This window comes from Zwartia panacis (genome assembly GCF_030410395.1).
GTDB lineage: Bacteria > Pseudomonadota > Gammaproteobacteria > Burkholderiales > Burkholderiaceae_B > Zwartia > Zwartia panacis.
In genome coordinates, this window is sequence record NZ_JAUHHF010000004.1 from 1 (window position 1) to 114345 (window position 114345).

A 114345-nucleotide genomic window follows, 5' to 3' on the forward strand; every position below is an offset into this window, starting at 1 on the left:
CAATGGCTAATCCAGGCAGTCCTAGGATAGAATCGATGTGGGACATCGGTATGATCTCCATTAAAAATGTTTCTTCGCAAAAACAAGTTTAATGAATACCGTTGTCCCCCGTTAATGATGTAGAGCCGCCCGAGCTATTTTAATTTTACGTTTTATTGATTTTCGTCTTCGGCGAAACAATCATGGAGCGCCAGCTCTGGCCGGTATTCAAAATGGATACTGTCATAGTGCCACCATTTACCGCCCCAAATAAATCCGTTTGCCTCAAAGATATCCACAATGCGGTTGAGACCTTCATCGCGCAGGATTTCGATTGGGAACGTTCGATGTTGACTGCCTGAGGGATGATCCCATCGCCAGTAACGTCCAAGCGAGGAGGGTAATTTGAAATCGATGGCAATGCCCAATGCATGCATGCTTAATCGGTTGGTGCCAGCAATTTTGCGCCAATTAAAAGTGCCGATACCTTGATTCATGTAATGCGAAAGCCCTGCAGAATGGATTTCTTTGCCAACTGTTTCCAGCGCGCGGGCTGCACCGTTCACGCTTGAAAACTGGAACTGACAATTGCAGGGAGCCCAGTGTATGTTCACCAGCTTTTTGATGACTTCGGACGATGTTTTGCCATACATATCAAGAAAGAGGGGCATGTGACGAAGGCGCCCCGGGTCTTCGTTGTTTTGCGGCGCTCTGGCTAGAGACCCTCTTTGATACCTTTGTCGCAATTGACTGAAGAGGTCGGCGCGGTCTAGTTCATCTTCAATGTTTTTAAATAATGTTTCTGATTCGTAGGGATATCTCTGCCCCGCGTGACTCACGATTACAAGATCCCCTGTAGGGAGTGTCAAATGGTCTGGGTAGGTTTTAGCCAAGCAACTCAATGCGTCATCAGGCGCAGCGCTTGCCTGGTTCAATACGCTCATCAGCATCGCAACGATCCATGCGTTGAGCGATGCACGCACTTTTCCGGCAGCCAAAAACCTAATTTTTTCCAAGTAAGCTGCCATAACCTGGAACGAACGGTTCAACGCCTGATATTTTCAAGCAGTGCCACATCATTGCCGCAACACTGGAAATCACAGGCTTGCCAAGATCACGCTCGAGTGCGTCCAGTACCTCGACGGTTGGCATTCCAACCCCGCTCAGAAAAACGACCTCGGCCTGCGCACAATCGGCGGCGCGGGCAAGCGAGTATGCCCGCTCTGGCGTTTCTTCATAGATATTCCTGACGTTTTCGAGTCGTCTGACGTTGACAACTTTCATGCCATAGCTTTCAAGCGCGGCTTGACCTGCAAGCGTTTGCGCCTCTGCGTAGGGTGTTCCGAGTGCGACTCTTTTCACCCCCAGATGATTCATCGCTGCAATCACACTTGCGAACGCTGAGGTAAAACGAACGTGATATTGTTTTTCGAGTCTGGCTGTCAGCTCGGCTTCACCGGCACGTCCCAGCATGTAACTCGAAGCTGTATGCGCCATGGCTATCACCTGAGGACGAATGAGAGCAAGCATTTCCGTTGGTTCGTCGATATGGTCAAGCTGTGAACGAGTCCGCTGGTCCTGGCCATCGTGTGCGCCGGGTGTGCCACGCGCAATCATCCGAGCGAAATGTACGGAGACACCGTCAGGTTTAAGTGAAAATAATTCAGGTTCTACGTTGGGGTTTCCAGGGGGTAGTAAGAAACCCAGTCGAGCACGCCATCCATCCATGATTTCTGTCCAGTTGAGTACGTTGTGTTGAGATCTTGTCAAAGTTGAGGGTTTTAATTTTTCACACCACCAGCGATTTTGGACCATTTAGCCATTTCGTCTTTAATGTGTGTATGGACCTCTTTTGCTGAACCTTTTTTGACTTGCACGGACATATTGGCCAGTCGACTTTCAACTTCTTTGCTTTGTAGTGCGATGTCGATACTTTGACCCAGTTTCTCGATGGCATCTTTAGGCGTGCCCGCTGGCGCAACAAAGAAAAAGGAAACTTCAGTAAACATATCCGGAATACCCGCTTCCTTGACTGTGGGCACGTCTGGTAGCGCAGCCAGTCGTTTGTCACCAGTGACCGCTAGTACACGAATTTTCTCGCCTTTTGCCAAACCGACCGCAGAGGCGGCGGTTGTAAACCACACTTGAATACGTCCTGCCAGCACATCGACTTGTGCATCAGAGGTGCTTTTGTAAGGAATCATGACCATGTCAAGATTGTTAGAGGCCTTCAGTTTGGATCCAAGATAGTCAGAGACGCTGCCTGAGGGGCCGTTGTAATTCAGCTTTCCAGGTGAGGCTTTGGCAAGACTGACAATATCTTGCAATGATTTTGCGGGCAGGCTTGGAGGAACGGCAACCACATATGGCAGACTGGCTGCAAACGCAATGGACTCGAAATCTTTCGAAAGATCCGTTTTGACAGCCGGATTGGTCACTTGATTAATAATGCCGCTTGTACTGGTCAGGAAAATCGTATAACCGTCGGGCTTGGCTTGAGCAACATAGTCTGTTGCGATGTTGCCTGTTGCTCCGGCTTTGTTTTCAACCAGAACCGTTGTTTTCATGATCTGAGTCAGTTGCTGGGCGACTTCTCGGGCAATCATGTCATTGCCACTTCCTGGTCCGTACGGCACAACGATAGTGATCGGCCTCGATGGGTAGTTTTGGGCACTCAGCGCCATGGGCACTAAGCACAACAGCCATAACAAACGAAGCACAATCCTAGGAGGGGTGAATTTCATGATTTTGTCTCTTGGTTTTGTTGAAATAATGTTGATTTCACGATAGCAGAACTCTGCCTGAGTGTTAATTGAATAATCGTTGAAATGGTAAACTTGCCCTTTGTCGCTTTGTTACAGGATTAGTGCTGATGCTCTCAATAACGCTCCCCGACGGGTCGCAGCGTCAATACCCCGGACCGGTTACGGTTGCCGAGGTGGCTCAATCGATTGGCGCAGGTCTGGCGCGTGCCGCCTTGGGTGGACGGATCACGAAAGACGGCCAGAGCCGTCTTGTTGACACGACGCATCGTCTTGAAAGCGACACCCAGCTTGCCATTATCACGGCCAAGGATACCGATGGTCTTGACCTGATCCGTCATTCGACGGCTCATTTGTTAGCCTATGCGGTTAAATCGCTTTTTCCAGAGGCACAAGTCACAATCGGTCCGGTGATTGACAACGGTTTTTATTACGATTTTTCCTATAAACGCCCCTTCACGCCCGAAGACTTGGTTGCCATTGAAAAGAAAATGGCGGAGCTTGCCAAAAAAGATGAAGTCGTGACACGCGAAGAATGGCTGCGCGATGACGCTGTCGCCTATTTCAAAGGTATCGGCGAGACCTACAAAGCCGAGATTATTGGTGCCATACCGGGCAATGAAACGATTAGTCTGTATCGCGAAGGGGACTTTATCGATCTGTGCCGCGGTCCTCATGTGCCGAGCACCGGAAAACTAAAGGTTTTCAAACTCATGAAAGTCGCTGGCGCGTATTGGCGTGGCGACAGCAACAATGAAATGTTGCAGCGTATTTATGGCACGGCTTGGGCGACCAAAGAGGACCAGGACGCATACCTGCACATGCTTGAAGAAGCCGAGCGCCGCGATCATCGCAAGATCGGTCGAGATCTTGATTTATTCCATTTTCAAGAAGAGGGGCCAGGCCTGATCTTCTGGCATCCCAAGGGGTGGGCGATCTGGCAACAAGTTGAGCAATACATGCGCGCCGTGTATCGTGACAATGGTTATCAGGAGGTCAAGGCGCCTCAGATTCTTGATATCTCTCTGTGGAAAAAGACCGGACACTGGGACAACTACCGCGAGAACATGTTCACGACGGAATCAGAGAACCGCGTGTATGGTCTCAAGCCCATGAATTGTCCCGGCCATGTGCAAATATTTAATTCAGGGTTGCATTCTTACCGTGACCTGCCATTGCGTTATGGCGAGTTTGGGCAGTGCCATCGGAATGAGCCTTCCGGATCGCTACACGGCATGATGCGTGTCCGTGGCTTTACCCAGGACGATGGTCATATTTTTTGCACGGAAGACCAATTGCAGGATGAGTGCGCAGCATTCACGGCCCTCTTGCAAAAAGTCTATGCTGATTTCGGTTTCACCGAGGTTCTTTACAAGGTCGCGACGCGTCCCGAAAAGAGAATTGGTAGTGACGAGGTCTGGGACAAGGCAGAAACCGCACTGATGGAAAGTCTCAAGCGGACGGGTTGCGTCTTCGAAGTTTCTCCGGGTGAGGGGGCTTTTTATGGCCCCAAGATTGAATACACACTGAAAGACGCGATTGGAAGACACTGGCAGTGCGGAACGATACAGGTCGACTTTTCAATGCCCCAGCGCTTGGGTGCCGAGTTTGTAGACGCCTCTGACCAGCGCCGTGCGCCCGTGATGTTGCACCGTGCGATCCTGGGTTCTTTCGAGCGTTTTATCGGTATGTTGATCGAAAATCATGCCGGTGCGATGCCCGCTTGGCTTGCTCCTGTTCAGGCGGTTGTATGCTGTATATCTGAACATGCGGCAGATTATGCGGCAGAAATCACACAAAGCCTGAAAAAACAAGGCTTTAGAGTAGAATCAGATTGTCGCAGTGAAAAAATTACCTATAAAATCCGTGAACACAGTCTACAAAAGGTTCCCTATATCTTGGTGGTTGGTGAAAAAGAGCGCCAGGCAGGGACTGTAGCTGTACGTGGACGTGGTGGGGTCGAGCTTGGAGTCATGCCCGCAGCTCAATTCGCTTCACTGCTAAACGAAGACGTGGCTTGTCGCCGCAATTCCGGTTCGCCTGCAACGCAGTCGGCCTAACTACTAGGAGTCGTCAACATCGCAACAGAAAAACCCCACCGCATCAATGGTGAAATTCGAGTTCCCGAGGTGCGTTTATTAGGCATAGAGGGCGAGCAGCTCGGTATTGTGAAAACTTTTGATGCCATTCGCATGGCTGAAGAAAGTGAAATCGATTTGGTTGAGATCGCACCAAATGCTGATCCGCCAGTTTGCCGCTTGATGGATTACGGCAAGTTCAAATACCAAGAACAAAAGCGTTTGGCCGAAGCGCGTGCCAAGCAAAAAATCATTCAGGTCAAAGAGGTCAAGTTTCGTCCTGCCACGGATGAGGGTGACTATCAGGTCAAGCTTCGTAACCTCAAGCGCTTTCTCGATGAAGGTGATAAAGCGAAAGTCACGCTACGTTTCCGCGGTCGCGAAATGGCGCACCAGGAACTTGGCATGCGTGTTCTGGAGCGAGTTCGCGATGACTTGACAGATATGGCTGTTGTTGAAGCCATGCCCAAGCTGGAAGGTCGTCAAATGGTGATGGTGCTTGCACCTCGCAAGAAAACCGCCACCAAAGAAGCCGCAGCCTAAAACCATGCATGTCCTGTTTGTACTGGATCCACTTCCAAGCTTAAACGCCTACAAGGACAGCTCTGTTGCAATGATGCAAGCACTCGTTGCTCGCGGTCATTCACTCAGTGTTGCCTTGCAGGGCGATGTGTTCATCGAGAGTGGTCAGGTTTTTGCTCGTGCCCAGCCTATCGGATTGGTCACGGGCGCGGACTTGCATGCTTCTGAATGGTGGACGCAGGTCGGTGATGCTGTCGATACGCCTTTGCGAGACTTTTCGGCAGTTCTGATGCGTAAAGATCCTCCTTTCGATATGGAGTATGTTTACATCACGCACATGTTTGATTATGCGCAGTCGCAAGGCGCCCGTATTTTCAATAGTGGTTCGGCCATTCGAAATCATCCTGAAAAGCTCGCTATCACTGAGTTCGCTCAATTTACGACTCCCACGCTAGTCACGCGCGATATGGCCCGCATCAAGGCTTTTCACGCAGAGCATCGTGATGTGATCGTCAAGCCCCTTGATGGTATGGGTGGCACGGGCATCTTTAAACTTTCAGTCAACGAACCCAACCTGAACGCGATTCTGGAGTCTCTCACCCACGATGGACAGCGTTCCATCATGGCGCAGCGTTACATTCCAGAAATTTCCCAGGGCGATAAACGTATTTTGCTGATCGGTGGCGAACCCGTGCCTTATTGTCTGGCACGTATACCGCTTGCCGGTGAAACCAGAGGAAATTTGGCGGCAGGTGGACGTGGAGTGGCTCAACCTCTATCTGCGAGAGACTGGGAAATCGCGCGTGAAATCGCCCCCCAACTGAGCAAAAGAGGTTTGCTACTTGTCGGACTGGATGTGATCGGTCAATATGTAACGGAGATCAACGTGACGAGTCCGACCTGCTTCGTTGAAATCACGCAGCAGACTGGGTTTGACGTAGGTGCTCGTTTCGTCGAGGCTTTGGAGTCTGCCGTCGAGCGGGCTGTTTAAGCGATGACCGTCATTTTTATCGTGGCGCATGCGCCACTCGCTTCAGCTTTAAAGGCCTGCGTCTGGCATGTTCTGGGTTGTGATCCACATATTCAAGCCTTTGATGTTGAGCCCGATGAATGTGCTTCGGATTCTGCACCCAGGCTCGCGGCCTCAATCTTTGAAAGTGCTCAAGGACAGGGCGCATTAATTTTGACTGACTTGCCCGGTGCAACGCCCTCGAACATCGCGGTTGCAGCGTCAAAGCTTTTGCATTCTCAGGGTGTATCGAGTCACGTTTTAGGTGGCGTCAATGCCTCAATGTTGCTCAAAGCTATCAATTATCGCAATGCAGCATTGGATGTTGTGATCGAGAAGGCACTTATTGGCGCCACACAGGCTGTCTTGCGTGTAGACTGATGTTATCTGCGCGAGCCAACCTTATTTCCTTATTCTTTCGATATGCCTGATCTCGATATCGTCGTGTCCAACAAGCTTGGCTTGCATGCGCGTGCTGCGGCCAAGCTCACCCAGCTTGCTGGTAAGTTCAGTAGCGAAATCTTCATCTCCAAGGGCGCGCAACGCGTGAATGCTAAAAGCATCATGGGCGTCATGATGTTAGCTGCGGGTATTCGAACCACTGTTAAAGTTGAAGCGAACGGCAGTGATGCCGATCAAGCACTCGACGCTATTCAAAAACTGTTCGATGATAAATTCGGCGAAGGCGAATAACCAGTCTGACGACTTGCGTCCGGCTCCCATGGTTTGCCTGTATGGGCAGGGAGCAGCGCGAGGATATGCGATTGGTCGTGCTTTGGTCATGGGTGCTACCGCACTTGAGGTCGCTCATTACAGAGTGCACCCTGATGCTGTTCAAGCAGAACAAGCCCGATTGAGCAAGGCACTCGAGACCACTCGCCAAGAGATGCTCGAGCTTGTAGAGACCTTGCCGGAGGACGCACCGCGCGAATTGGCTGCGTTGTTAAGTGTGCATGGCATGCTGCTCTCTGATCCATTGCTTGCTGATGAAGCTTTGAATCTGATTCAAAACAAACATTACAACGCCGAATGGGCTCTAACAACACAAGGCCAAATCCTGGGTGAGCAGTTCGCCGCGATGGAGGACGATTATTTGCGCGAACGCGGCGCTGATGTCAGACATGTGATTGAACGCGTTCTGCACGTTTTGGCGGGGTCCCGTGCCATCAGTGCACTGGATCTTGCCGGTGAGTCTGGTGAGCCGTTGATTGTCATTGCGCATGATATTTCACCCGCAGACATGATTCGTTTGCGTGGTGGCCGTTTTGCGGGTTTTGCCACTGATCTGGGTGGTGCGACCTCGCACACCGCGATCGTGGCGCGCAGTATGTCTGTGCCGGCGGTAGTGGCTCTGGGTCATGCGCGTAGTTTGCTTCGAGATGGCGATACGGTCATTATCGACGGCATTCAAGGGGCGTTGATTGTCAACCCATCCTCGTTGGCACTCGAACAGTACAAAAAGCTTCAGGAACGTTATTTAGACGACCGCATGACGTTGGCGGCTCTCAAAGACGTGCCCGCCGAAACTCTGGATGGCATCAACATTTCTTTGCAGGCAAATATTGAATTGCCGGATGAAGTTGATCTGGCACTGGCAAACGGAGCGACTGGTATTGGGTTGTTTCGCAGCGAATTTTTATTTATTGGTCGAACGGAACTCCCCGGTGAGGAAGAGCAATATCAGGCCTATGCTGCGGTGGTGAAAGCGATGCAACATCGACCCGTCACGATTCGCACTCTCGATGTCGGTGCTGATAAAGCCCTAGACGGAGAAGCGACGGTGGCGACGAATCCTGCGCTGGGCTTGCGGGCTATCCGTTATTGTTTGGCCCATCCTGATTTGTTCGCGACACAGCTCAGAGCAATTTTAAGAGCGTCTGCGCATGGCACCGTTCGTATATTGATCCCTATGGTGGCTCACATGCATGAGGTGATCGCGGCCAAAGCTGCGGTTGAGTCCGCCAAGAGAGAGTTAGACAAGCGCGGTGAGCCCTATGCCGATCATGTCCAGATCGGTTGTATGGTTGAAATTCCCGCAACGGCGATTGCGATCGATCCTTTTGCGGATGCTTTGGATTTTCTGTCGATTGGCACCAATGACTTGATTCAGTACACACTGGCGATTGATCGAGCCGACAATGAGGTGTCCGCACTTTACGATCCGCTTCACCCTGCAGTGCTCAAGCTGATCGCCAACACCATCAACGCGGGCATTCGGGCGGGCATACCTGTTGCGGTGTGTGGAGAGATGGCCGGTGACCCGAAGTTGACACGTTTGTTACTCGGTCTTGGTTTGACACACTTTTCAATGCACCCCCAGCAATTACTGGATGTCAAACGAGAAATCAGACGTGGTCATTCCAATGCGTTAAGACAACAAGTCGCGACCGCGTTGAATCGACACAGTACGATTGATCCTAACGTGCTTCAATAGAATAGTTTAAAAAAATGCCGACTGTGAGGTGATCACAGTCGGCATTTCCATATCAGACTTTCAAATTAACGATGGTAGGCAGATTCACCGTGCGTGGTGATATCCAGTCCTTCGCGCTCCATGTCTTCACTGACACGCAATCCGCACATCAAATCTGCGATTTTGAATGCGACATAGGCCACGACGCCAGACCAGATGATGGTGATGACAATACCTTCGAGCTGAACGAGCAGTTGTCCGCCAATCAGACCAATTGAATCAAGACCTGGCCCGCCAAGTGCTTTCGCATTGAAAATACCCACGAGCAGACCGCCTACGATACCGCCTACGCCATGAATGCCAAATACATCGAGGGAGTCATCCACACCCAGCATGCGTTTGAGACCGTTGACTCCCCATACGCAAATGACACCTGCAGCGATACCAATCACCAGGGCACCGACGGGACCCACCAAACCTGCCGCGGGTGTGACGCCGACCAAACCTGCAATCGCACCTGAGGCCGCGCCGAGCATGGATGGGCGTCCTTTGATTGCCCATTCAGTGAATACCCAGGCCAGTATGGCGCCAACAGTTGCGATCAACGTATTGAATAACGCAAGGGCGGCGACTTCGTTCGCTGCCAGCGATGAACCGGCATTAAAGCCAAACCAGCCCACCCATAGCAATGAAGCGCCCATCATGGTCATTGGCAGATTGTGCGGTTGCATAGCCTCTTTGCCATAGCCAAGACGTTTACCCACCACGAATGCACCCACAAGCGCTGCAATACCGGCATTGATGTGCACGACTGTGCCACCCGCAAAGTCCAGCGCACCTTTGGCAGCGAGCAAGCCTTTTGAAGTGTCTGTCGTGAACCAGATCATGTGTGCGACGGGAATGTAGGCGAACGTAAACCACAAAACGGTGAACACCAGTACGGCCGAAAATCGGGCACGTTCTGCGAAGGCGCCCACGATCAGTGCACAAGTAATGCCAGCAAAGGTGGCCTGGAACGCGGCATACAGAAACTCAGGTATGGATCCTGTCATCGAATACTTGCCGTCATCGGGATTGAACATTCCGCTGAAGAAAGACCGGGAGAAGCCACCCACAAAAGCGTTGCCCTCGGTAAACGTCAATGAATAGCCATAAGCGAACCAGAGCAAGACTGCCACAGCAAACGTGCACATGACTTGCATCAAGACTGAAAGTACGTTTTTTGAACGTACCAGTCCGCCGTAGAACAAGGCCAATCCGGGGACGACCATCAAAAGAACGAGGAGGGTGGAAACTCCTACCCATGCGATATCGGCTTTATCCATTTTTAATGCTCCGTTGATTCAATTGATTTAGAGTGCGGCTTCGCCGGTTTCGCCTGTTCGGATTCTGATTGCCTGCTCAAGCGGGGCAATGAAAATTTTTCCGTCCCCTATCTTTCCAGTGCGGGCGGCATGTTCGATGACTTCAATCGCTTGATCCACCAAACCATCCGACACCGCTGCTTCGACACGAAGTTTTGGTAAAAAGTCGACGGCATACTCGGCGCCCCGATACAATTCTGTGTGTCCCTTTTGTCTGCCGAAACCTTTGACTTCGGTGACCGTGAGGCCTTGGACGCCTAGTGTCGACAGGGCGACTCTGACCTCGTCAAGTTTGAACGGCTTGATAATGGCAATAATGAGTTTCATGTTTGTTACCTCGCTGAAAGGGTGTAACGAGGTTAAGCAAAAGCCGTGCCAGCGGGTGTTTGAATGTAATGAGGACTTTCAGCATTCAATTGCAAGGATCAATGAGCAGAATTGGTGCTAAAAATATTTATGCGCACCACTTTGGTGCCTGAGGGTTTAAGCTCGTTCTGCTCTAAACTGTCATGATTAGAAATGGGAGAGCATCATGATCAAGCCTAATGCCTGGTTCGAAGAGTTTCAGAAAAACGTCTCCGAACTGATCGCCAAGAGTCCTGCCGCGGATATTGAACGTAATGTGAAAGCATTCATGGGTCAGGCTTTTAACAAGATGGATCTTGTGACCCGTGAAGAGTTTGATGTTCAGGCAGACATGCTCAGTCGGGCTCAGCTTCGGATCGAAGCGCTTGAACAGCAACTTCATGCTCTTGAGACGCGGGTTGCCGCCCTGGAAAGTCCAGAAAAACCAAACTAGATTTCACCGGGTATTTCACGCATTGGATCAATCTATTCCAATGCGATGATTTTGCGTGAGACCCAATTCATACTGCATGGTTTGGGTCCAGCCATGTCACTTGCAGTCTTATTGAGTCGTTCTCTTGTGGGCTTTGATGCCCCATCCGTTCGCGTTGAAATTCATTTGGCGCGAGGCCTCCCGAGTTTTGGCATCGTTGGATTGGCGGATGCCGAGGTACGGGAAAGTCGTGAGCGCGTGCGCGCGGCGATCTTGAGCAGTGGTTTTGAATTTCCTCTTGGTCGCTTAACCGTCAACCTTTCTCCCGCCGACATCCCGAAAGAATCCGGTCGTTTTGATTTACCGATTGCCGTGGGTGTCTTGCTTGTTTCAGGCCAGGTGGCGATCCCGGCAGCTAGCCATAGACAGGAAGCCTCAGGCGATGCGCCTGCTTTAGCGAGTCTTGTCCTGGCAGGTGAGCTTTCTCTCACCGGTACGCTGGTGCCTACTCGAGGCGTTTTGGCGATTGCTTTGTCTGTGGCACGTACACATCGGTCTGCAACTTTGCTTGTGCCTAGCCAGGATGCTGTCGAAGCTTCTCATGTGCCCGGGATCAAAGTGCTGGGCGCGAATTCGCTTGCAGAGGTTGTGGCCCATTTAAATGGAGTGTCGCCTCTGCACCCGGTGAAGCCCTTTGGCATGACCGAACAACAAGCAGAATTTCCTTGTTTATCGGATGTGCGAGGTCAACTGCTTGCGCGTAGGGCGCTTGAACTCGCAGCTGCGGGTGGTCACAGCGTATTACTCTCTGGAACACCTGGCATTGGTAAAAGTATGCTCGCAAAGCGATTGCCTGGGATTCTTCCGAATCTGACTGAAGACGAAGCTCTGGAGGTTGCCGCGATTGCAGCCTTTGCGGGCGTTTCACAATCTATGACGTTGGCGCGTCCCTTTCGTGCGCCCCATCATTCGGCCTCGCTTGCCGCGATCATCGGTGGCGGTATCAAACCAAAGCCTGGCGAGGTTTCGCTTGCGCACAGAGGGGTTTTGTTTCTGGACGAGCTGCCAGAATTTGATCGCAGGGTGCGAGAAGCATTGCGCGAGCCATTAGAAAATCATGAAATCGCTCTCGCACGCGCCAATATGAAAGTGACTTTTCCAGCAAACTTTCAACTTTTGGCGACGATGAACCCTTGTCCTTGCGGCTGGCACGGTCATGCCCGAAGGGTATGTCAATGCAGGCTGGAACAGGTCGCCACCTATCAGTCGCGCGTCTCGGGACCGTTGGTTGATCGCATCGATTTGCAGATTCAAGTCTCTCAGGAGAAAGAGAGGTGGACGGATTTGCCTGTGGGTGAAAGCTCGGAGCAAGTTCGTTGCAGAGTGTCAGAGGCTTGGCGTTTGCAGCAAACGCGACAAGCTTGCTTGAATGCGCGGCTGAGCGATGCGCAGTTGGAGGTGTATTGCAAAATAGACTCAAAGGCAAAGTTACTCTTAGAGAGACTGATTGACCGTTATTTTGTCTCAGCTCGATCTATTCAACGTATTCGACGAGTCGCGCGGACCATCGCGGATCTCGATGGTCATCACGTAATCGATGCTAAGCATTTTGCTGAGGCTTTTCAATATCGTTTCAAGCCGCGCTGAGGAGGTGCGAGCGTGGTGAGCGCCTTCAGGCTGCAAACATTAGAAATATGTCATATAATCAAAGGCTTTCCTGGGAAACCTATCCCGGAAAAATGTAGTTCCAAAAGTACGCTGGGGTTAACAAGAACTGGATATCGGGGTCTGGCCGTCGCGCCAAGCCAATTTTCAGGGCACCTGCAGGGTACAAGTTCAAGTAACAGGAATTGATATGCCCAAGATGAAAACCAAGAAAAGTGCTGCAAAGCGCTTTCAGGTTCGCGGCAGCGGATCGATCAAGCGGGGTCAGGCCTTCAAACGCCACATCCTCACCAAGAAAACCACCAAGAACAAGCGTCAGTTGCGCGGTTCTGCAGCGGTCGACAAAACAAACGTGGCTTCAGTTAAAGCCATGATGCCTTTCGCTTGATAGGAGATCAACAATGCCTCGCGTAAAACGTGGTGTAACGGCCCGTGCCCGTCACAAAAAAGTTATTTCCGCAGCTAAAGGTTATCGCGGTCGCCGTGGTAATGTATTTCGTATCGCCAAACAGGCGGTTATGCGTGCTGGCCAGTATGCCTATCGCGACCGTCGTAACAAAAAGCGTACGTTCCGTGCTCTTTGGATTACCCGTATCAACGCGGCAGTCCGTGAACATGGCGTGACTTACAGCGTTTTTGTTGCTGGCTTGAAAAAGGCTGCTATTGAGCTTGATCGCAAGGTCTTGGCTGATATGGCTGTTCATGACAAGGCAGGTTTTGCTGCCGTGGTCAATCAGGTCAAATCAGCGTTGGCTGCTTAAGCTCTGATCAGATGTATCTGTAAACGGGGCCTATTTGGCTCCGTTTGCATTTTTAAGCTTCGTTTCTCTAAGGTTCTCAAGCGATGACTCAGAAAGTCAATGACCTGATTGAGCAGGCCCAACAGCAATTTGCGCAAGCAACCGATGCCGCTTCCCTTGAAAATGCTAAAGCGCGATTTTTGGGAAAGCAGGGTAGCCTGACCGAAATGATGAAAGGTTTGGCAAAATTGGATGCTGACGCCAAGCGTGAAGAAGGTGCGCGCATCAATCAGATCAAGCAGCAGATCGAAGCCTTGCTGAATGCCCGCAGAGCGGCTCTCGCGCAAGCTCAACTCGAGGCACGCCTTGCTGCAGAGACGATTGATGTCACATTGCCAGGGCGCGGGATGGGCGCAGGAGGCATTCATCCCGTGATCAGAACCTGGCAGCGGGTAGAAGAAATTTTCAAGTCAATTGGTTTTGATGTGGCGGATGGCCCAGAAATTGAGAACGACTGGACGAACTTTACCGCGCTCAACAATCCTGAAAACCATCCTGCTCGCTCAATGCAAGACACTTTTTATGTCGACATGAAAGACGATAATGGTTTGCCATTGTTGTTGCGCACACACACAAGCCCGATGCAGGTGCGCTACGCTCGGATGAATAAACCGCCCATTAAAGTGATCGCACCGGGTCGCACATATCGGGTCGATAGCGACGCCACACATTCGCCCATGTTTCACCAGGTCGAAGGTTTATGGATTGATGAAAATATATCTTTCGCTGACCTTAAAGGCGTTTATACAGATTTTCTTCGCTGTTTCTTTGAGACAGATGATCTCGAGTTACGTTTCAGGCCATCATTTTTTCCCTTCACAGAGCCTTCCGCCGAGATTGACATGATGTTTACTTCGGGACCAAACAAAGGACGCTGGCTGGAAATTTCCGGTTCAGGTCAGGTGCATCCCGATGTGGTTCGGAACTTTGGACTTGATCCTGAGCGCTATATCGGATTTGCGTTTGGCTCCGGCCTTGAGCGGTTGACCATGCTGCGGTACGGGGTCAATGATCTCAGACAGTTCTTTGAAGGCGACCTGCGTTTCTTGCGCCAGTTCAACGATTAATACAGTTCAGACCCGAGATGGTTCAACATGCAATTTCCTGAGTCCTGGCTCCGTGCCCTCGTTAATCCAGCAATTTCCACAGAAGAGCTTTCGCATCGATTGACGATGGCTGGTCTGGAGGTCGAGGAAACCAATCCCGTTGCGCCCGAGTTTTCGGGTGTCGTTGTTGCGCAGATTCTGAGTGCTGAACAGCATCCCAATGCGGATAAGCTTCGAGTATGCATGGTCGATGCTGGCGGCAGCGATCCGATCCAGATCGTATGTGGTGCGCCGAATGCGGCGGCCGGCCTGAAAGTGCCTTTGGCTACGGTTGGCGCAACACTTCCTGGTGGAGTTGCGATTGGCGTAGCGAAAATGCGCGGGGTCGAGTCCTCAGGCATGCTTTGTTCTGGAAGAGAACTCGGTTTGTCTCAAGACCATGGTGGTTTATTGGTCTTGCCAGAGAGTGCGCAGATCGGGGAGAGTCTTCGCGAAGCGTTGGATCTTGATGACACACTGTTCACACTGAAACTGACACCTAACAGAGCAGACTGTCTGTCGATTCTGGGTGTCGCCCGTGAAGTCGCCGCGCTCACAGGTGCTGAATTATGCATGCCTGCGATGACACCCGTCGAAGTGACTCTGGACGAAAAGCTTCCAGTTGAGGTGTTAGCGCCTGATCTATGCGGTCGTTTTGGCGGACGAATCATTCGCGGTGTTAACGCGCGTGCGGCAACCCCGGCCTGGATGATTGAGCGACTTGAGCGTGCTGGACAGCGCTCAGTTTCCGCACTGGTCGATATTTCCAATTACGTCATGCTCGAACTTGGTCGTCCCACCCATGTGTTCGATTTGGACAAGTTGGCAGAACCCAAAATGGAAATCCGTTGGGGGCGTCGCGGTGAGACCCTGACACTGCTCAATGAGCAAACGATCGAACTGGATGAAACTCTCGGTGTGATTGCCAGTGGTGGTCTGCCTGAGAGTTTGGCCGGCATTATGGGCGGGCTCGGTGTTGCGGTATCTCTGGATACCCAAAATATTTACCTGGAGGCTGCGTTCTGGTTTCCAGAGGCCATTGCAGGACGTGCCAGAAAGCTCAAGTTAAATTCCGAAGCCAGCCACCGCTTTGAGCGTGGAGTTGACTTTAACAATATTCCAGAACATATTGATTTTATTACAAATTTAATTATTGATATCTGTGGTGGTCAAGCGGGTCCTATTGATGATCAACACATCAATTTACCTAAACGTTCATCGGTCAACATGCGACTGGATCGCTGTTGTCGCATTCTTGGTATCACCGTCAGTCAAGCAGATGTCGAACAGACTTTTACACGCTTGGGCTTTGCCTATTCTGTCTCAGAGGGCGTATTTACTGTCGATCCGCCTTCTTATCGTTTTGACATCCAGATTGAAGAAGATTTGATCGAAGAGATCGCGCGAATCGTTGGTTTTGAAAATATACCTGCTTTACCGCCGATGACTCCTGCTCGGATGCGTATGCACCCAGAGGTTTTCCGTTCTGCCCATACGATTCGCAATCAGGTTGCTGGGCTGGGTTACCAGGAGGTGATTAATTTCTCTTTTGTCGAAGCCAATTGGGAAGAGTCCATGTGTGGACAAACGGACCCCATCCGATTACTCAATCCAATTGCCAGTCAATTGGCGGTCATGCGATCTTCTTTATTGCCAGGGTTGATTGCAAACATCCGCTACAACGCCAACCGTAAGCAATCGCGTGTCCGTGTGTTTGAGCTTGGGCGCGTTTTCAAGAAAAATGCGTCCGTCAAAGACGGTCCCTTAACTGTCGCCGGGATTGATCAGCCACAGCACCTTGCGCTTGCTGCCTGGGGACCGGTGCGAGAAGATCAGTGGGGGGAGGCAGGTCGAGGGGTTGATTTCTATGACGTCAAGCACGACCTGGAGTTGCTGTTTGGTGGCAAAGCTTCTTCTCTTCGCTTCAATGTACAGCAGCATCCTATCCTACATCCTGGGCGAAGCGCAGCGATCGAGTTTGATGGAAAACACATTGGCTGGCTCGGAGAGTTGCATCCACGCTGGGTACAGGAGCAGGAGTTGGCGAGTGCGCCGGTGCTTCTCGAGGTACGCCTGGATGCGTTGACTGCGATTTCAATGCCCGAGGTGAGGGAGTTATCCAGACAGCCTCTCGTTCAGCGTGATTTGGCTATTTGGGTTTCTACCGATACGCCTGTACAGGCCTTATTGGATACCATACAAACAACGATTGACCGTGACCCTTCATTGAGCGTCGTCCAGAATGTCGGTTTGTTTGACGTTTGGAGAGATCCATCCAAGGGTGACTCCAGTGAAAAGAGTCTGGCTTTCAGGGTGTCGTTGCAAGACAATGAAGTGACTCTCGATGATGCACGGGTGGATGCTTGCATGGGCAAAATTCGTGAAGCTCTCGAAGTCGGTCATCAAGCACGTCCACGATAGTCTTGGTTAACCACCCAATTTTCGACAGTTGATAAAAATGACAGAACCAAGAACGCTCACCAAGGCTGAACTCGCTGAAATGTTGTTCGATCGAGTGGGTCTGAATAAGCGCGAAGCAAAAGATATTGTGGATACTTTTTTTGAGGAAATCCGTGACGCGCTTGCACGGGGTGAGTCCGTCAAGCTGTCAGGCTTTGGGAATTTCCAGGTGCGAAACAAACCGCCTCGCCCAGGTCGTAACCCCAAAACGGGTGAAACAATTCCAATTGCAGCCAGGCGCGTTGTCACTTTTCATGCGAGCCAAAAGCTGAAGGGTGCTGTAGAACATCCAGGTGAGCCTGTTTCTGCCAGTTAGCGATACACTGGTGCAATTGTATTTAGCAATTCGACTGGGTTATGACTATTTCTGATAAGTCCGTTGTGCTTCCTCCCATTCCCGCAAAGCGTTACTTCACGATCGGTGAGGTGAGTGACTTGTGTGGTGTCAAGCCCCATGTGCTGCGCTATTGGGAGCAGGAATTTACTCAGCTCAAGCCTGTTAAAAGGCGCGGTAACCGTCGTTATTATCAGCATCACGAAGTGCTGTTGATCCGGAAGATTCGCGAGCTTCTCTACGAACAAGGCTTTACGATAAGTGGTGCGCGTAATCGATTAAGCGAAGGACGTGAAACACCGCAAGATCCCGATGCAGCTGTTCGTCTGACTGCACAAGAACTGAATGCCTTGCGGACCGAACTCCTTGGCATCAAGGATTTGCTTTCGAGTGTTACGCCGACTCTGCTATAATCTTTGTCTCTCGGGGCGTAGCGCAGCCTGGTAGCGCACTTGCATGGGGTGCAAGGGGTCGAAGGTTCGAATCCTTCCGTTCCGACCAGTTTTAAAAAAGGACTCACTCTTTCAGAGTGAGTCCTTTTTATTTGTCTACGGTCAAATCTATCAGTCGTGATGTCACCTCAGCAAGGGTATGCATCTTTGAGTGCGAATATCAAAATAATCGAAATCTCGTCGGTAGATTTGAAACTATTTTTTGCAATGAATTTTGCAAGAACCGTGTTGGTTAGATCACCCGTAATAGGCAGTTCGTTGGGGGGGCAGAAAATCATGGGTATTTTTTGAGTCTTGTTATAGACGTTCGCAAATGTGATGCCTTGTCCCATTCCAGCCGTGTAAGTGTTGAGCATTTCTTTCTTGATGGGATCTTTGTTCCATTCACGATATTGTGCAAGCGTCAGCCCTGATGCTGAAGCGGTGTTTACCATGGTAACCATGATTAAAAAAGACAGGCTCAAGAGATGACGAAAGATATTTTTCATAATTTTTTCGCTGGATCAAGGGAAGCTATTCAGGCGTGTTGTGCAATGAGTGAAAGTAGAGATTGAACTTCTTCCTCAGTCGTCTCCCAACGACAGACAAATCGTGCCAGTTCAGGACCTCTTCTGTAAAAAAGGACGCCATGCTGTGCGAGCTGATCAAGCGATTGTGCACGCATCTCGGCAAATAGTTCGTTGGCTTGCACTGGGGCGATGAGACGTGCGCCTGGAATGTTGTTGATGCCTGCGGCGAGTTGTTGTGCAGCTAAGTTTGATTGCTTCGCCAAACGCAACCATAAGTCGTTTTCGACATAGGCCAGAATCTGAGCGGAAGCAAAGCGCATTTTCGACCAGATCATCCCACCACGTCGAAGATGAAAATTGATTTTGTCAGCAACAGCAGGATTGAATACAACAATGGCATCACTGAGCAAGCCGCCGTTCTTGGTGACACCAAGAGAAAGAATATCAACGCCAGATTTCCAAGTCATCTCTGCCGGCGTGCAACCAAGGTAGGCAAGCGCATTCGCAAAACGGGCGCCATCCATGTGAACAGTGAGGTTTTTTTCGCGGGCCAGCGCGCTGATACGCTGAATTTCGGCGACTGAATAGACTGCACCGAGATAAGTGGCTTGAACAAGATTCACGGCAACAGGTTGACTCTTATGGGCTTGTCCAAAGCCCGCCGAATGTAGATTTTTTTCGAGTGAATCAGGACAAACTTTGCCATGTATGCCATCAATAGGTGTAACTTTCAGGCCGCTTCCAAAAAAACCCACGGCATTGCATTCGGAAGTGTTGATATGAGCCTCAGGGCTGCAAAAAACCGCTCCAAAAGGGGTACCTACCGAGGCGAGGGCCAGAGCATTCGCACCTGTGCCTGTCGGGATCGGAAATACTCTGACCTGTGTCTCAAAAATTTCACTCACTCTCATGTTGAGTTGCAAAGTCAGGTCATCTGCGCCATAACCAATCGCTGAGCCGTGATTCGCCCTTGAAATGGCTTCAATGATTTCGGGGGCGACTCTTCCACAGTTATCGCTTCTGAACTCAAGTGTTTGTGTATGCATGTCTGGAAAACGTCTCTTGGAAATATTATTTTTCAATATGCTTACATTAACCGAGTTTCTAGAATTCTTGCAGCCAGAGGGCTTCCTCCAGACTGGGTGTGATCTCTCGCGAGGCATCCTGTTGGCAGGCAACGGCTAAGAAGTGACCTGTTGTGAGGTTGTATTGCCAAAAGCGCCAATCAGACGGGGAAAAGTCTGACGTGGATAAAAATCGTATTTTTGGATGTGGATGACCAGAAAGATCAAAGGCATGATTTTTGAGACCCGCCGTGATGCCTAATCCCGTGGCTTTAACAAAAGCCTCTTTGAGCGTCCAGTACTGGAGAAGTCTCTTATGTTGGTCAGGTGGTTGTTGCAGGAGGTAGTCATGGTATTCGTCTTCACTTAATACCTCTTGAACGATCTCTATTCCAATCTGGTCCTGAGATAAGGTTTCTACATCGATGCCAACTTGTCCCGCCCGTGTGATGGCGACGGCAACCATACCGTCTGTATGACTCAAGTTGAAGTGCAGGTCACTTGAGTCGGATGGTTCCAAGACAAAGGGTTTTTGGTATGCGTTGGTGTGGAACATCCATCTCGATGGTTCGACAGCGCAACAGCGCGACAGGGCCGCCCTCAGTAAAGCGTGCGCAATCAGATAGGTATGTTGATCTTTTTCGAACCGAAATTTTCGATAAGTTTCCAGTTCATTCGGGGACAACCAACCGTGAAACCTCTCAAACGAGGATGAATGACTGAAAACTTTCGGTGATACGAACCAGACTTTGACTTCGTCTGTCGCAATCAAGGTGTTTGTTCTGGAACTAGACATTCAATGATTGCATGGAGATTGTTATAAATGAAAAAGCGGACAATGAATGTCCGCTTTTGGAACTTCAGAGCAACAAGCTCTTGAACGTAGTGTGCTGAACTTAAGCAGCAGCAGGCTCGGCGTGAGCAACTTCTGCCTGAGCGGCTTCGGCTTTCGCTTCTGCTTTGGCAGCTTTGGCGGCTGCACGTTTTTCAGAATGCTCTTTGTAGGCTTCTGAAGCGTGATCCCACAGATTCTTGTCTGTCACAGATTTAGAGAAGGAGTCCGCGCAAATCAAGGCCACACCGATTGGTCCCAGAGCGATACGGGCACCCAAACCAGCAACAGTGTGCACAGCACCGTTTACAAACTTACCGTCAAGCAAAAGGCTTGCGCCAGGTAGGACTGTTTCACCGATCATTTTTGCGCCGTTGACTAAAACGTTGGCGGCGTTTGCGGGTTGAGTGTCAGCACTATGGTTTTGGGCTTGCGTCATGGGTCGTTCTCCTAGGTTAGCCGAATGGGTACTGGACAAATAGCCAGCTTATTTGACGAGTATTACATCTTTTAACTATCCAGACAACGCCATTGCTGTCAATTGCGCACAAAAGGATGTGTATTTTTCCAATGACGCGCGATATCGATTCGACGGCATACCCATACTCTGTCATGCCGCGCAATGTGGTCTAAAAAACGCTGTAGTGCGATCAGTCTACCGGGACGGCCGAGTAGGCGGCAATGCACGCCTATTGACAGCATTTTGGGGTTTTCATCACCTTCCGCGTAAAGAACATCAAAACTGTCGCGTAAATATTCGAAAAAATGTTGCGCCGTATTGAATCCCTGAGGCGTTGCAAAACGCATGTCATTGGTGTCTAAAGTGTAAGGAACGATGAGATGTGGAACCTTTGTACCGTCATGTTTGGTGATTTGCGTCCAAAAAGGTAAATCATCACCATAGTAATCACTGTCGTATTCGTAGCCTCCGTGCTCGACGACCAGCTGGCGTGTGTTTGGGCTGTCGCGCCCGGTGTACCATCCAAGGGGCCACTGTCCTTTGGTGAGGTCTTTGATGATGGATGTAGCGGCCTCCAAGTGCGCACGCTCAGTGGCGATATCCATGTTTTGGTAGTGCAACCAGCGCAGGCCATGACAGGCGATCTCATGTCCTTGCTCGAGAAAAGCAGCTGTCAGTTCAGGGTGTCGCTTCAACGCGACAGCCACGCCAAAAACAGTCAATGGAAGTTTTCTTTGCTCAAATTCTCTTAAGATTCGCCAAGCTCCCACTCTTGAGCCATATTCATAAATGGACTCCATGCTCATATGTCGAGCGGGAAAACTTTCAGCTCCCACGATCTCTGATAAAAACCGTTCCGAGCCCGGATCACCATCCAAAACAGTATTTTCTGCACCTTCCTCGTAGTTCAGTACAAATTGCACTGCAATTTTTGCGCGTCCAGGCCAATTCGCTTGAGGAGGGGTCGCACCGTAGCCAATCAGGTCGCGAGGGTAGTGTTCGGCGTGAAATGAATGATTGTTGTTCATCAAGCTGTCTCGATCAGGCGGTATACGTTTGTTTGAGATTCGTGGTGTCACGATCATTGGGTTTGACAGATAATATAGCTAAAGTATTGATGATTCGACCCAATTGGCATAGGGTAAGATTACTTTTCTTTTTTAAAACAATTATGACGCCAAAGAGGATCGATTGAATGGCTGGAAGTCTGCTAGTCAGCGGTAACCCTCAACACTACAAAGCGATCGGTGAGGGTGGGCAACCTGTCTATGCGGTTGCGTTTCAATTGCGCGAGGCCATTCGCCTCAAGGCGGGCGTCACGACGGCCAATTGTCTGGCCATTCCACAATCCAATCAGCACGGCAGCATGGTCGACTGGTACGCGCCTGTCAATGGCGAGGTCGTTCCCTGGTCCGCCGCGTCAAGTCAAGAGCGTGAATATGCGCTGTCCAAACTCGATGAGGCACATCGGGCATTAGAACGCGCCATTGCACAGATGAGCCAGTCACAGTCACGAGACGCTCAAGCTGAACGGGAAAAAAATACTGTTCTTCCTTTGATGAGCAAGGTCTTTTATTTTCCTGACACCAATTTTATTTACCTCGTGAATGGGGAGCCTGTGATCGCTTTTTGGGGTTTTCATTCACAAGGTTCTACCTTGCCAGCGGATCCCTTTTCAAGTCTACGACCCATTGCCTACGCAAAAGGATCAGAGACCGCGCCACTTCAACCGACCCCAGCCAGAAGGGCATGGTGGTGGTGGCTACTGCTTTTATTATTGTTGTTGTTGCTATTGTTTTTCTTGTTACGCGCATGTGCGCCCAGTACGCTACCCGTGGTCTTGCAGCCGCCAGAGGCCGCATCAACCGGTGTGAGGCCGCCTGTTCAAACCACGCAAAATCATCTTCTACCACCTGGTACGGTTCAATCTCCCAGGGTGTCAACGGCCCCCGACGGTCTGGTCGATCGAAGTGTGACATGGTTGCGCCGTTGGTTGCCTGGCTCTGGGGGAGATGTCAATGCTCCTAATATTCCCGTATCTCCTGACACAGGAGCGGTGAGCACGGGTGCAGGATTGAAAGATACTCCAGCGGCAGATACTCCAGCGGCGGAAAGTCCAGTGGGTCCGACAGCAGCGAATACCACTTCGCCTGAAAATAATAATGCTGTGGGGCAAAATCCAACGCCTCATCCCGACACTCCACCTGCACCCAATCCTGCAAATCAACCTCAGAGCGAAAGCCCCGTGCCGCCTCGTGCTGAACCCACAACCAATACGGCACCAGGTGCCCAATCAGGCCGTCCCATGACGATCCCTCAACAAGCGCTCAACTCAGGAGACACGCGTTTTCTGGATGGTTCTTGGACTGCCGGGACGGGTATTCAGGATGCCAAGACTGGGAAGCCCTTGCGCATGGAGTACGACTTCAGCCAGGGTAATGGTCAAGGCAAAGTGACGATTCGACGCGCGGATGGTTCGCAATGTGTTGGCTCGGTATCTGCGCAAATGCAAAGCCGCACCCTACAAATCAGTGACCGTGGTGTTGCAAAGTGTTCGGATGGCGGCACGATAGCGCTTCCTAAAGTCACGTGTACTCCGCAGGCGGATGGGCGTGCGGATTGCCAGGGTCGATACGAAAATGGCACCACCTTTCCAGTGTCAATGAGACACTCTCCAAAATAGCAGGAAGCAACCTTATGCTGCCAGATATTCATTCATACGAAGAACAAACCACGCTCATCATGGGTAGTGGTGTGCAATTTTTGGACTTTGCCGCGACGTTTGTTGTGAAGGGTCAGTCTGGCGAGTTTGCCAAACTGGGTGAGGCCGGTCCACTTGGCAGGCTTGAAGAAGACTCAAGAACTGGAAAATTGCATTTTTCCTTTGATGATAAAAAAGCCCCTGTGCAGTCTCGCTTTGATGTCAGTCTGGACCAGTCGCTCAAATTATTGATCGATACTTGGATTCCTGTTCCTTATTTTCGTTTCAGTCCGCCCGCGCGTTACGAAGAGGGTCCGTCCAACTGGGCACGGTTACGTGTGACTGAGGTTCGCCCGGGAGCGGATCCCGACGGACATACGCACAGAATAACTTTTGCTTTTGATACAAAGGTCCAACCGAGCCGAAGCGATACGGCTTACATGGGGCCTTCTGTCGACGATGTGAAAGCAGGGACGAGTTTTGCTTTTGCGCATCGCTCTCATGAAATGGGTTGGTTTCTTGATCAGCAATGGATTGATAGCTGGCTCAGGGAGCTTTATACGGAGCTGGCTCGTCCTCGTCTGAAAAAAGATGCGGAGGATATTCGAATTGAACTGGCTGACTTACACCATCAAGCGCACTACCTGAATGTCTTGCATCTTGTCGGTACTCAACTGAATGTGCCTGAGATCAAAGTGATCTCGAATGCTCCGAATGACCTATACAAGCCTATACCAGTTGATCTTGTGCTTGATATTGGCAACTCCAGAAGTTGTGGCATTTTGATCGAAGACCATCCTCAGGAGAGCGATGGTTTGCGTAGACGCTATGAACTTGAATTGCGGGATCTCACCAAACCTGAACATGTTTACAGCGAACCTTTTGAGAGTCGTATCGAGTTTTCACAAGCAACGTTTGGAAAGGATCACTTTTCCGTTCAAAGTGGACGCAGCGATGCATTCCTGTGGCCGACAATTGCCCGTATCGGTCATGAGGCTGGACGCCTTGCCAGCTTGCGACGCGGCACGGAAGGTGCCACGGGACTCTCGAGTCCCAAGCGCTATTTGTGGGATCAAGAGAGTTTTGAGCCGGGGTGGCGCTTCAATACCTCTTACGTAAAAACTGAGGCCGAACCACACGCGACTGCAGCGCCGGTTTCGCGTCTGATTAACGAGATGGGGGAAGCGCTTTACACACTTGAGCCGGATGACCGGATGCCCGTGTTTCATCCTCACTATTCGCGCAGCTCTTTGATGACGTTCATGCTCAGTGAAGTGTTGGCGCAAGCGCTTGCACAAATCAATAGTCCTGCCCAGCGGTTGCGCCAGAGTCATGCGCGCGTGCCGCGTCATTTGCGATCCATCATTTTGACTGTTCCGCCGGCAATGCCACAGCCTGAACGCAAAATTTTCCAGGCGCGCATGAATCAAGCCATTGGCTTGATCTGGAAGAGTCTGGGCTGGCATCCCGAAGATGCAGGTATGGAGACCGAAGAAGATCGCGCCTTGGCTTTTCCAGCTTTCCCGGAGGTGCATGTTCAGTGGGATGAGGCAACCTGCGGTCAAGTCGTGTATTTGTTTAGCGAGACGCACAACAATTTCGGTGGCCGTCCCGAGGAGTTTTTTGCTGCGCTCGCGCGCCCGGATCAGCCTCCCAGAGAAGGGTCTCACGATCCCTATGTATCAATTGCGACCATTGATATTGGAGGGGGCACAACAGATCTGGTCATCAATGAGTACTCTCTTGATAAAGGCTATGAAAATGCCGGTCGCGATGTAGGGGGGAGTGCCTATATTATTCCCGAACAACGTTTTCGCGATGGATTCAAAATCGCGGGCGATGACATTGTGCTGGATGTGATTCGTCTGGTGGTGTTGCCTTCGCTTGCAACTGCTTTTAAAACAGCCGGTATTACTGAGCCTGATGCGCTTGTTTCCAGGCTGATGGGGAGTGAGTCCCTTGATGCACATGTGGCGGTGCTTCGTCAACAGTTAACCCTACAAGTACTGTATCCAGTTGCACTTCGAGTCATCAAAGAATACGAAAAGTATGATCCGCTTGACCCCGGAAATTTAGGTATCGTCACGATGGCGGATCTGCTGTCTGATGCCAGCCAGCCCACCGCGGATGTATTGGAGTATGTCAACACAGCTGTTCAGCGTTTGGGTGGGGCATCTGCCATGGGCTTTAGTCTCATGGAGGTCGGAATCAGTATTAATTTACGTCGCTTGCACGAACAGTTTGTTCGTGGCGAACTGAATATCTGCAAAACACTTAAAGCCCTCTCTGAGGTGATTTATGCCTATCAACCCGACGTACTGCTTCTGACCGGGCGACCCTCCCGCATGCCAGGTGTCTTGGCGTATCTGCGTTCACTGCTTGCGGTGCCTGCCAGTCGGATATTGCCTTTGCATCAATACCGAACAGGTCCCTGGTATCCGTTTCATAAAAACGGCAGGATTGATGATCCAAAGAGTACGGCTGCCGTGGGCGCAATGCTATGTTTGCTGAGTCGGAGTCTGCGCCTGCCGAATTTCTTTTTCCGATCAGCGGCGTTTAAACCTTATTCAACTTTACGATTTATCGGCATGATCGATAACAATAATGCGATTAAAGACTCTAATGTTTTTTATCGAGATATCGATCTTGATCGCGATGATTACGAGTTCCCCGATACGACTTTTGAAATGCGCGGCTCGATGCGCTTAGGCTTCAGACAGCTAGAGGCGGATCGCTGGCCGGCTTCGCCGCTTTACACCCTAACGGTTGAAGATCGCGACTTGCGCGAAAAGCTTGCCTCAAAAGGCGTTGTCCTGAAGGTTTCATTACGTCGCAGTGAACGTGCAGGGACAGAAAGTTTTGAACTGGCATCCGTCGAGGGTGGTTCCAAGAGCAAGATCAAATTCAGACTCAACACGATGATCGATGCGGGCTTGGGTGATTCGCAGTATTGGCTCGACAGCGGCAGCGTGAGGTAAGCACCATGACAGACTTAACTGAAAAATTATCCCAAGGCTGGCAAACGATTCGCGATGAATCTGGTCAGGCGATCGAGTGGATTGGACGTGTGCGAGGTAATGCACGCAGTGTGGATAACGAGGCCGACAGTTTAATCACCAAGCTTCGACGGATTCGCAATCAAGCTAAAAGTTTATCGATTGCTTCTCGTTTGCCGTCCACAGTAGGATTTTTTGGTCTTTCCCAGGCGGGCAAGTCCTATCTGATTTCTGCATTAGCTGCCGGTGCTGACGGCAAGCTTGAAACTGAAGTGGATGGAAAACGTCTGGATTTTTTGACGCACATCAATCCTCCCGGTGGAGGCAAGGAAGCGACTGGCTTAGTGACGCGATTTAGTTTTAAAGCGAAACAGGGACCCGCCGGCTTTCCTTTGGAGTTGAAATTATTCGAAGAAATCGAATTGGCGAAAATCCTGTCCAATTCGTATTTCAATGATTTTAATTTCGAAAAAATTGGCGATGCTATTGACTTGAATGCTGCGAAGCAACAGCTCGCTCTGCTTGAGTCCAGACGATTGAGTCAACGCGTGCCTGGGGTGACAGAAGATGACATGGTTTCTTTCTGGGATTATTTGCGTGAAAGTTATGCATCTTCGATCAGAGGGCTAGAGACTGATTTTCTGCCCCGTGCGGTCGAGCTTGCGCCATTTTTGTCGCTGAGTGATCGTGCACTCCTTTTTTCTTGCCTCTGGCGTGAGTCGCCAGCGTTGACTCAAACTTTTCTGATGTTGTCTCAGACGCTTGCAGCGCTGGGTTACCCGGCGCGTGTATACGCACCTATCGATGCTGTTGTTCGTCCGACGGGGCCTGATGGAACTTTATCCCAGGCTGATAGCATCATGAACGTTGACATGCTGGAGCGGTTAGGACGTCCGGAGGATATGCCGATTTCAGTGTTGCCCTTATGCTCAGGGGAGGTGAGATCCGCGCAAAACTTAACCATGGCTCAACTTGCTGCCTTGACAGCCGAGTTGATTTTTCCCTTGGTGAATGTGCCGCATCAAAAGATTTTCGAAGAAGTCGATTTACTTGATTTTCCCGGGTATCGAGGACGCCTGGGTCTCGATTCACTGGTGGATATTTCTTCGGCACAAGCCAAAGAGAAATCTGGAAATCCAGTCGCTCAACTGCTTTTACGCGGCAAGGTGGCTTATTTGTTTGAGCGTTATACCGATACGCAGGAAATGAATGTTCTGGTTGTATGTACGGCATCGCACAAGCAATCCGATGTCACTGAGGTCGGTCCTGTTTTGACGGAATGGATTCGCAAAACACAGGGGGATAGCGCCTCAGAACGTGCCAAGCGTTTGCCTGGTCTGATTTGGGCTGTCACGATGTTCGACATGAAGATCGCAGACTCGCTGAGCAAAGATGAGGATATGCTGCACACAGTCTGGAACAACCTCGTGAAGATGACAATGCTCGAGCGTTTCGGAAACTTCGATTGGATGCAAGACTGGGCCAATGGGTCGCCCTTCAGTAATACTTTTCTGGTTCGTAAGCCTCGCATGCCTGTCGCGTTTCTTGACATGGAAAATGGTCAGGAAACAGGGGTGACTGCATCGACAACTAATCAAATCGCTTTAATGGAGCGGACATTTTCTCAAGCCGAGTTGATTCAAAATCATGTTTCCGAGCCAGGCGTGGCATGGAAGGCAATGATGGCTCTAAACGATGGCGGAGTCGAGCGTTTGAGTCATTACCTTGCAAAAGTTTCTGTCCGTCAATTTAAACTTGATCGAATCGCAGAGCAGTTGGAAGCTGTGCTGCATGATTTGGTGGATAACCGTTTAGGTCGTTGGTTCCATCAAGACGGTATGGGTGAGATTGAAGCTAAGCGTAAAGTCGCTCAACAAGTTGTGACGGCACTAAGGCCGCGTATCCCGCTATTGGCGGAATTGCAGAGTAAATTGATCTTATCTGACTCCGTTTTGCAAGGCCTATATCTCGGTGCTGATTCTTCATCTGAAGCTGCAACTTCAGAAACGAGTGAAGAAACCCCTACCGCGCTCAATTTAGGTGACGATCCCTTTGGCTTGGATGATGCCCTGGATATTTTTGGTGATCAACCCAAGACAATTTCAGCATCGAGCACACGTGCTTTGCAACCCCTAAGCAGTGATGCACGCTTTGCGCAAGCTGTCTTGCGTGAGTGGATTGAACATCTGCGCAATATTCCGAGTCAGAATGCACTACTTGGATATTTTGGATTGCCCAAAGAAGCAACCGAGATGCTATGTGACGAGTTGATCACAGCTGCAACTCGACTGGATATTCAAAAACAATTGCTTTCTTCGTTGAGTGGTGTGGAGCAAGTGGGTACCAAGCGTGAACGTTTGGTTGACCGTCAGGCTATGGCAGCTAAAACGTTGCTTGGTGATTTTGTAGCATGGTTGGGTTATATCAAGGTTCCTTTGGCGCAGAGGCCAGATAGTCGAATACGGACAGGCCACAAGTTATTTGAACTTCCTTCAAGCATTCCTAAAGGCAAGTTGCCGACGATTGGCAATGAAGCTGTGGATCACACACGTATTTACATGGGCGACTGGCTTGTCGGTTTCGCACAAATGGTGCTGGATAACGCAGGCCATGATGGGGGTCGTGAAATCAGGCCAGAACAAAATGCTGAGCTTGGAAACTTAATCACCAAATTGAATGCAGTCAGAGTGGTTTCTGGATCATGAAGAAAACAAGGCCCGAACTTAAATCAGCAGCCAGCGGCAGACCTGGCGAGGGAATTTTGGTTTTGTCTGGCTGGGAAAGCAGCACCCTTGAAATTGGTGCAAGCGCAGAGGTATGCATTCAACGTAATCAGGATCACCGCTATCTTGGGGAGCACGCACAGTGGGTGGCGACGCAGACATGGCATCAGGTGAGTTTGTCCGAAGAATTGTCCGATGATGCTGTCGTACTGACGTTTGATGCCCGTTTAGTGGATCCGCTCATCGAAAATCCCCAAATGACCTACCAGTTGCAAGCACGTATTGGAACTGAGTCCGGAGTAGGTGTGATGCGTATTCGTGAAGGCATTATGTCTTCTCGCGCGGCGGGGCAGAGCGCTGATCCTGTGACGCACGTTGCGCGGCCTATTCAGCAAGTTCCAGTGGTTGAGGCAACTCAGGTCGTGCCTGAGCCTGAAATAAACGCTGAAAGCGCGCCTGTTGTCATGCCGGATCCAAAAAAATCTAAAACTGGTTTGTTGATCGGTTTAGTCGTTTTATTTTTACTGTTGATCGCGGGCTATTTTGCCTGGAAGCACTTGAGTACTCCTGAAACCCCCTCAACGAGTCTGAGTACTCCATCAACACCGCCTGTCGTGACGAGCGCTCCTGTCGAGCCGCCAGCTTGCAGCGCGGAGGCCTTAAAAGTTGCAAAAGATGATCTGGTTTTTATCCAGAGTTGCCTCAAAACGAACCCTGAGTCTGATCAGGTTTTGTCAGTGATTGCTGCAGCCAAAGATTTAAAACGCTGTGATGTGGTGCAGCGTCTGTATGCATTCAAAGGGCAGTCAGGCGATGCAAAAATTGCTCTGGCTTATGCGCGTGAATTCGATCCAGCAACGTTTGTAGCGGGTTGCCTGACTGCTGCTGACAAAGAGACTGCAATCTACTGGTATGAGCTGGTGCTGTCCAAAGAGCCGGAGAATGCAGAGGTCAAAGCTCGCATCGAAGCGTTAAGGAAATAAAATGCAGATGAAAACATTTTCGGCTGTCGGTCTTTGCCTCATTGGTTTGATTTTCTCATCCGCAAGTGTGGGGCAGGGCAATTCAAACAAACCTCTGCTTCAAGAGGGAAAGAAATCACTTTACCAGCGAGTATTAACCACACCGAATTGCAAGCTGTATGCTAAGCCAGGCGATCAGAGTGGTGCCGCGCAAGAAGCCTTTAGTCGTTATTACGTCTATCAGAAACAAGAAAGCGCTGGAAAAAAGTGGATAGAAGTCGGAATTGATACAGTCGGAAAAAAAATTGGCTGGTTAGATGCTGCGTGCACGGTAGAGTGGAAAATGCAGATGTCACTAGCGTTTACCAACCCAGCCAATCGCCAGCTTTCATTATTTTTTAAGGATCGGGAAAGTATTGAAAAAATTCTCGATTCTGCTGATCCAGCGGCAACCTATGCACCAATCCTGGACAGCATGGCAAAAGTGGGTCGCAATCCGCAGGTCGTCGCAAAAGAACCAGAGTTATATGTTGATTTTCGAAAGAACTTTTACTTGCTGCCTATTTTGCAAGCTGAAGAAGTGATGAGCGATGCCGGCTTTAATGTCAGGCTATTAGAAGTTGCCTCTGTCAGCAGACAAGATCCTTCAGCCAATGCCGCAGTGAGTCCCCAGGTTGTTCAAAGTTCGATCAAGGCTTTCAGTGCCGGCGTAGTGTTTGTCATGGATTCCACCTTGTCCATGGATCCCTATATCGAGCGCATGCGTGCGGTGATGAAAACCATCTATGCCCGCATGGAAAAAGAAAAGATAGACGACAAAGTCAAGTTTGGACTGGTGGCATTTCGATCGGCCTTATCGGCTGTGCCAGCCATTGAGTACAACACACGTATCTATGCTGATCCTACCCAAGTCAAAAATGGTGCTGACTTCTTTGAAAAAATTAAAGACTTAAAAGCGACAAAAATATCGACCCCCAAGTTTGATGAAGATCCTTACGCAGGCGTGAAAGAGGCGCTTGAAAAGATCAATTGGAACGAGTTTGGTGCGCGCTATATCGTACTTGTGACGGACGCTGGAGCGCTCGAAGCCAGCGATCCTTTGTCCACCACGGGGCTGGATGCACAGGCTATTCGCGAGCTTGCCAAAGAGAAGGGCGTGGCACTCTATGTTCTGCACTTAAAAACGCCTGAGGGTGTTAAAAATCATCAATCCGCGCAGCGTCAGTACGATACCTTAGCATTCAATTCGGTTGCCAATCGAGCGCTTTATTATCCTGTCGATGCAGGACGCGTGAATGTTTTTGGTGACACGATCGAAAGCCTCGGGCAGTCCCTTGTGAGCCAGATTAAACAAGCATCGATGGGCGAGGTGGTGGCGGGTAGTGCATTGACTGCGGCGCAAGTCCCTCCCACACAGCCTCCCGCTGCACCCGCAGGTTCACCGGCTGCGGCGATCGCCCGGGATTCCGCATTGCTTGGTCGTGCCATGCAGCTGGCCTATCTGGGTGGGGCCACAAATACCAAGGCACCGCCTTTCTTTAAGGCCTGGATTAGCGATCGCGATTTAGTCAAACAAAACATACCAACGACTGAAGTACGCGTTTTATTAACCAAAGCTCAGTTGAGCGATTTAAGTTCGGTTGTCACTCAGATTGTTGATGCGGCCAATGCTTCGCTGGTCTCGCCTACTGACATGTTTGATCGCCTGCGTTCTGTTGCGGCGACGATGGGTCGTGACCCGAATGATTTGAGGCAGGGGAACGCTCAAAAACTCGGACAAATGGGTTTGCTCGGAGAGTATCTTGAGGGATTGCCCTACAAAAGCGATGTGATGGGCCTGGATGAAGAAAGTTGGAAAGCCATGTCAGTCGCAGCACAGACCCAATTCATGATGCGGTTGAATACAAAACTCAAGCAATATCAAAGTTTTAACGCCGATACAGGCTCCTGGGTATCGCTTGCGAAAGGCAGCGTTCCAAGCGAAGCAGTCTATCCTGTTCCTTTAGAGTCTTTACCCTAGCGTGATTGATTCAGTCCTCGATATTGTCGACATGAGGGTTTCCCGCGGCAGGGAGGGTGACGCTTATGAAGTTATCCTGGGCGCATTGAAATTAGATTCAGGAGAGGTTGCTGCGATTGTTGGGCCGAGTGGCTGCGGCAAAAGTACTCTCCTTGAAGCGATCGGTTTGCTTTTAGAACCGAAGTCCGTCTCGCGTCATTGTCTCGGTGCGTTTGATTTGACGCATGATTTGCAATGCTCGGCGGATACCAGAGAGAAACGGTGGGCAAGATTGAGACAGCACAAGCTCGGTTTTGTCCCACAAAGTGGCGGTTTATTACCCTTTCTCAACGTCAAGCAAAACATTGAGCTGTCAAGAAGCCTGGTAGGCCTGAAGGGTAAAGATGATTTGCTAGAACATGTCATTGATCGCTTGCGCTTGGGAAAACTACTTGAACGCATGCCATCGGAACTCTCTATCGGTGAGCGTCAACGTGTTTCTTTTGTTCGCGGGATCGCTCACAGGCCAAGTTTGATCCTGGCCGACGAGCCCACAGCAGCGCTTGATCCTATATTGGCAAGAGAGTTGTTTAGCTTGATCGTTGAAATCGCTCGCGAGTTCAGGATTGGGGCGCTCATTGTGACGCATGAGTGGTCGTTGGTTTCTGATGTTGGCATTCGTAAAATCGTTGGTACTGTCAGTGCTCAAAGAAGGACGATCTTCGATGAGTGCAACTAATATGTATTCAACATTATCAGCACCTCCACTTAAGGTGCTAATGAGTCTTGGTTTAAGTGACTTATTGCATGATCGCAAAGTTTCGATCTGTATCATGGCTTCGATCGTCGCCGTTGTTGCGCCTTTGTTGCTCTTGTTTGGTTTGAAATTTGGCATCGTGAGTCAAATGCGCACCGAGTTACTCTCTGATCCTCGAAATTTAGAAATCAGAATGCTGGCAAGTGCGAAACTTGATCAAGTGTGGTTTGACAAAATGCGACAGTCACAGAATGTTGCTTTCATTCTGCCCATGACGAGATCGTTAAACACTATTGCTGATTTGTATGTGGATAGCCGTCGCTTTGCGGAAAGCGTCGAGTTGATCCCGACCGCAGCGGGTGATCCAGTATTGAGCGGCGTCTCGATTCCCAGCGCAAGAGATGAAGTGGTCTTGAGTGCATCAGCCGCCACGCGACTGGGGATTCAGGCTGGCGAAAAGATTCAAATTCGAGTGTCTCGAATTTTTGAAAATAGAACCGAACGCGCTCAGATAGAAGTGCGCGTTTTGGCAGTTTTACCCACCGAGTCTTTTTCCAGGCCGGCAGTTTTTCTGTCGTTACCCCTCTTGGTTGAAATCGAAGATTTCCGGGATGGTTTCAAAATCCCCGGATTCGGGATTGAGACAGGTGGTGAAATACAGCCCCGAACGCATTTCGCAAGAGCCAGAATCTATGCAGACAAGATTGAGCATGTTGAGAACTTGGCAAATCGGCTCACAGAGGAGGGGATCGAGACCTCTAGCCGTCTGGCAGAAATCAAATCTGTACAGTCCATCGACAAAGTTCTAGGCATTGTATTTGGGGTAATCGCCTGGATTGCCATTCTTGGCTGCGCAGCTTCATTAATTGGCGCATTGATGGCAAATATCGATCGCAAGAGAAAAGATCTCGCATTATTGCGTCTGATGGGCTATGGAAAAGTCGCGATGCAGCTATATGTGGTCATGCAATCCGCTTTATTGACGTTTGTTGGTTTTTGCGTGGGTTGTCTGATGTATCTGCTGGGCAGTCAGTTATTTAATCAAATGCTTGGGCAGTATATGCAGGCGGATCGATTTGTTTGCCGACTGGAACCCATACATTTTATTTTCGCACTTGCAGGTGCGCTATTGCTTGCGATCATTGTTGCAGGAGTTGGTGGTGTGTTTGTCACCAAAATTGAACCCGCGGAGAGTTTGCGTGATCTTTAAAAAAATATCACTTTGGATGTGTGCGTTAAGCATGTCGCTGACATGTTCTGTCGGTATTGCCGCAGCTTGGGAATCACGGTTTTTCAATCCTAAACCGACGGACGGAGATGTCGTGATGCCATTGCCCTGTGAGGGATCAATGGTTTTTCGTCGTGTGCATATTCCTTTAACCAAGCCACTTGAAGATTTTGGCGTGACGCTTGGTTCGGAAGGGGCCGCGCTGCGGTATCTGGAACAAGCCCATCCAGCGTACATCGCAGGCAGCTTTACTACCAGCACGCCAAATCCTGGTCGATATTATTTAATGGCTAAATATGAAGTCACAGAGCTTCAATATCAGTCTGTCATGCAAGATACCTGTCCCAGACCTTCGATGAAACTGATGCTTCCAAAAGTTGAAATCAGCTGGTTTGAGGCGATGCAGTTCAGCGATAAGCTCAATCTTTGGCTACGGGCCAATGCGCTCAAGAGTTTGCCTGTGGAAGACGGTGTCGCCGGATTCGCGAGGTTGCCAACAGAGGTCGAATGGGAATTTGCCGCGCGTGGAGGCAATAGTGTTTCTAGTACCGAGTTTCGAGAAGCGACCTTTCCGATGCCCGAAGGAATGAATAAATATGTCTGGTTTGGCGGATCTCAATCCTCCAACGGTAAGCTTCAATTGGCAGGTTTGCTTCAGCCTAACCCATTAGGGCTGCATGACATGCTGGGTAACGCGGATGAAATGATGTTTGAATCTTTTCGTTTGAATAAACTTGACCGATTTCATGGTCAGGCAGGTGGTTTCATCGTACGCGGCGCCAACTTTATGACGCCTGAGAGTGATGTGCGAACCTCCTGGAGGCAAGAACAAACTTACTATCGTGAGTCTGCGCCAAATAAACAGAAAACCTCAGGGTTCAGGCTGGTCGTCGTCGCGCCATCATTGACCTCTTCAAAACGCAGCCAGGAAATTGAACAGGGGTGGTCTGAACTGGGCACGCGAGAAAATGCTCCTTCTCCATCCCCGCAATCACAGCAATCCAATTCGACGAGTACGGTTGAACGCCTGAGTAATTTGATGACAGGCTTGAAAGACGAGAAGCTTAAAAAAGAACTTGAGTCTTTACGGACAGAGCTGCGCAGCAGCAATCAGACTCGTGATGAACAAAGGAGTATTGCGATTCGTTCGGCACTTCAACAAGGCGCGTTTATGTGTGTATTACTTAATCGCGAGGGTCGTTTCTATGATGGGTTGAAGAAAAATTACGACGAGAGTTGCGCAAAGGTTGAAACACTACCCAAAGAGGATCAAGCGCGTTGTTCATTGATTAAACGCAACGTCGATACACGCCAAGCCGCCCAGGAACTTGCACTGGGTCTTTACTCTGACAGCATTGTCGAGGCTGGTGCAATCTACACCACTCAGATGGTGTCGCCCGAGGTTGCGGTTAAACGTCAGCAATTATTGTCGAGAAAGAGCAGCAATCTTGGCGCTTACGTGGATACATATTGGTCTCACTTGGAACAGTATTTGAAGGACCGGAAAGTCACTCAAACTGAGTGGTTGTCTGCCTGTAAAAAAGTTTCGGTAAATTAAGGAGAAGAAAGTGTTTACAAGCTCAAGTCTCAAATTAAGAACCGCTTTGATCGCATTGATCAGTTGTGTTTTTTTAGCGGGTTGTCAAAATGTTGGAGGAGGGGATGTCGATCCCAGATTGACCGACGGTGAAGATGCAAAGTTTTTTAGCAAGTCTGGTGCGCAAGCCTGTGCGGCTGGCGCGCTGACTGGTGTACTGGCTTGCGCACTGAGCAATTCAGGTAATAAAACGGCCTGTATGGCGATCGCTGCTGTTGCTGGTTGTGGGGTCGGTGCCGGTGCCAATTATTTGCTGGATCAGCGACGCGCCAAATATGCGAATAATGAACAGCGGATCAACTCCTTCATACAGGATGTTCAATCTGACAATCAAAAATTACAGGCAAGACTACAAAACATCAATGTCGTTTTACAAGAGAACCAGAGAACGTTAAAAACTCTTGAGAAACAAGTGGCAGCCAAACAAATTGATCAAAGAAAAGCAAAAGCCGAGCTCGATCGTATTAATGCGAACAAAGCCTATCTGGAAAAAGAACTGGCAAACATTAATGCACGCATTGACGGCTTTCAGGACATCATTGAGAAAGAGCGCGCAGTTGGCGCAGATGTTCGTAGATTGCAAAGTCAGCTTGACCAACTCAGCCGTACCCGGGACGTGATGAAAAGTCAGCTCGACGTTGCCTACGGTCTGGCATCATCAATTAAAGTGACAGGATAAAGGTGAAATGATGATTGGAGCGATTAAGTTTTTAGGGATGATTGGGGTCGTTTCTGTATTGACCGCTTGTACGATGGATAAAGCAGGTTGTGATCCGAAAGCGATGCGAGATGCCGGGTTGCTCACGAAAATGAACTGTGATTTTTCTGGTTCCTATGATGCGCGCGCCAAGGATAAAGAGGCACAGCTCGCCGCAGAAAGACAAAATAATGTTTTATTGCGTCAAGCGGTTGCAGATATGGAAAAGAAGAATACGCTCGTGGCTGCCGACGTCGCCAAACGCCGAGCTGATGTGACTAACATCACACGAAGTGTGGGTGCATATATACGTTCTGTGCAATCAAGCAATCCTTCCAATGCTGCGCTGACCGCGCAAGTCAATGCGGCTAGAGCACGCTTGGAAGAACTCCAGAAAACACCCGTGACATCGGGTGCAAATAACGCAGAGGAGTTACGTGCGCGTATACAGGCCGTCGAGGTAGAGGTCGAAAAACTACGCAAACAATCTGCAATTTTGGAGTAACGCGATGCATCGGATCGCGCAGCGTCAATTTACTCCTGTGCAAGTACAGGAACTTGAGACGCTGCACGCATCCTTTTTGAGTGTTCTGGGTTCGCAGGTTCCGCCAAGTGTCGCCAATCTATATGCGACTCCCAGGCTACTTTCAGATGGTGTTGTGCAGTGGTATAGCTCTTTTGCGGGACAGCCGATCCCGTTTACCCAATTACCGAAGCTATCTGCCGACAATCTCAGGGACGTGTTGTTTGAGCGATTACGAGCTCTTTCGCAGTTTGCTGATGTGTATGAAGCGCATGAATCACATGATCCCGCTTTGTTGCGAGTATTGCGCGATGCAAGTGCGGAACCTCCGCTGGAAGCGATTTACTCAGTTGGCGGCCAGCCTGTCATATTGTTTTGGAATCGTGCGATTTCATCTGACTCACCCAGAAAGACGCTTGCTGCGCCAATTATTCCTGCAGCGGTTGCGACTGCGGCGGGTACAAGTCTTTGGAAGTGGCTGGCGGCATTATTACTTTTATTGTTGATCTTATTTCTACTCTGGTGGTTTTGGTGTCCGCGTTCACCCTTTAATCATCCTGCACTCCCTCTTGAACCACTTGTTACTGCAACTCAAACGCCTGAGTTACCAACGGCGACCCCCGAGCCGCCCGCACCGATTCAGCCTGCCTTGCCTCCTGAGCCACCTGAGCCTGTGCATGAGCCCAAACCAGCTGATCCTCCTGTGATCGATCCAGAGCCTGAACCTGAGCCTGAACCGCAGCCTGAGCCAGAGCCTGTTCCTGTGCCAGAGCCACCCAAGCCGCCAAAACCGGTCCCTCCACCGCCTCCGCCGAAACCTAAACCAGTGGTTAAGCCTCCAGCGACCATCACCACGGCGAAGAACCTGTGTCCCGAGGATCGTCCTGCAGCGCTGGCGCCGGAGATGGTCGTTGTCTTTGACTCCTCCGGATCGATGATGGTCAACGTCAATGCCTCTCGTCAAGATGAGCAATGGGTCTTAGGGACTCTGAACCGTGGTCCATTAGCCATGCAGTTTTTAACTCCCCAGGATCGTCAGAGACTGGAACAGTTGACCCGGCAACCGACTCGGATGGTCACGGCGCAACAGGCCACTGTTGATGTGTTGCAAAGGTTGCCCTCTGACGTCGGGACAGGACTGGTGGTGGTGGACGCATGCCCGGCTGCCCGCAATATGGGGCGATATGCGCCCACACAACGCGGGCAGATGATCAATCAACTCCGAGGGTTGCGTCCTCATCAGGGCACACCGTTGGCCGACGGCATTCTGGAGGCAGGCAGATTAGTGGATGGCGTCAACAAGGAAAGTACGATTTTGCTGGTATCAGACGGTGGCGAGTCCTGCGGTGGTGATCCTTGCATGGTTGCCCAGAATCTGGCCAGACAAAAGCCTCACCTCAAAATCAACGTCGTCGATATCGGAGGTTCTGGCGCTGCAGCCTGTGTGGCGCAAGCGACCGGGGGCAAGGTATATAGCGTCTCAAATATTTCGGAGCTGAACGCCGGGATTAATAGGGCTGCCCAAGACGCACTCGGACCTTCGACCTGTAAAAAATAGTAAGATTCATATAACTTTAATCAAGGGGATTAGCGCATGAGTCGCCCATTTCGTATTGCAGTGCTGCCTGGTGATGGTATTGGTAAGGAAGTCATGCCCGAGGGTTTGCGGGTTCTGAAGACGGCCTCGGAGAAATTCGGTCTGAACCTCGAATATCGCCATTTTGACTGGGCGTCTTGTGATTACTACGCTAAAACTGGCGAAATGATGCCAGCGGACTGGAAAAGCCATCTTCAGGATTGCGATGCGATTTATTTCGGCGCAGTAGGTTGGCCTGCCATTGTTGCAGACCATACTTCTTTGTATGGTTCATTACTCAAGTTTCGTCGTGAGTTCGACCAGTACATCAACTTGCGCCCAGTGCGTTTGTTTGACGGCGTGCCTTGCCCATTGGCTAATCGCAAAGCAGGCGATATCGACTTCTTCGTCGTTCGTGAAAATACGGAAGGTGAGTACTCCGCTGTTGGCGGAAAGATGTTTGAAGGCACTGATCGTGAAATCGTTCTTCAGGAGTCGATTTTCACCCGCATCGGATGCGATCGAGTGTTGCGTTTTGCATTTGAAATGGCCTCGCGCCGTGAGCGTAAGCACCTGACGATCGCCACCAAATCCAATGGTATTGCCATCAGCATGCCCTATTGGGATGAACGTGCCGCTGAGATCGCGAAAGATTATCCTGGCGTGACCACCGACAAGCAGCACATCGACATTTTGTCCGCACGCTTTGTGTTGCAACCCGATCGTTTCGATGTGGTGGTGGCTTCCAACTTGTTTGGTGACATCCTCTCCGACTTGGGGCCGGCATGTACAGGCACGATTGGTTTAGCGCCATCCGCCAACCTGAACCCCGATCGCAAGTTCCCATCATTATTCGAGCCTGTTCACGGCTCAGCTCCCGATATTTACGGCAAAAATATCGCGAATCCGATCGCGATGATTTGGTCCGGTGCGCTGATGCTTGATTATTTGGGACGCGGTCTGCCAGCAGGGAATCAAAAGCCTTATCTCGATGCACATGACGCGATTGTGAAAGCGATTGAACAAGTGTTGAGCCAAGGTCCTCACACGCCTGATTTAGGCGGCAAAGCAAATACAACCCAGATCGGTGAAGCCATCAGCAAAGTGCTGTCCAAGTCATCGAGTATTTGAAAAAGAGTGAGGATCAGATGCCTGATTACACCAATCGGTTCAAGCAATCTCTGAAAGCAGGGGAGGCAAATATCGGTTTATGGGTCTCTCTGCCTGATGCTTTCGCGACAGAGATTTGTGCTACGGCGGAGTTTGACTGGATGTTGCTGGATGGTGAGCACACTCCGACAGATCCGCTGACGATCCTGAGCCAGTTGCAAGCCTGCGCGGCATACAACACTCAGGTTGTGGCGCGTCCGCCGATTGGTCAAACGCATCTGATCAAACAGCTTTTGGACTTAGGCGTTCAAAATTTACTCATCCCGATGGTGGATACTGCCGAACAGGCCCGTGAGCTTGTTCAGGCAGTGCGATATCCGCCTCATGGTATCCGGGGTGTAGGTTATGGTTCTGCTCGAGTATCGCGTTGGGACTCACGAAAAGATTACGTGAAAGTCGCAAATGACGAGATCTGTTTGCTTGTTCAGGCTGAAACTAAAACGGGTCTGAGTAATCTGGATGAAATCTGTGCGGTGGAGGGCGTCGATGGCGTATTTCTGGGGCCGTCAGATATATCGGCAGCCTTGGGTCACCTGGGTCATCCCGGTCATCCAGAGGTGGTGGCAACGATCGAGAAAGGGATTGCTACCATCTTGAAGCATGGAAAAGCCGCTGGTATTTTGACGCCTGACCGTACGTTGGCGCAGCACTATCTGAAGTTGGGTTGCACCTTTGTCGCGGTAGGCGTTGACGCGCGTGTCCTGGCGCTAGGTGTTCGAGAATTACGCGCGGCATTCAAAAAATAAACATTTCTGTGGTCATCAACGGTCTTTCAGATCAAGAAGACTGTTGCATCGACTCAGCCAAGCCTCGCATCAGCCCGAGCATGAGTTCGCATCTCGGCGCAGAAACGCCATGTTCCTGCGCGAGCGAGACTGTGACGCCGAGTATGGCTTCGTGCTCGAGAGAGCGCCCAGCCAAGACGTCTTGAAGCATGGATGCGCGATTCGATCCGGATCGTTTGGTGGGCGTGCACAATTCATCGAGATCGATTTTGCCTCTTAAATCCGTTCCACACGCGAGAGCGATCTCCATGACCTCAAGCATCACTGCTTTTCGCAACGCGATAATGTCTGGATTTTTATTCATGAGTGGCGTTGGAAGTCTGGTCAGCGCCGCGACAGGATTCAAACCACAATTGATCAGGAGTTTGTACCAGATCTCGTAGCGTAGATTCGTTGTGGCGAGTCCTCTGATCCCCGCGGATTGAAAAATTTCAGCAACGCGGTTCAAGCGTTCCGAGTCAGAGCCATCGGGCTCCCCAAGCATCCATCGATCCTTGAGCGCGCTGCGAATGACACCGGGTTCGATGACTTCGTTGGGTGAATAGATGACGCAGCCGAGTGTTCTGTCTTTTAAACGATTCCAGAGCTGTCCGTCAGGATCGAGATGAAAAAGGGGGGTCTGAGGGACATTGAGACCTTTATGCCACCACCAGGGAATACCATTGATGGCAAATACCGCAACACCATCAGGCGCAAGCAACGACTCTATCGAGGCTGCGGCATTGGGCAAGGCTTGTGCTTTTAAAGTGACGATCACAACGTCTTGTGGGCTCAAGGTGTCCGGGCGATCCGTGGAATGTTGTGGGCGACCGGAATGGATTTCCTCGCCACGTGAAACCGTTAAACCACGCTGTTTGATGGCTTCAAGCTGAGGCCCGCGCGCAATCACAGAGAGTTCATGCTTTCCAGCGGCTGCCAGACGGGCAGCAAGGTGACCACCTACAGCGCCGGCACCATAAATACAAACCTTCATCTACTTAAATCCTTTACTTTACATAATATACATTATGCGGTTATTACGCATGGATCAAAGGATCCAAAACGCTTTAATTGATGTCGAACTGTTGACCTAGTAACGGCACGACCGCATGCCACCCCAGCGTATGTTTAATCTCGAGTCGCATGGCATCGGCTGCTGGTGACTCACCGTGATTTAAGAACACGGTATTGGGTGCACGCTTGGCGGTTTTGAGCCAACCCATCAGTTCCTGAGAGTCAGCATGCGCGGACATTCCGTCCAGCGAGACAACTTCTGCGTTAATCGGCACGTCTTCACCGAAAATTCTGACAGTGCGTTCCCCTGACACGATTTTCGCCCCCCGCGTTCCGCCAGCTTGAAATCCTGCGAATATGATGGTGTTGCGGTGGTCAGGCGCAAAAGTCTTTAAATGGTGCAGAACACGTCCTCCAGTTGCCATACCGCTTGCCGACACAATGACTGAGGGATAGCGCACGGCATTGAGCGCACGCGACTGTTCTTGTGTCCTGACCATTTTGGCAACGTTGCCGAGACCGGCACATTCGCGAGCATTTAAACGATGCTCTTGACAGTGCCTTTGATAGATCTCTGTCATATTGATCGCCATCGGACTATTTAGGAAAACCGGCAGGTTAGGAATGGCTTTACTAATTTTGAGGCGGTAGATCGCCAGCAAAATTTCCTGAGCTCTTCCGACCGCAAAAGCGGGTATGACCACGACTCCGCCGCGCTCTGATGTCCGCCGTATCGCATCTCCAAGTTGCGCCTGAGCATCCAGGGCGCCGTGCCTCCTGTCGCCGTATGTGGATTCCATCACAATGTAATCGGCACGCTCGATGGGTGCCGGAGGATTCATGATTGGATCATTCGGACGTCCCAGATCGCCTGAGAACAATATCGTCTTGCCCTCAGCGGTTATTTCGGCTGAACTTGCACCGAGAATATGACCTGCGGGCCGATAGCGTAGGGAAAAGCCTTGGGTGATTTCGTGCGTTTGATTGAACTCAAGCGGTTTGAATAAACGAAAAGTTTTTCTGGCTTCGTCCAAGGTATACAAGGGAAGCGCGACTTCATGAGTTGTCGTGTGATGTCGGTTGGCGAAGTCAGCCTCTTCTTGCTGGAGCTTGGCACTATCGAGCAGCAAAATCTTACACAAATCGATGGTCGAGGATGTTGCATAGATGGGGCCGTGAAAGCCTTGCTTCACAAGCAGCGGCAAAGCACCTGAGTGATCAAGGTGCGCATGCGTCAACACCACCGCGTCAAGTTTTTTTGGATCAAATGGAAATGCGGTCCAATTCAACGCGCGCAGGTTTTTATATCCCTGAAACAAGCCGCAGTCGATGAGAACTTGATGGTTGGCTGTGCTCAGCAGGGTTTTCGAACCCGTCACTGTACTGGCAGCGCCCAGAAATGTGAGTTTCATGCGGTGACCTCGCGAGTGGTGATAATGCTTGCATCTTACAGAGTTTAAGCCCCCTGCTCCTATCGACCTTCAAATTTTGGTTTGCGTTTTTCAGCGAAGGCTTGAACGGCTTCCTTATGGTCGTGCGTGGTTTGAACGAGCGCCTGTGAAGCCGCGGCCATATCGAGTGCGACAGGCAGACTGACATGGTGGGAGTCCCGGATCAGGCGTTTGCTCATACGGATTGAATGCACGGGATGTGCGGCAATGCGTTGTGCCATGGCGTGTGCCTCTTCCAACAGATTCTCATCATCGACAACCTTGGAAACCAATCCAATCCGAGCCGCCTCCTCGCCACTGACAAAGTCTCCGGTGAATGTCATTTCATATGCTTTGGAGAGGCCAACGGCTTTCGGCAGGAACCAAGCGCCACCGTCACCCGAAACCAGTCCCATACGGGCAAAGCTTTCACCAAATTTGGCACTGCGTGCTGCGATCCGTATATCGCACATCGAGGCCAAATCGCAACCTGCGCCGATCGCCGCACCATTGACGGCGGCAATAATTGGCGCATCCAGGGTATGAAGTGCCAGGGGTATGCGCTGGATCCCTGTTGTGTAATAGGCGCGGATATCGACAGGTGCCTTTTGCGCTGGGGCTGCGTTTCGGTCTTGCATGCGTTTGACGTTTCCACCAGAGGAAAACCCTTCGCCTGCGCCCGTCAATATCACGCACCCCACCGAAAGGTCTGCGTTGATTTTGGCCACATAGGCCACTAAAGCATCAATAATTGCTGGCGATAAAGCATTGCGCGTTTCGGGTTCGTTTAAGGTGAGGGTCACCACACCACCCTCTTGTTCGTATTTGACTGCTTCACTCATTGATTTCACCATTCGTCAGTTTTACATTACCTCGGCAATAATACCGAATCCCCAGTTAAGATGTGACTGACAGTTTGAATTTGAAAAAGGAATCGGGATGAATCGCTACGATGACATCGGCAAACTTGTATTGCGACTCTCTGTAGGAATTTTGTTGTTGATGCACGGTTTGCACAAATTGATGAACGGGATCGGCGGGATCTCTGCGATGGTTCAGGCCAATGGATGGCCGTTCTGGGTGGCGTATGGTGTATATATCGGTGAAATCATCGCCCCGGTATTGTTAATCGTTGGATTGTTGACACGCATCAGCGCGGTCGTCGTCGTGTTGAATATGCTTGTTGCCGTTTACCTCGCGCACAGTCACCAGTTATTTCACCTGACTAAAACAGGTGGTTGGCTGCTGGAGTTGCAAGGGCTTTATTTATTTGGCGCCCTGGCCATTGCCCTGCTGGGTGCGGGAAGATTCAGCGTAGGCGGCGCACAAGGAAGGTTGAACTAAACTCACAGCAATAGTGCTCACAAAAACAGCGCGTTCTTTTATAGCGCGTTCTTTTTTGTACGCCTTTATCGGGACACACCAAATCTCGCTTTAATGTCGGCCATCTCCTTCTCAAACTCCAGGCGCGACTGCGCCTGACAGAGAGGTTGATCGACCGAGGGAAGCGTCTTGCAATAATTTTGGGCTTCTTGCTGCGCGGCCAGAGACTCCTTTCGTGCGGTCTCGTATTTTTGCTCGGGAGTGATGTCCTCTTGCGTCCAGCGCTCTGGGTCGGCTGGACGTTCATCTGGCCAGATGATGGGCGGTGGAGGCGGCAAGGGAATGGATCGTTGGGCGAATGCGTTGCCTCCCAGACCCACCCCAAATGAGACGATCACACCGGAAAACACGACAATTAAGGATTTTTCGAATGGTTTAGCCATGTGATTCCCCACTGCGAGAGATATATTGTTACTCTGATTTCTAATCTCTACTTTACGCTTTTTTGAATGAGTTCCCAAGGAGCATCGCGCATGTTGATGAAGTTATCTCGCTGGACTGGTGGACTACTGCTGTGTGTGCTGTTGGGTAACGTCCAGGCTCAGCTCAAAATAGGTCAAGAAGCCCCCTCCTTTCAGGCCGAGGCCGCTCTGGCAGGTAAACCTTATCAATTTTCTCTTTCTGAATCCCTCAAAAAAGGGCCCGTCGTCGTTTATTTTTACCCGAAGGCGTTTACGAGTGGATGTTCGATCGAGGCCAATTTGTTCGCCCAGGCAGCGGATGAATTTGCGCAGTATGGCGCGACCGTCGTGGGCGTTTCTGGTGATGACATTGAAACGCTTGAGCGTTTTTCCAATGGGCCTTGTGGTGGCAAATTCGCCGTCGCCTCGGATGCTGACCGCTCGATCATGCGAGCCTATGATGCCACGATGTTTTTCACCTCAGCAATGGCGAGCCGCATATCCTATGTCGTGACACCCGATTCAAAAATCTATTTTGTCCACAGCAGTATGAATCCCGATCAGCATGTCAGCACGACTCTTGCTGCAGTCAAAAAATGGTACGCAAGGTAACTTTAAAATGACAAAACTATGCTGGTTTCGTACAGACTTACGTTTAGCTGATCAGCCTGCATTGACCGCAGCGATGGCTGACGGCGATGCCATCGCGCTGTTCATCATCTCATCTGAGCAATGGGCCGAACATTCCGACTCTGTGCACAAAGTTGATTTTTGGTTGAGGGCGTTGCAATCACTTTCCGTCTCTTTGGCCAAGCTGAATGTACCGCTCAAAATATTGAATGTTCCACTCTGGAGTCAGGTCCCTCAGGCTTTGCTGAACTTTTGCAAAGAACACGACATTACAGAGGTCCATTGCAACAGAGAGTTCGGCGTGAATGAACGCCGGCGTGACCGGTCTTCTTTTAAGCTGTTAGCCGAGCACGGGATTGAGATGAAAGGCCACCATGGAGGCACCCTCCTGGTTCCAGGTAGCGTCAAGACAGGTGCAGATAGTTACTACCGGGTATTTACTCCTTTTGCCAAAGCGTGCCGGGAAAAATTAAGAACGGCCCCTCATCAACCTCTTCCTGCTCCTCACGCGCAGACGAAGCGATCAGGATTTAAAAGCGATCCTGTTCCTGTCAGCTTGCCTGGCTGGAAAGCCTCCACCCAGGCAATTCAATCAGGCTGGCCGGCCAGTGAAGAGGCCGCACTCCAACGCCTGGAAATATTCACACAAGAACGAATTTCAAATTACAAGCGAGATCGTGATTTCCCCTCGATTCCAGGTACCAGTGCCCTATCTCCCTATCTTGCAGCAGGTCTGGTTTCGGCTTCTCAGTGCTGGCATCAGGCCCTTCAATTCAATCATGGCGAGGTGGATACAGGTCAGCAAGGCATTCTCACTTGGATGAATGAATTGTTGTGGCGTGAGTTTTATCAGCATTTGTTACACGGGTATCCATCCCTTTCGATGCATCAACCTATGCGTCCAGAGACCAACGCTGTGCAATGGCGTGAAGCACCCGCTGATTTCGAAGCCTGGTGTCAGGCAAGAACTGGCGTACCTATTGTCGACGCCGCGATGCGACAGCTTGTTCAGACAGGCTGGATGCACAATCGATTGCGAATGGTCGTCGCCATGTATCTGACAAAAAATCTTTTAATCGACTGGCGTTTGGGTGAGCGCTTTTTCATGCAACATTTGATCGATGGCGAACTGGCCGCTAACAACGGAGGCTGGCAATGGAGCGCATCGACAGGTGCGGATTCCGCCCCCTACTTCCGTGTTTTCAATCCGATCAGTCAATCGGAAAAGTTTGATCCGGACGGTGCATTCATCCGGCACTGGTTACCAGAGCTTTCGACTTTGTCTAATCGAGAAATCCACGATCCCTCGCCTGTCTCTCGCCAAGCGCTGAATTATCCAAATCAGATTGTCGATTTACGAACAAGTCGAGTACGTGCGATCGAGGCTTTTTCTTCTCTTCGCTAAGGAAAACATATGTCACTCCCCTCCCTGAGTTTGAAAACAATTTCTGGCGAAACGGTGCCTTTTTCACTTTATTCAGGGAAAGTCCTGCTAATTGTGAATGTGGCTTCAAGATGTGGATTTACGAATCAATACAAAGGGTTGCAGAAACTTCATGAAGAGTTTTCTGAACAAGATCTGGTCGTAATGGGTTTTCCATGCAACCAGTTTGGTCACCAGGAGCCAGGTGCTGAGGATGAGATCAAAGGATTTTGTGATCTGAATTACGGCGTGACTTTTCCAATGTTTGCCAAAATTGATGTGAATGGTGAGCAAGCCGCCCCTCTTTATCAATGGCTTAAAAATAGTCGCCCAGGCCTGCTTGGAACCGAAGCGATCAAATGGAATTTCACAAAATTTCTGGTCGGTCGCAATGGTGAGGTGTTAAAACGGTTTGCACCAACTAGCACACCAGAGGCCCTGCGTGACGAAATCAAGGAGGCCTTATCGTGACTCTTGCTGCCGCAGGCGCTCTATTGTTGGCAATCGCGACCGTGTTGAGTGGGTGCGCAGCGCCTCAGGAGCGCCCCGGGGATATCACGCTCGTTCCCGAAGCCGCATCTGCCAGTGCATCGACGCAGTCTTCTTCTGCGAGTGAAGCGTCTTCCACTGGACTGCAGTACCGTAGCGTAAATGTCGTGCGCACCAAGCCAGGCTGCCAAGGTGAGTTGTGCCCCTCGATCACGTTAAAAAGGCTGAGTTTCCAAGGATACGAGCGATTCAATGCCTTTCTTGAGCGTTCTTTGCTCGGCTTGGCACTCGTCGATCCTGGTCAAGATAAAACCAAAACATTCCGGAGTCTTGCCGATCTGGCAAATGCTTTTTGGACGACTGCCGAAGATCGCTATGAAATTGTTCTTGGGGCGGAGGTCAAAAGAGCGACTCCCTCGATCGTCGTGATCGCTTTGCAGAGCTACGCATTCACGGGCGGTGCGCATGGGATGTCCACGATGCAATACATCAACTGGACGCCCAGTTTCGACAGAATATTGACGCTGAATGATCTGATATTGCCAGGACGCATGCGGGCTTTTGAGGCTGCACTCAAAAAGCAGCACGCGAAATGGTTGGAAACGAACGAATTTGCCCAGTCTGACAAATCCGAATACGTAAAAATGTGGCCATTCCAATTTTCAGACAATGCCGCTCTGATGCAAGACGGTATTGCAGTGACGTTTGACCACTACGTACTGGGTCCCTATGCTCTGGGCATGCCCACCATTGTGGTGCCATTCTCGGAGCTCAAGGGAATCATCAACAGCGGTTTGCTTAAAAAACTAAAAATTCAGGGCTGAGTTTTTCGGGATGCCACGACTTTTTCCAGGGCTTCTGCCAGGGATCGTCTGCCCTCTGCGCGTGCGGTCTCGATCGCATTTTGTGCTTTAAAGTTTGAAAGCATTGGATCGGCACCAGCTCGAACGAGAGCCTGAACCGTGTCAACATCTCCTGCGCGCACAGCCAGTATCAGCGGCGTATCCCCATCCGGAGAAGGTTCGTTGAGCAAGGCGCCTTTTGACAGAAGCAGACTCACTATTTTGGACTGTCCCTTGACTGCGGCGTAGTGAAGCGCAGACCATCCGGGTTGGTTGACCTTGGCGCCTTTGGCAAGCAACGCTTGACTACGAGGTAAATCCCCAAGCAGTGCTGTGTACATCAAGGGTGTCTCGTTGTATGCGTTCGGTAGATTGACATCTATCTTTGGGCTGGCAAGCAAGACATCAAAGGCTCTCCAGGAGTTTTCTCTTGCGGCCATTGTCAGGGGTGTCTGCTGATTCGGGCTTTTTCTGTTTGGATCCATGCCACTGCGCAGCAGTTCTTTGAGTTGCGAATCCCGATCGTTAATGATGTAAAACCAAAAGTCCTTAGGGTCTGCGGCTTGAGCAGTTTGCGTAAAAAGTAAGCCTGAGGCGTTGAATATCAGGAACGCGGCGAATATTTTTTGCGCAAAATTGAGTAAGCGAATGGTTGACATATAAAATCCGGATATATTAAAAATATTTAGTCATTAAAATCAATGTATTATGTATTAAATTTAAATTATTTATTAAATAAATCTAATTAAATAAAAAACATTAATTTAATGTTTTATCTTATTGAATAAATTAAAGAAATTTAAAGTCGATGCTTCTTCAATTTCACTGACTTTAACATTTCGAAGAGACGCCAGCATTTCGGCAACATGAATGACCTTTGAGGGATCGTTGAGTTTGCCTCGGTGTGGGACGGGAGCTAAATATGGAGAGTCGGTTTCAATCAGAATCCTGTCCAGAGGCATGCGGCGTGCGACCTCTTGAAGCTCAGTGGCTTTTTTGAAAGTGACGATGCCCGAAAACGAAATGTAAAACCCCATATCCATGGATGCCTGCGCAACTTCCCAGCTTTCCGTAAAACAATGCATCACGCCACGCGCTTCTTGTGCCCCCTCTTCTCTCATGATGTTCAATGTGTCTTCAGAAGAGGCACGGGTGTGGATAATGAGCGGGAGTTTTGTTTGTTTCGCAGCCTGAATGTGCCTTCTGAAGCGCTGCCGTTGCCAGCTCAGGTCACCTGACAGTCTGTAGTAATCCAGGCCTGTCTCACCAATTGCAATCACTTTTGGATGATGGCTACGTTCGACGAGGTCTTCCACAGTGGGTTCAATCGTATCTTCATAGTCTGGATGCACGCCAACCGATGCATAAAGCGCCTCGTGTTGCTCGACTAGGTTGATCAGATCAGGCCAGTCAGGAAGGTTGACACTGACGCAAAGCGCTTTACCCACGCTGTTAGTGTTCATTTTCTGCAGAATGTCAGGCATTTGTGCCGCAAGTTCTGGAAAGTTGACGTGGCAGTGAGAGTCGACAAACATTATTTGGTTCCGGAGGGTTTTGACAGGCAGGCCAGCGACACGCGCTGAAGCACAGATTGCGCAAAGAGCTTTGCGTTGAGTGGATGACCAGCCACGCGCTTTTGTTCATTCAGCCAGCTTGAGAGCTGTGTCATTTGAACTGTTCCACTACGTTTTCCGATCAAGTCCAGTTGAGGTTGTTGCTTTGGAAAATAGCGGCACGTTAAACCGTGCGCGCACAAATTCAGATCGATCGCCAGACGTTGCAGCGCATCAAGCCAAGAGGATGGATTGTTTTTTGAAAGCTTATCCGCCATATTGCCCAAGTCTGGTGCTTGCCCTTTTACGAACAAGACCAAAAGCTCCAATATCCATTCAGGACATGGACTCATCTCGGTATCGGCAAGTTGCTTGGCGAGCAATGGAGCACCACCGGATGCCGCCAGCCATTCAGCGGCGTTTTTCACTCCTTTGCTTTCAAGCCACTGCCGGGCAATGGCTGTGCTTGGCGAAGCCAAGGGAAGGCGGCGACAACGAGAAAGCAAGGTCGGCAGTAGCCGGTCAGGTGCATCCGCGACCAATAGAAAAATGGTCGAGGCAGGTGGTTCTTCCAAGACTTTCAGCAACGTATTACCGGAAATCGTGGTGAGCGCTTCAGCAGGATAGATCAGTGCGACGCGCCAACCACCACGGTGGGTCGCATTGTGAAACCATGGCTCAAGTGCTCGGATCTGTTCGACGCGTATGTCCTTGGACGGTGCTCGTTTGCTGCTTGACCCTCCGGGTTCACTGACTGCCACATCTTCGGTACCAATCGCTTCATCCTCACCCCCGGATTCCACGCCCTCTTCAAGCGCCACGGCTTCAGGCCGAATGCGTTTCAGGTCTGGATGGTTTCCTCTGGAAATCCATCCACATGCCAGACATTGTCCGCAGGCCAATCCTTGAACGGGCGCTTCACAAAGCAGTGAGGCGGCCGCAGCAAACGCAAACTCTCTTTTGCCAATGCCAGCGAGTCCGTGGATGAGCCATGCGTGCGCGAAACGCTCTTGAGCACTGAGCCATGCGCGCGCAACCTCTGTGTGCCAAGGCAAAAAATGGGGTTGCATCAGGTTTGTTGGCTCCGGGCAATCATGGTGTTGAGAGTTTGGGTGAGCTGAAGTCTGACTTCCTCAATGGGGGCTGTGCTGTCGATCACGGTAAAACGTTCAGGATATTGCGCGGCACGAGATAAATAGACCTCTCGGGTACGCAGAAAAAAGGCATTCGCTTCTTGTTCAAAGCGATCCTTATCGCGTGTGCGGTCCAAGCGCTCACGGGCCACCTCAAGCGGTACGTCAAATAACCAGGTGCAATCGGGCTGCAAGTCGGGGTGCACCCACTTTTCAAGCTCGGCAATCCGGGCGACGCCGAGTTGCCTGCCGCCACCTTGATAGGCAAACGTGGCATCCGTGAATCGATCGCAAACGACCCAGTGGCCTGCCTCGAGCGCCGGTCGAATGACTTTCTGAATATGCTGGGCACGGGCGGCGAACATCAAAAGCGTCTCGCACTCGAGCCCCATTGCTTCTTTTAAAAGAAGCTCACGCAATTTTTCACCTATAGGAGTGCCACCAGGCTCCCGAGTCGACACAACGTTTAACCCCCGAGCTTTTAGTTGCTCAACCGCCCATTGGACATGCGTACTCTTGCCTGCGCCATCAACGCCTTCGAAAGTCAAAAAAACGCCTCGTGAAATACGCGTCATGGTTTACGGCCTAAGATGTACTGAGAAACGTTCTTATTATGTTCGGGGAGCGTTTTTGCAAATGCGCTGCTGCCATCCCCTTTGGAGACGAAATATAAAAATTCGTGCTTTTCCGGATTCAAGGCGGCGTGCAAAGATGCTTGTCCAACGCTTGCGATGGGACTGACGGGCAGTCCCCCTCTTGTGTAGGTGTTCCACGCGTGGTCAGTCTGAAGATCCTTTTTGCGGATTTTTCCATCATAGTTTTCTCCCATTCCATAGATCACGGTCGGGTCAGTTTGAAGCGGCATATTCAGCCTGAGTCTGTTGACGAACACACCAGCAATGCGAGCGCGATCCGAGGCTTTTCCGGTTTCTTTTTCAACAATAGATGCCAAAATAAGCGCCTGATAAGGGGATCTTAGTGGTAGGTTTTCCTGCCGAGCTGACCAGGCACGCTCCAGAATTTGTTGTTGGGCTCGCGCGGCACGCTGCAGTATTTCAAGATCTGTCGTACCGATCGGAAATATATATGTATCCGGAAAAAATAATCCTTCCGCATAGGGAGCGTCTAGTCCAATTTGGGTGGTGAGGTCTGCATCTGTCACACCCTGAATACTTTGTTTGATATCAGGATGCTGAGCAAGTGCGGCACGGATCTGTCGCAGATTCCAGCCTTCGACGATTGTGATCTGTCTGGAGGTGACATCACCCTGAGCCATACGGCGCAATATCTTGAGTGGGCTGTCTCCCTGGACCAACTGGTAACCACCCGCCTTGAGCTTGGTGTCTAGTTCAGTCAGACGCGCCATTAAAACAAAAGCGGCGGAGTTCAGCGACACTCCAGCTTGATTGATTTGGGAGGCGATTGATGCGGGGGTGGCACCTTTGGGAACCAGGACATCGACCTTTGGCGCGGGTAATGTCAGTGGTTTGTTTACCCAAATATAAGCCGCACCAATCGCTGCGGCGATGACGAGCAAGATGGGCAAGACCACATACAGGAATAGTTTATTCACGGCATTCATAAGTCTGACAGTTTAATATGTAGGAGGCCGGTTTCGTTCTCGTCCTGATCGATTTCAACGCGTTCATTTTTTCTCAATCAAAGATATCTTGAAATTTATTAAAGATTTCTTACAGACGACGTATTCTGAGGCATCATGCATCCCTTTTTCTCTCTGATCCCATCTGAAGATTCAGCGGCTCAAACCTTGGCAACTGTATATCCTCTGGATTCTCTGGCTGTGTTTGAGGCAAAAGGACAAGACGCTTTGACTTTTTTGCAAGGACAGCTGACCAACGATATTGTGTCTCCCGGAGTTGGACAATCGCGTCTTGCTGGTTATTGCACTGCCCAGGGACGTCTGCTCGCGACCATGGTCCTCGGACAAATGCCAGATATTGATCATGTCCCGACTGTACGCGGCATGATGAGAGCGGACATTCTCGCACCTGTCCTCAAGCGTTTATCCATGTTTATCCTGCGCTCAAAGCTTACTTTGCAAGCTGCGCAAGCTTATGTGGCAGGCGTGACTGCCCCCTCCTCTGACCGAGCCGCGCTTGTTTCGCAGTTGGGTCATCCACTGCCCGAGTCCACCTGGGAGACGCTTCACGGCCCAACGGGAATCTGGATTGCAGCGCCAAGCTCTGCCGGGAATGCTCAACACAACACGACAGTCAATCGTTGGTGGTGGATTGCGGACCAAGATCATGTTGATCACTTAAAACAATTGAAGTTAGAAATGGCGATTGGTTCCCCTGAGAGTTGGGCTTGTCAGGATATTCAGCTTGGACTACCTTGGATTGAGTCAAGGACACAGGATTTATTTATCCCGCAAACCCTCAATCTTGAGCTGATTGGTGGTGTAAGTTTCACTAAGGGCTGTTATCCCGGTCAAGAGATTGTGGCGAGAAGTCATTACCGCGGTACCGTCAAAAAGCGGATGGCGCTTGGATGCGTGACAAAAAATGATGCGCTCGAGCTAATCCCCGGGATGGATATATTTGATGCCGCGCAGGATGATCAGCCTTGTGGTCGGCTGATCAACGTGGCGAATTTGTCTTCTACTGATGGACCAACGCAGTGGCTATTGTTCGAAACGACTTTTGATGCTTTCGATCGTCAGCAGCTCAGAGTCGCATCGGCCAATGGTCCGGCGATCGAAATTGCCTCGCTGCCATACGCTACGAGGTAGTTTGCAAGCAACCAACCATTCATCAATCTTTTTTGATGAGATTCACAATGCTTGAAAAGTCCAGATGGCCATGGCCGTGCGCGCTATGCATAGCAAAAAGATTTCGCGCGAGTTCTCCAAGCGCAATGACCGAGCCTGAGCTCATGGCAGCCTCGGATGCGAGCCCTAAATCCTTCAGCATGAGGTCTACGCCAAATCCCCCCGCATAGCCTTTCGATGCAGGTACATTTTCCATGACCCCGGGCCATGGGTTGTATTTTTCTACAGACCAATTGCATCCTGAACTCTTTGAAATAATTTCAGACAGGATTTTGGGGTCCAAACCATTCGCCACGCCTAGTGCTAGTGCTTCGGCAGTGCCTGCCATTGCGATGCCAAGGAGCATGTTATTGGCGATCTTTGCGACTTGTCCGGCACCCGCAGTGCCCGCGTGGAAAATATTTTTCCCCATTTTTTCTAAAATAGGTTTGGCTCGAGCAAGATCCTGGGCATCACCACCGACGATAAAAGTTAAGGTGCCAGCGATCGCTCCACCTGTCCCTCCCGAAACCGGCGCGTCGATCATGCAAAGGCCTGATTGTGCCGCAGCTTTCGCGACCCGTCGGGCACTCTCCGCCGCGATCGTGCTGCAGTCGATCACTAAAGCGTTTTTGGGGCAATGATTCAGCAAACCGTCTTCGCCAAGATAGAGCGATTCAACGTGTTTACTGGCGGGAAGCATCGTGATCACAAACTCAGCCTGATCCACGGCTTCGATAGCAGATGACGCGCCATGCGCACCCAACGCAGTCAGTTTTTCAACAGACTGAGCAAGTAAATCAAATACTTTCAGAGTGTGACCCGCTTTCAAAAGATTGGCAGCCATGGGGGCACCCATGTTGCCGAGTCCGATAAACGCAATCTTGCTCATACAGTATCTCCCAGGCGATACAAAGGATGTTGATCTTCAGCAAAAGGAAGTGTAAAGAATTTCTGTACCCATTTTTCATCCGCTTCTGCGATGGTCGAGGGATTCCATTTGGGTTGTTTATCTTTGTCGATAAGTAAAGCGCGAATGCCTTCGGCAAAATCGCCATGTGCCGCAGCCATGAGTCCAGCTACCCACTCCACGCGATAAACCTGCGCTAAAGAGAGAAGTTTGTTGTGTTTCAACAATTCAAAAGTCACTCTGGCGGATCCTGGTGAGCCTTGTGCCAATGTTTTAGCCGCGCGCTGGAGCCAAGGATCCGGATGATCTGCGAGACTCAGGATGTTGCTCACAATCCTGTTCAGATCCTCTCCGCTACATAACCGTCGAATCAGTGGAAGATGATTCTGCAAGGGCTGAATGGTGGTGTCTGGCTCGCTGGAAAGTTCAGCAAGTAAAACATGTAACTGATCATGAATATTTCTGAGACCTACGCCCGAGAGAGTTTCATCCCAAGGCTGCTGGGTCAGCGATTCCAGAAGATTGGTGTACATATCGCGTCTCAGGTGATAATCGGCCATTCCGGCGAATAGTGCATCATTCCCGCCAAGCTGAGCGCCTGTGAGTCCGAGAAACAAACCGGCGTTTCCGGGGAGTCTGTTCAAGAGCCACGTCCCCCCCACATCGGGAAACAATCCAATCGAAATTTCAGGCATGGCCATACGGGTTGTCTCAGTCACGACGCGATGACTGGCTCCCATCATGAGTCCCATACCACCCCCCATCACAATACCGTCGCCCCAAACCAAAATAGGTTTTGGGTAGGTATGGATCAAGTAGTCAAGAGCGTATTCTTCTGCGAAAAAGGTGCCTGCGTACTTGTTTTGAACGGGATCGCCTGATTGATTTTGCATCATGCTGTGATGAAGCGCATGCAAGTCACCACCGGCGCAAAAGGCTTTGTCGCCAGCGCCTCGCAATACAATGACCACGACCTTGGGATTTTGCGACCACTCCTGAAGCTGATGGCTCAGTAATCGGGTCATGTCCAAAGACAGTCCATTGAGAGTTTTGGGGGCGTTGAGTTGCGCGACACCGATCAACTGGCCTCCAGCGCAATCGAGCTCTTCAAAAAGGACTAAGTCCTGTGCGACAGCATTCATTTCAAGTCTCCACCTTTTTCCAATAGTTGACGCGCGATGATGACGCGCATAATTTCGTTGGTGCCTTCGAGGATTTGATGCACGCGTGTGTCGCGGACCAGTCTTTCCAGCGGATAGTCCTTGAGATATCCATAGCCACCTAATAACTGCTGCGCATCCAGGCAAACGGCAAAGCCAATGTCGGTCGCAAATCTTTTTGCCATGGCGCAGTACGTCGTGGCATCAGTCGATCCTGCATCTAGTTTGCATGCAGCCAGACGAACCATTTGACGGGCTGCGACTGTGTGAGTCACCATATCAGCGAATTTGAATTGCAGAGCTTGAAAACTACTCAACGGTTGCTTGAACTGATGCCGATTTTGAATGTAGTCACGCGCGGTATCAATTGCGCCTTGAGCTGCTCCCACTGAACAGGTGCCAATATTGATACGGCCACCGTCAAGACCACGCATGGCGATTTTGAATCCTTCGCCCTCATCTCCCAGAAGATAGTCACAAGGAATTTCGACTTGATCAAAAGTGATAGCACGTGTGCTTTGGCTATTCCACCCCATTTTGCGTTCTTTGCGACCGTAAGTGATCCCAGTTGAATCTGCAGGAACTGCGAAAGCTGAGATTCCACGCGCGCCTTCTGCGCCTGTGCGCGCCATGACGATGAGTAAATCAGTTTCGCCAGCACCTGAAATAAAGGCTTTGGAGCCGTTAAGAATATATCGTCCTTGACTCAGTGTCGCTGTTGTTCTGAGAGAAGCAGCATCTGAACCCGAACCGGGCTCTGTCAAACAATACGAAGCGAGCTTTTCTCCAGTTGATAGCGCAGGACCCCATGTCCGACACAAATTTTCTGAGCCCCAATCACCCACCATCCAGGTCGCCATGTTGTGAATAGTTAAGAAGGCAGTGGTGGAAGGATCAATTCTGGCCATTTCTTCAAAGACAAGACTCGCGTCGAGTCTTGAAAGACCCAGCCCCCCGATTTCCGTTGATGCGTAAAGACTGCAAAAACCAAGCGAACCGGCCTGTGTGAAGGCTTGACGTGGAAATATTTCTTGCTCATCCCATTGCGCTGCTCCAGGCGCGAGAACGTCACGGGCAAAATTTTTTGCAACATTGACATAGGCTTCTTGATCTTCGCTGAGCTCAATATCCATTGCGACTTCCTTGGTTTAAAGCTACGGGGCTCATTCAACGATGCACTTTCATGATTGTGTCAGATCATTCACGGGCATTTTCTTTTTAATATTTCTGACTTTTTCTCTGTGCGCGGCGCGCCGGCGTCTGGCAATTTTAGGATCAACACGCAATGGAGAATAAATTTCAATCCGGTCATTGTCCGCGAGTCGGTGCTGAAGTGTCAGGTGCTGACCAAAGATTCCAACGTAAATATTTTCAAATGATTTCGACGGAAAGTCTGTAAAAAATCCGGAAATCTCTAGCGCGTCTTGGATCGAGGAACCGGCAGGCAGTGACAGCTGTCGACGCCAAATTCCCCCTTCCGGAAAGTACACAATCGATAGGCGTACGCCATCAGGTTCAAAAGAAGAGGAATCTAAAGGACTCATTCGCCGAAACACACCTGAGCGCGTTGAGTAAAAGAGTCGATGAAACTGGTAGCAATTCGATTGAAAATCGGTCCGACAAGCGTTTCTAATGCACGATTTGAAAATGCATAATTCAATGTAAACAGTACCTTACAGGCATCTTCTGAAAGTGCAAGGAACTGCCACTTACCTTTGAGCACAGAAAACGGTCCATCCACAAGCTCGAGTTCGATACATGTTGGATATTCATGCGTGTTACGTGTAGTAAAGGTTTGCTTGATGCCTGCCAGGGAAATCGTAATCGATGCCTGCATGCCCTTCTCATCTCGCGCAGACACGGAAGCCCCACCACACCAAGGCATAAATTCAGGATATTTTTCAACATCCGCCACCAGATCAAACATTTGGCTGGCGCTATGCGGCACCAGGACGGATCGCTCTACGGAATGCATTATTGATCACTATTAGCTAGAATGTCAGGATTTTACCGTTAGACGTTAGTCTTAGGGAGCGTCTTTCAGCTTGAATAAGGGCTGAACCACATGAGTTTTTACATGCTCAACCGCGCACTTCGCGCTTGTACGATCGCTGCCTCTCGCTTGTTGAACACCAACAAAGCTTTCATATCTGGCTTGTTTTGCTTTCTGATCGTGTTGACTGGTTGCGCCTATCTTGGGCAATCGGCTGCTGACGACTTTGAATCACAACAGACTCAAATACCAAAACAATACGTCAGTATTTGGACCTCAATGCGCCAAGGCTTCGCTTTGGCACCCTTGGAGTCCCCTATGGTGGCTCAGCAGATTCAACAATATTCTGCCAGCGGAAACCATTTTCAAGAAACCTTGACGCTTGCTAAACCCTATCTTTACTTTGTGCTTGAAGAAGTTAAAAAGCGCAATATGCCGACAGAGATCGCTCTGCTGCCTTTTTTAGAGAGTAGTTTTAATGTGCGCCGTGGCAAAGGTGTCAATCCTGCTGGTTTATGGGGTTTGATGCCTGTCGCGGCAAGGCACCTCAATTTACTGCATACTCCGTTCGAAGATGAGCGTAGAGACATCGTCCGCTCAACAGAGGCCGCCTTGGATCTGATGCAAGAGCTTCATACCAAATTCGGTGACTGGCACATCGCATTGGCTGCTTACAACTGGGGACCTGGAAACATGTCCAAAGCCATTGAGAACAATCAGCGAAGAAAAATTCCGACCAATTATCTGAATTTGAAAATGCCAATCGAAACCATGATTTTTGTGCCCAAGCTTTTAGCGCTGCGCAAAATCATAGAAAATCCCTCAACCTACAAAGTGACCTTGCCAGATATACCCAATACACCCTATTTTTCGTTGATCTCGGTGCCAAGGGCCATTGATATCAATGTTGTGCTTAAGCTTGCGGAAATATCGAATGACGAATTCGTTGATCTCAATCCAGCGTTTAATAAAACAGTCATTCCTGCTGAAAAAAATCAAAAAATTCTTTTGCCAGTCAATAAAGTCAAACGTTTCGAAGAAAATTATCAACAATACGACCAAGCACTTTCTCAGTGGCGATCTGTCATTGTAAAAAGTCCACAAACACTCGAGGCTTTAGCCAAACAATGGCAGGTCGATATCAACCGAACGCGTCAAATGAACAACCTCAGGATGGGGATCATTTTGCAGCCTGGCACAATGATCATGATCCCCAAGCCGAGTCTCAAAAATGACCCTGTCAGCGCGCAGGAATAACAGAAAGCGTATGTGGTGTTTTTCTGATTTGTAATGCACGTTCGGTGATGGCGCGACTCGAGGAATCAATCCAGTTATTGGTAAAGTTCGTATAAGTGGACAATCTGATTGTGCCAAAATCCGGCAAGTCTCTCACGCGATCGGGCCGCATCAGCATTCGTAACTGATCCTTTTGATAGAGCATATCAAAAAGACACTCGAAGTCATTCAAAAACACATACTGATCTTTTAAAGTACAAGCCTCGAGTTCTCTTTTTGCAGCGACAGAGAGAGTCTTCCTGTTGACATCGCTGGGCATGATGTCGACTCCTTTCGCTAATTCTGCTCCTGTGTAGCGACCAATATTAAACCCGTCAATCTGTATAGCGTAGCGGGCATTCTGCTCCAGACCTTTAATCCGCCAGGTCAGTCCTCTGAGTGCCTCCAGTGACTGATTCCCTAATAATTTGGTTTGGTCTGCACTGTACAGCATGGGGACAGGTGGCAAGGCAGTTGAGATATCAACACTCGCGCCTCCTGAACGATCCATTGTCGATCGAATTTTTTGTACTTTTTTAGTGTCTGCACCTGCGAGTCTAAACTCTGTTTCAAGGCTTGAGTTGCGAAGAGTGCTCTCTATCACAGCAGGTTCGAGATCTGCACCAATTTGTCTTAAAAACTCGACAGCCATGATTGCATGGCCAGCAGCACTGGGGTGGATACGATCTGGGATCAATTTGAAATCTGGCCTGGAAGCGGCTGAATTCAACGCAAGCTTCATTTGATCATGCCATTGGACTTTAATGACATCCGAGCGCACTGGATGGTTTCTCATTTCAGAGACTAAGCGCTCGAGTTGTCTTTGCCTATCCACAAGCTTTGACTGTGCGGGTACCCCTGCAGTATGTGCGGGCGTAGGCTCCACCCAAATAATGCGTTGGACACCGCCCTGTCTAAGACGCTGGATAATCGCATCGATATTCTGTATGAAAGCGGCATGAGGGCTACCCGCGGGATAGGCTGCGTCATTCATTCCGAAATTCACAACCACGACAGATGGGCGCTGAGATAAGACATCTTGATCGAGTCGATTCAGACCATTCAATGCCGAATGACCACCGATGCCAGCATTAATAAACGTTAAATTCAGATCCGGTCTTCTGAGAAGAAAAAATGTTTCTACGTAACGTCCATAGGTGTGCGCTGCGGTGATGCTATCACCGAGCCACACAATACGGTCACCTGGCACCAATAACAGGCCGCTCGTCGGACGTGGACCAGTAGGTAATTTTGGAGATTGAGTTTGAACATCCTCGCTGGACGTTTGACCAGAGATATTGCTCGATGGTGAACGTTCTGACTGAGCGCATGATGCCATGGTAAAGCTCAGGCAAGTGAGCAGACAAACGAAAACACTACGTCCAGCCTTGAACAATGGTGGTGTTATAGAAGTAGACAGAGTCTTGGGCATAGTATTCTCCTGATGAATCAAAGCTTATTGTGCAGCCCCACTGGCAGACGTGGAAGCTTGTACTTTGTTTGCAGCGTCTTCTTGCTGTTTGATGCGGCGTTTTTCAGCCTCGGTGAGCCAAGCCGTAGAACTGCCTCGGGCAACCTGACGCATTCTTTCCTGATGAGCGCCCGAGTTCGCGGTAATGGTGGCGTTGACAAAAACAAGATCCGTTACTCCAAAGGTATCCACGATATCCTGAATATTGCGAGAAACATATCTGTAATCAAGCACGACTACACGATCAAAGTGAGGTAATAAATAAGGCGCAAAAGCATTACCGTATGAGTTTTTAATCACTAAGGCAGTACGTCCGGTACCAGCATTCGTATTGGATACTAGCAAAGGTATATCTCCGCCTAGAAAAACGATATAACCCCTGCTCTTTTCCGCAAAGAAAGGTTGTGGAACTGGTGTTTTCTGCTGTGGCCCAGTATATTGCGTCCCATCAAATGTCACTGTAGTCGGAACATAGTAATAAGACTCCTTATCCGCATTTCGCAACTCCGGTGCCTGGGTCAGACTCCAAAAGGATCCAGCTACGCCCGGGACCGAACGTTTATCAAATGCAGATAAATCCAGCGGTGTCACGCCAACAGCTTTTGCCCATGCACGATATGCATAATAAGCACCAAGTCCGGTCCAGTGATGGTCAGATTTATAAAATAAACCTTCATCTTGATGGCCTTCCATTTCAGAAATGACGTCTGCAAATCGCACTTCAGGAAGTAGCGCGGCTTTCATTGCAGCCAAATTTTTGGATTCGGATGTTGTGCGTGCGCGCGCAGCGGGGGGTAAATAAAAATGACTACTCGTGGGCGTCACCACCACTGTCGCGGTCATCCCAGGTCGTTTGTTGGCGATCAGTTCGACCCAAGTATTCACTGCATTGGCATAGCCTTGAGCGCCTCGGTCAGTCCCCTGAAACATGAATAATGCCTGGCCATCATGCAAAAGAACACCTCCCACAACATTCAACGGCTTATTGTGTTGGGTTTGGTTTGCCGCGGATGCCGCGGATGATGCGGATGGTAAGGGCGCTGCAGCCTTGGCAGGCGGTACAGGTGGTGCAGAGGGTGCAGAGGGTGCAGGTGTTGGTGGCAATGCTGGAGCCGGTATTGAAGGTGCAGTGGCTGGAGCTGGCTCTGAGCGTGCTTGAATCTCGGCCACCGGCTTAACTGGGTCGTTTGTCGTAACGATGTTTGCTGATTGAATAGTTTCGATTTTCTCCACATTCGTCGTGACATTCTGGTGAGCTACGGATGTCTCTGATACGCTTTTTTCAAGTGGCTGTGTGTCATCAAGCTTCGCTGTATTTAAAGCCTGATCAGAATTTATGTCATTATTTTCGTTTGTGTTGTTTGAAACAATGTCAGGACTTGATTCTTGAATGTGAGTCAGTTTTTTTTCATCTTTGACTTCATTTTCGATTGTTTTTTCAGGCTCAGTGTTCACTTCGGCTTTTGCCGCAGCTTCAGTTTCAGTATCAAGTTCAAGGTTTGGAGTCGGATCGATTTCGGGTGCATTCGCCCATTGTGTGACATCCTCGAATCCGGTTTCGGCACCCTTGACTTGTATAACTCGATCACCGAAGTGCAGACCTCGGTGTGCTCGGATTGCAAAAGCGGCCTCGTTGAAATAATGTCGTGCAGGGAAATGATCTGCCAAATAGGTCTCGATACTTCTGGTGTATTGACCATCCAGAAGCGACTCAATTGAAAAAACAGGCCAAGAAGCAAGCCGCCGATTTTCAAGCTCAGAAATATTTTTATTCGACCGCAAGGTCAGCATAAAAATCACACCAACAATCGTCATTAACACGATCACAAACGAGGCGTGAAATATGTAATGTGTCTGTGTCGACAGGTTGGAGGATTTACTGGGCTCAGCCATGGCTAAAAACGGAAATATAAAAAAGGGTTGTAGCTCTGACCGACTAAAAGTGCAGTGGATAATATGAGTAAGGATAAATCTGTTGTCAGCAACACAATAGCTTGGGTGACGGGACGCCAATGATCAAAACGCAGCTGTTGAAATTTTGATTGCAACCATTCGCTCACAGGCATACACCAAAGGATTGCAATACACAGCCAAAGAGCGTGTGACGACAAATCATCTAATGTAGTGGAGCCCATTCGCGTTGTTTGAGTCAGTCCGAAAAGAATTTCCAAAAACGTGGTTAACCGAGAAAAATCAGTGAAGTAAAAAAGTGCCCAGCCAAGGGTGACAATCATCATGAGATAAAAATGACTCATCACGTTAGGTAAAACGCTAAGCAGACGTTCAATGAAAAGTCGCTCGAGAGCAATCCATACACCAAAATAAAGTCCCCAAAGCATGAAATTCCAGCTTGCACCATGCCAAAAGCCCGTCAAAGCCCACACAATGAACAAATTGCGATAGGCCCAGGTTTTATTCCCGCCAAGTGGAATATAGACATAATCTCTGAAAAAAGTACCCAGTGAAATATGCCAGCGACGCCAAAAATCAGTGACGGTTTTAGCGATATAGGGGTAATTGAAGTTTTCCCGGTAGTGAAAACCAAACATCATTCCCAATCCGATCGCCATGTCAGAGTAAGCAGAAAAATCAAAGTAAATCTGGATCGTAAACATCATCAAACCCAGCCAGGCATCCGCCATAGATAACGTCGACAAATCTCCGCCTAATGTTCGCTGAGCCCATTCTCCAGCAACGTTCGCGATAAAAACCTTTTTGAATAATCCAACGCAAACGCGGTGTAAACCTAGGCTAAAGTCCCTCCAAGTATGAATCCTGTGATTAATCTCATGAGCGATATGCACATAGCGAACGATCGGACCCGCGACAAGCTGATGAAAAAGACTGACATACAACAAAAAATCCAGAAAGCGACGTTGTGCCCTCACCTCCCCGCGATAAACATCAACAACATAGGAAAGGATCTGAAAGGTATAAAAAGAAATCCCGATCGGTAATGCGAAACCTGGATTGTTTAAACCTGTCACGAACGCATAGTTGATGTTTTCAACGATAAAGTCGCTGTATTTGAATATGGCGAGTAAGCCAAGATTGGAGAGAACAGCAAAAAAAACCGCTATTTTTTTGCCCGTCATCGTTTGTGATCGCTCTACCCAGAGGCCAACTAGCCATCCAACAAATGAGCTGGCGACCAGCATTCCGACCCAAATGGGTTCGCCCCAACCATAGAAAAAGAAGCTTGCAGCAATCAGAATCAGGTTTTGAGCCTGAGTAGCATGACCTTTAATCCCTGATGACGCGGATTCAGCCGCGCTGCGAATCCTCGAACCAATCAAATAGTAGATAATGAGGCAGATGGGCAGAAACAGGTACAAAAAAACAAGCGAGGAAAAAACCATGGTAGCCCGGTATCGACTTGTATCTATAGCCCTATATATGCTCAGGCCAGTTGTGTCTGTTTATGGAAATAATTAGTAACCAGAATTTTAACTATTATTCGTTATGATTGAGTGTTTTGGACAGTTTAGGCGAGTTTGTCGCTCTGAAACGGTTTGTTTTTGTTGCATATGCGTCAATGACGCAGGAAACATATGAGTATTATTGAAAACCGGAAGGCATTCCACGATTACACCATCGAGGAGCGATTTGAGGCTGGTCTCGTGCTGCAAGGCTGGGAGGTGAAAGCCATTCGTGCGGGGCGTGCGCAACTGAAAGAAAGTTATGTTGTCGTGCTTGACGGCGCGCTATGGCTTCTTGGTATGCATGTGAGCCCCTTGCATTCAGCTTCTACACATATTCATCCGGATGCAATGCGGACACGGAAGCTACTGCTCAAAGCAGAGGAAATCAGCAAGTTGATTGGTAAAGTTGAACAACGCGGCTATGCGTTGGTTCCCATCAACCTTCATTTCAAAAACGGACGTATCAAGTTGGATTTCGGTCTGGGTAAAGGCAAAAAACTACATGACAAGCGCGATGCTGCGCAAGAAAAAGACTGGGCACGGGAAAAAGAACGCCTGATGAAGCACGACACTCGTACGCGTGATTAAAAAAAGCCCGTTCTAAACAGAACGGGCTATTGCTTCAGATGAACTAGCTTATTTTTACAAACAGTTCTCAGACAGCCAGCTTTTTCCAGGTTTCTACAACGGTGTCAGGATTGAGCGACATCGATAGTATCCCTTCATTTTTGAGCCAGATTGCAAAATCTGCGTAGTCACTCGGGCCTTGGCCACAAATACCAACATATTTGCCAGCTTTCAAACACGCCTGAATGGCACGTCTAAGCATGAATTTGACGGCATCGTCTCGTTCGTCAAAATCAGTTGCAAGAAGCTCCATCCCTGAGTCACGGTCCAAGCCTAAAGTTAATTGGGTCATATCGTTTGAACCAATCGAGAAACCGTCAAAATACTCGAGGAACTGTTCAGCCAAAATGGCGTTTGATGGGACCTCGCACATCATGATGATCCGCAGGCCGTTTTCACCACGAACCAGTCCGTGAGAGGCTAACAGCTGTATCACCCGCTCGGCTTGCTTAACGGTTCGTACGAATGGAACCATTATTTCGACGTTTGTCAGGCCCATATCGTTTCGCACACGTTTAAGGGCTTCGCATTCCATTTTGAAACACTCTGCAAAATCTGCAGAAATGTAACGCGATGCACCCCTGAAGCCCAACATTGGATTTTCTTCCTCAGGCTCGTAACGAGAACCACCGACTAATTTACGGTACTCGTTGGACTTGAAGTCCGAGAGTCTGACAATGACAGGTTTTGGATAAAACGCGGCACCGATTGTCGCAATTCCATCTGCGAGCTTCTCAACAAAGAACGCACGAGGGCTCGCATGTCCTCTTGCGGCGGATTCAACTGCAATTTTGAGTTCAGCGTCTACATTGGGATAGTCCAGAACTGCCTTTGGATGGATACCAATATTGTTGTTGATAATGAACTCTAAACGTGCAAGACCGACTCCATGATTGGGAATTTGTGAAAAATCGAACGCAAGTTGGGGGTTGCCAACGTTCATCATGACTTTCAGCCCGACATCGGGCATGGCTCCCCGAGTGACTTCCTCGATTTCTGTCTCGATGAGTCCATCATAGATTCGCCCTTCATCACCCTCGGCGCAGGAGACGGTGACCTGCTGACCTTCTTTGAGTTTGTCGGTCGCATCGGCGCACCCTACTACGGCAGGAATACCAAGCTCACGGGCAATAATCGCGGCGTGACATGTTCGTCCGCCGCGATTGGTGACAATTGCGGAGGCTCTTTTCATGACGGGCTCCCAATTCGGATCTGTCATGTCAGTGACCAACACATCGCCTGGCTGGACTTTGTCCATTTCAGATAGATCGCTGACAACTCGCACAGGTCCTGAACCGATTTTCTGACCGATCGCACGTCCTGTCACAATGACCTGCCCCGTTGCTTTAAGACGGTAACGTTGCTGGACATCGCCATTGGATTGTTGGGATTTGACGGTTTCCGGTCTTGCCTGAAGGATGTAGATTTTTCCGTCCACACCATCACGACCCCATTCAATGTCCATGGGTCGCTGATAATGCTTTTCGATAATTACTGCATAGCGAGCGAGCTCAGTCACCTCGTCATCCGTGAGAGAGAAACGATTACGCTCGGAAACGGGTACATCAACAGTTCGAACCGCTCGACCTTCAGTTCTTTGCGGATCAAATTCCATTTTGATCAATTTAGAACCGATACGACGATTCACGATTGCGTAATGTCCGGTGGCAAGCGTAGGCTTGAATACGTAGAACTCATCAGGATTGACTGCACCTTGAACAACTGTTTCGCCCAGTCCGTACGATGAGGTAATGAACACAACGTCTTCAAAGCCCGACTCGGTATCAAGCGTGAACATGACGCCAGCACTACCCTTGTCTGAGCGAACCATGCGCTGAATACCCGCAGACAGAGCGACATCTGCGTGCGCAAAGCCCTTGTGGACGCGATAAGAAATCGCTCTGTCGTTGTACAGAGAAGCAAATACATGACGAATCTTGTCGATCACATCGTCGATACCGACAACATTTAAAAAAGTTTCTTGCTGGCCTGCGAAAGAGGCATCTGGGAGGTCTTCGGCAGTAGCCGACGAACGAACGGCGAACGATCCTTTGCCATCCACATCAAGTTTGGCAAAAGCTTGTTTGATATCAGAATTCAGTTGGTCAGGAAGGGGGGCCTCGACGATCCATTGACGGATCTCCGCGCCAGCAAGAGCCAGTTCACGGACGTCGTCTGGATTGAGGGTGGAAAGACGTTTTGCAATACGTTCGTCCAGGCCCGTACCGGATAAGAAATCCCGAAAAGCCTGCGCGGTCGTAGCAAAACCACCTGGTACACGTACACCAGCATCTGAAAGCTGGCTAATCATTTCGCCTAAAGAGGCGTTCTTTCCTCCGACAGAGTCAACGTCCGACATGCGGAGCTGCTCAAAAGACACGACATATGACATGAAAGTCACCCTTTTACAATGTTAGAAAGCGAGTTTGGTTAAAACCTCACAAAGCGACCCATTCAGAGAAGGATTCAACAAGTGCAAGTGCTAACCAAACTGGCCTGAGCCGGTCTTAGGGTGACAATCTAAAATTCTTTTGTTGCGCTGCATTATACTACTTGAGCAACTGACTTCGGATCAATTCATATGACGATGCCTGCCACGGAACGCACTGTTTTCATCATTTCAGATGGGACAGGTATTACAGCGGAGACCTTTAGTCACTCTGTACTTTCCCAGTTCGAATCCGTCACCTTCCGTCAGGTGCGTGTTCCATTTATTGATTCGGTTGAAAAAGCTGATTCTGTCGTTCAACGCATTAACAGATGTGCAGCGGATCAGGGTAACCCGCCCATCGTATTTACAACCTTGGTTAATCCCGATGTACTGGGCAGGGTCAGGCTCGCAAACGCACTCTTTTTGGATTTATTTGGTGCATTTGTGGAACCCCTCGAGCATCATCTTGGTATGAAATCCAGCCATTCAATTGGCAAGTCACATAAGGCTGTCAGTTCCACCCAGTATCGTAATCGTATCGAAGCGATTAACTTCAGCCTGGCGCATGATGATGGGCAGTTTGTCTCGGGCCTTGCCCAGGCAGACGTCATTCTGATCGGTGTTTCCCGGTGCGGCAAGACACCGACGAGTTTGTATCTCGCGATGCAATACGGTGTGAAAGCAGCCAATTTTCCTTTGATACCCGAGGACTTTGACCGGGGCGCATTGCCTTCCACATTAATGCCCTATCGCACCAAGTTGTTTGGTCTAACGATTCAGCCCGAACGCTTGATGGAGGTTCGACACGAAAGGCGGCCTGATAGCCTTTACGCCTCATTACCACAGTGTCGACACGAAGTTGCCGAAGCCGAAAGATTGATGAGGAGGGAGTCGATTCCAATGCTATCGACTACGACAAAATCAATCGAAGAAATCTCCACGACAGTTCTGCAAGAAGTGGGTCTGGATCGACACTCTGCCTATTGATCGCTCGAGTTTTCAGTGTCGAGTGTGTTGACGCCGCTGTTCGAAAAGACACACTGCGGACGCAACCGTGACATTAAGCGATTCGACGGCTCGATCATGCATGATTTTGATGCGTATATCTGCACGTTTAAGAAGCGGATCTGCCACCCCTTGCCCTTCATTTCCAAAAACCCAGGCAGCATGCTTGGGAAGTGCAGTTTGATAGAGATCGCTGGCGTCATCGAGCGTGGTCACGATCAAGGGAATGGCCAAGGCCTCAGTCACTGCCATCAAATGGACTTGTTCATGTAACTTCAGGACAAAATGGGCACCCTGGGCGCTACGCAAGACTTTTGGTGACCAAAGCCCAGCGGTCCCGACGGAAGCAAATACACGCTTAATACCTGCGGCAGCGCAGGTGCGTAAAATCGCGCCAACATTACCTGGATCCTGAAGTCGATCCAACATGACAATGGATTCTGATATTTTTTCGGGGACAGGATGGATCGTTGGTTGGGCCACGAATAAGACGCCTTGATCGGTATCAACACTTGAAAGATTACCGAGCAAAGAACCAGACATCGTGAGGCAGACGTTAGGGTCAAGTTTTTCAATCAATGCGGAGAGATGAGCTTGACCTGTTCGTTCTACGTCAAAAATAGCGTATTTAGGTTGTTTACCCAAAGACAACCAAGCCTCACATAAATGAATACCTTCCAATAAGATGGGTTCGTCCCGTCTGCCAGCGCTGGATTGCCATTTGAATAACTGCTTGTAAAGAGGATTCGAACGGGACTCTATATGTTTCATGATCTTTCCAAACAAGCACGCACCGGTGCGAAACTGCGTCGGTGCACTGGACTGGGGCCATACTGCTTAAGTCGTGCCAGGTGTAATGCGGTGCCATAACCCTTGTGCTGATCAAAGGCATATTGCGGGTAAAGAATGTGTAGACGCTGAAGCTCCTCATCCCGCGCAGTTTTTGCCAAGATGGATGCGGCTGAAATTGCAGGGACGAGCGAGTCTCCTTTCACGACTGTTTCCACACGACAATTCAAGCGTGGAGACTGATTTCCATCGATCCAAGCCAATTCTGGCTGAATACTCAGGCCTTCGACAGCCCGTTTCATCGCAAGCAGAGTCGCCTGAAGGATATTGAGTTGATCAATTTCTTGAACAGTTGCCACGGCAATAGACCAACTCAGGGCCTCAGATTTAATCTGCGAAGCCAGCATGATACGTTTCTTTTCAGACAAGGTTTTTGAATCAGCGAGACCTTCAATTGGACGCTCTGTATTCAAAATAACTGCGGCTGCATAGACATCACCTGCGAGTGGCCCCCTGCCCGCTTCATCTACACCAGCTGAATGGACAGGAGAGGTATTTGTTTCAAACAGACTGGCTTGGACGAAAATCGTTGATTTTTTCATAGATCGCGAAAGACGCATCCAATGTTATGTCTGTTTATGCACAATCGACAGGAGCGCATCTGCAACTCTCTGAGGGGTATTACACCTAAGGGTATGATGCATTTCCATAAATCGATTTTGAATCCGATCACAGCGGTTCTGATCATTCAATAAATTGGAAATCTCAAGCGCGAGATTTTCAGGTTTCGCATCTTCCTGAATGAGTTCAGGGACAACAAAATCATTTAACAGGACATTGGGCAAGCCGACCCAAGGCAAATATGGACGCTCCTGCCCGGATTTCCACGCCATCATTTTTCTGACCAGTGGAGAGACGGCATAGGAAATCACCATTGGTTTTTTAAATAGCGCAGTTTCGAGTGTCGCAGTTCCGCTTGCGACAAGTGCAACGTTACAGGCTTCAAGTACAGACCAGGCAATAGGATCCGAAATGCCAGATGCTTGCTCCTGAGCCAAAACAATGCGCAAATGATTAACAGGAATTTCCGAAAGGAAAGACTTGAACTCTCGCGATCTTTGTTCATTGACCATTGGTACAACGAATTGCAAATTAGGATCCTTTTTTTGTAAAAGCTGTGCAGCTTTCAAAAAGCGAGGTGCAATTAATTTAATCTCAGAAGCGCGGCTCCCAGGCAGAATAGCGATCATGCGAGCATGCTGATCCAGTCCGAGTCGGATGCGAGCAGCATTCTGGTCTGGTTCAAGAGCGATGGCATCGGCCATGGGATGACCGACATAAGTCACCGGAATACCTTCCTTTTTGTAGATGGCCTCTTCAAAAGGAAACAAGACAAGCATGTGCGAGACCGCTTCTCGTATGTAATGAATCCGCTCATAACGCCAAGCCCAGATTGAGGGACCCACAAAGTGCACTGTCGGCACTCCGGCACGGCGAAGTTTATGCTCAAGTCTTAAATTGAAATCGGGCGCATCTACGCCAAGAAATACTGCCGGCGGCTCACGCAGCCACCGTTTTTTGACATCACTGTAGATTCTGAACAAGGCAGGCAAGCGTTTGATGGCATCCACATAGCCAAATACGCTGAGCTCATTCATCGGATGCCAGACATCCAGACCTTCAGCCTTTAAATGTGGGCCGCCGATGCCTTGCGGTCTAACATCCGGATCAGCAAGCTTGACTCCAGCGAGGGCTCGAGCGGCAATTAAATCCCCAGAAGGCTCGCCTGCAATGAGCCCGAGTCGCCAAGTCATGGCCGAATAATGCCCCGAGTGCTCGCCTCGATGAAATCGAGCAAAGGCTGAAGCGCGTCTGCGACAGCGGGCTCCTTTTGTTGTCTGGCGCGAATCTCCGCACATGCGTCACTTAATGACAAGCCTCGGCGATAAATGAGCTTGTAGGCATCGCGAAGCGCACCAATTGATTCGGCGCTAAAACCTCTGCGTTTGAGACCCTCGACGTTAATGCCAACAGGTACGCATGGATTACCAGAGCCCATCACATAGGGAGGAATGTCCATGTGCAGTGCGCTTTGACCTCCAGTCATGCTGTGAGCACCGATTTTGCCAAACTGATGCACTGCGGCTAGGCCACCGACAATCGCCCAGTCCCCGATGTGCACATGGCCACCCATCTGAACGCCGTTTGCAAGAATCGTGTGATGGCCAACCTGACAGTCATGCGCGATATGCACATAAGCCATCACCCAGTTATCGGAACCCAATCTGGTCACTCCGACATCTTGAACGGTTCCGGTGTTGATCGTGACATACTCACGGACCATATTCCTATCGCCGATTTCAAGCCTCGTGGGTTCCCCCGCATATTTTTTGTCCTGTGGAATGCCGCCAACAGAACAGAATCGATAAAAATGATTCCCTTCACCAATTGTCGTATGACCATCAATCACGCAATGAGGTCCAATAATGGTGTGGGCGCCGATAGAAACGTCAGGTCCAACAATGGAGTATGCGCACACCGAAACAGAGGGGTGCAGCTGAGCGTTTGGATCGATAAGAGCGGTTGGATGGATCAACGCAGACATTTATTTTTCCATGGGTCTGATGGCGCACATCAGTTTAGCTTCGGCGACTTCCTGGCCATCTACGAAAGCATGGCCTTGGTATTTGCAAATTGTCCGGCCCAGTCTTTCGGCCACGACTTCTATATGAAGTTGATCACCTGGCAAAACGGGTTTACGAAAGCGAGCGCCGTCAATACCGACAAAGTAATAGAGGATTTCCTCGTCTTTAGGCTTGAGTCCGGTTTCATCCGCGAACGAAAAGATGGCTGCGGCTTGAGCCATCGCTTCAAGTATCAACACGCCAGGCATGACGGGGTGATGCGGGAAATGGCCTGTAAAAAAAGGCTCATTGATAGAGACATTTTTAAGCGCCTTGATTGATTTGCCGGGCACCATATCAATGACGCGATCAATCAGCAGCATTGGGTAACGGTGAGGCAGCCTGTCAAGAATACTTTTGATATCAAGTTGCATAACTTATCCTAGACGCATCATAAAAATAAAATGTAAAAAAGGTGCCGCACTGACCAAAGTAAGTGGAGTTCTATTTCTTAATCACGCTCAAGCGCGCGTACACGCTTGCGAATTGAGGACAGTTGAGACACAACTGCCGCATTGCGCTGCCATTCTTTATGTTCGGCAAAGGGATAAACACCGGTGTAACGCCCTGGCTGTTCAATATTGGCAATGATTCCAGTACCACCAGAGATATGCACATCATCCCCAATGACAAGGTGACCAGATATACCCGTCATGCCACCAATCGTGCATCGGGATCCGATTTTGGTGGATCCTGCGATCCCGGCACATGCTGCGATTGCTGTGTGTGCGCCAATCTGACAGTTGTGACCAATCATCACCTGGTTATCAATTTTGACACCGTCTGAAATGATGGTGTTATCCAAAGCGCCTCGGTCGATCGTCGTGTTGGCACCAATCTCGACATCATGACCGATGATGACAGTGCCGAGTTGCGGAATTTTTCCCCAGGCACCCTTGGACAGGCTAGGATCGGGTGCGAAGCCAAATCCGTCCGCACCGAGGACAACTCCACTGTGAATGATCGCACGATCACCAACTCTTACACCATAATAAAGAGTCACTTTGGGATAAAGAATCGAAGATGCACCGATCTCGACATCATCTCCAAGAACACAACCTGCACCGATCTGAGACATCGCGCCAATGGTGCATCTGGCACCCACTACAGCGTGTGGACCAATCAAAACACTGGGGTCTATCTGCGCGCTGGGATCAACGATGGCAGAAGGATGAATGCCAGGTTCATAGGCCGGACGCCTTGCCCACTCAAACCATTGCGCAATCCGAGCATAAAGTAAATATGGATGCTTACAAACAACCCTGGCAAAGCGAGGAGCAGGCACTGTTTGAGCAAGTTTCTCTTCGATTTCTGGCAGCACGATCACCGTGCAAGCACGTGTCAGTGCTAAGTGATCGAGATATTTGGGGTGAACAATGAAGGAGATCTCTTGCTCACTTGCATGAGCTAAAGATCCTAAACCAGCGATACGGGGATCTGCGTGCAGTCCGGATCCGGGTACAACGCTCTGAACTAACCCACCAGGCACTGCGCGCAGAAGTTCAGAGAGTACAGGTGCCCGGGCCGGGTCTAACAGGACGGGCATGAATCGGGCTGATTATTTAGTACCAAGCGCTTGAATTACCTTATCGGTAATATCCGCGCGTGGATTGACGGTCACGGCATCCTGAAGAATCATGTCGTAATCATCTTTTTCAGCAATACGCTTGATCGCAGCGTTAGCGCGTTCAATAATCGTGGCAAACTCTTCGTTGCGACGACGATTGAAATCCTCTTGGAGTTCACGGCGCTTACGTTGCAAATCCGCATCGATGTTTGCAAGTTCACGCTGACGCTTGTTACGATCAGATTCAGAAAGGACAGGAGCGTCCTTTTCAAATTTTTGAGCAGCAGTACGAAGGTTATTCCCTAATCTCTGGATTTCTTCTTCGCGCTTTTTAAATTCGGCTTCAATCTTGGTCTGTGCCGCTTTTGCCGGAGCAGAGTCACGCAAAATACGCTCGGTGTTCACGAATCCAATCTTGGAGCCTTGCGCATGCGCAACATGACCGAAGGCCATCGCAAAAGTCAGGAATGACAATACGATCATCCACAAAAGGGATTTCCGATCAAAACCCTCAAATGAAAAACCCAGTTGAGTGTGGGAAACAGAAGATGCAGCCATTATTAAACTCTCACGATAAACGAAATTACAGATTGGTATTGTGCCACTAAACGAATCGACAAGCCTGACTAGAAACCTGTGCCGATTTGAAACTGGAAAATTTGAGTGTTGTCGCCTGGTTTGGAATTCAGAGGTTTTGCGAAGGACAGTTGCAAAGGCCCAAGAGGAGAAACCCACGATAAACCGATACCCGCTGAGTAACGCATCTGACCGAAATCAATAGCCGTATCGTTACCAAAGCCGTCCGTACCGAAGACTTGGCCACCATCAGCAAACGCGAACCAACGTAGTGAACGATCTTGCTGGCTACCGGGGAATGGCAGATAAAACTGGATGTTACCCACTACTCGCTTGGAACCACCCAGGTAAGTACCTGTGATTGGATCAGTCGGACCGAGAGAGTTTTGTGAATAGCCTCGGACGGTACCAATACCACCGGCGTAAACGTTCTTGATAATTGGGTAAGGCAAATCTGTTTTGTAACTATTACCAAAATCGAACAAGCCGTTGAATGCAACCGTGTAATCACGTCCGATTGGTAGATAGGTCTGGTATTGAGCGCCAAACATGTAGTAATCAAGACTACCTGTTCCCACATCCAACTTGAGTCGGGTAAAAGAGCCCTTTGTCGGACTGAGCGCGCTGTCTCTGCTGTCCTTGGACCATCCAGTATTCAAAATTGCGGCAGTGGTTGTTTCACCGTAGTCTCTGACATACTCACGGTAAGCCAGTGGCGAGTTGTCATACAAGCCGATGGAGTTTCGTTCAAGGCTGACGCCCATGAAAATCCTGTCGAATTCAGATATCGGAACACCAAAATTCAAACCGAGACCGCCAGTTGTCACTTTGTAATTACCGGGGTTGTTTGAATAAGGCGTAATGGTTCGATAGTAAATCGAAGAAGTTCGGCTGATACCGTCGTTGGTAAAGTAAGGATCAGTATGCGCCAGCACTGCACTGCGGTTAGAGGCGCCGGTATTCAAGTTCAATGTCAGATTGGTACCGCTACCGAAAACGTTGTCCTCGGAAATGCCCGCTGAGAGAATGACACCATCAACCTGTCCGTAACCAACGCCCAGATTGAGCATGCCTGTAGGTTTCTCTTCAACGGTGAGATTGACATCGACTTGGTCGGGTGAGCCTGGGACGGGCTCAGTTCCTACCTTAACTTCTTTGAAGTAACCGACTCGGTCGAGCCGATCACGGGATAATTTGATCTTGCCGGAGTCATACCATGCAGCTTCGGGCTGACGCACTTCACGACGAATCACTTCATCTTTTGAACGATGATTTCCGACAATCTGTACACGTCGGACATAAACGCGACGGTTGGGATCTACATAAAACGTCACTTCAGCCGTTTGCTTTTCACGATCCAACACAGGGTTTGGATTGACGTTCGCAAAGGCATAACCTAATCCACCCAAAAAGTCAGAGATCCCTTTGGCAGTCGCGTTGGTCTTTGCTCCAGAAAATATCTGACCAGCTTTTAATTGAACCAGCTCATTGATTTCACGATCAAGACCTAGCAAGTCGCCAGCCAGTTTGACCTCAGATACGGTGTAAGGCTTACCTTCGGAGACCGTCAAGGTAATATAAATGTCCTGACGATCGCCAGAGATCGAAACCTGTGGGGGTTCGATTTTAAATTCGAGGTAACCGCGATCAAGATAGAAAGATTTGATGGTCTCAACATCTTTCTCTAGTTTCTCACGCGAATATTTATCAGAGTCCGTATACCAGGTCAGCCAGCCAGGTGTTGTCAGTGACATCAAGTCACGCAAACGGCTCTGTGAAAAAGCAGTGTTCCCTACAAAATTGATTTCACGAATGCGCGATACACCGCCCTCAAAGAGATCAAAGTTGATCCCGACGCGGTTTCGGGGAAGCGGCGTCACGGTTGGAGAAATCTCTACGGCGTACTTGCCTTTGTTCAGGTAAGCCTGCTTGAGCTCAAACTGCGCTTGTTCGAGCATCGACTGGTCAAAAACCCGGCCCTGGGCAAAGCCAACTTGCTTAAGGTTATCGATAATCTTGTCAGGCTCAAACTCTTTCATGCCGGTAAAAGTAATGGCCGCAATCGTAGGACGCTCTTGCACAGCGACCACAACAACGCGGTTAGCAGTCTGGATTCGAACGTCGGCATACAAACCTGTTGCATAGAGCTTTCGGACGGACTCTGTCGCGAGATCTTCTGTAAATCTTTGACCGACCTTAAAAGGAAGCTGAGCAAAAATCGAACCAGGCTCGGTCCGTTGCATACCCTCTACTCTGATGTCGCTCACTACAAATGGCTCAAAAGCTTGAGCATTGTTAGGTAAAAACATAGTGACGAGGAGCACCTGACATAATCCAAGCGTTAAAAAACGCAGGGTTTTGTCGAACAGAAATGGCAATCGAGCGAGCATTCCGGGTGATCCTTAAATATCTTATGTGTCAGTCAATCGATCGCTGGGTGTGTACAGCGATTGGTGGATTTTAAGTCAGAACTGGCCTAGTTAAAAACCCGAATTAAATCATTAAAAAGTGCCAAGATCATCAAGCTGGCAAGTACGCTTAAGCCGGCTCTCTGCCCCCACTCCATCACACGCTCTGAAACGGGTTTTCCGCGTACCATCTCAATGAGATAGTACAGTAGATGGCCACCGTCGAGCATTGGAATCGGCAGCAAATTCAAGATCCCAAGGCTCACGCTGACCAATGCCAAAAAGGCAATGTAAGCAGCCCAGCCAATTTTGGCCGATTGCCCAGCATAGTCAGCGATTGTGACAGGACCGCTAATGTTTTTAAGCGACACATCCCCAGTCAGCATGCGCCCCATCATCTTTAGGGAGAACCACGCGGTATCAAAGGTTTTGACGACCCCGTTCATCAGACTGTCAATCGGACCATAACGAACATCCACCATGGGAACGTCAGAACCGAGCTGGATTCCCGCACGCCCGACTGTTTGACCGTTTTCAAGAGCGTGCGCACTCGGTATTAACGAAAACTTAATGATCTGCCCGTTTCTGTCAATCTCAAGGGAGACGGGTTGTCCGGCGTTTTTTTGTATCGTTTGGATTAAGGTTCCAATATCTGGACGTCTGAGATCGTTAATCTGAATAATCTGATCCTGTGCAAGAAGACCTGCACGTTGCGCCACACTCCCCTCAACCACAGAACGGACAATTGGCGGTCCACTTGCCAGGCCAAGGCCAATATCTCGCATAGGGTCTGATTGGGAGGGATCACTGATGGAAGGAAGCTGCAGGATGCGGTTCAATCTCGAACCGCCTTGTTCGATCGTGATCTCAGCTTCTCCACCGTCTGCGACTAATTGAAGAAGGTTCCAGCGTAGTTGAGGCCATGAGGCAATGGGAGTCTGGTTGATCGCCACGACCCGATCCCCACCTTGCAAACCAGCCATTGCCGCGGGTGAATGAGCGGTTGGAGGGGCCAAGATGGCTTCGGGCTCTTTGGTGCCTACAAAGTTGATCAGTGCGTACAACAAGACAGCGAGTATCAAGTTAAACACCGGGCCTGCCGCAACAATTGCAAACCTTCGGGAAACAGGTTGGGATTGAAAACTCGTGCCTCTTGGGTCGGGGGTGTCGTTGCTTGATTGAGCGACCGTCGAGGTTGTTGCGTTAGGTTTTAGATCGTCTTGGTCGAGCATTTTGACGTAACCGCCAAGAGGAATAGCAGAAAGCGCCCATTCCGTGCCGTTCTTATCGACCCTCTTGATTAAGACACGGCCGAAACCGACAGAAAAACGCAAGACGCGCACGCCACACCACCGTGCGACCCAATAATGGCCAAGCTCGTGAAAGGTGATGAGCACGCCTAGTGTGACAAAAAAGGAAATGAGGGTTGTCAGCATTTTTCCAGCCAGAAGACGTTAACTACTTTGAATCAACCATTAAGTTAATACAGTTTTTGATTGATCATGTGAAAACTAAGCTCTCAAGAAGGGCTTAGTATGCTGACGTGTCAAAGCGTCGAGTGCCATCACATCATCGAGAGAATTCAACGCGCTTTCAGGAACTCCGGCCTGCCAGTCCAGCGCGGCATCGATGACCAAGGCAATCTCAGTGTAAGCCAGGGCGCCTGATAAAAAGCCCGCAACGGCAATTTCATTCGCAGCGTTCAATGCAATACATGCCCCCTGCCCGCTTCGCAACGCATCGAAGGAAAGCTTCAGGCATGGAAACTGTTTGAGGTCAGGTTCCTCGAAATCCAGTCTGCCCGCCAGGGCGAGGTCCAACATTCCGACTCCGGATGCAATCCGATCTGGAAAGCCGAGGCCGTATGCGATGGGCGTGCGCATATCTGGTTGACCGAGCTGGGCCAGCACAGAGCCGTCTTCGTATTCCACCATGGAGTGGACGACACTCTGAGGATGGATGACTACGTTAATGCGTTCTGGTGGCATCGCAAACAACCAGTGTGCTTCGATGACTTCGAGACCTTTGTTGAGCATCGTGGCGGAATCAACGGATATTTTTCTGCCCATGCTCCAGTTAGGATGGGCGCATGCTTGCTCTGGGGTGACTTGATGCAGCTCATCCCACCGTTTCGTTCTAAAAGGACCGCCAGAAGCCGTCAGAATTAATCGGCGCACACCGGCGGTGGGACCGGTTGGAGCACTTGCTCTGCCGTCATGAGGCAAACATTGAAAAATAGCGTTGTGTTCGCTGTCAATCGGTAAAAGTTCAGCGCCACTTTGACGAATGGCCGCCATGAACAAAGATCCTGCAGCAACAAGAGCTTCTTTGTTTGCAAGTAACACGCGCTTGCCGGCTTGGGCGGCTGCAAGTGCGGACGGTAAGCCCGCCGCACCGACAATCGCGGCCATCACTACATCTGTTTCTGGATCAGCAGCTGTATCTGAAAGCGCCTGTGCGCCAACTCGAATCTCTGGTGCAGGCGCGTGACTGATCCAATGGGATTTGAAGGTGTCACGGGCTTGAGTGTCAGGTACAACGACGACCTTTGCACCGGTCATGAGAGCCTGATCGGCGAGCTGTTTCATCCGTGAGTGCGCGGACAACGCATACACGGTGAAGCGCTCGGGATGGCGCTGAACGACATCAATCGTATTCAGTCCAATTGAGCCTGTCGAGCCCAGAATCGTCACGCGTGATTGTTTCAAAATATCCAGCCTCCGGTCAGCAAATAAGCCAACGGGACGACTGCCACAACCGCGTCGATGCGATCGTAAACGCCGCCATGACCAGGCAAAAGATGGCTGGAGTCCTTAATCCCCGCTCGACGTTTCAGCAGAGATTCAAATAAATCTCCTGCAATGGAAAAAATCGCCAATAAGACGGCAAGCGCGATGGTGCCGAACCAGCCCCACTGAGCCATCAGCGCATCACCATAGGTTCCTTTCCATTGGGCAGATATCATTAACCACACGACAACCCCCACAATACCTGCGAGTGCACCTTCACGTGTTTTACCCGGGCTGATGGAGGGTGCAAGTTTGGTGCGACCAAACGCTCGACCAAAAAAATAAGCTGCAATATCCGCTATCCAAATAATGACTAGCAAGGAAAGCACATACAAGACACCTTGCTCAAGGAACAGCAAAGCAAGAACGCCCCAGGTTGCAAACAAGGTGACAAGCGCGAAAGCACTCCATGCTATTGGGGCTTGTGGTGCGCTCACCTGAGCACGCCTGAGTGCTGTACTGACTGCAGTTAAACTCATCAGCACGCTTGAGATCACGCAGACCTGGACAGCATACGTGTCAGATAACCCGGCGATGAGCCACAGGTAAGCTTGCAAAAGCGTCAGAACACAAAGCAGTATTCCAAAAACGATGGGCCAGCGAGAAGACAGCCCTAAGGTCAGGCGAGTCCATTCCCAACCTGCGACGCCGCAAGTGATCGCTAAAAAAATTAAGAATGGCCAGACAGACTCAACCCAAAGCACACCAGCCAATACCGCAAACATCACCAAGGCTGTCAGAATGCGTTGTTTGAGCATGGTGTTAATTGGAAGCTGCCGCTTGAAGTTGAGCGCTGGTACGGCCAAACCTTCTTTCACGATTGCGATACCACTCGAAGGCTTTTTTGAGTTCGTCCGAATTAAAGTCAGGCCAGTAGCAATCTGTAAAAAATAGTTCTGTATAAGCCAGTTGCCAAATTAAGAAATTAGAAATGCGTTGCTCTCCACCTGTGCGAATAAACAAATCAGGCTCTGGCGCCCACGCCATGGAGAGGTGTTCTGTCAGTGCCGGCTCGTTAATCTGCTCAGTGTTTTGCGCAAGCTCAGGAGACGCTTGCAACATTCTTCTCATTGCTTGAAGAATATCCCAGCGTCCACCATAGTTCGCAGCAATCGTCAGATGAAGTTGATCGTTGTGCGCGGTTTTTGATTGCGCTTGCTCGATGAGTTCTTGAAGTCTGGGTTCAAAGGCTGACAAATCACCCACCACACGAAGTCGAACCCCCTTTTCCTGCAAACGTAAAACTTCTTTTTCTAGAACCTGAACAAAAAGTCGCATTAGTAGCGAAACTTCGTCAGCGGGTCGGCGCCAATTTTCAGAACTGAATGCAAAAAGTGTCAGATAACGCACACCAAGTTTGCCGCAGGTTTCAACCGCCGAACGTACGGACTGCACACCACGCGCATGCCCTGCAGTACGGGGCAAAAGTCGTTTTGCAGCCCAACGACCGTTGCCATCCATGATGATGGCAACGTGTTGAGGAACCGTCGAAGTGACGGGTATATCGAGCGTTGAGCTGATAGCCATATGAATGACGGATCAAACCGTCATGATCTCTGCTTCTTTTTGCACGATCAGCTTGTCGATTTCCACAACGCAGCGATCCGTCAGTTTTTGAACAACATCCTGAGCGCGTCGCTCATCATCTTCAGAGATTTCTTTTTCTTTCACAAGCTTTTTGAACGCTTCATTTGCATCACGACGCAGGTTACGGATCGCTATTTTTGCATCCTCACCTTCAGATTTAACGACTTTATTCAGTTCGCGGCGGCGTTCCTCTGTCAGCGCTGGCATGGGGACACGAATGCTGTCGCCCATTCCGACAGGATTCAGACCCAAATCCGAATCACGAATGGCCTTTTCTACCGCGGCTCCCATGTTTTTTTCCCAGACTGAAACGCTTAATGTACGCGCGTCCATCAATGTGACGTTCGCAACTTGACTGATCGGCACAGGAGAACCGTAATATTCGACTTGAACATGATCCAAAATGCCGGTGTGCGCACGACCTGTACGAATTTTCGCGAGGTTCGCCTTAAGCGTTTCAAGTGATTTACCCATTCGGGTTTCGGCAGATTTTTGAATGTCCGCGATACTCATTTCGTTTCCTTTAAACGTGAACGAGGGTGCCCTCGTCCTCACCACTGACGGCGCGTTTTAACGCACCAGACTTGTTAATCGAAAACACTTTGATGGGAAGTTTTTGGTCACGGCACAAAGCAAAAGCCGTCGCATCCATGATTTCCAGGCGTTTGACGATCACTTCATCAAAACTGATGCGTGTGTAGCGTGTCGCGGCAGGATCTTTATTTGGATCTGCGCTGTAGATTCCATCGACCTTGGTTGCTTTCAAAACAACTTCAGCACCAATTTCAGCGCCACGCAGTGCGGCAGCGGTGTCGGTGGTGAAGAATGGGTTGCCTGTGCCCGCAGCAAAAATGACAACCTTGCCTTCTTCGAGGTAGCGTAAAGCTTTGGGGCGAATATAGGGCTCAACAACTTGTTCAATGTTCAGAGCGGACTGCACTCTTGCATCGACGCCACGGTGTTTGAGTGCATCCTGAAGCGCAAGCGCATTCATGACAGTTGCCATCATGCCCATGTAGTCGGCAGTGGCTCGATCCATGCCTTGCGCGCCGGGCGCAACGCCGCGGAAAATGTTACCCCCGCCAATCACGATGGCGAGCTGCACACCCATTGCCGCGACCTCGGCAACTTCGTCAGTCATGCGCATGATTGTGGCACGATTGATGCCAAAGGCATCGTCACCCATCAATGCTTCGCCAGACAGTTTGAGGAGAACTCGTTTATGCATTCTGCTGGTCATATGGGCCTTCAATCCGGAGTGTTAAACACAAACAAAAGTGTAAACGAAAGCCGGGCGGCCAATGATGCGCCGCCCGGCTTTAGGAACAAAGTTATGCGTTACCGGCTGCAGCTGCAGCCACTTCGGCAGCAAAGTCACTGGTTTTCTTTTCGATGCCTTCACCTACCACGAATAGGGAAAACCCTGTAATCGAGGCGGATTTTTCTTTTAGCATTTGAGCAACCGATTGCTTGTCGTTTTTGACAAAAGGTTGGGACAGTAAAGCGACCTCTTTGAGGTATTTCTGTACGGCACCTTCAACCATTTTCTCAACGATCTCAGCAGGCTTGCCAGACTCAGCGGCTTTTTGACGAGCAACCGAGCGTTCTGTTTCTTTGTCAGCTTCAGAAACGCCAGTTTCATCCACGGCGCGAGGCTTGGTGGCAGCAATGTGCATGGCCAGATCTTTACCCACTTCGTCCGGACCGGAAAACTCGACTAGAACACCAATTTTGCCGCTGTGGACGTAGCTTGCGAGTTTATTGGGTGTGTCGTAACGTTGGAAACGACGGATCGAAATGTTTTCACCAATTTTGCCAATCAAAGCGGTGCGAACGCTGTCAACCGTGCCATCACCCATGGATAAGGCAGACAATGCGGCGACATCAGCAACATTTTCAGATGCAACAAGTTTGGCCAAATTAGCAACAAACGCTACAAAATCATCATTTTTAGCGACGAAATCAGTTTCACAATTGACTTCGATGACAGCGCCCTTTTTTGCATCGGGAGAAATGTAAAGACCAATCAGCCCCTCAGCAGTGACGCGGCTTGCAGCTTTGCTGGCCTTGCTGCCCAGTTTAACGCGCAGGATTTCTTCTGCGCGGGCCATGTCACCTGCGGCCTCTGTCAGTGCTTTTTTGCACTCCATCATGGGTGCGTCAGTTTTTTCGCGCAACTCTTTGACCATTGCGGCGGTAATGTCAGCCATGTTTGCTCCAGTATCAATGAAAGCACCCTGAACCATTCGGTCAGGGTGTGAGAGTCATGCGCTCAAATCAAATTGAGCGCTTTGAGTGTTTAGGCTTTTGCCTGGTCTACTTCAACGAACTCTTCGCCTTGTGTCAGCTCTTGGACTAAGCCATTCACGTTGTCACCGCGACCAGCAATGACTGCGTCCGCCACACCAGAGGCGTACAAAGCGATCGCTTTTGCGGAGTCATCATTACCAGGAATGATGTAATCGATACCGTCAGGAGAGTGGTTGGTATCGACCACGGCAACGACTGGAATGCCCAACGCGTTTGCTTCAGCAACTGCAATTTTGTGATAACCGACGTCAATCATGAAAATCGCATCTGGCAAACCGTTCATGTCCTTGATACCGCCAATCGACTTGTTGAGCTTGTCGAGTTCGCGCTGGAACATGAGGCCTTCTTTTTTGGTCATGCGCTCTGTTGCACCTTCGGCGATCATGATTTCCATGTCTTTCAAGCGCTTGATTGAGCTTTTAACTGTTTTGAAGTTGGTCAGCATGCCACCCAGCCAACGGCTGTCAACAAAGGGCATTCCTGCGCGAGCAGCTTCTGCAGCGACCAACTCGCGAGCGGCGCGTTTTGTACCGACAAACAGAACGGTACCGCCTTTGGCAGCAACCTGGCGTAAGAACTTTGTTGCATCCTGATAGTTTGCGACAGTCTTTTCGAGGTTGATGATGTGAATTTTGTTGCGATGGCCAAAAATGTAAGGTGCCATCTTGGGGTTCCAGTAACGGGTCTGGTGACCAAAGTGCACGCCCGCTTCCAGCATTTCACGCATTAAAGACATAATAAGAAAACTCCAAGGGTTGGGTCTAGCGCCATATCTGCACCTGAAATCATCAGGCACCCTGGTGACATGACACGCGATTTAGGTTTTGCCTGCATGAACAAGCAATTCCAAGAAAACCAATGTTCAGAAGAGGTATTTAAACCGCTCAAAAAATTGGTAAGCCTATAATTCTACTATCTTTCACTATATTTACTCAAGTCACTATGCCTCTAGTCACTCATCCCGAAGATCTGGCCAAAATGCGGGCGGCATGTCGCGATGCGGCAAAAGTCCTTGATTTTATTGCGCCTTTCGTCAAACCTGGGGTCACGACAGGCGAGCTTGACAAGTTATGTCTGAAGTTTCTCACCGAAGAGTTGAAGGTTAAATCCGCCACGGTGGGTTATGCCCCACCCGGTTACCCACCTTTTCCTGGCGCAATTTGTACTTCCGTGAACCATCAGGTTTGTCATGGGATCCCTGGAGACAAGGTATTAAAAAACGGCGATGTTTTAAATATCGATGTCACGATCATCAAGGATGGCTGGTTCGGCGATACGAGTCGTATGTACGCGGTGGGCGAAACGTCCATCTTAGCCAAGAGGCTGACTGAGGTGACTTATGAATGCATGTGGCTTGGCATTGCCCAGGTCAAACCAGGAAATACGCTTGGTGATATTGGCGCTGCGATTCAAAAATACGCGGAACAGCAAGGTTTTTCAGTCGTTCGCGAGTTTTGCGGTCACGGCATCGGCCAAAAATTTCATCAAGATCCTCAGGTTTTGCATTATGGAAAACCTGGCACAGGAGATAAACTCGAACCCGGTTTGATTTTTACAATTGAACCAATGATCAATGCGGGCAAGCGTGAAATTAGACAGCTGGCAGATGGTTGGACAGTTGTCACACGCGACCATAGTCTGTCAGCGCAATGGGAGCACACCGTGCTGGTGACCGAGACTGGTTTTGAGGTGCTCACGCAATCTCCCGGGATGCCTCCTGCACCATCATTTATCAATCTGTAAGTTCCCGGATGTAAATATTCAATCTATCGCATCAAACTGGTGGCAAGATGACTAAACCAATCGCAATTAAAGATACCTTAAGCGATAAAGTCGGTGCCATCCGTTTCAGTCTCAAGACTTCCAGAGATGAGGCCTTTGAAAAATATCGTGCCAAGCCTCTAGCAGACACACTACTTACATCGCTCAGACGGGCTGCCGATCAGGCCCTACGTCAGTTGCTTGAGGTGTATCCATTGCCCAAAGGGGCTGCCCTGGCCGCTGTAGGTGGTTTTGGTCGAGGTGAGTTATACCCATTTTCTGATGTCGATCTGTTGATTTTGTTGCCTGCTGATCCGTGTCCCGCTGCTGAGGCTACGCTCAGTGGCCTGGTCGCCGCGATGTGGGATGTCGGACTTGAGCCGGGTTGCAGCGTCCGAACCATTGAACAGTGTCTGACCGAGGCTCGCGCTGACATTACGATTGAAACGTCCTTGCTTGAACTTCGCTGGATCGCTGGGAGTCGTTCTTTGACACAGCGTTTTATGAGTCTGATGAAGGAGCAGTTGGACCCTCGCAGCTTCTTTCAGGCTAAACGCAGTGAAATGCAGCAGCGTCATGCTCGTTTTCAAGAAACACCCTACTCTCTTGAACCAAATTGCAAAGAGTCGCCAGGAGGCTTGAGGGATTTACAAGTTATCTTGTGGATGGCCAGAGCTGCGGGTTTTGGACAAACCTGGAAACAAATCGCGCAGTCGGGTTTGTTGACCCGCTCAGAGGCACGTGACCTTGGCAGGGCTGAACAGGCGTTTAAACGCCTGAGAATCGAGTTACATCTGCTGGTCAATCGTCGCGAGGATCGCTTACTTTTTGATTTACAGCACGGTCTGTCACAGGCCTACCAAATCAAAGCAACCGCCACGCGACGTGCGAGCGAAATTTTGATGCAGCGTTATTACTGGGCGGCTCGCCTGGTGACGCAACTGAACACTTTGCTTGTTCAAGCAATCGGAGAGCACTTATTTCCATTGTCGATGACCGATGCTCGGCCATTGGATGAACATTATATTGCCCACCATAATCGCCTGGACATTGTGGATGAGCAACTCTTTGAAAAGAATCCTTCGGAACTGTTGCGCATATTTTTGGTCATGCAGCAACATCCCGAGCTGACTGAGCTCTCGGCGCGCGCCTTGCGATCCATATGGCATGCTCGACATCAGATCGATGCGTCATTCAGAGCCGATCCTGTTAATCGTCATTTGTTTATCGAGATCCTCAAACAAAATCAGGGCATTGTTCACGCACTCCGACGCATGACGATGCTCAATATCTTGCCGCGTTACTTGCCTGCTTTCCGACGCGTGGTTGGTCAGATGCAGCATGATTTATTTCATGTCTATACAGTCGATCAGCACACTCTTGCTGTTTTACGCAACATTCGACGTTTCACAATGGTGGAACATGCTCAGGAGTACCCCTTAGCGACGCGACTGATGGCGGGTTTCGATCGTCATTGGCTTCTTTATGTTGCCGCCTTGTTTCACGATATCGCCAAGGGGCGCGGCGGCGATCACTCAACGCTAGGTGCCGAAGAGGTCAGGAAGTTCGCACGCACGCATGACCTCAAAGAAGATGAAACGGACTTGGTCGTATTCTTAGTCAAACACCACTTAATGATGTCGCAAGTGGCGCAAAAAAAGGATCTTTCCGATCCTAACGTGATTCAGGAGTTTGCTTCTTTAGTTCGCACGCCTAGAAATCTGACCGCACTCTATCTATTGACTGTCGCGGATATACGAGGCACGAGTCCTAAAGTATGGAATGCATGGAAAGGAAAGCTTCTCGAAGATTTGTTTAATCTCACACTGGCAGCCTTGGGTGGCTCCTCCGGGGACGCCAATACTGTTTTGCGACACCGCATGGATGAAGCGGCTGGTTTGACTCGTCTCGCGGGTTTACGTGACGATGCGCGTGAAGCATTTTGGGCGCAGTTGGATGTTGCATACTTTTTAAGGCATGATGCTCCAGAAATTGCCTGGCATACTCGACATCTATATTATTGCTTCGGCACTGAGGAAACAGTCATTAAAGCTCGTCCAACAGAAGGCGCGGAGGGTCTTCAAGTTCTTGTATACACCAAGCACGTCAAAAACTTATTCGCCAGATTATGTGGCTATTTTGGAAGTCGCGGTTTGAATATTCAGGATGCTCGCATTCACACCACGAGAGGTGGGTATGCGCTTGACAGCTTTATTGTGTTGCCAACAAATGGTTTGAATGATTTACGCTCAGATGCTGCTTTAATCGAGCACGAACTCACCACTCAATTAGATAAATTGAATCTCGCCGATTTGAAACGTCAAATCGGCATACGTACTTCCAGACTTTCAAAAGCTTTTCCTTTCCCGCCTTCTGTCGAAATTAAACCTGGCGAGATGAATGAAACCTGGGTCATTGATATCACAGCCACAGATCGGGCGGGACTACTAAGTGATTTAGCTCAAGTTTTTGTCGACTTTAATCTCGTGATTCAAACTGCAAAAGTCATGACTTTGGGCGATCGCGTTGAAGATGTCTTTGTCATCACAGGAGAAGCATTGTCTCAGCCTCGAGTTCAACGGCAATTTGAGCGTGCACTGCTTGATACCCTTTCCCTGGAGCAACTTCGTGCCGCGTGAAATTCTCATTCTGCGTTTAAGTGCCTTGCTGTGTTTTGGCTCAGTTGGTGTTGCGTTGATTTCTCAATATGTCTATGACATGCAACCTTGTGCATGGTGCGTTTTTCAACGTTTGTTATTTCTTCTGATTGGGAGCCTGATCTTATTGCTCACTTTTGGTCCGCAATCAAAAATACGCCAGGCTTTGGCAGCTGCAATCGCTTTGGCTGGCTCGATCGCTGGAGTTGCCTCAGCGTGGTATCAGGAAAAAGTTGCTTCTAATACATTTTCCTGCGCGCAAACTCTCGCAGACCAAATCATGACTCGGACAGGGCTTGATGCGGCGGTGCCATGGTTATTTGGTATTTATGCGAGCTGCATGGATGCGCGCGTCAAGCTGCTGGGGATTGAGTATGCTTGGTGGAGCTTGGCGATGTTTTGCCTAGTCGGGACACTCAGCATCATCGCCTTGCAAAAACTGACGCGTTAATTGTCCTCAGCGGCGAATCCCATATTAAATAAAAGACCATTGGATTCGTCCTGGGCACCGCTTCGGTTACGACCCACGCGCTCTAGATATTCCGGAGTGATGTCACCTGTAATGTACTCTCCGGTAAAACAGGAGTTGTCGAATCGAGTCAAAGAAGGATTCAGGTCGGATACTGAGCGTTGCATTGAGTCTATGTCTTGGTATACGAGTGCATCGGCACCAATGATGTTGGCGATCTCGTCTTCATTTCGTCCGGTTGCAATCAATTCTTTTTGAGTAGGCATATCAATGCCATAAACGTTTTGATAGCGAACTGGTGGCGCAGCTGATGCCATGTAGACCTTGTTGGCACCAGCAGCACGCGCCATTTCTACAATTTCCCTGCTTGTCGTGCCACGCACGATGGAATCATCTACTAGCAAAACATTTTTGCCTTTAAATTCCATACCGATCGTATTGAGTTTTTGTCGGACTGACTTTTTACGAACCGCTTGACCGGGCATAATAAAAGTTCGGCCAACGTAGCGGTTTTTGATGAGTCCTTCTCGATAGTTGAGACCGAGCCTGTCTGCAAGTTGCATAGCCGCTGGACGAGATGAATCGGGAATTGGCATCACTACATCGATATCGCCTAGTCTTAGAGTCTTGGCGAGCTTGTCCGCGAGATACTCGCCCATTTTTAAGCGGGATCCATAAAGCGAAACACCATCGAGTATGGAATCGGGGCGAGCGAAATAGACATATTCAAAAATACAAGGTGCATGAATCGCACCAGGTGCGCACTGTTCACTACTGAGCTTTCCATCCAAAGTAATAAATATGGCCTCTCCTGGCGCAATATCTCTGACGAACTGAAATCCAGTGCCCTCAAGCGCGACAGACTCCGAGGCGACCATCCACTCTGTCCCCTGCCCAGCCTCGGACTGACCCAAACACAATGGACGAATGCCGTTTGGGTCTCGGAAGGCGATCAGGCCGTAACCGGCGATCTGTGCGACAACCGCATAAGCTCCCTTGACGCGCTGATGAACGGCTTTGATGGCCCGGAATATTGCACCCTCATCCAGAGAAACACCATTGGCAGACCGTTGTAATTCATGCGCCAATACGTTTAGCAACACTTCGGAGTCAGAGTTGGTATTGATATGCCTTTGGTCGACTCTGAAAAGAGACTCTCGCAGCTCGTGCCAGTTGGTCAGATTGCCGTTATGAGCAAAGGTGATGCCAAAAGGTGCGTTGACGTAAAAAGGCTGTGCTTCCTCTACACTTTCCGAGGAGCCCGCGGTCGGGTAGCGGACTTGTCCGATACCCGATGTCCCAGGAAGTGATCGCATGTTCCTGGTGCGAAAAACGTCACGCACCAAGCCGTGGGCTTTGTACATATTGAACTGATTGCCATTTGAGGTTGCGATACCAGCCGCATCTTGGCCTCTATGCTGGAGCAATAGCAACGCATCATAGATCAGCTGATTGACAGGTCCGCGCCCAACGACTCCAACAATTCCGCACATGAAATATCCTGATTACGGTTAAACCGAAATGAAAAATTAAATTTTAATAAGGTAGCCAGTCATTGACAGGAGGTGGCAGCCTGAGTTTAATTTGCTGCACCGCACCAACAACCTGTTTTGAAAACATGGCATTCTTCCACCATGGTTCTTCAGGTAGGGGTGTGTAGCCCGCCAGAATGACTAACACCAACACAAACAAAATGCCCCGCAACAGACCAAACATCGCCCCTAAACCATGATCGGCTGGAGTAAGCCCTGTCTTACTTAACATGGCGGATAAAGTCATATTGATCAGTCCAATCGACATAAGCACTGCAATGAATACGCCCAGATAGGCCAGCGCCATGCTGACAAATGGCTGAGTAATCCATTGAGCAAACCAATCAGAAACTGTGGGTCCCCACCATATTGTAGCTAAAAAGGCAGACGCATAGGCCACTAACGACAAGACTTCTTTAAGAAGTCCACGAAGCAGTCCTAATACGACCGAGATCGCCAGGATCGCTAGGAGAACAAAGTCGAAACCAGTCACTGTGTAGTGATAAATGCACCGCCATAACCTTGCGTACGCAGACGAGTCTGTGCGGCTTGTGCGGCTTCACGGGACTGAAAGGGCCCCACCCTAACACGATATTTTGGACGGCCATTGACATCGACTGGACCATCTACAAACGCATTGTTGAGACCGGCAGAAATCAGAACGTTACGTTGTTTTTGAGCATCCGCGGCTGAATCTAGAGACATCGCCTGAACAACAAAATTACCTCTTACAGGCGCTTTAGGACTTGGGGCGCTGGCAACAGGTGATCTGCCTTCAAGGAGTGCGAGTGCGCGCGCAGCATCATCTTTTCGTTGCTGAGCCGCGGGAGGTGTCGTGGATGGAGTGGGTGGCGTCGCGGGTTTGGCGGCGGTAGTTTTCGCGCTCTCGGTTGGAGCAACGCCAGGTTTTAATGCGCTATCAGGTTTCGCTGATATTGAACCTGCGGCACTTGTCGCAGATGAATCGGTCGAGCCGGCCGCGCCAGTCTGGTTGGTCGTTGCATTCGCAGTAACCTGACCAGTTGTGGCGGTAGTATTTGAGGCTGCAGCAGCGCTGGTATCAGGCTCACTCAGGTTGGGCTGGAAAGGCGTCTGACGATCAGGGATGCGAATGGGAATATTGCTGGCAACAGGAGCCGGCTCTGAGTCCAGTAACATTGGAATCACGACAACCGCTGCAAGTATTAGTGCGACGGCACCAGCCAGACGTCTTCTGGCTTTGATACGCAACTCGGCCGCTTGAGCTTCGCTCGTAACAGAGGGGCGCGGCTTACCTGTGGGCTTGCGCGTAGGGGCACTATCTTTTCTGGAAAACAGTCCCATTTAAAACATCCTGACCGGAAAATCTAACTGACTAAACATGCGCTCTAAGCGTCCAATCATGAGATGAAAAAGAATGTTACGACTCATCTTTCATGCTCAGTGCCTCGGCGACCGTCAAAAACGATCCAAACACTACGATTCTATCATCCAGGTTGCTTTTACTGCGTGCCGCTTTGAAAGCTTCTTTGACGCTGTCAAAAGCTGAAACTTGAACCTCTTTTGGGGCTTTAGAATCAGATTCAGCCAAAACTTGAAGGACCTTGGACTGAACCTCGGCGCTTGAGAGGCCCCGGGGGCCAGGTAAAGCTGCGCAAAACCAGTGATCAATTCGGGGCGCCATATGGCGTACGACGGATTGAATATCCTTGTCAGACAACATGCTAAAAACAGCATATGTATAGGGATGAAACCCCATATTGCCTAGATTTTTCTCTAAAACGGCGGCTGCATGTGGGTTGTGCGCCACGTCCATGATGATGGTGGGCTGTCCGGGAAGAATTTGAAATCTGCCAGGCAAGGAAGCCTGTAGCAACCCCTGCCGAACGGCTTGCTGTGGAACGGCCAGTTTATTTCTCACCGACTCGAGCGCAGCCAAGGCAGCTGATGCATTTAATAACTGGTTTGCTCCCCGCAAAGCCGGGTATGCCAACGCGTTTCGACGTTGCTCTCGACCACCAAACGCCCATTGTTGACGATCGCCGGAATAATTGAAGTCACGACCAAACAGCCATAAGTCCGCCCCGATTATTTGCGCATAATCCAATAATGACTGTGGTGGGGATGGGTCACTGACGATGGCGGGCCGTCCGGAACGGAAGATATGGGCCTTTTCGAAGCCGATTTTTTCACGCGTGTCGCCCAACCAGTCCACGTGGTCAATATCCACGCTTGTGATGATGGCACAGTCAGCATCGACGATATTCACTGCATCCAGTCGGCCACCTAAACCGACTTCAAGCACCATTGCATCCAGGTTTTCGCCTGCGAATAGACGCAACACTGCAAGCGTGGTGAATTCGAAGTAAGTCAGCGATACACCCTTGCGGGCGGCTTCGACTGCTTCGAACTGGCTGATCAAGTCAGCATCACTGACAATGTCTCCATTGACACGGGCGCGTTCGTTGAATTTGACAAGGTGGGGGGACGTATAAAGCCCAACACGATAACCAGCAGCCAGCAACATGGACTCCAGCATCGCGCAAGTCGAGCCTTTACCATTTGTGCCGCCGACAACGAATTTAATCGCCCCGGAGTCAAGATCAAGCCGGCCTGCGACCTCGCGCACCCGCTCGAGACCCATGTCAATCGCACTTGGATGCAGAGATTCGAGGTACTGAAGCCAGGCTTCAAGCGAGGAGCCAATGGGAGGATGCGCGATCGCCATAGTATGGAATCAAAAGGAGCTGCGAAGGTTGGATTTTAACAGTCTGTACATTCAAGATTGTCCTGACATCGTCAGTGTGTAAAATCGATTGTCGGAAAGGAAATGCATGTCCACCTCGCGCAAATCGCTAGACGCCACGGCCTATCTCAGCATCATCATGCTTTGTACGCTATGGGGCGGTCAGCAAATTTTATTCAAACTCAGCATAGATGACATCAGTCCTTCAATGCAGATCGCCTTGCGTTCAAGCCTTGGCTGTTTGTTGCTCGCACTTTTCATGTGGCAACAAGGTGAATCGCTGGCATTGTGGAAAGGTCCTTGGCGAGCAGGTATGTCTGTTGGCCTGATCTTTGGTCTCGAGTGGTGGATGATTGGTGAGAGTTTGCGGCTCACCACTGCCTCTCACTTGGTTGTGTTTTTGTATACCGCTCCAATTTTTACTGCATTGGGACTCCACATTTGGGTCCCGGAAGAACACCTCAGTCGGCGCCAATGGGCGGGGGTTTTTGTGAGTTTCATCGGAATCGGAATCGGTTTTATCGGCGGAGCCAACCAACCACATTTTGATCTTCGCATGTTGTGGGGAGACTTGTTGGCGTTGGGTGCCGGTTTGGGCTGGGCAATCACCACAGTGTTGATTCGCACAACAGGTCTGGCAAAACTTCCAGCCACCCAAACGACTTTTTACCAACTATTTTTTGCTGCACTTGCTCTACTTCTCGCTTGTGTTTTGACAGACCAGTATGGTGTTCGTTGGAGCCAATTTTTAGTCATCAGCATTATCAGTCAAGGAGTTTTCATCGCATTTTTGAGCCTACTTGTCTGGTTTTGGTTGCTCAAGCATTATCTGGCTTCACGTGTATCGATCTTTACCTTTCTCACACCTCTCTTGGGTGTGACATTCGGCGTGCTCATACTGGACGAGCCGTTACATGCTGAATTTGTTTGGGGTGCCTTGCTTGTGATGGTTGGTGTCATTATGGTGAATTGGCCTTCAAAAGTGGCCGCCATCGCTGAACGTGTGAAAACAGTCTGACATTATGTGTCTTGCCATCATCGCCACCAATGTTCTGCATTATTGGCCATTGATCATCGTGGCCAATCGCGATGAATTACACAGCCGACCGACTCTTGCTGCCAGTCCATGGAGTGATGCCGCTCATATACTGGGCGGACGAGACCTGAGCGCGGGTGGAACTTGGTTAGGTATGACAGCGCATGGCCGACTCGCGCTCCTGACGAACTACCGGGAACCCGGGATGCATAATCCCCAAGCACCCTCTCGTGGACAGCTGACTGACGAATTCCTGCGAGAAGAAGTACTTGCCCAACATTACGCTGAAAAATTGCGTGACCGTGGACTTGAGTACAACGGTTTTAATTTATTGTTAGTTGATCGGACAGGTCTTTGGTATTGTTCAAACAGAGGTCACAACGGAGAAAACAGCCGTGCTCAGGTGAGCGCACTGCCCATTAAACCTGGCGTTGTAGGCATATCGAATGCTTCCCTGGATTCACCCTGGCCAAAATTGACACGAACAAAACAAGCTGTACATGAGCATCTTGCCCAAAAAAACTTGACTCAGCCAATACCAGAGAGGCTATTTGAGATCATGCAGGATACGCGCTCAGCCTCGGTCGAGGAGTTACCCGATACCGGTGTAGGTCCGGAACGAGAAAAGTTGTTGGGGAGCCCGTTTATTAAAAATGAACGGTACGGTACCCGCTGTACGACTTTAATCATGCAGCGAGCCGATGGAATGGTGAGATTTCATGAAAAGCGCTTCGATGCGATGGGACGGCCTGATGGGGAGAGTCTCTGGACAATCGATACGATGCAAGGAAAAATTTCCGCGGGTATTTCTTCGCTTGATGCACACAAACTATAATCCCCCTACTTTGATTCTTGCCTGAAGGTTATTTATGTCTGAGCTGAAAATCCGAATCGCTGATGCCGTTAAGGAGGCCATGCGGGCAAAAGCCGCTGATCGACTTGGTACATTAAGATTTTTGCAGGCTGCAATCAAGCAACGTGAGGTCGATGAACGTAAGGACCTCACTGACGCCGAGGTGACCGCGATCATTGAAAAGCAGATCAAACAACGCCGCGAATCAATCGCGGCATTTGAAAAAGCAGGTCGTGCCGAGACCGCTGCGCAAGAAACCGCCGAACTTGCTGTACTGAAAGAGTTCCTGCCTCAAGCCGCTACCCAAGAGGAAGTCGCCGCGGCAATAGACGCCGCTGTCGCTGAGGTCTCTGCACAAGGTGTCAGCGGTGCTCAGGCGATGGGGAAAGTCATGGCGATCCTGAAGCAGGCGCTCGCGGGGCGTGCTGATATGTCCACCCTCTCCGCTCAGGTAAAAGCAAAGTTGAATTAAGTTGGATGCTTGACGCGCAGCACCTTAAAAGCTGCGGTCGCTTTGGCAATGACTTGACCAGCCGTATCCAATACTTCACCTTCGCAAAATGCGATTGAACTTCCGCGCCGTATGCAACGCGCCTCGACTGTCAAATCGGTCACAGCAGGTTCTAGACAAGTCGTATGCATATCTATGGTTGCCATGCCAATACCCAGAGGGTCATTCGCGCGGCCAGCGGCGCTGAGCGTGAAATCAAGAATGCTCATGATTGCTCCGCCGTGGATATGACCACGACTATTGCGTAATTCGTCGCGAATTTTGATGCGCGTGACTGCGCGGTCATTTTCACACAACACTGGCTCAAGCTGAAGAAAGTCTAAATAAGGAATTTCAAGGCCAAAATAACGGTTGGGATTTTCTAAAGAAGACACTGTGCTACTCAAATAAAGGTTGTTATAAAAAACTTTTCATGAAGTCTGTTCGTTTGTTGCTCAAGGTTGAGGTCGCGGCATATAACTAATGCAGGTTGGAGTACCGAACTGCAGCACTTCGTGCATCGCAGCAAGCGATTTAACATTCCAGATATTGATACCGTTCACCATCACTTGAACTTCGGTGGACTGATCATTCAAAGCACGAATATCCACTTGACCATAACGGTTCCCGCCCAGCTCACCTGTGACGGCGACAAATGCAGTGCGATCGGTATGATTGATGGCACCAATGACGGGGAACTCGCCATCGGCGCTCCAGCAGCGTTGCGCCTGAGCTTTAGCGCGCTCGAAAATGACTTCGTAGGAAACAGGAACCGTAAAAGTGTCCCTGGGGGATGAGTTTTGGTTGATGCCAAGACAGCCTCCCAGTAGTAAAGGCAACAAACCAACTAGCCATTTTAAATTCATAAGATTCGCCAGAGTCAGGCTCAAGGGAGCCAAAGGTTGCATAATACGAGGAAAATAATCCTGAATTTTACGACTTTTAAACTGTGTGATGATTTCAAATAAAGATGGTTTTAATCATAAATGGTTGCTGGTGACCGCCCTCCTCGGTGTATTCGCTGTCGCGATAGGGGCTGTTGCTGCGCACGCGGTGCAAGATCCCAAAGCCGTTGCAGCGCTTGAAAAGGCCGCAATCTATCAACTGATTCATACTGTTGTCATTCTCGTGACACTGCAGCTCCCTGGAAAATTCGTACGCTTTAGCCGTTACTTTTTTCTATTCGGTATCGCACTATTTTGCGGTTCAATCGAACTGAAATACCTGCTGGGCATCCCTGAAGCGACTCAATTTGCACCTATTGGCGGTGTAAGTTTAATGGTTGGCTGGATGGTGCTTGGTGTGAGCGGCTTCACACAAAAAATCAATTCAAATTAGCAAATCAGAAACATCAACCCGCAACAGTGGTAAAAAGCTATTTGTTCTTCAATTTTTTTCACAACTTAGTAATGAATCCAATGACCATACGAGACAAAGCTTACATCGTCGGTGCATACGAACATCCTACACGTAAAGCCCCCGACAAATCCGTCGCACAACTTCATGCCGAGTCTGCCAAAGGCGCACTCGAGGATGCAGGTCTAAGCCTGAGTGACATTGATGGCTACTTTTGTGCCGGAGATGCTCCAGGCCTTGGGATGCTTAACATGGCTGATTACATGGGGCTCAATAAATTGCGCCATGTGGATTCGACTGAAACAGGTGGTTGCTCTTATCTTATTCACGTTTCTCACGCAGCGCAGGCCATCGCCGCCGGAAAATGTGATATTGCCCTGATTACTCTTGCCGGTCGTCCACGGTCGGCGGGCTCATCGGGCTTGCAGCCTCGTAACTGGGGAAATGATTTACCCGACGTTCCTTTTGAAGCCCCTTTTGGACCTGTGACTGTCAATAGTTATGCGATGGTTGCCGCTCGTCATATGTACGAGTACGGTACAACATCCGAGCAACTCGCGTGGATCAAGGTAGCGGCTTCGCACCACGCTCAGCACAACCCGCATGCCATGCTGCGCGACGTCGTGACCGTCGAGGACGTGATCAACTCTCCACTGGTGTCCACACCTCTGCATCGACTCGATTGTTGCGTAGTCAGTGATGGTGGTGGCGCGTTGATTGTAGCCAGACCGGACATCGCCAAATCACTGAAGCGTCCATTGGTCAAACTGCGTGGTGCCGGTGAGTCCGTCAAAGGCCAGTTAGGTGGCCGAGTGGATTTGACATATTCAGGTGCGCGTATCTCCGGTGCCCTCGCATTCGAAGAGGCTGGTTTGACGCCTCAGGACATCAAGTACGCTTCCATTTACGATAGTTTCACAATCACTGTGTTGATGCAGCTCGAAGATTTGGGCTTTTGCAAAAAAGGCGAAGGCGGTAAGTTTGTCTCAGATGGCAATTTGATTTCAGGTGTGGGTAAGCTACCTTTCAACACGGACGGTGGTGGACTGTGCAATAACCATCCAGCCAATCGTGGCGGGATCACCAAAGTGATCGAAGCCGTCCGCCAGCTGCGCGGAGAAGCTCATCCTGCAGTGCAAGTTAAAAATTGCGATATCGCTTTGGCCCATGGCACAGGCGGCTTTTTAGGTTCGCGCCATGGTAGCGCAACTCTGATCATGGAGCGTGAATAATCATGACGATGATGTATCAACCCAACCCTATCCCCGCCCCAGCTGAAGAGCAAGGTAACCAACCATTTTGGGAAGCCGCCAAAACGGGTAAATTTTTGGTGAAATATTGCAAGTCATGCAAAGAACCGCATTGGTACCCTCGTACGCTGTGCCCCTTCTGTTTTGGTGAAACCGAATGGAAGGAAGGTTCAGGTAAAGGAACGATCTACTCATTGAGCGTCATGCAACGCGGTAATCCAAACCCCTATTGCATCGCTTATGTCACACTGGACGAAGGCGTGACGATGATGACGCAGATCGTGGATTGCGATCTCGCCGCACTGAAAATCGGTCAGAAGGTCAAGCTCGTGTTCAAGCCAACCTCTGAGGATGGTCCGCCTGTGCCAATGTTCACACCTATGTAAGACGGTTTTTGAAACGTTAAGCGTTTCTATTTAATAAAAGAGGATCCCTTGTCATGAGGGATCCTCTTTGCTTTTCACGAGGGCTCATTTAAAACCTAAGGATTCAGCGCTGCATTGATGATGTTATCTAAAAATTTAAGATTATCTTTAACATCAAAAGTTTTACCGTTCGCTGTGATCGCGCCATTTGCGAATTCGAAACTTGTCTTGAGCCCCTCAGGCGTTTTAACAGCTAAACCCAGCATTAATGCCGTGGTTCGTTGCGCATTATCCAAACCGCCTTTTCCATTCAAATTGACTTGTCCAGAGGCGCGAAGTCGCTGTGATGAGGAAAATAACGTTTCTGAGCTGCCTTCAGACTTAAGAACTTCGATATTTAAGTCGCCACTCAGCCCACCGCCATCGAGCGTGGCAACTAGTCGAGGCACACCCAGTGAAAAACCTTTATTGAATAACTCACGCAAAGACTGAGCGAGCTTGACGCGCTCATCAGCCGTGAGTTTATTCACATCCTTTGCATCGCGCAAAATAGCAGAAATTGACATCAAACTATCTTTATCCATTTCACGCAAAGCAAACTCTTGATCGACATCACTGAATTTGATTTTTTCATATGTGTATTGCTTGATTGTTTGGGAGATGATGAGGTTGAAGCGATTATTCGCAAGAGTTGTCGTTTTCTTGAGCTTCATTCCCTCAAAACTTGAAGATTGGCCAGTACCTTTATCGATGTTGACAGCGTAGGTGCCCAGACCCAAGAAACGATTGGAAAGGTTGAGGTCAATCGATATCCCGCGCCAATCCGTAACGACACTTTCAGAACGCGCATTGAAATGATCAGACTTGAGCTGTAGTTTGAGTGTTGCATTGTCCCAGCTTGCTTGTCCAACCAAAGGAGTCAGCTGCAAAGCTGTTTGAGCGTCCTTGAATAAGAGCTCAGAGAGCTCAATGCTTGATTGGCGCTGCCCCCCATAACTGAGCTGACCCTTACCATGAACGGTTGGTCCCTGACCGAAGAGTTGTTTGAGAACAGGATCAATCGCATCATCACCCATGATTTTCCATTCGAAACGACCCGCCGAATTGGGTAGGAGCAGATTCGAAATTTTGTACTGGACGATCAATCCCAGCGCTGTAGGAGCTTTGTCTGAAGCCGGGATGAAATTAGGAAAACGAATTTCGAACTGACCTGTCGATGAAAAGGCCGATTGCTGGTGATCAATCGTTTTGATATGCATGTAATCGTGCTGCTTATACAAATCAGGCAAAGACGTCATGTAGTTTCCAGTCGTACGCGCAGAGTAAAAGCTCGCGCCTAACCAGACAGCCACTAGGATAGATAAAAAGGCAACGGAAAAACTGATTATTTTTTTCACTTCAGCATTCCAATCATGAAAGGATTGATCATTAAAAACTAAATAAATATTAGCATTAATTTAAGCGCCAAATTCTTTGGAAAGTTCTGCAGCACGTAGGTCCGCGGCCCTCATCGCCTCGCTAACAATGTGTACGAATTTTGAGTCTTGAAAAACAGCGAGCGCAGCTGCGGTGGTCCCACCTTTAGAGGTTACCCGTTCACGCAAGGTGGAAGGTGGCTCACTCGAATTGGAGGCTAATTTAGTTGCCCCGGCCAGTGTCGCTAAAGCGAGTTCTTTCGATTGCTGAGCAGTTAAGCCAAGCGACTCGCCTCCTTGTATGAGTGCTTCGATAAACAGAAAGACATAAGCGGGTCCGCTGCCGGAAAGGGCTGTGACTGCATCGATCGCGCGATCATCCTCGACCCAGACAGTCTGACCCACGGCCGATAAGAGATTGGTAGCGGTATCACGATCTTGTAGAGAAAGCCCTAGAGGCGCAGCCAGCCCTGTGACACCGGCACCGACCAATGCAGGCGTATTGGGCATGCATCGGACAACATTTTGGTAAGGTGATTCGTCTGAACCTAACCAACTGGCAAGAGAGCCGATCGAAATGCCGGCGGCAATACTAATGACTAGCGTATCAGATGACAGCCAGGGCTTGCAGGCAAGTACAACCTCTTTCATCTGCTGTGGTTTGACCGCAAATATCCATACCTTTTTATTTGTGAGTCCTGCGTCAGGTGTCGAGCTCGTACTGATATTTTTGGCACTCCATTGCTCGCGCAAAGTATCTGCGACCTCAATCACATGCAGGTTTTCACTCGGACATTTTTGATTCAGCAGTCCGGAAACAAGTGCGTTGGCCATATTGCCACCACCAATAAACGCAATTGAAGGAAATTTAAACATTGACGCGCACCCATTTGAAATTGTTCATCTTTCTGCCCTCTTCTAAAGCAATACCTCAAGGGCGATGCCGATAAAAACAGTTGCTCCAATCCACGTGTTGTGAAGAAAAGCTTTAAAGCATAATTCTCTGTCCCGACCACGAATCCAATAAACGTGAAGTCCCGCAATGCTTGCCGCAATCATGAGCGAGAAGATATAGATCCAACCGTAACCAAGCATCTGACCTGCAATCCCTAGCAAGCAGATTGTTAACCCATAGCAAACAGCAACCATCAAAACATCATAGCGACCAAAAGTGATTGCTGAGGATTTCACGCCCAAAAGTAAATCATCGTCACGATCGACCATGGCATATTCAGTATCGTATGCGATTGCCCAAAAAATATTGGCAAGAAGCAGCAACCATGCTACCCCGGGGACAACTCCCTGAATGGCGGCAAACCCCATTGGAATACCGAATCCAAAAGCAATCCCCAGATAGGCTTGAGGAATCGCGAAAAATCGCTTGAATAAAGGATATGTGACTGCGAGGATCGCTGCGACAACAGACAACTGAATGGTCAAAACATTGGTTGTGGCAACTAAACAAAGACTGATCAACCCCAAGGCCGCTGCGACATAGACCGCTTCACGCGGCTGTATGGCACCTGACGCCAACACTCTGTCTTGTGTCCGCCGAACATGCAAGTCAACATTTCGATCAAAGTAGTCATTCATGGCACAGCCAGCAGAACGCATACAAACAGTACCCAGAATAAATACGATCAGCGTGTGCGCCTCTGGTATGCCGTCAGCCGACGCGAAAAGCGCCCAAAGCGTCGGCCAAAGCAAAAGCAAAATGCCAATCGGTTTGTCTAGCCGGACAAGTCGCCAATAAAGTTTCAGTTTTGAAATCAAAGTGCACTCGGTTGAACTTGAGGAGGTTGAGTCAACATTTTCACGTCTTGTAACTGGCAAGCATAAACTGCCTGGGCCAGGGCATCGATCGCCGCTGCGCGGGGGAAACTTTTGCGCCATGCCAATACGACCCTGCGATCGGGGATGGGGCGTTCAAAAGGGATATAGCGCAACAGCTTGTTGTTGCGTTCCTCTTTCGGAACGGAGGTTCGTGGCATGACCGTAATACCAATACCGGCTGCGACCATATGACGAATAGTTTCCAGCGAAGAGCCTTCGAATGTTCGTTGAATACCTTCACTTGATGCTGCGAAACGCGAAAGCTCAGGACAGACTTCGAGCACTTGATCTCTGAAGCAATGGCCACTGCCTAACAGAAGCATGTTTTGTTGTTTCAAGTCCTCGGCTGATATCGCTTTCCGATTCGACCAAGGATGACCTGCTGGAATAACAACTATAAATTCCTCATCGTAGAGTGGTTGCGTCATCAAGCCTGCATCAGGGAGTGGTAGTGCCATGATTGCGCAGTCAATTTCACCTTGTCTGAGGAGCTCTATCAAACGAACAGTAAAATTTTCTTGCAAAATCAAAGGCATTTGAGGCGTTCGTTCGATTTGAGTCGGCACAAGCTTTGGCAAAAGATAAGGACCGATTGTATGGATAACGCCTACACGCAAAGCTCCTGCGAGCGGATCATGTCCAAGCCGAGCGAGTTCTTTCAAGTTTGCGCTTTCCTCGAGAACTTTTTGAGCTTGAGAAATGATCTGCTGCCCGATTGGCGTCACGCCCACCTCGTTACCGCCACGTTCAAATAATGTAATGCCGAGTTCATCCTCAAGCTTTCTGATTGCAACAGAAAGTGTGGGTTGACTGACAAAACAAGCCTCTGCAGCGCGTCCAAAGTGACGCTCTCTCGCAACGGCGACGATGTACTTTAATTCGGTCAATGTCATCTTTGATCCAACAATTTAAGTCAATAGATTTGAATACATACACGCATCAACACATTCAGGAGATGCAAATTAACTGCGTAAATAATCCTCTCTTCCGCGCATCCATCGGTTTAAATGACGCTTAACAATGTCAGGGGATTCTTTTCTCAGCTCAATGGCGACTTCCCGGGCCATTCGAACAAGCGCAGAGTCAGTGGCCAAATCGGCGAATCGCAGTAATGCCATGCCAGACTGTCGAGCCCCAAGTAACTCGCCCGGGCCACGCAGATCGAGATCTCTCTGAGAAATTTCAAAACCATCTTGCGTTTCATACATTGCACGCAAGCGTTGACGTGCAATCATGGAAAGTGGAGTTTGATAAAGGAGAACACAGACGGACTGTAAAGCGCCGCGACCGACACGGCCGCGTAACTGATGAAGCTGGGCCAAACCAAATCGTTCGGCATGTTCGATCACCATCAGCGAAGCGTTCGGGACGTCTACACCGACCTCAATGACCGTCGTGGCGACCAAAACATGGATCAATCCAGCGCGAAAGTCTTGCATGACTTGCGCTTTTTCGTTCGCGTGCAGACGGCCATGCACCAGTCCAACACGCATACCCACAAGGGCTTGCGACAATTCTTGATGAGTATCCACAGCAGTTTGAAGATCGAGCGTTTCGCTTTCCTCGACCAAAGGACAAACCCAATAGGTTTGCTGGCCTTTTGCGACAGCTTGGGCAATGTGTTCGATCAACTCGCCTCTTCGGTCCGAGGCAATTAATTTAGTGATGACCGGTGTTCTTCCTGGAGGCAATTGATCGATGGAAGAAACTTCTAGATCGGCGTAAAAAGTCATCGCAAGTGTGCGCGGGATGGGAGTCGCACTCATGGTCAATTGGTGCGGAACCACTTCCGACCGACTATGAAGCACATCTTCATCCGCTTCACCTTTACGTGAAAGCGTCAGACGCTGGGCCACGCCAAATCGATGTTGCTCATCAACAATAATCAGCCCCAGCGACGCAAAATCAACACCCTCCTGAATGAGAGCCTGCGTGCCGACGATGAGCTTTGCTTCGCCAGAACGGATCGCTTCTAAAGCTTCGCGTCGTGCGCGTGCTGAAACGCTGCCTGCCAGCCAAAAAACTCTCACCCCCAGAGGCTCGCACCATGCGCTGAGTTTCAGAAAATGTTGCTCTGCCAGAATCTCCGTGGGAGCCATCAAAGCAACTTGAGCGCCATTTTCAATGGCTTGAAGCGCTGCCAACGCGGCGACGATGGTTTTACCGCTTCCGACATCACCTTGCAATAAACGGTACATCGGAAAAGTACGCGCGAGATCCGCACTAATTTCATCGCAGACTCTCTGCTGAGCATCAGTCAATGTGAAAGGAAGTGTCTGTTTTAAACGCTCAACTAGAGATTTGGATGTACGGATTGCTTTGAAAGGATTGGCACGCTTGCTTTGTCTGGCCTCACGCGCGGCTGCAAGTGAAAGCTGCTGGGCGAGTAATTCATCGAACTTGATACGGATCCAGGCTGGGTGCTCGTGCTCCATCAGTGATTGAGCGTTCGCATCTGCAGGCGGTGCGTGCAGTAACCGAATCGCTTCATCAAATGGCAACAGGTTCAGTTGATGGATTAACTTGTTCGGTAAGGTGTCATCCAAGTTGGCTGAGCTCAGTGCTTGAGCAATCGCTTTACGCAAACTCGGTTGGGAAAGGCCATCTGTCGTTGGATAGACTGGAGTCAATGAAACAGATAATGGTGCGTCAGGAACTGAAATGCGCGGATGAACGAACTCATATCCATACATACCTCCCCTCACCTCACCGCGCACTCGCCATCGCTTGCCAGCTTGCATTTGATTCAGTTGACTGGGATAGAAAGTCAACCATCTCAAATTAATTTCTGCGGTCTCGTCCCGGAGTACTGCAGTAAGCTGTCGTCTGGGCTTTTGTAAAACATCCGAACGAATAACAACCCCTTCAACTTGTGCGGATACACCCGCACGCAAACTGGCGATGGGTTGAATCTGTGTTTCATCCTCGTAACGAATAGGAAGATGCAAGATCAAAGCTTCAGGGGACGTGAGTCCTAGCCTCTCAAACTTGGCGCGCACAGACAAGTCTTTTGAGCCGCCTTGTTTAGAAGGCCGCTTGGTTGACAAGTTGGGAGAGCTATTCATCAGCATCCCAAGCGAAACATATGTGGGTCAAATAACGATAATTGCTTCGACTTCAAACTGGGCGTCTTTGGGCAAGCTACTGACACCTACAGTTGAACGTGCGGGGAATGGTTCAGGGATCAACTCAGCCATGATGCTGTTAGCAACTGGAAATTGTTTCAGATCTGTGAGGAATAATGTCAGTTTGACGATATTTTCAAGACGACCACCAGCAGCTTCTATGACTGCCTTCATATTTGCAAAGGCTTGCCTGACTTGCGGCTCAAATGCCTCGGAAACCATTAAACCTGTTTCGGGAACAAGCCCGATCTGACCGGATAAAAAAACAATCTTGCCAGCGGGTGCAGCGACAGCCTGCGAATAGGGTCCGACTGCGGCGGGGGCTTGACTAGTATGGATGATTTGCTTTGACATCTTGACTCCTATCGGTAACTATCGAATTTTAACGTTTAATAGTTGAAAGCGATAGGTTTGATGTAAAAATAAATCTAAAAACTACTGAGATGCCTCATTTGAGTGATCGCCATAACTAGTATCCATGCCAAGTTCGCGAAGTTTTCGTGTGATGGTGTTGCGGCCCATACCCAATCTTGCGGCGGCTTCAACTCGACGTCCCCGACAAACCTCGAGAGATGACTGCAAAATTGTTCTCTCAAACTGACGAGTTAAAGCAGACCATACCTCAGGGTCAGATCGCGAGAGACGCGTGGTAGCCTCTTGAGCGAGCAATTGCTGCCAACTTGGCTGGCCAGGCATCCCCACTTGTCCGGTCGTGGCTTTCGGCAAGTCAGCCGCACGAACTTCCGCAGGCAAATCACTCACTTCAACTGTTTGACCAGGCGCCATGACAGTTAGCCAGTGACAAAAATTTTCAAGTTGCCTGACATTACCGGGGAAATCAAATTGCGTCAGTATCTGCATCGCTTGATCTGAGATGCGTTTAACAGGTACTCCAACACCACGCGCACAGACAGACAAAAAATGCCTGGCTAATTCGGCAATGTCCTCGCGTCTCTCTCTGAGAGGGGGTAAGCGAAGTCTGATCACGTTGAGTCGATGAAACAGATCTTCGCGGAATTTACCTTCTCTTACGCGTTCTTCCAAGGGTTGGTGCGTCGCTGCCACAATACGAACATCCACACGAACAGGCTGAGCCCCACCAACGCGGTAAAACGTTCCATCGGAGAGGACCCGTAAAAGACGCGTCTGCAACTCGAATGGCATGTCCCCGATTTCGTCCAAAAAGAGCGTCCCACCACTCGCCTCTTCAAAACGACCCCGGCGTAAAGAATTAGCGCCTGTAAATGCGCCGCGTTCATGTCCAAATAACTCTGCTTCAAGTAAGTCGCGCGGAATTGCAGCAGTATTCAGCGCGACAAAGGGGCCTTTTGAACGCACCCCGTGGCTGTGAAGCGCGCGTGCAACAAGCTCTTTGCCAGTGCCTGACTCACCAGTAATTAATACTGTGACGTTTGAATGCGCCAAACGACCGATCGCACGAAACACTTCCTGCATCGCGACTGATGAAGATTGAGTCAGGATGCCTTTATCAGAAGGAGTTGCCTGTTCAATGCTATTTTCAGGGCTTGAGGCTGAACCAGGATCGGTTTCACTTGGCGATGGCTCACGCACTGCGCGATGAATCAGTGCGACAGCTTCATTGATATCAAAGGGTTTAGCCAAGTAATCAAATGCACCACCCTGGAAAGCAGTCACTGTACTATCGAGATCACTATAGGCAGTCATAATGATCACAGGCAGTGCAGGATATTTTTCTTTAACGTGTTTTAGCAAAGAAAAACCATCGGTACCAGGCATACGAATATCGGAAATGAGTGCCGCCGGAGTTTCAGACTCGAGCGCGATCGACACATCATTCGCAGAAACAAAACTGCGTGTTGCCATGCCCGCACGACTGAGCGCTTTTTCGAGGACCCAGCGGATAGCTTGGTCATCATCCACAATCCAAACTGGTTTCATAAGGGCTCCATGGGTAACATCAGGCGAAACTCGGTATGACCGGGTCTCGAATCAAACTCAATCACTCCTCCGTGCTGCTGGACAAAATCTTGAGCTAGACTCAGTCCTAAGCCTGTTCCACCCTCACGTCCAGTCACAAGAGGATGAAAAATCCTGTCCTGTAGCGATTCAGGTACGCCGGGGCCGTTATCAATCACTGAGACCACTGCTGCCATTCTGTGTTGTTTATGACGAAGGAGTACCTGGCGCGCGACGCGGGTTTTTAAAATAATCTGTGGCTGGGGCGTTGGATGAGAACCCGTCATGACTTGTGCGGCATTTCGCACTACATTCAAAAGAGCTTGCATCAGTCTGGCGGGATCAGCGCGAAACTCAGGCATGGACGCGTCGTAATCACGCGTGAGCGCAACGTCTCTAAATTCCGCGCGGACCAACGCGCACACACGTTCACACACTTCATGGATATTGACTTGCTGCCATTGCACAGGCATTCGTTGCGGTGCGGCGAGCCTGTCTACAAGCGCCTGCAATCTATCAGCTTCAGAAATAATGACCCTTGTGTATTCTTGCAACGCCGGGTCCGGCAATTCTGATTCGAGAAGTTGAGCAGCACCACGTAAACCACCCAGCGGGTTTTTTACTTCATGCGCAAGATTACGTAAAAGTTCGTGTTGTGTTTCGATTTCATCAACTAGACGAATGCTGCGATCCACTAATACACGTTGCTCGATATCTTTGATTTCAAGCAAAGCGGACCAGGGCTTATTTGTCAGTGCAATAGAAGTCACACCAACCTCGACAGTTTCAGTGCCGCGTCTTGTCCGTGCGAACTGCCTGCAATCGTCGACTTCACCCGCACAAGCCTGTCGAATGGAGTGCTCCAAAGCTGAGTCGCGTTCAAAAAGAAACTCAGCAGGCGCTCCAATCAAGTGACGACGGGAACGCCCAAACATCATTTCTGCAGCCGCATTCGCCTGTACAACCTCACCATGTCGGTTCAATAAAAGAACCGAAGTGGCTAAGAGGTCGAAGGCTTCTACGGAGATCATGGGTATCGGGCCGGGAGGCCCGACCCCAAGTTTTGTCGGCAGATTAGAGGCTGTAGTACATATCGAATTCGACTGGATGAGTCGTCATGCGCAGACGATTCACTTCGTTCATTTTGAGTTCGACATATGCATCCAGCATTTCGTTGGTGAACACACCACCACGCGTCAGGAACTCACGATCTTTGTTCAGTGCCTCGAGAGCCTGTTCAAGTGAGCTGCAAACTGTTGGGATCTTTGCATCCTCTTCAGGTGGCAGATCGTACAAGTTCTTGTCAGCGGGATCGCCTGGGTGAATCTTGTTCTGAACACCATCGAGGCCCGCCATCATCAAGGCCGAAAATGCCAAATATGGATTGGCCAGTGGATCTGGGAAACGCGCTTCGATACGGCGACCCTTTGGATTCGCAACGTGTGGAATACGAATTGAGGCAGAACGGTTACGGGCTGAGTAAGCAAGCTTGACAGGAGCTTCATAATGCGGCACCAAGCGCTTGTAAGAGTTCGTGCCTGGGTTGGTAATGGCATTAAGCGCGCGAGCGTGCTTGATGATGCCACCGATGTAATACAGGGCAAACTCTGATAAACCTGCGTAGCCGTTGCCAGCAAACAAGTTTTGACCGTCTTTCCAGATGGACTGGTGTACGTGCATGCCTGAACCGTTGTCACCCACGATTGGCTTGGGCATGAAAGTTGCCGTTTTGCCGTAAGCGTGCGCGACGTTATGGATGGTGTACTTCATGATCTGGTTCCAATCAGCACGCTTCACGAGGGTGCTGAACTTGGTACCGATTTCAAGCTGACCGGCGCCAGCGACTTCATGGTGATGCACTTCGACAGGTATTCCAGCTTCTTCGAGCAAGATACACATTTCAGAGCGCATGTCTTGCATCGAATCAACTGGAGGAACTGGAAAATAGCCCCCTTTAACGCGTGGACGATGAGCGAGATTGCCACCCTCGTTATCTGTATTGGACGACCAAAAACCTTCATCAGATTTGATCTTGACGTGGCAACCGGACATGTCATCACCCCAGGTGACGCCATCAAATACAAAGAACTCTGGCTCTGGGCCAAAGAAAGCCGTGTCACCCAAGCCGCTTGACTTGAGATAAGCTTCGGCGCGTTTAGCCAATGATCGTGGATCGCGCTCATAGCCTTTCATGTCGGTTGGCTCAAGCACGTCGCATGTGATGATCATTGTCGACTCTTCACGGAAAGGATCCATGTGCGCAGTCGATGGATCTGGCATCAACAACATATCGGATGCTTCGATTCCTTTCCAGCCGGCAATCGACGAACCGTCAAAGGCATGGCCCTCGTTGAATTTATCCTCACCCATTTGGCTGACAGGCACGGAGACGTGCTGTTCTTTGCCCAGGGTGTCGGTAAAACGGAAATCAACAAACTTGACTTCGTTTTCAGCAATCTTCTTCAGAACGTCTTGAGGGGTGCTCATTATTTGACTCCGCTAAAAATATTGGAAAAACGCTAACTTAAAAAGGGCGGAAAATCCGCATGAAAAAATTAAAGCAAAATCTGTGCCAATACGTATTATCGAGAATACGCCCTGATTCAGCGCACAAGTATGCACAATAACGGTGCTTTTGCACCAAAACATGCACCAATACCGAGCATCGCTCGGTATTTCAGAGATCAATCAACTCAATCTAGAAAGATTGATTGTAATTCGTTTAAAAACCGCCACCCAACGTCTGTGGCCTGAAATCGCGACGGATCGGAGGTGAGTAGTTTTTTTTGTCGAGCCAGAGCAATCTTGCGCCCGATATCGGAAAAAGTCAGTCCTGTTCGCTCTGAAAACAAGTCGATCGCGACGCCCTCACGCAGTCTCAATGCATTGAGCATGAACTCGAAAGGAAGATCAGATCGATGGACGAGTTTTTTTTCGGAGATGTGAGAGCCATTTCGCTCCAGACAGGCTTTCATCCAACTTTCAGGATTGCGCAATCGAACTTCTCGCTGAATGCGATCCGGGAATGACACTTTCCCATGGGCACCAGGTCCGAGACCAATATAGTCACCAAATTGCCAATAATTGATATTGTGGCGTGCCCGGGCGCCGGGTCTAGCAAAAGCAGAGACTTCGTAGCGTTCAAACCCGTGATCGGTCATGAGCGTTTCGATACCCTCTTCCATTGCCACGGCAATATCATCATCAGGAAGCTTTGGAGGGAATTTTGCAAAGATAGTGTTGGGTTCTAAAGTGAGCTGGTAGATGGATAAATGCTCAGTCCCGAAAGCGAGCGCTTCTTGCGTATCCGCCATGCATGATTCAAAAGTCTGTTGAGGCAGCGCAAACATCAAATCGATGTTGACGCGTTTGACCGCCCCAGAGGCAATCTCTATCGCACGCCGAGCTTGCGTTGCGTCATGCACTCGCCCTAATTTTCTAAGTTGCGCATCATCGAACGTCTGAATCCCAAGGGAAATCCGATTGATCCCACTTTGGGCATAGGAGTTGAAACGGGAAGATTCAGTGGCCCCCGGATTGGCTTCCAAGGTGATTTCAGCATCGGGCCAAATATTGAAGTGCGTTCTCAACATCGCCATCAAACGATCGACTGCGGAGGCAGAGAGCAAACTTGGTGTCCCTCCACCAATGAATACCGTATGCACTTGGCGACCCCAGACATCAGGCAACGTTTGCTCGATGTCAGCTTGAAGTGCTTCAAGATAGCGGTCCTCAGGAATATCACCTCCTGCTTCGTGAGAATTAAAATCACAATAGGGACACTTTTTGATGCACCAAGGCACATGGATATAGATGGAAAGTGGGGGAAGTGTTTTGAGAAAAGGATTGGTTAAATTTTGATGGATATCCAAAGCACTTTTCGATACCTTGCCCCCTGTATCGCCAAGAACCCAGTTTTCAGAGCGAATGGGAATGGTGCGTGTCATACCTGAGTCAAACCTCGTTCGCGCATTTTGGCAAGAAGTAATTGCATGGCTTGACCACGATGGCTGATTTGATTTTTGATTGCCGGATCCAGACTGGCGACAGTACAGCCGCGTTCGGTGATAAAAAAGTGCGGATCGTATCCAAAACCGTGCTGACCACTTGGCTCATCGACAATCCGGCCATGCCAGGTCGCCTCGGCGATCAATGGCTGCGGATCGTCTGCATGCGTGAGAAATACCAGTACGGCAACATACCAAGCGCTACGGTCAGCGATATTTTCCAGATTTTTAATCAGCTTTTGATTATTCGCTAAATCAGACCTGACGCCTAGGTCCGTTTGTGCATATCGTGCTGAGTAAATGCCGGGCGCGCCTCCGAGCGCGCGTACGCATAAACCAGAATCATCGGCGATCGCCGGTAAGCCAGAATGTGCGCTCGCATGTCTGGCCTTAGTGAGCGCGTTTTCTATAAAAGTAGGATGTGGTTCAGGTGCATCGCTGATATTGAGAGAAGCTTGAGGAATAACTGTCAAACCAAGAGGCTGCAGCAATGAGTTGAATTCTTTAAGTTTGCCAGCGTTACCTGAGGCGAGAACAATAGAAGTCAGCATAGAGTTTTTCAAGAGGGCACATCCTCGATCAGCATGTTCACAAGATCCCTGGTAAAACTCGGCAGTTGCTCCAGATTGCGCACGCAAATCTGGAGTTTTCTTTCGGACCACTCATCCGAGAGCCTGACAAGTTTAATTTTCAATCTTTGTGAGTAACGTTTGGCGACAAGCTCGGGTACGACTCCAATGCCAACACCCGCCTCGATCATTCGACATACAGCCTCAAAGCTCCCAACTTCCACGCGGAAACGGAAGGGGTAACCCAGTTTGTCGGCTGCCTGTATCAAAAAAGCGTGAATTGCGCTCCACTCAGAGAGTCCGACATATTCGTAGGCAAGTGTGTCAGAAAACGCGACCTCCTTGAGCTCTCCCAAGGGATGTTCAAGCGGTGTCACCAGAACCAGTCGGTCTTCACGGTAAGGAATGTACTCAAGTTCAGAGGAAGCAGGCTTACCGGCAACAATGCCAATATCCGCAGAGCCCTCTGAGACCGCCTTGATGACTAAATAACTCAATCTTTCTCGGAGCTCGACCGTGACGTCCGGGTGAGAAGCCAGAAATCGACTCAGCACAGCTGGCATGAATTCGGTCATTGCTGTGGTGTTGGCAAGCATGCGAACTTGCCCTTTGATACCGCGGGCATATTCGTGGATATCGCCACGCAAATGGTCAATTTGTCTGAGGACCAGCCTGGCATGACGCAAAAATGCCTCACCAGAAGGTGTCAGTGTCACACCTTGGCTATTTCGATGAAAAAGCCTAGTGCCAAAGTGGTCTTCGAGGTTTTTGACGCGATTGCTCGCGGCAGGCAGTGACAAGTGTAACTTTTCAGCGCCGCGAGTCAAGCTGCTTGCGTCTCCAATATTGACGATAAGTTGCAAATCCGTCAGGTCAAAATGATTCGCCATAAAGGTGGCAGTCTCTTAAGCAATGAAAAAGCCCGTGTTAATCAAACGTCAATGGTCAACTCAGGCGCCATGGGGCACATTAGCGGCTGTACAACACCTGCCATCATAAGACAATCATGAACTCCAACGTTGATCAGTACCAAGATATCCGTGACGCAATTAGGGATCTTTGCAAGCAATTTCCCGACGAATACTTTCGTAAAGTTGACGAAGTGAGGGGTTATCCCGAGGAGTTTGTCAACGCACTGACCCAAGCTGGCTGGATGGCGGCTTTGATCCCCCAGGAATATGGTGGCTCGGGGTTGGGATTGACTGAAGCTTCCGTCATTATGGAAGAAATCAATCGCTGTGGGGGTAATTCGGGCGCCTGCCACGGACAAATGTACAACATGGGCACCCTTTTGCGTCATGGCTCAACCGAGCAAAAAAACCTGTATTTGCCGAAAATTGCGGCAGGCGAGCTGAGACTCCAATCCATGGGTGTCACTGAGCCGACCACTGGCACCGACACGACAAAAATCAAGACAACCGCTGTCAAAAAGGGCGATCGCTACGTGATCAACGGTCAAAAGGTGTGGATTTCCCGTATCCAGCACTCAGACTTGATGATTTTGCTCGCACGGACAACTCCCCTTGAGCAGGTCACTAAAAAATCCGAAGGAATGTCAATTTTCATTGTTGATTTACGCGATGCGATTGGCAAGGGTCTGACAGTTCGTCCGATTCTCAATATGGTGAACCATGAAACGAACGAGCTGTTCTTTGATAATCTGGAAATTCCTGCCGAAAATCTGATCGGCGAGGAAGGCAAAGGGTTCAAGTACATCTTAGATGGATTGAACGCTGAGCGCGCCTTGATTGCTGCAGAGTGTATCGGTGACGGCTACTGGTTCGTGGACCGGGTCACGGCCTATGTAAAAGACCGCATCGTATTTGGACGCCCGATTGGACAAAACCAAGGAGTTCAGTTTCCAATCGCACGCGCGCACATCAATGTCGAAGCGGCGAGTTTGATGCGTTACGAGGCATGCCGTTTGTTTGACGCAAACCTGCCTTGCGGAGCGCAAGCGAATATGGCCAAGTTGCTTGCAGCCGACGCCTCATGGGAAGCTGCCAATGCATGTTTGCAATTCCACGGTGGTTTTGGTTTTGCTTGCGAATATGACGTTGAGCGCAAATTCCGTGAAACTCGTCTCTATCAGGTCGCGCCTATTTCAACTAACCTGATCCTGTCTTATGTTGCCGAACATATTCTCGGCTTACCTCGTTCCTTTTAAGGGAGATATCGATGACGGCTGCAAGATCAACAGCAGGTGCAACAATTTTGCATCCCAGTGCTGAGCTCGCTAAGTTTGCTTCTGAATTGAAATATTCAGACATTCCTGAGTCTGTGCGCATGCGCTGCGAAGATTTGTTTCTCGATACGATGGCCTCTATTCTTGCCGGATCCACTGCTCGCGCAGTGAAATCAATGGCTAAATATGCGGCACTCATGGGACCTTCTGATGGCAAGTCCGAGGACTTCGTCAACAGAAGGATGACCTCGCCCGTTTTTGCCGCGATGGTCAATGCGGCAGCGGCGCATGTGGTCGAGCAAGACGATGTACACAACGGTTCCGTTTTTCACCCCGCTGCTGTTGTCTTTCCACCGGCATTGGCCGTCGCGCAGGCGATAGGCGCTTCAGGTGAAGAGTTCATTACAGCCTCGGTTGCGGGTTACGAAGTCGGTATTCGTGTGGGTGAATTTTTAGGGCGCTCCCACTACAAAATATTTCATACCACTGGCACTGCAGGTACAGTTGCCGCGGCCGTGACCGTTGGACGTTTACTCAAGCTCACACCCGAGCAGATGCTTCATGCGATCGGATCTGCAGGAACAACGGCATCTGGACTGTGGGAATTTTTGCGTGATGCAGCGGACTCGAAACAGCTGCATACTGCGCATGCTGCCTCTGCAGGCCTGACTGCGGCCTATCTTGCGCAAGACGGCTTTACTGGAGCTCGACGAATTTTAGAGGGCGTTCAAGGTATGGCCGCGGGGATGTCTACGGACGCGGATCCCGCCCGTCTCACAGACCGTTTGGGCGTGCGTTGGGCATTGCCAGAAACATCTTTCAAGTATCACGCGTCATGCCGCCATACACACCCTGCTGCGGATGCACTGCAATTTGCCATGAAGCAGCATGGGCTGAAAGCCGATGACATTTCATCTGTCGTGACGCATGTTCATCAAGGCGCGATTGATGTATTAGGTCCAGTTACGAACCCTCAAACAGTTCATCAATCAAAATTCTCAATGGGCACAGTGCTTGCGCTGATCGCATTGCGTAATTCGGCTGATTTGGCTGGATTTGATCAGGCGTTGAAAGATGGTGCCGTAGCAGCCTTCCGTGACAAAGTGACGATGGAGCTCGACGAAGAGGTCGACACCGCATACCCCCAGCGCTGGATCGGGAAGGTGACTGTCAAAACCAAAGACGGACGCACTTTGACCGGTCGAGTCGATGAGCCGAAAGGCGATCCTGGCAATACCCTTTCCCGCTCCGAAATAGAAGAAAAGACGATGCGTCTTGGAACTTACCAAGGTGCGGCAACGCAGGAACAAGTCAAAAAGCTCACTCAGACAGTCTGGGGGATCAGCAAGCAAGCCAAGCTGGGACAGTTATTAGCAGCTGCTTGATCAAAGGGCCTGATTTTCAGGCCCTTCATTTCTTAAGGAGGTGACAAACATGATGCGTTTGAAAGATAAAGTTGCAATTGTGACCGGAGCTGCAAGCGGCTTCGGAGCAGAAATCGCCCGTAGTTACGCTCGCGAGGGGGCTAAGGTCGTGATTGCGGATCTCAACGAAGCCGGCGCCAAGAAAGTCGCCTCTGAAATTGGTGCCGCAGCGATCGCTGTCAAATGTGATGTCAGCAAGCGTGCGGACATCGATGTGGCCGTCAAGACAGCCAGGGATCATTTTGGCGGTATCGACATCGTTGTCAATAATGCTGGGTATACACACAAAAATCAGCCTTTTCTGGATGTCGATGAAGCAACCTACGATCGTTGTTTCGATGTCAATGTCAAAGCTATCTATCACATGATCAATGCGGTCGTTCCGTCCATGCGATCGAAAAAATCCGGCTGTATTATCAATGTGGGATCAACGGCAGGTATGCGTCCGAGACCTGGGTTGACTTGGTACAACGCATCGAAAGGCGCTGCGAATTTGCTTTCAAAATCACTTGCTGTGGAACTCGCAAGTGACAATATCCGGGTGAACGTTATTTGCCCCGTGATGGGCGATACCGGAATGTTGGGAGATTTTATGGGTGTGCCTGACACCCCTGAAAATCGCGCGCGGTTTATTGCAACCATTCCGATGGGAAGATTGAGTGTGCCCAAGGACATCGCGAATGCAGCCGTCTTTCTGGCCTCTGAAGAAGCCTCTTTCTTGACGGGTCTCGAATTACCCGTAGACGGCGGCAGAACGATTTAACGTTGAGTTCAAGTTAGGTCAGATACACACAACAGAAAGCTATCCTTGACGGGCGGCTTTCTGTTTTTCTTTGAGTGACTGTATTCCCTGCTCTGCCAGGCTCAACAAGGCGTTGAGTTCATGTCGATCAAAAGCATGACCTTCAGCAGTACCTTGTACCTCGACATAGCGCCCAGCGCCTGTCATAACAACATTCATGTCCGCATCGCAGCCAGAGTCCTCCGGATAATCCAAATCAAGCGTGGGGTGACCATTGACCAT

111 protein-coding genes and 1 tRNA gene (1 of these 112 only partly in view) are annotated in these 114345 nt (G+C 49.8%); 49 read left to right on the plus strand and 63 right to left on the minus strand.

Annotated features, from left to right (window positions below; all coding sequences use genetic code 11):
* Window positions 1–152: 152 nt before the first annotated feature.
* The 3 genes from QWY30_RS07035 to QWY30_RS07045 form a co-directional block, all read right to left on the minus strand.
* Window positions 153–872: a M15 family metallopeptidase gene (locus tag QWY30_RS07035; protein ID WP_290239559.1), complete on the minus strand. Its 720-nt coding sequence runs from the start codon at window positions 870–872 to the stop codon at window positions 153–155.
* A gap of 109 nt (window positions 873–981) precedes the next feature.
* Window positions 982–1707 (minus strand): maleate cis-trans isomerase family protein, encoded by a 726-nt coding sequence (locus QWY30_RS07040; protein ID WP_290239561.1) that lies wholly within the window; start codon window positions 1705–1707, stop codon window positions 982–984.
* Between the two features lie 53 nt (window positions 1708–1760).
* Window positions 1761–2723 carry a Bug family tripartite tricarboxylate transporter substrate binding protein gene (locus QWY30_RS07045; RefSeq protein WP_290239563.1) on the minus strand — a complete coding sequence of 321 codons (963 nt, stop codon included), beginning with the start codon at window positions 2721–2723 and terminating at the stop codon, window positions 1761–1763.
* Between the two features lie 128 nt (window positions 2724–2851).
* On the opposite strand from QWY30_RS07045, the gene thrS reads away from it, so the two are divergent.
* The 6 genes from thrS to ptsP are packed head-to-tail and all read left to right on the plus strand — an operon-like array spanning window position 2852 to window position 8784.
* On the plus strand, window positions 2852–4801 hold the full coding sequence (gene thrS / locus QWY30_RS07050; RefSeq protein ID WP_290239564.1) for a threonine--tRNA ligase: 1950 nt from the start codon (window positions 2852–2854) through the stop codon (window positions 4799–4801).
* Between the two features lie 18 nt (window positions 4802–4819).
* On the plus strand, window positions 4820–5362 hold the full coding sequence (gene infC, locus QWY30_RS07055) for a translation initiation factor IF-3 (RefSeq protein ID WP_290240080.1): 543 nt from the start codon (window positions 4820–4822) through the stop codon (window positions 5360–5362).
* Window positions 5363–5366: 4 nt separating this feature from the next.
* Window positions 5367–6332, plus strand: a complete 966-nt coding sequence (gene gshB, locus QWY30_RS07060; RefSeq protein ID WP_290239567.1) for a glutathione synthase — start codon at window positions 5367–5369, stop codon at window positions 6330–6332.
* Between the two features lie 3 nt (window positions 6333–6335).
* A complete protein-coding gene (locus QWY30_RS07065) occupies window positions 6336–6731 on the plus strand; it encodes a PTS sugar transporter subunit IIA (RefSeq protein WP_290239569.1) in 396 nt (131 codons plus the stop codon).
* A gap of 42 nt (window positions 6732–6773) precedes the next feature.
* Window positions 6774–7043, plus strand: a complete 270-nt coding sequence (locus tag QWY30_RS07070; RefSeq protein ID WP_290239571.1) for an HPr family phosphocarrier protein — start codon at window positions 6774–6776, stop codon at window positions 7041–7043.
* A gap of 28 nt (window positions 7044–7071) precedes the next feature.
* The gene (ptsP, locus tag QWY30_RS07075; RefSeq protein WP_290240082.1) at window positions 7072–8784 is read left to right on the plus strand and encodes a phosphoenolpyruvate--protein phosphotransferase; all 1713 of its coding nucleotides are present in this window, start codon (window positions 7072–7074) and stop codon (window positions 8782–8784) included.
* Between the two features lie 65 nt (window positions 8785–8849).
* Here the strand turns inward: ptsP and amt are convergent, their stop codons facing one another.
* On the minus strand, window positions 8850–10088 hold the full coding sequence (amt, locus tag QWY30_RS07080; protein WP_290239574.1) for an ammonium transporter: 1239 nt from the start codon (window positions 10086–10088) through the stop codon (window positions 8850–8852).
* Between the two features lie 27 nt (window positions 10089–10115).
* Entirely contained in the window at window positions 10116–10454 is a 339-nt protein-coding gene (locus QWY30_RS07085) for a P-II family nitrogen regulator (RefSeq protein ID WP_290239576.1), read from the minus strand.
* 205 nt (window positions 10455–10659) lie between these two features.
* On the opposite strand from QWY30_RS07085, the gene QWY30_RS07090 reads away from it, so the two are divergent.
* The 9 genes from QWY30_RS07090 (at window position 10660) to QWY30_RS07130 (ending at window position 17750) form a co-directional block, all read left to right on the plus strand.
* A complete protein-coding gene (locus QWY30_RS07090; RefSeq protein WP_290239578.1) occupies window positions 10660–10926 on the plus strand; it encodes an accessory factor UbiK family protein in 267 nt (88 codons plus the stop codon).
* Between the two features lie 93 nt (window positions 10927–11019).
* Window positions 11020–12552 (plus strand): YifB family Mg chelatase-like AAA ATPase, encoded by a 1533-nt coding sequence (locus QWY30_RS07095; RefSeq protein ID WP_290239580.1) that lies wholly within the window; start codon window positions 11020–11022, stop codon window positions 12550–12552.
* Window positions 12553–12760: 208 nt separating this feature from the next.
* Window positions 12761–12958: a 50S ribosomal protein L35 gene (gene rpmI, locus QWY30_RS07100; RefSeq protein ID WP_259659572.1), complete on the plus strand. Its 198-nt coding sequence runs from the start codon at window positions 12761–12763 to the stop codon at window positions 12956–12958.
* A 13-nt stretch (window positions 12959–12971) separates the two neighbouring features.
* On the plus strand, window positions 12972–13331 hold the full coding sequence (rplT, locus tag QWY30_RS07105) for a 50S ribosomal protein L20 (RefSeq protein ID WP_259659573.1): 360 nt from the start codon (window positions 12972–12974) through the stop codon (window positions 13329–13331).
* An 83-nt stretch (window positions 13332–13414) separates the two neighbouring features.
* Complete coding sequence (gene pheS, locus QWY30_RS07110; RefSeq protein WP_290239583.1) at window positions 13415–14437, plus strand: phenylalanine--tRNA ligase subunit alpha; 1023 nt, start codon at window positions 13415–13417, stop codon at window positions 14435–14437.
* Between the two features lie 27 nt (window positions 14438–14464).
* Complete coding sequence (gene pheT / locus QWY30_RS07115; protein WP_290239586.1) at window positions 14465–16876, plus strand: phenylalanine--tRNA ligase subunit beta; 2412 nt, start codon at window positions 14465–14467, stop codon at window positions 16874–16876.
* Between the two features lie 37 nt (window positions 16877–16913).
* Entirely contained in the window at window positions 16914–17231 is a 318-nt protein-coding gene (locus QWY30_RS07120) for an integration host factor subunit alpha (protein WP_290239588.1), read from the plus strand.
* Window positions 17232–17272: 41 nt separating this feature from the next.
* Window positions 17273–17662: a MerR family transcriptional regulator gene (locus QWY30_RS07125; RefSeq protein WP_290239590.1), complete on the plus strand. Its 390-nt coding sequence runs from the start codon at window positions 17273–17275 to the stop codon at window positions 17660–17662.
* A gap of 11 nt (window positions 17663–17673) precedes the next feature.
* Window positions 17674–17750, plus strand: a tRNA-Pro gene (locus tag QWY30_RS07130).
* Between the two features lie 79 nt (window positions 17751–17829).
* Here the strand turns inward: QWY30_RS07130 and QWY30_RS07135 are convergent.
* The 5 genes from QWY30_RS07135 to puuE form a co-directional block, all read right to left on the minus strand.
* Window positions 17830–18189: a hypothetical protein gene (locus tag QWY30_RS07135; RefSeq protein ID WP_290239593.1), complete on the minus strand. Its 360-nt coding sequence runs from the start codon at window positions 18187–18189 to the stop codon at window positions 17830–17832.
* A gap of 29 nt (window positions 18190–18218) precedes the next feature.
* Window positions 18219–19256, minus strand: coding sequence for a threonine aldolase family protein (locus QWY30_RS07140; RefSeq protein WP_290239595.1), 1038 nt, complete (start codon window positions 19254–19256; stop codon window positions 18219–18221).
* 58 nt (window positions 19257–19314) lie between these two features.
* Entirely contained in the window at window positions 19315–20070 is a 756-nt protein-coding gene (locus QWY30_RS07145) for a 4'-phosphopantetheinyl transferase family protein (RefSeq protein ID WP_290239598.1), read from the minus strand.
* A gap of 100 nt (window positions 20071–20170) precedes the next feature.
* Complete coding sequence (locus QWY30_RS07150) at window positions 20171–20545, minus strand: DUF6072 family protein (protein WP_290239601.1); 375 nt, start codon at window positions 20543–20545, stop codon at window positions 20171–20173.
* A gap of 98 nt (window positions 20546–20643) precedes the next feature.
* Entirely contained in the window at window positions 20644–21594 is a 951-nt protein-coding gene (gene puuE, locus QWY30_RS07155; protein WP_290239602.1) for an allantoinase PuuE, read from the minus strand.
* A gap of 167 nt (window positions 21595–21761) precedes the next feature.
* Between puuE and QWY30_RS07160 the strand changes: the two genes are divergently transcribed.
* From QWY30_RS07160 to QWY30_RS07220, 13 genes are all read left to right on the plus strand, one after another.
* Window positions 21762–23249 carry an SrfA family protein gene (locus tag QWY30_RS07160; RefSeq protein WP_290239604.1) on the plus strand — a complete coding sequence of 496 codons (1488 nt, stop codon included), beginning with the start codon at window positions 21762–21764 and terminating at the stop codon, window positions 23247–23249.
* A gap of 14 nt (window positions 23250–23263) precedes the next feature.
* A complete protein-coding gene (locus QWY30_RS07165; protein ID WP_290239606.1) occupies window positions 23264–26245 on the plus strand; it encodes a virulence factor SrfB in 2982 nt (993 codons plus the stop codon).
* 5 nt (window positions 26246–26250) lie between these two features.
* A complete protein-coding gene (locus QWY30_RS07170; protein WP_290239609.1) occupies window positions 26251–28968 on the plus strand; it encodes a putative virulence factor in 2718 nt (905 codons plus the stop codon).
* Window positions 28965–29969 (plus strand): hypothetical protein, encoded by a 1005-nt coding sequence (locus QWY30_RS07175; RefSeq protein ID WP_290239610.1) that lies wholly within the window; start codon window positions 28965–28967, stop codon window positions 29967–29969. The genes QWY30_RS07170 and QWY30_RS07175 overlap by 4 nt, the downstream gene beginning before the upstream one ends.
* Before the next feature lie 7 nt (window positions 29970–29976).
* Complete coding sequence (locus QWY30_RS07180) at window positions 29977–31968, plus strand: vWA domain-containing protein (protein ID WP_290239612.1); 1992 nt, start codon at window positions 29977–29979, stop codon at window positions 31966–31968.
* A 31-nt stretch (window positions 31969–31999) separates the two neighbouring features.
* Window positions 32000–32686 carry an ABC transporter ATP-binding protein gene (locus QWY30_RS07185; RefSeq protein WP_290239614.1) on the plus strand — a complete coding sequence of 229 codons (687 nt, stop codon included), beginning with the start codon at window positions 32000–32002 and terminating at the stop codon, window positions 32684–32686.
* Between the two features lie 94 nt (window positions 32687–32780).
* A complete protein-coding gene (locus tag QWY30_RS07190) occupies window positions 32781–33914 on the plus strand; it encodes an ABC transporter permease (protein WP_290239617.1) in 1134 nt (377 codons plus the stop codon).
* 31 nt (window positions 33915–33945) lie between these two features.
* Entirely contained in the window at window positions 33946–35490 is a 1545-nt protein-coding gene (locus QWY30_RS07195; protein WP_290239619.1) for a formylglycine-generating enzyme family protein, read from the plus strand.
* 10 nt (window positions 35491–35500) lie between these two features.
* Complete coding sequence (locus QWY30_RS07200) at window positions 35501–36208, plus strand: hypothetical protein (RefSeq protein WP_290239622.1); 708 nt, start codon at window positions 35501–35503, stop codon at window positions 36206–36208.
* Window positions 36209–36215: 7 nt separating this feature from the next.
* Window positions 36216–36731, plus strand: a complete 516-nt coding sequence (locus QWY30_RS07205; protein ID WP_290239625.1) for a DUF4349 domain-containing protein — start codon at window positions 36216–36218, stop codon at window positions 36729–36731.
* A 4-nt stretch (window positions 36732–36735) separates the two neighbouring features.
* Window positions 36736–38307 (plus strand): vWA domain-containing protein, encoded by a 1572-nt coding sequence (locus tag QWY30_RS07210; protein WP_290239627.1) that lies wholly within the window; start codon window positions 36736–36738, stop codon window positions 38305–38307.
* Window positions 38308–38343: 36 nt separating this feature from the next.
* Window positions 38344–39456 carry a tartrate dehydrogenase gene (locus tag QWY30_RS07215; protein WP_290239629.1) on the plus strand — a complete coding sequence of 371 codons (1113 nt, stop codon included), beginning with the start codon at window positions 38344–38346 and terminating at the stop codon, window positions 39454–39456.
* A gap of 17 nt (window positions 39457–39473) precedes the next feature.
* Entirely contained in the window at window positions 39474–40241 is a 768-nt protein-coding gene (locus QWY30_RS07220) for an aldolase/citrate lyase family protein (protein WP_290239630.1), read from the plus strand.
* A gap of 31 nt (window positions 40242–40272) precedes the next feature.
* Here QWY30_RS07220 and QWY30_RS07225 read toward each other — a convergent pair whose 3' ends face one another.
* The 3 genes from QWY30_RS07225 to QWY30_RS07235 form a co-directional block, all read right to left on the minus strand.
* On the minus strand, window positions 40273–41253 hold the full coding sequence (locus QWY30_RS07225) for a ketopantoate reductase family protein (protein WP_290239632.1): 981 nt from the start codon (window positions 41251–41253) through the stop codon (window positions 40273–40275).
* A gap of 73 nt (window positions 41254–41326) precedes the next feature.
* On the minus strand, window positions 41327–42685 hold the full coding sequence (locus QWY30_RS07230) for an MBL fold metallo-hydrolase (RefSeq protein WP_290239634.1): 1359 nt from the start codon (window positions 42683–42685) through the stop codon (window positions 41327–41329).
* Between the two features lie 59 nt (window positions 42686–42744).
* On the minus strand, window positions 42745–43545 hold the full coding sequence (locus tag QWY30_RS07235; RefSeq protein WP_290239636.1) for a crotonase/enoyl-CoA hydratase family protein: 801 nt from the start codon (window positions 43543–43545) through the stop codon (window positions 42745–42747).
* A 97-nt stretch (window positions 43546–43642) separates the two neighbouring features.
* On the opposite strand from QWY30_RS07235, the gene QWY30_RS07240 reads away from it, so the two are divergent.
* Entirely contained in the window at window positions 43643–44047 is a 405-nt protein-coding gene (locus QWY30_RS07240) for a DoxX family protein (protein ID WP_290239638.1), read from the plus strand.
* 65 nt (window positions 44048–44112) lie between these two features.
* Here the strand turns inward: QWY30_RS07240 and QWY30_RS07245 are convergent, their stop codons facing one another.
* Complete coding sequence (locus QWY30_RS07245) at window positions 44113–44469, minus strand: hypothetical protein (protein WP_290239639.1); 357 nt, start codon at window positions 44467–44469, stop codon at window positions 44113–44115.
* Window positions 44470–44559: 90 nt separating this feature from the next.
* Here QWY30_RS07245 and QWY30_RS07250 point away from each other — a divergent pair, with 90 nt between their 5' ends.
* Genes QWY30_RS07250 through QWY30_RS07265 form a run of 4 tightly spaced genes read left to right on the plus strand, consistent with a single transcriptional unit; the run spans window position 44560 to window position 47853 of the window.
* Complete coding sequence (locus QWY30_RS07250; RefSeq protein WP_290239641.1) at window positions 44560–45099, plus strand: peroxiredoxin; 540 nt, start codon at window positions 44560–44562, stop codon at window positions 45097–45099.
* Window positions 45100–45106: 7 nt separating this feature from the next.
* Complete coding sequence (gene phrB, locus QWY30_RS07255) at window positions 45107–46522, plus strand: deoxyribodipyrimidine photo-lyase (protein ID WP_290239643.1); 1416 nt, start codon at window positions 45107–45109, stop codon at window positions 46520–46522.
* Window positions 46523–46531: 9 nt separating this feature from the next.
* The gene (locus tag QWY30_RS07260) at window positions 46532–47011 is read left to right on the plus strand and encodes a glutathione peroxidase (RefSeq protein ID WP_290239646.1); all 480 of its coding nucleotides are present in this window, start codon (window positions 46532–46534) and stop codon (window positions 47009–47011) included.
* Window positions 47008–47853, plus strand: coding sequence for a DUF3298 and DUF4163 domain-containing protein (locus tag QWY30_RS07265; RefSeq protein WP_290239648.1), 846 nt, complete (start codon window positions 47008–47010; stop codon window positions 47851–47853). The genes QWY30_RS07260 and QWY30_RS07265 overlap by 4 nt, the downstream gene beginning before the upstream one ends.
* Here QWY30_RS07265 and QWY30_RS07270 read toward each other — a convergent pair.
* The 5 genes from QWY30_RS07270 to mltG form a co-directional block, all read right to left on the minus strand.
* Entirely contained in the window at window positions 47844–48530 is a 687-nt protein-coding gene (locus tag QWY30_RS07270) for an ankyrin repeat domain-containing protein (protein WP_290239650.1), read from the minus strand. The two genes, QWY30_RS07265 and QWY30_RS07270, sit on opposite strands and share 10 nt — an antisense overlap.
* Window positions 48531–48635: 105 nt before the next feature.
* On the minus strand, window positions 48636–49406 hold the full coding sequence (locus QWY30_RS07275) for a TatD family hydrolase (protein ID WP_290239652.1): 771 nt from the start codon (window positions 49404–49406) through the stop codon (window positions 48636–48638).
* Entirely contained in the window at window positions 49406–50494 is a 1089-nt protein-coding gene (holB, locus tag QWY30_RS07280; protein ID WP_290239654.1) for a DNA polymerase III subunit delta', read from the minus strand. Before holB ends, QWY30_RS07275 begins: the two co-directional genes overlap by 1 nt.
* Window positions 50494–51132, minus strand: coding sequence for a dTMP kinase (tmk, locus tag QWY30_RS07285; RefSeq protein ID WP_290239656.1), 639 nt, complete (start codon window positions 51130–51132; stop codon window positions 50494–50496). The genes holB and tmk overlap by 1 nt, the downstream gene beginning before the upstream one ends.
* Window positions 51129–52139, minus strand: a complete 1011-nt coding sequence (gene mltG / locus QWY30_RS07290) for an endolytic transglycosylase MltG (protein WP_435433373.1) — start codon at window positions 52137–52139, stop codon at window positions 51129–51131. The genes tmk and mltG overlap by 4 nt, the downstream gene beginning before the upstream one ends.
* A gap of 135 nt (window positions 52140–52274) precedes the next feature.
* On the opposite strand from mltG, the gene ygfZ reads away from it, so the two are divergent.
* Window positions 52275–53309: a CAF17-like 4Fe-4S cluster assembly/insertion protein YgfZ gene (gene ygfZ, locus QWY30_RS07295; protein WP_290239661.1), complete on the plus strand. Its 1035-nt coding sequence runs from the start codon at window positions 52275–52277 to the stop codon at window positions 53307–53309.
* A gap of 22 nt (window positions 53310–53331) precedes the next feature.
* Here the strand turns inward: ygfZ and mmsB are convergent, their stop codons facing one another.
* From mmsB to QWY30_RS07320, 5 genes are read right to left on the minus strand one after another with little or no spacing between them, the layout of a single operon-like run.
* Complete coding sequence (gene mmsB, locus QWY30_RS07300; protein ID WP_290239664.1) at window positions 53332–54219, minus strand: 3-hydroxyisobutyrate dehydrogenase; 888 nt, start codon at window positions 54217–54219, stop codon at window positions 53332–53334.
* Entirely contained in the window at window positions 54216–55379 is a 1164-nt protein-coding gene (locus QWY30_RS07305) for an enoyl-CoA hydratase/isomerase family protein (RefSeq protein WP_290239667.1), read from the minus strand. The genes mmsB and QWY30_RS07305 overlap by 4 nt, the downstream gene beginning before the upstream one ends.
* Window positions 55376–56530 carry an acyl-CoA dehydrogenase family protein gene (locus tag QWY30_RS07310; protein ID WP_290239670.1) on the minus strand — a complete coding sequence of 385 codons (1155 nt, stop codon included), beginning with the start codon at window positions 56528–56530 and terminating at the stop codon, window positions 55376–55378. Before QWY30_RS07310 ends, QWY30_RS07305 begins: the two co-directional genes overlap by 4 nt.
* A gap of 48 nt (window positions 56531–56578) precedes the next feature.
* Window positions 56579–56941: an RnfH family protein gene (locus tag QWY30_RS07315; RefSeq protein WP_290239672.1), complete on the minus strand. Its 363-nt coding sequence runs from the start codon at window positions 56939–56941 to the stop codon at window positions 56579–56581.
* On the minus strand, window positions 56938–57372 hold the full coding sequence (locus QWY30_RS07320) for a type II toxin-antitoxin system RatA family toxin (protein ID WP_290239674.1): 435 nt from the start codon (window positions 57370–57372) through the stop codon (window positions 56938–56940). The genes QWY30_RS07315 and QWY30_RS07320 overlap by 4 nt, the downstream gene beginning before the upstream one ends.
* Before the next feature lie 90 nt (window positions 57373–57462).
* On the opposite strand from QWY30_RS07320, the gene QWY30_RS07325 reads away from it, so the two are divergent.
* Window positions 57463–58647, plus strand: coding sequence for a transglycosylase SLT domain-containing protein (locus QWY30_RS07325; protein ID WP_290239677.1), 1185 nt, complete (start codon window positions 57463–57465; stop codon window positions 58645–58647).
* Here the strand turns inward: QWY30_RS07325 and QWY30_RS07330 are convergent.
* From QWY30_RS07330 to QWY30_RS07340, 3 genes are all read right to left on the minus strand, one after another.
* On the minus strand, window positions 58631–60004 hold the full coding sequence (locus tag QWY30_RS07330; protein ID WP_290239678.1) for an SGNH/GDSL hydrolase family protein: 1374 nt from the start codon (window positions 60002–60004) through the stop codon (window positions 58631–58633). The two genes, QWY30_RS07325 and QWY30_RS07330, sit on opposite strands and share 17 nt — an antisense overlap.
* Window positions 60005–60121: 117 nt before the next feature.
* Window positions 60122–62029 (minus strand): DHHW family protein, encoded by a 1908-nt coding sequence (locus tag QWY30_RS07335; RefSeq protein ID WP_290239681.1) that lies wholly within the window; start codon window positions 62027–62029, stop codon window positions 60122–60124.
* A gap of 2 nt (window positions 62030–62031) precedes the next feature.
* Window positions 62032–63495 (minus strand): MBOAT family O-acyltransferase, encoded by a 1464-nt coding sequence (locus tag QWY30_RS07340; RefSeq protein ID WP_290239682.1) that lies wholly within the window; start codon window positions 63493–63495, stop codon window positions 62032–62034.
* A 192-nt stretch (window positions 63496–63687) separates the two neighbouring features.
* Here QWY30_RS07340 and smpB point away from each other — a divergent pair, with 192 nt between their 5' ends.
* Window positions 63688–64146: an SsrA-binding protein SmpB gene (smpB, locus tag QWY30_RS07345; protein WP_290239684.1), complete on the plus strand. Its 459-nt coding sequence runs from the start codon at window positions 63688–63690 to the stop codon at window positions 64144–64146.
* Window positions 64147–64213: 67 nt separating this feature from the next.
* Here smpB and ppsA read toward each other — a convergent pair whose 3' ends face one another.
* Entirely contained in the window at window positions 64214–66577 is a 2364-nt protein-coding gene (gene ppsA, locus QWY30_RS07350; RefSeq protein ID WP_290239686.1) for a phosphoenolpyruvate synthase, read from the minus strand.
* Between the two features lie 189 nt (window positions 66578–66766).
* On the opposite strand from ppsA, the gene ppsR reads away from it, so the two are divergent.
* The gene (ppsR, locus tag QWY30_RS07355) at window positions 66767–67603 is read left to right on the plus strand and encodes a posphoenolpyruvate synthetase regulatory kinase/phosphorylase PpsR (protein WP_435433374.1); all 837 of its coding nucleotides are present in this window, start codon (window positions 66767–66769) and stop codon (window positions 67601–67603) included.
* Window positions 67604–67615: 12 nt separating this feature from the next.
* On the opposite strand, the gene QWY30_RS07360 is transcribed toward ppsR, so the two are convergent.
* From QWY30_RS07360 to rpsB, 16 genes are all read right to left on the minus strand, one after another.
* Window positions 67616–68392 (minus strand): TrmH family RNA methyltransferase, encoded by a 777-nt coding sequence (locus QWY30_RS07360; protein ID WP_290239688.1) that lies wholly within the window; start codon window positions 68390–68392, stop codon window positions 67616–67618.
* A complete protein-coding gene (gene rnhB, locus QWY30_RS07365; protein ID WP_290239690.1) occupies window positions 68389–69012 on the minus strand; it encodes a ribonuclease HII in 624 nt (207 codons plus the stop codon). The genes QWY30_RS07360 and rnhB overlap by 4 nt, the downstream gene beginning before the upstream one ends.
* Before the next feature lie 24 nt (window positions 69013–69036).
* Window positions 69037–70224 carry a lipid-A-disaccharide synthase gene (gene lpxB / locus QWY30_RS07370; RefSeq protein WP_290239692.1) on the minus strand — a complete coding sequence of 396 codons (1188 nt, stop codon included), beginning with the start codon at window positions 70222–70224 and terminating at the stop codon, window positions 69037–69039.
* On the minus strand, window positions 70221–71015 hold the full coding sequence (lpxA, locus tag QWY30_RS07375) for an acyl-ACP--UDP-N-acetylglucosamine O-acyltransferase (protein WP_290239694.1): 795 nt from the start codon (window positions 71013–71015) through the stop codon (window positions 70221–70223). Before lpxA ends, lpxB begins: the two co-directional genes overlap by 4 nt.
* On the minus strand, window positions 71016–71468 hold the full coding sequence (fabZ, locus tag QWY30_RS07380; protein WP_290239696.1) for a 3-hydroxyacyl-ACP dehydratase FabZ: 453 nt from the start codon (window positions 71466–71468) through the stop codon (window positions 71016–71018).
* Window positions 71469–71545: 77 nt separating this feature from the next.
* Complete coding sequence (lpxD, locus tag QWY30_RS07385; protein ID WP_290239699.1) at window positions 71546–72640, minus strand: UDP-3-O-(3-hydroxymyristoyl)glucosamine N-acyltransferase; 1095 nt, start codon at window positions 72638–72640, stop codon at window positions 71546–71548.
* Window positions 72641–72652: 12 nt separating this feature from the next.
* Window positions 72653–73144 (minus strand): OmpH/Skp family outer membrane protein, encoded by a 492-nt coding sequence (locus QWY30_RS07390; RefSeq protein ID WP_290240085.1) that lies wholly within the window; start codon window positions 73142–73144, stop codon window positions 72653–72655.
* Between the two features lie 143 nt (window positions 73145–73287).
* Window positions 73288–75546 carry an outer membrane protein assembly factor BamA gene (gene bamA / locus QWY30_RS07395; protein ID WP_290240086.1) on the minus strand — a complete coding sequence of 753 codons (2259 nt, stop codon included), beginning with the start codon at window positions 75544–75546 and terminating at the stop codon, window positions 73288–73290.
* 167 nt (window positions 75547–75713) lie between these two features.
* Entirely contained in the window at window positions 75714–77081 is a 1368-nt protein-coding gene (gene rseP / locus QWY30_RS07400) for an RIP metalloprotease RseP (protein ID WP_290239701.1), read from the minus strand.
* Between the two features lie 75 nt (window positions 77082–77156).
* On the minus strand, window positions 77157–78353 hold the full coding sequence (locus tag QWY30_RS07405; RefSeq protein WP_435433375.1) for a 1-deoxy-D-xylulose-5-phosphate reductoisomerase: 1197 nt from the start codon (window positions 78351–78353) through the stop codon (window positions 77157–77159).
* On the minus strand, window positions 78350–79252 hold the full coding sequence (locus QWY30_RS07410) for a phosphatidate cytidylyltransferase (RefSeq protein WP_290239703.1): 903 nt from the start codon (window positions 79250–79252) through the stop codon (window positions 78350–78352). The genes QWY30_RS07405 and QWY30_RS07410 overlap by 4 nt, the downstream gene beginning before the upstream one ends.
* A complete protein-coding gene (uppS, locus tag QWY30_RS07415; protein WP_290239705.1) occupies window positions 79197–79961 on the minus strand; it encodes a polyprenyl diphosphate synthase in 765 nt (254 codons plus the stop codon). The genes QWY30_RS07410 and uppS overlap by 56 nt, the downstream gene beginning before the upstream one ends.
* 12 nt (window positions 79962–79973) lie before the next feature.
* Window positions 79974–80534 carry a ribosome recycling factor gene (gene frr, locus QWY30_RS07420; protein WP_290239707.1) on the minus strand — a complete coding sequence of 187 codons (561 nt, stop codon included), beginning with the start codon at window positions 80532–80534 and terminating at the stop codon, window positions 79974–79976.
* Between the two features lie 10 nt (window positions 80535–80544).
* Complete coding sequence (gene pyrH, locus QWY30_RS07425) at window positions 80545–81261, minus strand: UMP kinase (protein ID WP_290239709.1); 717 nt, start codon at window positions 81259–81261, stop codon at window positions 80545–80547.
* Between the two features lie 91 nt (window positions 81262–81352).
* Window positions 81353–82231: a translation elongation factor Ts gene (gene tsf / locus QWY30_RS07430; protein ID WP_290239711.1), complete on the minus strand. Its 879-nt coding sequence runs from the start codon at window positions 82229–82231 to the stop codon at window positions 81353–81355.
* Window positions 82232–82320: 89 nt separating this feature from the next.
* Window positions 82321–83067, minus strand: a complete 747-nt coding sequence (gene rpsB / locus QWY30_RS07435; protein ID WP_290239714.1) for a 30S ribosomal protein S2 — start codon at window positions 83065–83067, stop codon at window positions 82321–82323.
* Between the two features lie 206 nt (window positions 83068–83273).
* Here rpsB and map point away from each other — a divergent pair, with 206 nt between their 5' ends.
* From map to QWY30_RS07450, 3 genes are read left to right on the plus strand one after another with little or no spacing between them, the layout of a single operon-like run.
* Window positions 83274–84074, plus strand: coding sequence for a type I methionyl aminopeptidase (gene map, locus QWY30_RS07440; RefSeq protein ID WP_290239716.1), 801 nt, complete (start codon window positions 83274–83276; stop codon window positions 84072–84074).
* 47 nt (window positions 84075–84121) lie between these two features.
* A complete protein-coding gene (locus QWY30_RS07445) occupies window positions 84122–86731 on the plus strand; it encodes a [protein-PII] uridylyltransferase (protein WP_290239717.1) in 2610 nt (869 codons plus the stop codon).
* Window positions 86721–87200, plus strand: a complete 480-nt coding sequence (locus tag QWY30_RS07450; protein WP_290239719.1) for a disulfide bond formation protein B — start codon at window positions 86721–86723, stop codon at window positions 87198–87200. The genes QWY30_RS07445 and QWY30_RS07450 overlap by 11 nt, the downstream gene beginning before the upstream one ends.
* On the opposite strand, the gene purF is transcribed toward QWY30_RS07450, so the two are convergent.
* The 4 genes from purF to folC all read right to left on the minus strand — a co-directional run bounded on the left by purF (window position 87197) and on the right by folC (window position 91457).
* Window positions 87197–88711 carry an amidophosphoribosyltransferase gene (gene purF, locus QWY30_RS07455; protein WP_290239721.1) on the minus strand — a complete coding sequence of 505 codons (1515 nt, stop codon included), beginning with the start codon at window positions 88709–88711 and terminating at the stop codon, window positions 87197–87199. The two genes, QWY30_RS07450 and purF, sit on opposite strands and share 4 nt — an antisense overlap.
* Before the next feature lie 43 nt (window positions 88712–88754).
* Window positions 88755–89243, minus strand: coding sequence for a CvpA family protein (locus QWY30_RS07460; RefSeq protein WP_290239723.1), 489 nt, complete (start codon window positions 89241–89243; stop codon window positions 88755–88757).
* Window positions 89240–90073, minus strand: coding sequence for an SPOR domain-containing protein (locus QWY30_RS07465; RefSeq protein ID WP_290239724.1), 834 nt, complete (start codon window positions 90071–90073; stop codon window positions 89240–89242). The genes QWY30_RS07460 and QWY30_RS07465 overlap by 4 nt, the downstream gene beginning before the upstream one ends.
* A 76-nt stretch (window positions 90074–90149) precedes the next feature.
* Window positions 90150–91457 (minus strand): bifunctional tetrahydrofolate synthase/dihydrofolate synthase, encoded by a 1308-nt coding sequence (gene folC, locus QWY30_RS07470; protein ID WP_290239726.1) that lies wholly within the window; start codon window positions 91455–91457, stop codon window positions 90150–90152.
* 106 nt (window positions 91458–91563) lie between these two features.
* Here folC and QWY30_RS07475 point away from each other — a divergent pair, with 106 nt between their 5' ends.
* From QWY30_RS07475 to QWY30_RS07485, 3 genes are read left to right on the plus strand one after another with little or no spacing between them, the layout of a single operon-like run.
* Window positions 91564–92493 (plus strand): DMT family transporter, encoded by a 930-nt coding sequence (locus QWY30_RS07475; RefSeq protein ID WP_290239728.1) that lies wholly within the window; start codon window positions 91564–91566, stop codon window positions 92491–92493.
* A 4-nt stretch (window positions 92494–92497) separates the two neighbouring features.
* Window positions 92498–93346: an NRDE family protein gene (locus tag QWY30_RS07480; RefSeq protein WP_290239730.1), complete on the plus strand. Its 849-nt coding sequence runs from the start codon at window positions 92498–92500 to the stop codon at window positions 93344–93346.
* Between the two features lie 34 nt (window positions 93347–93380).
* Window positions 93381–93836 (plus strand): GatB/YqeY domain-containing protein, encoded by a 456-nt coding sequence (locus QWY30_RS07485; RefSeq protein WP_290239731.1) that lies wholly within the window; start codon window positions 93381–93383, stop codon window positions 93834–93836.
* Here the strand turns inward: QWY30_RS07485 and QWY30_RS07490 are convergent.
* Together QWY30_RS07490 and QWY30_RS07495 are read right to left on the minus strand one after the other, a co-directional pair.
* Window positions 93833–94249, minus strand: coding sequence for a PaaI family thioesterase (locus QWY30_RS07490; protein WP_290239733.1), 417 nt, complete (start codon window positions 94247–94249; stop codon window positions 93833–93835). The two genes, QWY30_RS07485 and QWY30_RS07490, sit on opposite strands and share 4 nt — an antisense overlap.
* A gap of 60 nt (window positions 94250–94309) precedes the next feature.
* Complete coding sequence (locus tag QWY30_RS07495; protein ID WP_290239735.1) at window positions 94310–94720, minus strand: BPTD_2524 family lipoprotein; 411 nt, start codon at window positions 94718–94720, stop codon at window positions 94310–94312.
* 88 nt (window positions 94721–94808) lie between these two features.
* On the opposite strand from QWY30_RS07495, the gene QWY30_RS07500 reads away from it, so the two are divergent.
* The 3 genes from QWY30_RS07500 (at window position 94809) to QWY30_RS07510 (ending at window position 96846) form a co-directional block, all read left to right on the plus strand.
* Entirely contained in the window at window positions 94809–95192 is a 384-nt protein-coding gene (locus QWY30_RS07500; RefSeq protein ID WP_290239737.1) for a DUF423 domain-containing protein, read from the plus strand.
* 80 nt (window positions 95193–95272) lie between these two features.
* The gene (locus QWY30_RS07505) at window positions 95273–96442 is read left to right on the plus strand and encodes a thiolase family protein (protein ID WP_290239739.1); all 1170 of its coding nucleotides are present in this window, start codon (window positions 95273–95275) and stop codon (window positions 96440–96442) included.
* 2 nt (window positions 96443–96444) lie between these two features.
* Complete coding sequence (locus QWY30_RS07510) at window positions 96445–96846, plus strand: Zn-ribbon domain-containing OB-fold protein (RefSeq protein WP_290239741.1); 402 nt, start codon at window positions 96445–96447, stop codon at window positions 96844–96846.
* A 95-nt stretch (window positions 96847–96941) separates the two neighbouring features.
* On the opposite strand, the gene QWY30_RS07515 is transcribed toward QWY30_RS07510, so the two are convergent.
* The 12 genes from QWY30_RS07515 to QWY30_RS07570 form a co-directional block, all read right to left on the minus strand.
* Window positions 96942–98222 (minus strand): DUF945 family protein, encoded by a 1281-nt coding sequence (locus tag QWY30_RS07515; RefSeq protein WP_290239743.1) that lies wholly within the window; start codon window positions 98220–98222, stop codon window positions 96942–96944.
* A gap of 60 nt (window positions 98223–98282) precedes the next feature.
* A complete protein-coding gene (gene proC, locus QWY30_RS07520; protein ID WP_290239746.1) occupies window positions 98283–99116 on the minus strand; it encodes a pyrroline-5-carboxylate reductase in 834 nt (277 codons plus the stop codon).
* A 42-nt stretch (window positions 99117–99158) separates the two neighbouring features.
* Window positions 99159–100010 (minus strand): 4-hydroxybenzoate octaprenyltransferase, encoded by an 852-nt coding sequence (gene ubiA, locus QWY30_RS07525; RefSeq protein ID WP_290240089.1) that lies wholly within the window; start codon window positions 100008–100010, stop codon window positions 99159–99161.
* The gene (locus QWY30_RS07530) at window positions 100010–100966 is read right to left on the minus strand and encodes a LysR substrate-binding domain-containing protein (protein WP_290239748.1); all 957 of its coding nucleotides are present in this window, start codon (window positions 100964–100966) and stop codon (window positions 100010–100012) included. The genes ubiA and QWY30_RS07530 overlap by 1 nt, the downstream gene beginning before the upstream one ends.
* Window positions 100967–101035: 69 nt before the next feature.
* A complete protein-coding gene (gene recG, locus QWY30_RS07535) occupies window positions 101036–103138 on the minus strand; it encodes an ATP-dependent DNA helicase RecG (RefSeq protein WP_290239750.1) in 2103 nt (700 codons plus the stop codon).
* Window positions 103139–103165: 27 nt separating this feature from the next.
* A complete protein-coding gene (locus QWY30_RS07540) occupies window positions 103166–103552 on the minus strand; it encodes a Rid family detoxifying hydrolase (protein WP_290239752.1) in 387 nt (128 codons plus the stop codon).
* Between the two features lie 81 nt (window positions 103553–103633).
* Window positions 103634–105118, minus strand: coding sequence for a nitrogen regulation protein NR(I) (gene ntrC / locus QWY30_RS07545; RefSeq protein WP_290239754.1), 1485 nt, complete (start codon window positions 105116–105118; stop codon window positions 103634–103636).
* Complete coding sequence (gene glnL, locus QWY30_RS07550) at window positions 105115–106167, minus strand: nitrogen regulation protein NR(II) (RefSeq protein WP_290239756.1); 1053 nt, start codon at window positions 106165–106167, stop codon at window positions 105115–105117. Before glnL ends, ntrC begins: the two co-directional genes overlap by 4 nt.
* 43 nt (window positions 106168–106210) lie before the next feature.
* Window positions 106211–107623: a type I glutamate--ammonia ligase gene (gene glnA / locus QWY30_RS07555; protein ID WP_290239758.1), complete on the minus strand. Its 1413-nt coding sequence runs from the start codon at window positions 107621–107623 to the stop codon at window positions 106211–106213.
* A 206-nt stretch (window positions 107624–107829) separates the two neighbouring features.
* Window positions 107830–109083 (minus strand): radical SAM family heme chaperone HemW, encoded by a 1254-nt coding sequence (gene hemW / locus QWY30_RS07560; RefSeq protein ID WP_290239760.1) that lies wholly within the window; start codon window positions 109081–109083, stop codon window positions 107830–107832.
* On the minus strand, window positions 109080–109694 hold the full coding sequence (rdgB, locus tag QWY30_RS07565) for an RdgB/HAM1 family non-canonical purine NTP pyrophosphatase (protein WP_290239762.1): 615 nt from the start codon (window positions 109692–109694) through the stop codon (window positions 109080–109082). The genes hemW and rdgB overlap by 4 nt, the downstream gene beginning before the upstream one ends.
* An 8-nt stretch (window positions 109695–109702) precedes the next feature.
* A complete protein-coding gene (locus tag QWY30_RS07570) occupies window positions 109703–110602 on the minus strand; it encodes a LysR family transcriptional regulator (protein WP_290239764.1) in 900 nt (299 codons plus the stop codon).
* A gap of 116 nt (window positions 110603–110718) precedes the next feature.
* On the opposite strand from QWY30_RS07570, the gene QWY30_RS07575 reads away from it, so the two are divergent.
* Genes QWY30_RS07575 through QWY30_RS07585 form a run of 3 tightly spaced genes read left to right on the plus strand, consistent with a single transcriptional unit; the run spans window position 110719 to window position 114084 of the window.
* Window positions 110719–111879, plus strand: a complete 1161-nt coding sequence (locus tag QWY30_RS07575) for an acyl-CoA dehydrogenase family protein (protein ID WP_290239766.1) — start codon at window positions 110719–110721, stop codon at window positions 111877–111879.
* 11 nt (window positions 111880–111890) lie between these two features.
* A complete protein-coding gene (locus QWY30_RS07580) occupies window positions 111891–113282 on the plus strand; it encodes an MmgE/PrpD family protein (RefSeq protein ID WP_290239768.1) in 1392 nt (463 codons plus the stop codon).
* A gap of 49 nt (window positions 113283–113331) precedes the next feature.
* On the plus strand, window positions 113332–114084 hold the full coding sequence (locus tag QWY30_RS07585; RefSeq protein ID WP_290239770.1) for a glucose 1-dehydrogenase: 753 nt from the start codon (window positions 113332–113334) through the stop codon (window positions 114082–114084).
* Window positions 114085–114123: 39 nt separating this feature from the next.
* Here QWY30_RS07585 and rph read toward each other — a convergent pair whose 3' ends face one another.
* A protein-coding gene (gene rph, locus QWY30_RS07590; RefSeq protein WP_290239773.1) for a ribonuclease PH crosses the window boundary here: on the minus strand, window positions 114124–114345 show its final stretch. 519 nt of this gene lie beyond the right edge of the window; the window shows 222 of its 741 coding nt (coding positions 520–741); the start codon falls outside the window, past its right edge; the stop codon is at window positions 114124–114126.

What these genes read in the sequence shown, in the direction of transcription:
- smpB (WP_290239684.1), top strand. Translation starts at nt 63,688, where the DNA reads ATGAGTATTATTGAAAACCGGAAGGCATTCCACGATTACACCATCGAG.
- pheS (WP_290239583.1), top strand. Translation starts at nt 13,415, where the DNA reads ATGACTCAGAAAGTCAATGACCTGATTGAGCAGGCCCAACAGCAATTT.
- rseP (WP_290239701.1), bottom strand. Translation starts at nt 77,081, where the DNA reads ATGCTGACAACCCTCATTTCCTTTTTTGTCACACTAGGCGTGCTCATC.
- QWY30_RS07505 (WP_290239739.1), top strand. Translation starts at nt 95,273, where the DNA reads ATGACCATACGAGACAAAGCTTACATCGTCGGTGCATACGAACATCCT.
- QWY30_RS07305 (WP_290239667.1), bottom strand. Translation starts at nt 55,379, where the DNA reads ATGAATGCTGTCGCACAGGACTTAGTCCTTTTTGAAGAGCTCGATTGC.
- QWY30_RS07445 (WP_290239717.1), top strand. Translation starts at nt 84,122, where the DNA reads ATGACTAAACCAATCGCAATTAAAGATACCTTAAGCGATAAAGTCGGT.
- QWY30_RS07270 (WP_290239650.1), bottom strand. Translation starts at nt 48,530, where the DNA reads ATGTCAACCATTCGCTTACTCAATTTTGCGCAAAAAATATTCGCCGCG.
- QWY30_RS07120 (WP_290239588.1), top strand. Translation starts at nt 16,914, where the DNA reads ATGACAGAACCAAGAACGCTCACCAAGGCTGAACTCGCTGAAATGTTG.
- rplT (WP_259659573.1), top strand. Translation starts at nt 12,972, where the DNA reads ATGCCTCGCGTAAAACGTGGTGTAACGGCCCGTGCCCGTCACAAAAAA.
- QWY30_RS07330 (WP_290239678.1), bottom strand. Translation starts at nt 60,004, where the DNA reads ATGGCATCATGCGCTCAGTCAGAACGTTCACCATCGAGCAATATCTCT.
- mmsB (WP_290239664.1), bottom strand. Translation starts at nt 54,219, where the DNA reads ATGAGCAAGATTGCGTTTATCGGACTCGGCAACATGGGTGCCCCCATG.
- QWY30_RS07540 (WP_290239752.1), bottom strand. Translation starts at nt 103,552, where the DNA reads ATGTCAAAGCAAATCATCCATACTAGTCAAGCCCCCGCCGCAGTCGGA.
- pheT (WP_290239586.1), top strand. Translation starts at nt 14,465, where the DNA reads ATGCAATTTCCTGAGTCCTGGCTCCGTGCCCTCGTTAATCCAGCAATT.
- QWY30_RS07195 (WP_290239619.1), top strand. Translation starts at nt 33,946, where the DNA reads ATGTCGCTGACATGTTCTGTCGGTATTGCCGCAGCTTGGGAATCACGG.
- QWY30_RS07580 (WP_290239768.1), top strand. Translation starts at nt 111,891, where the DNA reads ATGACGGCTGCAAGATCAACAGCAGGTGCAACAATTTTGCATCCCAGT.
- QWY30_RS07390 (WP_290240085.1), bottom strand. Translation starts at nt 73,144, where the DNA reads ATGATCGTATTGTCATTCCTGACTTTTGCGATGGCCTTCGGTCATGTT.
- ptsP (WP_290240082.1), top strand. Translation starts at nt 7,072, where the DNA reads ATGGTTTGCCTGTATGGGCAGGGAGCAGCGCGAGGATATGCGATTGGT.
- QWY30_RS07190 (WP_290239617.1), top strand. Translation starts at nt 32,781, where the DNA reads ATGGCTTCGATCGTCGCCGTTGTTGCGCCTTTGTTGCTCTTGTTTGGT.
- lpxB (WP_290239692.1), bottom strand. Translation starts at nt 70,224, where the DNA reads ATGACTTGGCGACTCGGGCTCATTGCAGGCGAGCCTTCTGGGGATTTA.
- QWY30_RS07205 (WP_290239625.1), top strand. Translation starts at nt 36,216, where the DNA reads ATGATGATTGGAGCGATTAAGTTTTTAGGGATGATTGGGGTCGTTTCT.
- QWY30_RS07220 (WP_290239630.1), top strand. Translation starts at nt 39,474, where the DNA reads ATGCCTGATTACACCAATCGGTTCAAGCAATCTCTGAAAGCAGGGGAG.
- puuE (WP_290239602.1), bottom strand. Translation starts at nt 21,594, where the DNA reads ATGAACAACAATCATTCATTTCACGCCGAACACTACCCTCGCGACCTG.
- QWY30_RS07510 (WP_290239741.1), top strand. Translation starts at nt 96,445, where the DNA reads ATGACGATGATGTATCAACCCAACCCTATCCCCGCCCCAGCTGAAGAG.
- folC (WP_290239726.1), bottom strand. Translation starts at nt 91,457, where the DNA reads ATGGCGATCGCGCATCCTCCCATTGGCTCCTCGCTTGAAGCCTGGCTT.
- QWY30_RS07275 (WP_290239652.1), bottom strand. Translation starts at nt 49,406, where the DNA reads ATGTTTGTCGACTCTCACTGCCACGTCAACTTTCCAGAACTTGCGGCA.
- pyrH (WP_290239709.1), bottom strand. Translation starts at nt 81,261, where the DNA reads ATGACCAGCAGAATGCATAAACGAGTTCTCCTCAAACTGTCTGGCGAA.
- holB (WP_290239654.1), bottom strand. Translation starts at nt 50,494, where the DNA reads ATGCAACCCCATTTTTTGCCTTGGCACACAGAGGTTGCGCGCGCATGG.
- QWY30_RS07485 (WP_290239731.1), top strand. Translation starts at nt 93,381, where the DNA reads ATGTCTGAGCTGAAAATCCGAATCGCTGATGCCGTTAAGGAGGCCATG.
- ppsR (WP_435433374.1), top strand. Translation starts at nt 66,767, where the DNA reads ATGACGATGCCTGCCACGGAACGCACTGTTTTCATCATTTCAGATGGG.
- QWY30_RS07250 (WP_290239641.1), top strand. Translation starts at nt 44,560, where the DNA reads ATGTTGATGAAGTTATCTCGCTGGACTGGTGGACTACTGCTGTGTGTG.
- recG (WP_290239750.1), bottom strand. Translation starts at nt 103,138, where the DNA reads ATGAATAGCTCTCCCAACTTGTCAACCAAGCGGCCTTCTAAACAAGGC.
- glnL (WP_290239756.1), bottom strand. Translation starts at nt 106,167, where the DNA reads ATGATCTCCGTAGAAGCCTTCGACCTCTTAGCCACTTCGGTTCTTTTA.
- proC (WP_290239746.1), bottom strand. Translation starts at nt 99,116, where the DNA reads ATGTTTAAATTTCCTTCAATTGCGTTTATTGGTGGTGGCAATATGGCC.
- QWY30_RS07140 (WP_290239595.1), bottom strand. Translation starts at nt 19,256, where the DNA reads ATGCATACACAAACACTTGAGTTCAGAAGCGATAACTGTGGAAGAGTC.
- QWY30_RS07175 (WP_290239610.1), top strand. Translation starts at nt 28,965, where the DNA reads ATGAAGAAAACAAGGCCCGAACTTAAATCAGCAGCCAGCGGCAGACCT.
- QWY30_RS07310 (WP_290239670.1), bottom strand. Translation starts at nt 56,530, where the DNA reads ATGGATATTGAGCTCAGCGAAGATCAAGAAGCCTATGTCAATGTTGCA.
- glnA (WP_290239758.1), bottom strand. Translation starts at nt 107,623, where the DNA reads ATGAGCACCCCTCAAGACGTTCTGAAGAAGATTGCTGAAAACGAAGTC.
- lpxD (WP_290239699.1), bottom strand. Translation starts at nt 72,640, where the DNA reads ATGCCCGTCCTGTTAGACCCGGCCCGGGCACCTGTACTCTCTGAACTT.
- uppS (WP_290239705.1), bottom strand. Translation starts at nt 79,961, where the DNA reads ATGGCTATCAGCTCAACGCTCGATATACCCGTCACTTCGACGGTTCCT.
- QWY30_RS07575 (WP_290239766.1), top strand. Translation starts at nt 110,719, where the DNA reads ATGAACTCCAACGTTGATCAGTACCAAGATATCCGTGACGCAATTAGG.
- QWY30_RS07240 (WP_290239638.1), top strand. Translation starts at nt 43,643, where the DNA reads ATGAATCGCTACGATGACATCGGCAAACTTGTATTGCGACTCTCTGTA.
- QWY30_RS07145 (WP_290239598.1), bottom strand. Translation starts at nt 20,070, where the DNA reads ATGTCTAGTTCCAGAACAAACACCTTGATTGCGACAGACGAAGTCAAA.
- QWY30_RS07160 (WP_290239604.1), top strand. Translation starts at nt 21,762, where the DNA reads ATGGCTGGAAGTCTGCTAGTCAGCGGTAACCCTCAACACTACAAAGCG.
- QWY30_RS07320 (WP_290239674.1), bottom strand. Translation starts at nt 57,372, where the DNA reads ATGCATTCCGTAGAGCGATCCGTCCTGGTGCCGCATAGCGCCAGCCAA.
- QWY30_RS07465 (WP_290239724.1), bottom strand. Translation starts at nt 90,073, where the DNA reads ATGGGACTGTTTTCCAGAAAAGATAGTGCCCCTACGCGCAAGCCCACA.
- QWY30_RS07065 (WP_290239569.1), top strand. Translation starts at nt 6,336, where the DNA reads ATGACCGTCATTTTTATCGTGGCGCATGCGCCACTCGCTTCAGCTTTA.
- QWY30_RS07165 (WP_290239606.1), top strand. Translation starts at nt 23,264, where the DNA reads ATGCTGCCAGATATTCATTCATACGAAGAACAAACCACGCTCATCATG.
- rdgB (WP_290239762.1), bottom strand. Translation starts at nt 109,694, where the DNA reads ATGCTGACTTCTATTGTTCTCGCCTCAGGTAACGCTGGCAAACTTAAA.
- tsf (WP_290239711.1), bottom strand. Translation starts at nt 82,231, where the DNA reads ATGGCTGACATTACCGCCGCAATGGTCAAAGAGTTGCGCGAAAAAACT.
- phrB (WP_290239643.1), top strand. Translation starts at nt 45,107, where the DNA reads ATGACAAAACTATGCTGGTTTCGTACAGACTTACGTTTAGCTGATCAG.
- QWY30_RS07570 (WP_290239764.1), bottom strand. Translation starts at nt 110,602, where the DNA reads ATGGCGAATCATTTTGACCTGACGGATTTGCAACTTATCGTCAATATT.
- tmk (WP_290239656.1), bottom strand. Translation starts at nt 51,132, where the DNA reads ATGACGCGTATTTCACGAGGCGTTTTTTTGACTTTCGAAGGCGTTGAT.
- QWY30_RS07225 (WP_290239632.1), bottom strand. Translation starts at nt 41,253, where the DNA reads ATGAAGGTTTGTATTTATGGTGCCGGCGCTGTAGGTGGTCACCTTGCT.
- ntrC (WP_290239754.1), bottom strand. Translation starts at nt 105,118, where the DNA reads ATGAAACCAGTTTGGATTGTGGATGATGACCAAGCTATCCGCTGGGTC.
- QWY30_RS07325 (WP_290239677.1), top strand. Translation starts at nt 57,463, where the DNA reads ATGAGTTTTTACATGCTCAACCGCGCACTTCGCGCTTGTACGATCGCT.
- QWY30_RS07530 (WP_290239748.1), bottom strand. Translation starts at nt 100,966, where the DNA reads ATGACATTGACCGAATTAAAGTACATCGTCGCCGTTGCGAGAGAGCGT.
- QWY30_RS07215 (WP_290239629.1), top strand. Translation starts at nt 38,344, where the DNA reads ATGAGTCGCCCATTTCGTATTGCAGTGCTGCCTGGTGATGGTATTGGT.
- mltG (WP_435433373.1), bottom strand. Translation starts at nt 52,139, where the DNA reads ATGAATGCCGTGAATAAACTATTCCTGTATGTGGTCTTGCCCATCTTG.
- QWY30_RS07360 (WP_290239688.1), bottom strand. Translation starts at nt 68,392, where the DNA reads ATGAAACATATAGAGTCCCGTTCGAATCCTCTTTACAAGCAGTTATTC.
- QWY30_RS07495 (WP_290239735.1), bottom strand. Translation starts at nt 94,720, where the DNA reads ATGAATTTAAAATGGCTAGTTGGTTTGTTGCCTTTACTACTGGGAGGC.
- QWY30_RS07245 (WP_290239639.1), bottom strand. Translation starts at nt 44,469, where the DNA reads ATGGCTAAACCATTCGAAAAATCCTTAATTGTCGTGTTTTCCGGTGTG.
- QWY30_RS07090 (WP_290239578.1), top strand. Translation starts at nt 10,660, where the DNA reads ATGATCAAGCCTAATGCCTGGTTCGAAGAGTTTCAGAAAAACGTCTCC.
- fabZ (WP_290239696.1), bottom strand. Translation starts at nt 71,468, where the DNA reads ATGCAACTTGATATCAAAAGTATTCTTGACAGGCTGCCTCACCGTTAC.
- QWY30_RS07085 (WP_290239576.1), bottom strand. Translation starts at nt 10,454, where the DNA reads ATGAAACTCATTATTGCCATTATCAAGCCGTTCAAACTTGACGAGGTC.
- gshB (WP_290239567.1), top strand. Translation starts at nt 5,367, where the DNA reads ATGCATGTCCTGTTTGTACTGGATCCACTTCCAAGCTTAAACGCCTAC.
- frr (WP_290239707.1), bottom strand. Translation starts at nt 80,534, where the DNA reads ATGAGTATCGCGGACATTCAAAAATCTGCCGAAACCCGAATGGGTAAA.
- QWY30_RS07045 (WP_290239563.1), bottom strand. Translation starts at nt 2,723, where the DNA reads ATGAAATTCACCCCTCCTAGGATTGTGCTTCGTTTGTTATGGCTGTTG.
- QWY30_RS07235 (WP_290239636.1), bottom strand. Translation starts at nt 43,545, where the DNA reads ATGAGTGAAGCAGTCAAATACGAACAAGAGGGTGGTGTGGTGACCCTC.
- rpmI (WP_259659572.1), top strand. Translation starts at nt 12,761, where the DNA reads ATGCCCAAGATGAAAACCAAGAAAAGTGCTGCAAAGCGCTTTCAGGTT.
- QWY30_RS07210 (WP_290239627.1), top strand. Translation starts at nt 36,736, where the DNA reads ATGCATCGGATCGCGCAGCGTCAATTTACTCCTGTGCAAGTACAGGAA.
- QWY30_RS07475 (WP_290239728.1), top strand. Translation starts at nt 91,564, where the DNA reads ATGTCCACCTCGCGCAAATCGCTAGACGCCACGGCCTATCTCAGCATC.
- QWY30_RS07040 (WP_290239561.1), bottom strand. Translation starts at nt 1,707, where the DNA reads ATGGATGGATGGCGTGCTCGACTGGGTTTCTTACTACCCCCTGGAAAC.
- bamA (WP_290240086.1), bottom strand. Translation starts at nt 75,546, where the DNA reads ATGTTTTTACCTAACAATGCTCAAGCTTTTGAGCCATTTGTAGTGAGC.
- QWY30_RS07260 (WP_290239646.1), top strand. Translation starts at nt 46,532, where the DNA reads ATGTCACTCCCCTCCCTGAGTTTGAAAACAATTTCTGGCGAAACGGTG.
- QWY30_RS07095 (WP_290239580.1), top strand. Translation starts at nt 11,020, where the DNA reads ATGTCACTTGCAGTCTTATTGAGTCGTTCTCTTGTGGGCTTTGATGCC.
- lpxA (WP_290239694.1), bottom strand. Translation starts at nt 71,015, where the DNA reads ATGTCTGCGTTGATCCATCCAACCGCTCTTATCGATCCAAACGCTCAG.
- QWY30_RS07180 (WP_290239612.1), top strand. Translation starts at nt 29,977, where the DNA reads ATGAAAACATTTTCGGCTGTCGGTCTTTGCCTCATTGGTTTGATTTTC.
- QWY30_RS07315 (WP_290239672.1), bottom strand. Translation starts at nt 56,941, where the DNA reads ATGAGTCCTTTAGATTCCTCTTCTTTTGAACCTGATGGCGTACGCCTA.
- QWY30_RS07335 (WP_290239681.1), bottom strand. Translation starts at nt 62,029, where the DNA reads ATGGCTGAGCCCAGTAAATCCTCCAACCTGTCGACACAGACACATTAC.
- rpsB (WP_290239714.1), bottom strand. Translation starts at nt 83,067, where the DNA reads ATGTCTTTAATGCGTGAAATGCTGGAAGCGGGCGTGCACTTTGGTCAC.
- QWY30_RS07125 (WP_290239590.1), top strand. Translation starts at nt 17,273, where the DNA reads ATGACTATTTCTGATAAGTCCGTTGTGCTTCCTCCCATTCCCGCAAAG.
- thrS (WP_290239564.1), top strand. Translation starts at nt 2,852, where the DNA reads ATGCTCTCAATAACGCTCCCCGACGGGTCGCAGCGTCAATACCCCGGA.
- ppsA (WP_290239686.1), bottom strand. Translation starts at nt 66,577, where the DNA reads ATGTCATATGTCGTGTCTTTTGAGCAGCTCCGCATGTCGGACGTTGAC.
- QWY30_RS07585 (WP_290239770.1), top strand. Translation starts at nt 113,332, where the DNA reads ATGATGCGTTTGAAAGATAAAGTTGCAATTGTGACCGGAGCTGCAAGC.
- QWY30_RS07070 (WP_290239571.1), top strand. Translation starts at nt 6,774, where the DNA reads ATGCCTGATCTCGATATCGTCGTGTCCAACAAGCTTGGCTTGCATGCG.
- QWY30_RS07150 (WP_290239601.1), bottom strand. Translation starts at nt 20,545, where the DNA reads ATGACGCAAGCCCAAAACCATAGTGCTGACACTCAACCCGCAAACGCC.
- QWY30_RS07170 (WP_290239609.1), top strand. Translation starts at nt 26,251, where the DNA reads ATGACAGACTTAACTGAAAAATTATCCCAAGGCTGGCAAACGATTCGC.
- QWY30_RS07480 (WP_290239730.1), top strand. Translation starts at nt 92,498, where the DNA reads ATGTGTCTTGCCATCATCGCCACCAATGTTCTGCATTATTGGCCATTG.
- QWY30_RS07135 (WP_290239593.1), bottom strand. Translation starts at nt 18,189, where the DNA reads ATGAAAAATATCTTTCGTCATCTCTTGAGCCTGTCTTTTTTAATCATG.
- QWY30_RS07185 (WP_290239614.1), top strand. Translation starts at nt 32,000, where the DNA reads ATGAGGGTTTCCCGCGGCAGGGAGGGTGACGCTTATGAAGTTATCCTG.
- hemW (WP_290239760.1), bottom strand. Translation starts at nt 109,083, where the DNA reads ATGACACGCACCATTCCCATTCGCTCTGAAAACTGGGTTCTTGGCGAT.
- QWY30_RS07230 (WP_290239634.1), bottom strand. Translation starts at nt 42,685, where the DNA reads ATGAAACTCACATTTCTGGGCGCTGCCAGTACAGTGACGGGTTCGAAA.
- map (WP_290239716.1), top strand. Translation starts at nt 83,274, where the DNA reads ATGCCTCTAGTCACTCATCCCGAAGATCTGGCCAAAATGCGGGCGGCA.
- purF (WP_290239721.1), bottom strand. Translation starts at nt 88,711, where the DNA reads ATGTGCGGAATTGTTGGAGTCGTTGGGCGCGGACCTGTCAATCAGCTG.
- QWY30_RS07340 (WP_290239682.1), bottom strand. Translation starts at nt 63,495, where the DNA reads ATGGTTTTTTCCTCGCTTGTTTTTTTGTACCTGTTTCTGCCCATCTGC.
- rnhB (WP_290239690.1), bottom strand. Translation starts at nt 69,012, where the DNA reads ATGAAAAAATCAACGATTTTCGTCCAAGCCAGTCTGTTTGAAACAAAT.
- QWY30_RS07500 (WP_290239737.1), top strand. Translation starts at nt 94,809, where the DNA reads ATGATTTCAAATAAAGATGGTTTTAATCATAAATGGTTGCTGGTGACC.
- amt (WP_290239574.1), bottom strand. Translation starts at nt 10,088, where the DNA reads ATGGATAAAGCCGATATCGCATGGGTAGGAGTTTCCACCCTCCTCGTT.
- ygfZ (WP_290239661.1), top strand. Translation starts at nt 52,275, where the DNA reads ATGCATCCCTTTTTCTCTCTGATCCCATCTGAAGATTCAGCGGCTCAA.